The organism is Leclercia sp. UBA5958 (assembly GCF_002430365.1).
Lineage (GTDB): Bacteria > Pseudomonadota > Gammaproteobacteria > Enterobacterales > Enterobacteriaceae > Enterobacter > Enterobacter pneumoniae.
The window spans coordinates 113290-228632 of sequence record NZ_DJCE01000011.1 but is presented as its reverse complement, the minus strand read 5'-3'; the positions used below and the strand labels follow the sequence as shown (position 1 = coordinate 228632).

Sequence of the window (115343 nt, the reverse complement as noted above, 5' to 3'; positions counted from 1 at the left end):
CCAGCTGTTTGACCCTTGCTGAGAGGAAGATGAGGAACGGTGCCAGCATCATCACGCGCAGCATTTTGGCGATCACCGCCGCGTTTTCCGCCTCCGGATTGATAGCATGACCCGCAGCCACTACCTGGGCGACCTCGTGCATGGTCGAACCGATATAGATGCCGTAGTTTTCCGGGCTGAACCAGTGCGCCAGCAGGGGGTACATGGCCGGATAGAGGAAAATGGCCAGGGTACCGAATATCACCACGGTTGCCACGGCCACCGTCACTTTACTGGCCTCGGCTTTCACTACCGGCTCGGTCGCCAGCACCGCCGCCGCGCCGCAGATGCTGCTGCCTGCACCAATCAACCAGCTGGTGTGTTTATCCAGCCCGAACACTTTTTGTCCGATAAAGCAGGCCAGCATAAAGGTGCTGCTCAGCGTCAGCACATCTATGGCGATGCCGCTGACGCCCACGTCGGCAATCTGGGCAAAGGTGAGGCGAAAACCGTACAGAATGATCCCCAGGCGTAGCAGATGCTGTTTAGCAAAGATCACGCCGCCGTCACAGGCACGCCAGAGACGCGGGTACACCGTATTACCGACCACCATGCCGAATAAAATGGCCAGCGTCAGGGCGCTAAACCCGGCCCCCGCTACCGCAGGGATACTGCCCCCCCAGAGTGCCGCGCCGGTGATGAGTGCGCTCAGGGCCAGACCCGGGGCGTAATGCCATACAGAACGATGATGCTGTGCAATCAGTGTCGTCATAATCTTCTCCTTTCTCTGGCTGGAGATTACGCCGCGCTGGTTTAAAAATAAAATTGATTATATATTTATAATTAATCTTTATAAGTGGTAAGCACCCCCTACTGACCCTACCGTGGAATGCGACTATGCACATTACCTTACGCCAGCTTGAAGTCTTTACCGAAGTGCTGAAAAGCGGCTCGACGACCCAGGCATCGCAGATGCTGGCGTTATCGCAATCTGCGGTCAGCGCGGCGCTCACCGACCTTGAAGGGCAACTCGGCGTGCAACTTTTTGACAGGGTAGGGAAGCGGCTGGTGGTGAACGAGCATGGGCGGCTGCTCTACCCCCGGGCGCTAGCGTTGCTGGAGCAGACGGTCGAGATTGAGCAGTTGTTCCGGGAAGAGAACGGAGCCATTCGCGTTTCGGCGAGCAGTACGATTGGCAACTATATCCTGCCGGAGGTCATCGCCCGCTACCGCCGGGATTTCCCCACCTTGCCGCTGGAGATGAGCGTAGGGAACAGCCAGGATGTGATTAACGCCATTATCGATTTTCGGGTCGATATCGGTCTGATCGAAGGGCCATGCCATAACGCGGATATTGTTGCTGAACCCTGGCTGGAAGATGAACTGGTGGTCTTTGCCTCGCCAGCCTCTTCGCTGCTACAGGGGGAGGTGACGCTGGAGCGGCTGGCGCAGGCGCCGTGGATTTTACGTGAGCATGGCTCGGGTACCCGTGAAATTGTCGATTATCTGCTGTTGTCGCATTTGCCGCAGTTTCATCTGGGCATGGAGCTTGGCAACTCGGAAGCCATCAAGCATGCGGTTCGCCATGGGTTGGGCATCAGCTGCCTTTCACGGCGGGTGATTGCCGAGCAACTGGAGAGCGGTTCGCTGGTGGAGATTGCGCTGCCCTTGCCAAAGCTGGTGCGCACGCTATGGTGCATTCGCCATCGTCAGAAACACCTTTCCAGCTCGCTACAACGCTTCCTGCGCTACTGCCAGCAGTAAGCGCCAGGGGCCGGGGTGAAATCGGTCGAAACTCTGCTTTACTTATAATCCTGGACCGGTCATGAAGCTCTCTTATAACAGAGGATTTCTGCCGGAAGGAACGCGGATCCTCTGCTACAATCGCGCCTCATTTTTTGAATGGACAGCATTTTCATATGGTTTCCGAAACTAAAACCACAGAAGCGCCCGCGCTACGTCGCGAACTCAAGGCGCGTCACCTGACGATGATCGCCATTGGCGGTTCCATCGGTACAGGTCTTTTCGTTGCCTCTGGCGCAACGATTTCCGCGGCAGGCCCGGGTGGGGCACTCTTCTCTTATATTCTGATTGGCCTGATGGTCTATTTCCTGATGACCAGTCTCGGTGAACTGGCGGCCTATATGCCGGTTTCCGGTTCTTTCTCTACTTATGGGCAAAAGTACGTCGAGGAAGGCTTCGGCTTCGCGCTGGGCTGGAACTACTGGTACAACTGGGCGGTGACCATCGCTGTTGACCTCGTGGCGGCACAGCTGGTGATGACATGGTGGTTCCCGGACACGCCAGGTTGGATCTGGAGTGCGCTCTTCCTGGCCGTCATCTTCCTGCTGAACTTCATCTCGGTGCGCGGCTTTGGTGAGGCGGAATACTGGTTCTCCCTGATCAAAGTGGCGACCGTCATTATCTTTATCATTGTGGGTCTGGCGATGATCGTCGGCATCTTCAAGGGCAGCGAGCCTGCGGGCTGGAGCAACTGGGAGATTGGCGATGCGCCGTTTGCTGGCGGCCTCTCGGCAATGATTGGCGTGGCGATGATTGTGGGCTTCTCCTTCCAGGGTACTGAACTGATCGGTATCGCGGCGGGGGAGTCTGCCGACCCGGAGAAGAACATTCCCCGCGCGGTGCGGCAGGTGTTCTGGCGTATCCTGCTGTTCTACGTGTTCGCTATCCTGATCATCAGCCTGATTATTCCGTATACCGATCCGAGCCTGCTGCGTAATGATGTAAAAGATATCAGCGTCAGCCCGTTCACCCTGGTGTTCCAGCATGCGGGCCTGCTCTCTGCGGCGGCAATCATGAATGCGGTGATCCTGACGGCGGTGCTCTCTGCGGGTAACTCTGGCATGTATGCCTCAACCCGTATGCTCTACGCGCTGGCATGCGATGGTAAAGCGCCGCGTATTTTCGCCAAACTGTCTCGCGGCGGTGTGCCACGTAACGCCCTGTTGGCCACTACCGTTATTGCCAGCCTGTGCTTCCTTACCTCGATGTTCGGTAACCAGACGGTCTACCTGTGGCTACTGAATACCTCCGGGATGACGGGCTTTATCGCGTGGCTGGGCATTGCCATTAGCCATTACCGTTTCCGTCGTGGCTATGTGAAACAGGGTCATGATATTAACGATCTGCCGTACCGCTCCGGCTTCTTCCCGCTGGGTCCGATTTTTGCCTTCGTACTTTGCCTGATCATCACCCTGGGTCAGAACTACGAAGCCTTCCTGTCGGACACTATCGACTGGGGTGGCGTGATGGCGACCTATATCGGTATCCCGCTGTTCCTCATCATCTGGTTTGGTTACAAACTGGCGAAAGGAACGCGCTTCGTGCGCTACAGCGAAATGGAATTCCCGGGACGCGTTAAGAAATAATGTTCCGGCCATAAAAAAGCCCCCGGCAACCGCCGGGGGCTTTTTGTTTGTGGGTCAGAAGCTGTAGGTCATCCCCACGGTGTAACGGCGTCCGTCCAGCACGGTGTCGTAGGTATCGTAATCGATCTGCTTATCGAGAACGTTGTAGACCCCGGCAGAAACCAGCAGATTTTTGTTGGCGTTATAACGCAGGCCCACATCAATCTGGGTGTAAGACGGGGTGCCTTTGGACATGGAAGTACGGCTCAGGTACTCAGACGTTTTGCCGCGGAAGTTGAGGCGACTCCAGAGGCCGACATCTTCGGTCGCCTGCCAGTCCAGCGTGGTGTTGAACATATGCTTCGGCATCTTGTTCAGCGGTTTGCCAGAGAACTGGCCGCTCTTCTGTTCAGATTCGGTATAGGTGTAGTTGGCCGTCCAGTTCACATCCCGGGTGATTTTCCAGCCGAAGGTGGACTCTACGCCGCGCATGTTGGCTTTATCGACGTTGACACGATCGCTGACGAAATCATAGGTTTCGTCGCCGATGGTACAGGCCGGATCGGCGCTGCTGTTACACCGGCGGACTTCCGTGATCTTGTCTTTGAAATCGGTATTGAACAGGGTGACGCCCGCGTTGAGGTTATCGTTGTTATCCCACAGCAGGGCAATCTCTTCGCTCAGACTCTTTTCCGGCTTCAAATCGGGGTTGCCGACAATAATGCCGTTCAGACGACCACCGCCGGTAACCTGGCCCCAGTTGGCAGAAGACTGACGCAGATCGGGCGCACGATAGCCTGCCGAGACGCCACCCTTCAGGGTCCACTGATCCGCCAGATGCCATACGCCGTAGCCACGTGGCGTCCAGTTGGTGCCGTAGTTCTCATCTTTATCCATACGCAGGCCGCCGGTCAGCGTAAAGCTTTCGGTCATCGCCCACTCGTCTTCGGCAAACAATGCCCAGCTCCAGCGGGTCAGCTTGCTTAACCCATCGGCCGCGGCCAGCTGGTTACCTTCATCACGCAGTTTTTCATAACGATACTGCCCACCCAGCGTCAGGGTGTGATCGCCCAGGAAAACCTGGTTCTGGTTATTAAAGGTGGTGTTGTACGAGCGCATATCGCGGTCGGGGTTGTTGGTCTCTTCCTGCTGAATGTAGCTGGTGCTATTGAAATCGTCGTAATAGCCGCTGTGGGTCAGAGCCCAGGTGGTGTGCTCGTAGCGGGTTTCACTTTTGGTATTTGGAGTGCAGACGTTACCGCGACAGTTTTCAACGGCTTTAGACATCCCCGGCGTGCTGTTGCGATCCTGCAACTCACGGGCAAAATCGAGGTCAATGTCGTTCTTCTCGTCCGGCGTGAAGTTGAGCGTGATACCGCCGTTACGCATTTTCTGCTCGTTAAAACCGTTCTCAATCTTATCTTCCGCGCGGCGTGAGAGCAGGCCGGTCACCTTCGCCCCCAGCAACCCGTCAATCAGCGGGCCAGAGGCATACGCATTGGTCTGGAACAGATCGCCAGAATCGTTATTCTCCTGGAAGGTGGCATCGCCATGCAGCGAGCCGGTCCAGGCTTTGGTGTTCGATACTTTCTTAGTGATGACGTTAATCACGCCGCCCATGGCATCGGAGCCATACAGGGAGGACATCGGCCCGCGGATCACTTCGATACGTTCGATGGACTCCAGCGGCGGCAGCCAGCCTTGTTCGATGCCGGAGTTATCGCTGTTAGGGCGGGTGCTGCGGGTGCTGATTCGCTTACCGTTGACCAGGAAGAGGGTATATTGCGAAGACATGCCGCGAATACTGATATCGCTGCTGCTGCCACCGCCTGTCACCACCACGCCCGGCACGTCTTTCAGCGCGTCAGTCACGTCCCGGTAGGCCTTATCTTCGATCTGCTGTTTAGAGATTACGGAGATAGAGGCGGGGGCATTCTGGATTTTTTGTTCAAAGCCGGTCGCCGTGACAACAACGGTGTCCTGGTCGGCTGCGTGAAGGAGAGGGGACAAAGTGGCGATGCTAACGGCGATAGCCAGACGATTAATCTGAGGTATTGTCATTTGTACATTCCGTATAAAAAAAGATAAAACTCCATGGAGATAACCCTGAGAACCCTATGTATTTGTCTTGTATGAACTCTTTGGCATGGAGAAGAGCCTGGAATTGTACAAAAGAATGTTTATTTGTAAACACTAATGATAATTGAAATCATTTGTGTTTGATCGAAGGGGTAAAGAATGACAAAAGATTCAATAAGATGATGGAATGTAAAGGTAGGGGAAGGTAAAGAAGGAGGGCAGCGCCCTCCTGAATAACTAGGCGAAGAGGTGTTCGGCGTGAAAACGCAGGTGGTCTTCGATAAAGGTCGCAATAAAGTAGTAGCTGTGATCGTATCCCGGCTGGATGCGCAGGGTCAGGGGCCAGGCGGTTTGACGCGCGGCTTCGGCCAGCACGGCAGGCTGGAGTTGGCCAGCGAGGAACTGATCCGCATCGCCCTGATCGATAAGCGTAGGGATGGCATGCTCTGGCTGACTGGCGAGCATCAACGCGCAGCTGTCCCACGCCTGCCAGCAGGTGGCATCATCACCCAGATAGTGGCTGAAGGCTTTTTGTCCCCAGGGCACCTGTGTCGGATTAACAATCGGCGCAAAGGCCGACACGCTGGTGAAGCGACCCGGATTTTTCAGGGCCATGATTAATGCCCCATGGCCGCCCATAGAATGGCCGCTGATGGCGCAGCGATCGCTCACCGCAAAGGTTTGAGTAATCAGGGCAGGCAGCTCATCGCGCAGGTAATCGTACATGCGGTAATGGCTGGCCCAGGGCTGCTCGGTGGCGTTGAGATAAAAGCCGGCGCCTTTACCCAGATCGTAGCCGGCATCGTCCGCTACATCGTCCCCACGCGGGCTGGTGTCCGGCATTACCAGGGCGATGCCCAGCTCTGCGGCAACACGCTGGGCGCCCGCTTTGGTGGTGAAGTTTTCATCATTACAGGTCAGACCGGAGAGCCAGTACAACACTGGTGGCCTTGCGGTTTCGTCAACCGGCGGCAGAAAGATGCTGAACGTCATGGCGCAGTTCAGAACCGTGGAGTCGTGGCGCCAGCGCTGCTGTCGGCCTTCATAACAGTGGTGCTCTTCGAGCAGTTCCATGCAGGGCTCCTTAAGGGTTGGGCGAATCATTCGGCCCATAATACAGATAATTCATTCACCTGTGAGCAACTTTCACTTCCGCATCGCCTCCCGATCCTGCATCATAAATTAACTAAATTTTAACAACTGGAGTAATCATGGCGCTGCGTATCGCGCTCAGCGGTTTTGTGGTTCTGGTGGTGGCGATGGGTATCGGACGGTTTGCTTTCACGCCGCAGGTGCCGCTGATGATTGCGGCCGGTCAACTGACGCTCACCAGCGCCGGGCTGGTTGCCGCGATGAACTATCTCGGCTATCTGGTCGGTGCGTGGGATGCCATGCGCGCCCACCGCTTCGTTGAAGGGCGGCTGTGGCTGGGGATTATCGGTGCCGTAGCGCTGACGCTGCTCTCTGCCGTGGCAGATAACGCCATTGTTCATGGCCTGTTACGCTTCGTGATTGGCTGCATGAGCGGCTGGTCGATGGTGCTGATTGCCGCCTGGACCAACGAACGACTGGCCCATTACGGCAAGCCTGGGCTGAGTGCGGCGGTTTTCGCCGGGCCGGGAGCCGGTATTGCTATCAGCGGGCTACTGGCGGTTTATATTCAGTCGCGCGCCCTGAGCGCAGGGGCCGCGTGGCAGATTTATGGCGTGCTGGCGCTGGTGCTGATTGTCCTGGTCGCCCGCTATCTGCCCCGCGCCGGGCAACTTCACCGTCCGGGGAGCGCGCCTGAGCCTCTGGTCCTGACGCGCGATCTCCGCCGTCTGGTATGGAGCTACAGTCTGGCGGGGTTTGGCTATATCCTGCCGGCCACCTTCCTGTCGCAAATGGCGGCGCTGCGTTTTCCGGGTAGCGTCTTCGCCCAGTTCGTCTGGCCCGTATTTGGCGCTGCCGCAGTGATCGGTATTGCGCTGAGTATCGCGCTGCGTCATATTTCGACGTCAAACCGCAGGCTGGCACTGGTGCTTTGGTTACAGGGTATTGGCGTGCTGGCCGCCTGGCTGATGCCCGGTATGGCCGGCCTGATTACCGGCGCGCTGCTGGTCGGCGGCGGTTTCTTATGTGCCGTGCAGTTGTCGCTGTTATATGGCCGTGAACTGGCGCCTGGTCATACCCGCTACATGGCCGGATTATTAACTACCGGTTATGCGGTCGGGCAGCTGGTAGGGCCGGTAACCTCGGCGCTGTCGACCTGGCTCACGCATCAGCTTGAGCCGGCTTTAGGCCTTGCGGGTATCGCGCTGTTCGTCGCGGGCGCGCTGGTCTGGCGCCGTTACGATGAAAGGCTACAGCAATCGTAATAATTATCGCTGTGAATACTGGATTAAGTGCGCCGCCTCGCGCACAATGAGTGCACATTTTGCCCCCAAGAGGCAAAAGCGAGCCACACCTGCAGGAGAACAATGAATGCCATCACTCAGTAAAGAAGCTGCCCTTGTCCATGAAGCGCTGGTTGCGCGCGGTCTTGAAACCCCGCTACGCCCACCGGTTCAGGAGATGGACAATGAAACCCGTAAACGTCTTATTTCCGGCCACATGACGGAAATCATGCAGCTGCTGAATCTCGATCTGAGTGACGACAGTCTGATGGAGACCCCGCGCCGCATTGCGAAAATGTATGTGGATGAGATCTTCTCCGGGCTGGATTACGCCAACTTCCCGAAAATCACCGTCATTGAAAACAAAATGAAGGTAGATGAGATGGTCACCGTGCGTGATATCACGCTCACCAGCACCTGCGAGCACCATTTCGTGACCATCGACGGTAAAGCAACGGTGGCCTACATTCCGAAAGATGCGGTAATCGGTCTGTCCAAGATCAACCGTATCGTGCAGTTCTTTGCTCAGCGTCCACAGGTTCAGGAGCGTTTAACGCAGCAGATCCTTACCGCGCTGCAGACGCTGCTGGGTACGAATAACGTGGCCGTTTCCATTGATGCCGTGCATTACTGCGTTAAAGCGCGCGGTATTCGCGACGCCACCAGCGCCACCACCACCACATCGCTGGGCGGTCTTTTCAAATCCAGCCAGAACACCCGCCAGGAGTTCCTGCGCGCCGTTCGTCACCACAACTGATCGTCAGGGCAGGGTATATGGAGCGGAATGTCACGCTGGATTTTGTACGTGGCGTTGCCATCCTCGGTATCCTGCTTTTGAATATAAGCGCCTTTGGTCTGCCGAAGGCCGCTTATCTCAATCCTGCCTGGTATGGCGAGATCACTCGCCGCGACGCCTGGACCTGGGCGGTGCTGGATCTCTTCGCTCAGGTTAAATTCCTGACCTTATTTGCCCTGCTGTTCGGCGCCGGACTACAGCTGTTACTGAAACGCGGTAAGCGCTGGATCCAGTCACGCCTGACGCTGTTGGTGCTGCTCGGTTTTCTGCACGGTCTCTTTTTCTGGGATGGCGATATTCTGCTGGCGTATGGGCTGGTGGGGTTAATTTGCTGGCGCATGATCCGCGACGCCCACGGCGTGAAAAATCTCTTTATGACCGGCGTAGTGCTGTATGCCATGGGGATCGGGGTGTTGGTATTGCTGGGGTTAATCTCGGGTGATTCGACCAACCGCTCCTGGGTGCCGGATGCGGCAAACTTACAGTATGAACAGTTCTGGAAGCTTGCCGGAGGCAGTGAAGCCATGACAAATCGCCTTGATATGCTGGGCGATAGTTTGCTGGCGCTCGGGGCACAGTACGGATGGCAACTGGCGGGGATGATGTTAATGGGCGCCGCGCTGATGCGCAGCGGCTGGCTGAAGGGTGAATTTAGTCTGAAGCACTATCGTCGTACTGGCCTGTGGCTGGTGCTGACCGGTATCGCCATCAATCTGCCGGCGGTCATTACGCAGTGGCAGTTGGGGTGGGACTATCGCTGGTGTGCCTTTCTGTTGCAGGCCCCGCGCGAACTGAGTGCACCGTTCCAGACGGTGGGATACGTGGCGTTACTGTATGGTTACTGGCCGCAGCTCTGCCGTTTTCGCCTGGTCACCGCCATCGCCTGCGTGGGGCGCATGGCGCTAAGCAACTATCTTTTGCAAACCCTGATTTGTACGACACTCTTCTACCGGTTGGGCCTGTTTATGAAGTTCGACCGTCTGCAACTGCTGGCATTCGTACTCCCGGTATGGGCCGCAAACATTCTCTTCTCAGTTTACTGGCTGCGCCGGTTCCGCCAGGGTCCGGTTGAATGGCTGTGGCGCCAACTGACCGCCAGGGCTGCCGGTGTTTCATTGAACGATACATCCAGATAACGATCTGGATCACAATCATTAACAAAATGGATGTAACCGTTTTCATCTGTGTGAGCTTCTTCACGTAGTCCCCGCGCTTGCGCTGCCAGAATAGACACCTTGCTAAACACAGGGGGTGTCTGTGAGTTGCTGCAATCTCTTTAAGGATGGTGAATATGATCACCATTCGTGACGTGGCCCGCATCGCGGGCGTTTCTGTTGCCACCGTTTCCCGCGTTTTAAACAACAGCGCGCTGGTCAGCCCTGATACACGCGAAGCCGTGTTGAAAGCGGTGGCCGAGCTTGGCTATCGCCCGAACGCGAATGCCCAGGCGCTGGCCACCCAGGTCAGTGATACCATTGGCGTGGTGGTGATGGATGTGTCGGATGCCTTTTTCGGTGCGCTGGTTAAAGCCGTGGATGTGGTGGCGCAGCAGCATCAGAAGTATGTGCTGATTGGTAACAGCTATCACGAGGCAGAGAAAGAGCGTAACGCCATTGAGGTGCTGATACGTCAGCGCTGTAACGCCCTGATTGTGCACTCAAAAGCCCTTGCCGACGACGAACTGGCCAGCTTTATGGATCAGATCCCAGGCATGGTGCTGATTAACCGGATTGTACCGGGCTACGCCCATCGCTGCGTGGGGTTGGATAACGTCAGCGGGGCGATGATGGCTACCCGGATGCTGCTCAATCATGGTCATCAGCGTATCGGCTATCTGGCCTCCAGTCACCATATTGAAGATGACGTGATGCGTTACGAAGGCTGGCAAAATGCGCTGAAAGAGCAGGGGATAACGCCCTCTGATAGCTGGGTGGGTACCGGAGAGCCTGATATGCAGGGTGGGGAGGCGGCAATGGTAGAGTTGCTGGGCCGAAACCTGCAGTTGACGGCAGTTTTTGCCTACAACGACAGTATGGCTGCCGGCGCCCTGACGGCGCTGAAAGATAATGGCATTGCGGTGCCACAGCATCTCTCTTTGATTGGCTTCGATGATATTCCCATTGCCCGTTACACCGATCCGCAGCTCACTACCGTCCGTTATCCCATTGCTTCTATGGCGAAACTGGCGACAGAACTGGCATTACTGGGCGCGGCGGGGCAACTTGATCCTGATGCGACGCACTGTTTTATGCCAACGCTGGTACGTCGCCATTCCGTTGCCATTCGGCAAATTGTGGCGCCGATCACTAACTAATTATCTGCGGTGATGTAACCGCTTTCAATCTGTGAGTAAATTCACAGTATCTTAACAAGGCGCTGGCTATGATGTCAGCGTTTTAGGGGCTGAAACGCTATGTAACGGTGATTATTCATTTTCACCATAGCAAACGTGCCGCAAACAACGAAAAAAACGCATTCTGGAGCGTTACCGACCAAGGAAGATAGAAATTTTATAAGTGAGCTTCGGTAGTCAGTAACGTTTTTTTAACACACTGCCCGCCGACCGTTATTCACACGAACTACCCTGCATAAAAAAAACCGGAGATACCATGAATAAGAAGGTGTTGACCCTGTCTGCTGTAATGGCAAGCATGCTTTTCGGTGCCGCAGCGCACGCTGCTGATACCCGTATCGGTGTAACTATTTATAAATACGACGACAACTTCATGTCTGTTGTGCGTAAAGCTATCGAGAAAGATGCTAAAGCAGCGCCAGATGTTCAGCTGCTGATGAATGACTCCCAGAATGACCAGTCCAAACAGAACGATCAGATTGACGTTCTGCTGGCGAAGGGCGTTAAAGCCCTGGCAATCAACCTGGTTGACCCGGCTGCTGCAGGCACCGTTATTGAAAAAGCACGTGGCCAGAACGTTCCTATCGTCTTCTTCAACAAAGAACCTTCCCGTAAAGCGCTGGATAGCTACGACAAAGCGTTCTACGTGGGCACCGACTCGAAAGAATCCGGCATTATCCAGGGCGACCTGATTGCTAAACACTGGGCGGCTAACCCGAACTGGGACCTGAACAAAGATGGTCAGATTCAGTTCGTGCTGCTGAAAGGCGAGCCGGGCCACCCGGATGCAGAAGCGCGTACCTCTTACGTGATTAAAGAGCTGAATGACAAGGGCCTGAAGACCCAGCAGCTGGCGTTAGATACCGCAATGTGGGATACCGCTCAGGCGAAAGATAAGATGGACGCATGGCTCTCTGGCCCGAATGCGAACAAAATTGAAGTGGTCATTGCCAACAACGATGCGATGGCAATGGGTGCGGTAGAAGCGCTGAAAGCACACAACAAATCCTCTGTTCCGGTATTCGGTGTTGATGCCCTGCCAGAAGCGCTGGCTCTGGTTAAATCTGGCGCAATGGCCGGTACCGTTCTGAACGATGCCAACAACCAGGCGAAAGCCACCTTCGACCTGGCGAAAAACCTGGCCGACGGTAAAGGTGCCGCTGATGGCACCAACTGGAAAATTGAAAATAAAATCGTACGCGTACCTTACGTGGGCGTAGACCAGTCCAACCTGGCTGAGTTTATCGGTAAATAAGTTCTTTTTTGTAAGTTCTCACTGGGCGCAATTCGTTGCGCCCTTTTATAACGCGATATGCGAGGCCAACAAGGTATAATTATGGTCAGCACAAATACTCAGTCGTCGGGTGAATTCTTGTTGGAAATGAGCAATATCAACAAGTCTTTCCCGGGCGTTAAGGCTCTCGATAATGTTAATTTGAAAGTGCGTCCTCACTCTATTCACGCGTTGATGGGGGAGAACGGTGCAGGTAAATCAACATTATTAAAATGCCTTTTTGGAATCTATTCTAAAGATTCAGGTAGCATTCTTTTTCAGGGGAAAGAGATTGACTTCCATTCGGCCAAAGAAGCACTGGAAAACGGCATTTCAATGGTGCACCAGGAATTAAACCTGGTTCTCCAGCGTTCTGTTATGGACAATATGTGGCTGGGGCGTTACCCCACTAAAGGCGTATTTGTCGATCAGGACAAAATGTATCGCGATACCAAAGCGATTTTTGATGAACTGGATATTGATATTGACCCACGGGCCCGCGTTGGCACGCTATCCGTTTCTCAAATGCAGATGATCGAAATTGCGAAAGCCTTTTCCTATGATGCCAAGATTGTCATTATGGATGAACCGACTTCTTCCTTAACGGAAAAAGAGGTGAACCATCTGTTTACTATTATCCGCAAGCTGAAAGAGCGTGGCTGCGGCATTGTTTATATCTCGCATAAGATGGAAGAGATCTTCCAGCTCTGCGATGAAATCACCATTCTGCGTGACGGTCAGTGGATTGCCACTCAGCCTCTTGAAGGGCTGGATATGGATAAGATCATCGCCATGATGGTGGGGCGCTCACTGAACCAGCGCTTCCCGGACCGCGAGAACGTCCCGGGCGAAGTGATCCTCGAGGTCCGTAACCTGACCTCTCTGCGTCAACCCTCGATTCGTGATGTCTCCTTCGACCTGCATAAGGGCGAGATCCTGGGCATTGCCGGTCTGGTGGGGGCGAAGCGTACCGATATCGTGGAAACCCTGTTTGGTATCCGTGAAAAATCGGGCGGCACCATTACCCTGCATGGTAAAAAAATTAATAACCATAACGCCAACGAAGCCATTAACCATGGTTTTGCGCTGGTCACCGAAGAGCGCCGCTCTACCGGTATTTACGCTTATCTGGATATTAACTTTAACTCGTTAATTTCTAATATTCGCAACTATAAAAATAAAGTCGGTCTGCTGGATAATTCCCGCATGAAGAGTGATACCCAGTGGGTTATTGACTCAATGCGCGTTAAAACGCCAGGGCACCGCACCCAGATTGGTTCTCTCTCTGGTGGTAACCAGCAGAAAGTCATTATTGGCCGCTGGTTGTTGACCCAGCCCGAAATTTTAATGCTGGACGAACCCACCCGTGGCATTGACGTAGGTGCAAAATTTGAAATCTATCAGCTGATTGCTGAACTGGCTAAAAAGAATAAAGGGATCATTATTATTTCTTCCGAAATGCCGGAATTGTTAGGGATCACAGACCGTATTCTGGTAATGAGCAATGGTCTCGTTGCCGGAATTGTTGACACCAAAACGACAACGCAAAACGAAATTCTCCGTCTTGCGTCTTTGCACCTTTAAGATCAGGGGCTCCTCATGAGTGCGTTAAATAAAAAAAGTTTTCTCACTTATCTGAAAGAAGGCGGTATTTACGTTGTTCTTTTAGTGTTACTGGCCATTATTATTTTCCAGGACCCCACGTTCTTAAGCTTATTGAACTTGAGTAACATCCTGACCCAGTCCTCCGTGCGTATTATCATCGCCCTCGGCGTTGCCGGGCTGATTGTAACCCAGGGGACTGACCTCTCTGCCGGACGTCAGGTGGGTCTGGCTGCGGTTGTCGCCGCCACGCTGTTGCAGTCGATGGAGAACGCCAACAAGGTGTTCCCGGAGATGGCGACCATGCCGATTTTCGTGGTTATGCTCATCGTCTGCGCAGTGGGTGCCGTCATTGGTCTGATTAACGGCATTATCATCGCTTACCTGAACGTGACGCCGTTTATCACCACCCTGGGTACGATGATCATCGTTTACGGTATCAACTCCCTGTACTACGACTTCGTAGGCGCATCGCCTATTTCTGGCTTCGACAGCGGATTCTCCTCCTTCACGCAGGGCTTTATCGCACTCGGGAGCTTCCGTCTTTCGTATATCACCTTCTATGCGTTGATTGCGGTGGCCTTCGTCTGGATCCTGTGGAACAAGACCCGTTTTGGCAAAAACATCTTCGCTATCGGCGGCAACCCGGAAGCGGCAAAAGTGTCTGGCGTTAACGTTGGCCTGAATCTGCTGATGATTTATGCGCTGTCGGGTGTCTTCTATGCCTTCGGTGGGATGCTGGAAGCGGGCCGTATCGGTTCGGCAACCAACAACCTCGGCTTTATGTACGAACTGGATGCGATTGCAGCCTGCGTAGTGGGCGGCGTCTCGTTCAGCGGCGGTGTGGGTACCGTACTCGGCGTGGTGACGGGGGTCATTATCTTTACCGTTATCAACTACGGTCTGACCTATATCGGCGTGAACCCTTACTGGCAGTACATTATCAAGGGCGGCATTATTATCTTCGCCGTTGCGCTGGATTCATTGAAATACGCGCGTAAGAAATAATCTATCCATCTGTTATCAGGCCCGCTTACTGTGCGGGCTTTTTTATTTCCAGCAAAGAAGAGAGGGTGGGCTAGTTTCGTGGCGACGCAACGTATCCTGCAACGTTCGACTGTCAACGCAAAGCAGAAGTAGCACCTGGGCTGCGAGACACAGATGTCTTGTTAACGTTCAGAGAAAAATACGAAAAGGTCCGCTTTGTGCCAGAAGCGGACATTCATATTTTAATGTTGAGAACCTTAGCCGCTTTGCTAATGAAAACAGGGGATCTACACCCAACATGCAATGCGACTTCCTTACCTGGCTCAGCGCTGAAACTCACCAAAGCCAACGTCGCTTGGGTTCTTGCCAGGCTCCGTGCCACAGGTCAAAACGTGTGAGTGGGTCGAGTTTTTTTAGCACGGCAACTTCACCCGCGGATAAGAGACTTCGCTCCGAAATAGAAATACCGAAAAGGCCTTCACCGACCGGAAATATTTCACATTCTGATGTCAGCGCTCCCAATGCTTTCTCTATCTTGGTACGTTCTGATTTGATAATTAATTGGAGTCCCATCAGCTTCTAAACTCCACAATCGCTACCTGCTCAAGCGCTTGCCTGACCAAGGCCTGAGCCTGATCAGGGATAAATTGTCCTCTGATGTCATAGACGACCCGGCAAGTTTGAATGTGCGGTGGAAGCTGCGATAGTCCCCAGCTTATTCTGGCAATATTGTATGCAATACTGAGTCTTATCGATTCCGGTGATGCCAGACTGTGGTTGGCCACAAGTACAAACTCGCCGCGTTCTTCATTTATAAACTCCGGGGTGAACATTACGCCTCCCTTACATTGTCTTCGCCAAACGCTGGAAATTGAATGCTTTTTCATCAATACCTTATCTTGTCAGAAATCCTGTTCGAGTCGCGATGTCCGCACCTCGCTCATTGCAGACATCAGTTCGAGGACTTTTATCATAACTCTCTGACTGCACGTATCCATGAAAAAGCCCGCGATAGGGAGTCAGTCCAATAGCGGGCTCTCTGTGCAATGATGAGACTTGCCGTCTCCTTTTCGCCGTAAATAAAACGGCTACTTTTTCTCTTTTTTCTGGAAATCCAGCAGTTGCTCCGGCGTGACCGCCGGGTAACCCTGCGCGTCTTCCGGCACTTCGTGTTGGGTGGGGATCGGCACCAGTGGGCCTAAAAAGCGCGGTTCACGTTTGAAGAGGTAGAGATCAGCCAGCGCACCCAGACGTGCGCCAAATTCGCGTACCCGTACGGTGAGCATATCTTTCGGCGACGGGACCGCGTAGCACTGGGCCTGAATGCCCATATGCAGCGCAATAAACAGCGCGCGTTCGCAATGGAAGCGCTGAGTGATAATGATAAAGTCGTTGGTATCAAAGACTTTACGGGTGCGCACAATCGAGTCCAGGGTACGAAAACCAGCATAGTCGAGCACGATATCCGCGGGGTCGACCCCGGCGGCAATCAGATCTTTACGCATCGTGACCGGCTCGTTATAGCTCTGGAGTGCATTATCGCCGCTCAGCAGCAGGTAGTTTACCTTGCCGCTGTTATAGGCATTCAGCGCCCCCTGAATACGGTAGCGGTAATACTGATTGATCACCCCGGTGCGGTAATACTTGGCGGTACCCAGCACCACGCCCACCTGGCGGTAAGGCAAGTCTTGCAGGTCGTCGAAGATGTAAGGGGCGGTTTTCCAGCTCATCCAGCGGTCGAGGCCAAGCGCAGTCAACAGCACGATGCCAGTCAGGACAAAGAGGCTGTAAAAAACGCGCTTAAACATGGAGATGACTCGTGTCGTGGGTGAAATTTCACTCAGGCTACTTTACCCGTCTGGTAAGCGCAAGAAACGGCGGTTTAATTGGGGGGATTTTCACCAGATACGCGGGCATTTCTGCCCGCGAAGCGGATCAGGCCAGCAAGGTGCGGTCAATATTCTGGCAGCCCAGCGCCTTCAGGGTTGCCACCGTAGCATCCCACTGAATGAGCGACGCATCGGCTTTTTCAGCCAGCATGGCGCGCTGAATGTCCGGATAATCATAGCCATTCAGACTCAGCAGATTCAGGGCACCCTGCAATGGGGGCAGGGTCGGGTTGAATGCCGCGTTCTCAGCATAGCTACCCGTGAAGATCGTACCGTCCCGGCACTCCAGGGCCACACCGCTCGGGGCGTTACTATAAGGGGCGTGGGATTGGTTGGCGGCGGCGATGGCGGCCTGAGTTAAGGCGTCGCCACTCAGAGCGAACCCCTGATTCTGCTCATCCATCAGGAGGGTTTTGATCTCCAGATCTTTTGGACCAAAAGCATCAGGCAGGTAATCGGCCAGCATATGAGGGGCGCGACCCGGCAGGTTGATGCGCAGCTCTAAGCCGCTATTCAGCTCATTCATAAACTGACGACAGTGGCCGCAAGGCGTGTAATTTACGGTGATGGCGCTCAGCCCTTTTTCACCGCGCAGCCAGGCATGGCTGATGGCGCTCTGCTCGGCATGCACCGTCTGCTGCATGGTGGCGCCCAGAAACTCCATATTGCCGCCAAAATACCAGGTGCCGCTCACGCCGCGCGCAATGGCACCGACGTTAAAGTGCGAAAGATCAGCGCGTGCGCAGGCGGCGGCCAGCGGCAGTAGCGCAAAGGCCAGCGCGTCGTCATCCAGATCGGTTGCCCGTTTCAGGGCGGTGACCTGTTCAGCCGTCAGCAGGGCGGGGAAGTGCGCATCTGCCAGAATCGGGGCCAGGGCTGATTGCAAATTCTCTGCAAGCTGGGCAAAAGCTGATTGAAAACGTGGGTGCATGGCATTGCCTCATAAGGATTAATGGATCGGTAGTGTACGGAGCCGCAACCGGTTTATATGTGACGGCGATCTCATTATGTGTGCAACTTATGAAACAGAAATGAAAAATGCGCGACGCGTCGCAAATTTTAGCCCATTACCGCCAGAATCACCGGGAACAGGAACGGCGCGAGAAGCGAGGTCATGATCCCGCAAATCACCAGCGCCAGCGAACTGAAAGCCCCTTCCTGATAATCCAGCTCGGCACAGCGTGCGGTGCCAAGGGCATGCGACGCGGTTCCCATCGCTAAGCCGCGGGCTGCTTTAGTCCGAATGCGCATCAGATTCAGCAGCGTGTGACCAAACACCGCCCCGAGGATGCCGACAAAAATTACACAAACGGCGCTAATGGCCGGGATACCGCCAATGCTTCCGCCCACCGCCATCGCAATAGGGGTCGTGACCGATTTCGGTAAAATAGAGGCGGCGATTTGCGGTGATGCCCCCATCAGCAGTGCAACCGAGGTACCGGTGATCATCGCCACCACGCTGCCCACCAGGCAGATAGTGATGATGGATTTCCAGCGCGCACGGATTTGATGCAGCTGTTCATACAGCGGGAAAGCCAGCGCCACGACCGCAGGCTGCAGGAGATCGTTGAGCACTTTACTGCCAGCAAAATAGTGCTCGTACGAGATACCGGTCACCAGCAGGAAAGGGATGATAACCACCATCGCCACCAGTAACGGATTGAGCAGCGGCATCTTAAAACGCATGGCGAGCTTACGCGCGGCGAAGAAGACGGCCAGGGTTAATGGCAATGACCACCAGATATTTGCCATCATTTCTTACTCTCCTTCTCGCCAATTACTTTGCGCTCACCATGAACCAGGTGTGAACTCCAGCTCACCACCAGGAAGACCACCAGAGTGCTGATAAAACAGGAAACAACGATCGGACCATACTGGGCTTTTAGCAGGTCGTAATACTGCATCACCCCCACGCCGATGGGGACAAACAGCAGCGCCATATAGCGAATCAGCACCGAGCATCCCGGTTTAACCCACTTCGCTGGAATGATCTGCAGCGCCAGTAAGACAAAGAGGATCAGCATGCCTATGATGCTGCCCGGAATGGTGATCGGCAGCAGCGATGCCAGGAAGTTACCCACGTAGAGGCAGAGATAGATAAATATGAACGCGCGCAGATACTGCCAGACGTTATTCAATGATTTGTTCATGGTGAAAGCCCTTGAAGAAACGCATTCATCATACAATTAAACCCGGAAACGTGCTACGGATCACATCATGAAATTTGAGCATACCAGACATTGCTTTTTGGAACGTCGGGCATTTCCACAAACACGGGTGACAAGCCTTCGCTGACGATATACGATTTATATATGAATCATTACGGAGTATATAAATGGGTATCGTAAAAATTTCCGACCTGCTGCATGACGACATTCGTGATGCCAGCAAAGCCATGTCACGTTCGGTCAACGCTCAGGCCGAATACTGGATCCGCCTCGGTATGATGAGTGAGCTCTACCCTGAACTTAATCATCAGCAGATCAAGATGATGATGCTGAAATCCGGCTCCGACCGTTTACTGGAGGTGATCAATGCCATCAATTCTCATTAAAAGCGCAGACGAGCTGGCGCGCCAGCGTCATGCGGGCGAACTGCTGGCCTCGGTCTTTACCATGCTGGAGGACTTTATTAAGCCAGGCGTCACCACCATGGAGATCAACGACCGGGTGGAAGCCTTTATTGTTAATCAACTCCAGGCCCGTCCGGCCAGTAAAGGGCAGTACGATTTCCCGTATGTGCTTAACACCTCGGTAAATGATGTGGTCTGCCACGGTATCCCGAAATCGTCCGAGCACCTGAAATCCGGGTCCATCGTCAATGTCGACATCACGCTCGAAAAAGCGGGCATGATTGCCGACTCCAGTAAAATGTATCTCATTGGCGACGTCTCGCCGCTGGCCCGTCGACTGGTTAATAAAACGTACGAGGCGATGTGGAGAGGGATTAAGGCCGTGAAGCCGGGCGCGACGCTGGGGGACATTGGCCATGCGATTCAGTCTTATGTTGAGAGCAACGGCTACAGCGTGGTACGGGAATATTGTGGGCACGGTATCGGCAAAGAGATGCACGAAGAGCCGCAGGTCTTGCACTATGGAAAGCCCGGTGAAGGCGCTGTGCTCAAAGAAGGGATGGTCTTTACCATCGAACCGATGATCAACCAGGGCGACAGCCGTATCAAGACCAAAAAAGATGGCTGGACGGTGGTGACCCGCGACAAAAAACTCTCGGCCCAGTGGGAACATACCATCGCCGTCACGGCGGAGGGTTTTGAAGTGCTGACGCTGCGCCCGGAAGAGACGGTGCCTGAGTAAGCGCCGGGCTTTCCACATACCGGGAGAGCGGCTACTATAGCGCGTCTTTTTTCACAGGTACGAACAATGCGTGTATTACTGGCGCCGATGGAAGGCGTGCTCGACTCACTGGTGCGCGAGCTGCTGACCGAGGTTAACGATTACGATCTCTGCATCACCGAATTTCTGCGCGTGGTCGATATGTTGCTGCCAGTAAAGTCGTTTTACAGACTCTGCCCTGAACTCCACAACCAGAGCCGCACCTCTACGGGCACCCTGGTAAGGGTACAGTTGCTGGGGCAATATCCCGAGTGGCTGGCAGAAAACGCCGCCCGGGCGGTGGAGCTGGGGTCGTATGGTGTGGATCTCAACTGCGGCTGCCCTTCGAAGCTGGTTAACGGCAGCGGCGGCGGAGCCACGCTGTTAAAAGATCCTGAGCTTATCTACCGTGGCGCAAAGGCGATGCGCGAAGCGGTACCCGCGCACTTGCCGGTGACGGTAAAAGTGCGGTTGGGATGGGACAACAGCGATCGCCAGTTTGAGATTGCCGATGCCGTGCAGCAGGCGGGGGCCAGCGAGATGGTGGTTCACGGGCGGACTAAAGAAGATGGCTACAAGGCAGAACGCATTAACTGGCAGGCCATCGGCGAGATCCGTAAACGCCTGTCGATTCCGGTTATTGCCAACGGTGAGATCTGGGATTACGAAAGTGCCCAGGCCTGTATGGCCGCTACCGGCTGTGATTCGGTCATGATTGGCCGTGGCGCCCTGAACGTGCCCAATCTGAGCCGGGTCATAAAATATAACGCGCCGCGCATGCCCTGGGCGGAGGTGGTGACCTTGCTGCAAAAATACAGTCGTCTGGAAAAGCAGGGTGATACCGGGTTGTATCATGTGGCGCGCATTAAACAGTGGCTCAGTTATCTGCGCAAAGAGTATGACGAGGCGCTGTCGTTATTTCAGGAGATCCGCACGCTGCAAACCTCAGCAGAGATTGCGCGCGTCATCCAGGCAAAATAATACCCGCTCGGGCAGGCTCGGGGCTTTTAGATGCCTCTTTCGCCCAGCATTAAAAGGCCTTTGGTACGCAAATCGCCTGCTGGCTGTACAGTGGCCGAGAGCGATCTCCATCACGTTTCTGTTCGTGGCGGATTGAGGCTACGAATGAAAGTGATAGAGTACCTGAACTGGATTGTTACTGCTGCGGCAGGCAAAACCTGATTTCTGGCTTCCGCCGGAGGTCAGGTTTTTTTGTTTTTGGGGTTCCGATGATCATCGCCAAAATTCTTAATAATAATGTGGTGGTTGTTCAGGATGAACACGGGCGCGAACAGGTCGTGATGGGTCGTGGGCTGGCCTTTCAAAAGCGCGTGGGTGAGAACCTGGATAAAGAGAAAGTGGAAAAGGTGTTCGCACTGCAAAGTGACGAACTGGTGCATCGCCTCGGGGAGCTTCTCAGTCAGATCCCTCTGGAAGTGATGACCACCTGTGACCGCATTATCGGGCTGGCGGCGCAGCGACTGGGTAAATTGCAGGAGAGTTTATACATCACCCTGACCGACCACTGCTACTTCGCCATTGAGCGGCAGAAGAAGGGGCTGGCGATTAAAAACGTGCTGCTGTGGGAGATCAAACGCCTTTATCCAAAAGAGTTTGAACTGGGACAGGAAGCCCGGGCCATCATCGCCAGAAGGCTCGACGTCGCCTTAGCCGAAGATGAGGCCGGCTTTATCGCGCTGCATCTGGTGACCGCCCAGTTGAATAGCGAAATGCCGGAGGTGATGCACGTTACGCGCGTGATGCAGGAAATTCTGCAGCTAGTGAAGTATCAACTGCAGCTGGAGTATGACGAGGAGTCGCTCAGTTATCAGCGCTTCGTCACCCACCTGAAGTTCTTCGCCCAGCGCATGCTGACGCGAACCGTCGTGGAAGATGACGACGTCTCGCTGCATACCGCGGTGAAAGATAACTATGCGAAGGCGTGGAAATGCGCCGAGAAGATCGCACAGCATCTGCAAAAAAGTTATCAGCGCGAGCTGACAACCGAAGAGATTATGTTCCTCGCTATCCATATTGAGCGGGTAAGAAAAGAGGGGCGTTAAGCCTCAACAACTGGATTGTTACTGCATTACGCAGGCAAAACCTGAGCGCGGCCCCCTGATGGGGGTCGTTCTCGGGTTTTTTTATTTTTAGTCTCAGTCAACGGGTGCCTGCGGGCATTGAAGAAGGAAATCGAGATGGAATATCAAGCATTGGCAAAGGATATTCTCGCCCACGTCGGGGGCAAGGAGAACATTGTCAGTCTGGTGCATTGCGCCACCCGGCTTCGCTTTAAACTGAAAGAGAGCCAAAAGGCGGATGCTGAGGGGCTGAAGAAAAACCCGGGCGTGATTATGGTTGTCGAAAGCGGCGGCCAGTTTCAGGTGGTGATCGGCAACCACGTTAACGATGTGTGGAAAGCCGTTCGTCATGAAGCCGGGCTCACCGATGAAACGCCGGTGACGGAAGAGGCGGGCGACAAAGGTAATCTGCTTGGCCGTTTGATCGACATCGTTTCGGGCATCTTTACTCCCTTTATCGGCATTCTGGCCGCCTCCGGTATTTTAAAAGGGCTGCTGGCGCTGGCGGTAGTCTGCGGCTGGCTGACCACCGACAGTGGCACCTACAAAATTTGGTTTGCGGCGAGCGATGCGCTCTTCTTCTTCTTCCCACTGGTACTGGGTTACACCGCCGGTAAGAAATTTGGCGGTAATCCCTTCATCACCATGGTCATCGGGGGGGCGCTAACCCATCCGATGATGATTCAGGCCTTTGAGGCCAGCCAGCAGGCAGGGGCGATGGAGGACGCTTTCCTCGGGATCCCTGTCACCTGGTTCAACTACAGTTCATCGGTGATTCCGATCATTCTCGCTGCCTGGGTCAGCTGCTGGCTGGAGAAGCAGAGCGTAAAACGCCTGCCCTCTTCGATGAAAAACTTCTTTACCCCGCTCATCTGTCTGGGCGTGACTGTGCCGCTGACTTTCCTGGTCATTGGGCCGATTGCCACCTGGCTTAGCCAGATGCTGGCAAACGGGTACCAGTGGATTTACGTGCTGGCGCCGTGGCTGGCAGGGGCGGCAATGGGGGCGCTCTGGCAGGTCTGCGTGATCTTCGGCCTGCACTGGGGGCTGGTGCCGCTGATGATTAACAACCTTGCGGTACTGGGGCATGACTCTATGCTGCCAATGTTGCTGCCGGCGGTGTTTGGCCAGGTGGGCGCCGCGCTGGGTATCTTCCTGCGTACCCGTGATAGCCGTCAGAAAATGTTGGCCGGTTCGTCCGTCACCGCAGGGATTTTTGGCATCACTGAACCAGCGGTCTATGGCGTGAACTTGCCGCTGCGTCGTCCGTTTATCTTTGGTTGTGTGGCGGGGGCTATCGGCGGCGCGATTGTGGGTTTCAGCGATACTCACGTCTACTCCTTCGGCTTTGCCAATATCTTTACCGTGGCGCAGATGATCCCGCCAGGCGGCGTGGATGCCACCCTGTGGGGCGGTATTATCGGTACGCTGGTGGCACTGGTGTTGAGCTGTGCCATGACGTTGGTGGCCGGGATGCCGGGCCGGGCAGCGGAATCTACCCCGGTGGCGGTGCCCCCGGGTGAAAACGATGTGCTGTCGCCGATGACCGGCACCGTACTGGCTCTGGATCAGGTGCCGGATACCACCTTTGCCAGCGGGCTGCTGGGCAACGGCGCGGCAATTATTCCTTCAGACAACAAAGTAATCGCCCCATTTGCCGGGGAGGTGGCCTCGCTGTTTGCCACCAAACATGCCATCGGCCTGCTGAGCGACAGCGGCATTGAGGTGCTGATTCATGTGGGAATCGACACCGTTAAGCTCGACGGCAAACCCTTTACCGCTCACGTGAAGGTAGGTGACAAAGTTCAGCCGGGCGATCTGCTGCTGGAGTTCGATCGCCAGGCGATTATCGATGCCGGCTACGATCTGGCGACCCCTATCATTATCAGTAATAGCGACGAGTACCGGGACGTAGCCACCGTGGCGGCCACTGCCGTCAATGCGGGCACGCCGTTACTCTGCGTCAGCCATTAATAACAGGAGAACCTATGAAAACGTTTCCGAATGATTTCTTGTGGGGCGGCGCGGTTGCCGCTAATCAGGTAGAAGGGGCTTATCTGGAGGATGGCAAAGGATTATCCACCTCTGATGTGCAGCCGCAGGGGGTCTTTGGCCCGGTGGTGGAACGGGTTGCGGGCGACAGCGGCATCAAAGACGTGGCGATCGACTTTTATCACCGCTATCCGGAAGATATCAGCCTGTTTGCCGAAATGGGCTTCAACTGCCTGCGCGTCTCTATTGCCTGGACGCGTATCTTCCCGAACGGTGACGAGCAGCAGCCAAACGAAGCCGGGCTGGCCTTTTATGACAAGCTCTTTGACGAGCTGGCCGCTCACGGCATCACGCCGCTGGTGACGCTCTCCCACTACGAAATGCCCTGGGGCCTGGTGAAACAGTACGGCGGCTGGGGCAGTCGTCAGACCATCGGCTTCTTTGAGCGGTACGCGCGCACCGTATTTACACGCTATAAAGAGAAGGTGAAGCTGTGGCTCACGTTCAATGAGATCAACATGTCCCTGCACGCGCCGATGACCGGCGTCGGCCTGCCGGAGAGCAGCAGTAAAGGTGAAGTCTATCAGGCGATCCACCACCAACTGGTGGCCAGCGCACTGGCGGTCAAAGCCTGCCACGAGATCATTGCGGAGGCGAAAATTGGCAATATGCTGCTGGGCGGCCTGGTCTATCCGCTGACCTGCAAACCTGAAGATGTGCTGGAAGCGCTGCAGGAGAACCGCGCCTGGCAGTTCTTCGGTGACGTACAGTGCCGCGGGGCGTATCCGGGCTATATGCTGCGCTTCTTCCGCGAAAACGGCATCCAGTTGGAGATCACCGACGCGGATCGCGAGGCGCTGAAATCAACCGTCGATTTTATCTCTTTCAGCTACTACATGACCGGCTGTGTGACCACCGATGAAGCGCTAAACCAGCAGGCACGCGGCAACATCCTGAGCATGGTCCCCAATCCGCATTTGGCCAGCTCCGAATGGGGCTGGCAGATTGACCCGATTGGCCTGCGTACGCTGCTGAACGTGCTGTGGGATCGCTATCAGAAGCCGCTGTTTATTGTGGAAAATGGACTTGGAGCGAAGGATAAACCGGATGCCGACGGCGTGGTGCAGGATGATTACCGCATCAGTTATCTGAACGATCACCTGGTGCAGGTTCGCGAGGCGATTGACGACGGCGTCGAGATCATGGGGTATACCAGCTGGGGGCCGATTGATCTGGTCAGCGCCTCGAAGGCCGAGCTGTCAAAACGCTATGGCTTTATCTACGTTGACCGTGACGACAAGGGTAACGGCACTCTGGCGCGGAGCCGTAAGAAGAGCTTCCGGTGGTATCAGGAGGTGATTGCCACCAACGGGGCATCGCTAAAAGAGTAACGCAGGAAACATCCCGGCAGGGGTCAGCCTGCCGGGGTATCGCTTAGAAGATCATCTTAAACACACCCGTCACCACCAGTAAGCCAATCAGAAATATAACTAAAATAACCCATAGCAAAATTTTCATTGTCAGTTCCCTCATCTGTGTATTTTCCCTTTAAGTGTAGCAACCATGACAAAAGCGGCCTGATTTTAGTCAGGATCTATACTTACCTCTTTGTCCTTGAGGAGGTGAGTATGACGGCAACACAACGGGTCGCGATTGTGACCGCATCCGATTCCGGCATCGGTAAAACCACGGCACTGATGCTGGCAGAGCGCGGATTTGATATAGGCGTCACCTGGCATTCGGACGAAGAGGGGGCAGCGAAGACCTGCCGGGAGGTAGAAGCCCGTGGCCGCCGCGCGGAGTCCATTCACCTCGATTTAAGCACGCTTCCGGAGGGGGTGAAGGCCATCGAGACGCTGATTGCCCGCTTTGGGCGTCTCGATGTGCTGGTCAATAACGCCGGGGCGATGACCAAAGCCCCGTTCCTCGAGATGAAATTTGAGGAGTGGCGCAGCATCCTCACCGTCGATGTGGACGGGGCCTTTCTCTGTTCGCAGATTGCGGCGCAGCAGATGGTGAAGCAGGGGCAGGGCGGGCGCATTGTGAACATCACGTCAGTGCATGAACATACGCCGTTACCGGAGGCCAGCGCTTACACGGCGGCTAAACACGCCCTCGGCGGGCTAACCAAATCGATGGCGCTGGAGCTCGTCCACCACAATATTTTGGTCAATGCCGTGGCGCCGGGCGCTATTGCCACGCCGATGAACGACATGGATGACAGCGAAGTGAAGCCGGGTTCGATGCCCGAAATCCCGCTGGCGCGGCCTGGGCACACCAAAGAGATCGCCAGTCTGGTCGCCTGGCTATGCGACAGCGACGCCAGTTACACCACCGGCCAGTCGTTTATCGTTGATGGGGGCTTTATGCTGGCCAATCCGCAGTTTAAGCCCCAGTCGTAGCCGGGGTTAATCGCGCTTATTCTCACGGCGCTTTAACCACAGGCGTATCAGCACCACCAGCACTAGCACGCCAATCAGCCATACCCAGTGGCGCAGGTGCTGGTCAAAGCTATGCAGCCACGGGCCTATCACTTCTCCACCCGCGTAACCCAGGGTGGAGAAGATCAGCGCCCAAACAATGGCGCCGAGGATATTCAGCGGCAGGAAGATTTTGGGCGGAAGACGGCTGGCCCCGATGAGCAGCGGGCCGATAATGCGAAAGCCATACATAAAGCGGGTGCCGATGACAAACAGGTAAGGGTGGCGCTGAATCAGTTTTTGCGCCCGCTGGATTTTTTTCTGATGGCGAGAGAAGCGCCGTAACAGCGTCGGGCCAAAGCGGACGCCAAGAAAATAGAGCAGTTGATCGCCGATCATCCCCCCCAGCGCCACGGCAGCTACCACCAGTGGGAATTTCAACAGGCCCTGGTGCGCGGCCACGCCGCCCAGAAGCGTAATGGTTTCCCCTTCTGCCACGCTGCCTATCACTAACGCGGCGTATCCGTATTGTTCTATCAGTGCATTGATATCCATAAGATAAGCGTAGTTCCTCTCTGGCCATAACGGCATTTTTTATGCTGTACACAAAATAATCTGATGCCTGGATTATACTTAAGTATCGCTGTACGGGCCGACAACAAGGGGGCGTTATGAACCATGTCTGGGGACTTTTTTCCCATCCCGACCGTGAAATGCACGTTATCAGAAGTGAAAACGAAACCGTCAGTCATCACTATACCCATCATGTGTTGCTGATGGCGGCGATCCCCGTCATTTGCGCGTTTATTGGCACTACGCAGATTGGCTGGGATTTTGGTGATGGCACAGTTATACAACTCTCCTGGATGACCGGCCTGGCGCTTGCGGTGATCTTTTACGGCATGATGCTGGCCGGTGTGGCGATCATGGGGCGCGTGATTTACTGGATGGCGCGTAACCACCCGCAGCGTCCCTCCCTCACGCTCTGTATGATCTTCGCCGGCTATGTTGCTACTCCGCTGTTTTTAAGCGGCATTGTGGCGATTTACCCACTGGTCTGGCTCTGTGCGCTGGTGGGCACCGTTGCGCTGTTCTATACCGGCTATTTACTGTATGTCGGCATTCCCACCTTCCTCAATATCAATAAAGAGGAGGGGCTCAGTTTCTCCAGCTCGACGCTGGCTATCGGCGTGCTGGTGCTGGAAGCGCTGCTGGCGCTGACTGTTATTCTCTGGGGTTATGGGTATCGCCTGTTCTGAATGCACTGCATTGCTGGCGTAATAGCCAGCAATGCAGCATCTGTTCACGATTATCTTCTGGCGGCCAGGCATCCGGGCGGCTATGATGACGTTTGCCAGCCGGTGATGCCTCACTTCATCGGCGGTGTACGTTATCACGTGCGTGAATAATTATCCGAAGTCTCCCCATGCTGAAATTCCGCGTTTCTATACTGAGCCTTGCCCTGTTGCTGACCGTACCTGTTGCGACACCGGCCCTCGCGAAAACCGCCGCCGTGACGACGGCAGCCCAGCCGGAAATTGCCTCCGGTAGCGCGATGATCGTCGATCTGAATACCAATAAGGTGATCTACGCCAGCCACCCAAATCTGGTGCGCCCGATCGCTTCCATCACCAAATTAATGACCGCGATGGTCGTGCTGGACGCACGACTGCCGCTGGATGAGAAACTGAAAGTCGATATCAGCCAGACGCCTGAAATGAAAGGGATCTACTCCCGCGTGCGCCTGAACAGCGAAATCAGCCGTAAAAATATGCTGTTGCTGGCACTGATGTCCTCGGAAAACCGCGCGGCGGCGAGCCTGGCTCACCACTATCCGGGCGGCTATAACGCCTTTATCAAGGCCATGAACGCTAAGGCGAAAGCGCTGGGTATGACCCATACCCGCTTCGTAGAGCCGACAGGCCTGTCGATCCATAACGTCTCGACCGCGCAGGATCTGACCAAAATGTTGATCGCCAGCAAACAGTATCCGCTGATTGGTCAGTTGAGCACCACCCGAGAAGAGATGGCGACCTTTGCGAACCCGGCTTATACCTTGCCGTTCCGCAATACTAACCATCTGGTCTACCGTGATAACTGGAACATTCAGTTGACCAAAACCGGTTTTACCAACGCGGCAGGCCACTGCCTGGTGATGCGTACGGTGATCAAGGGTAAACCGGTGGCGCTGGTGGTGATGGATGCTTTTGGCAAATACACCCACTTCGCGGATGCCAGCCGTCTGCGTACCTGGATTGAGACGGGGAAAGTGATGCCGGTTCCGGCGGCGGCGCTGAGCTATAAAAAGCAAAAAGCGGCCCAGATGGCTGCGGCGGGCACTCTCGCCGGCGAACAGACCGCCCAGAACGACTAATTACTCCGGCAGCGTCCAGTCACCGTCGTTGAGTGGACGCTGCAAAATCAGGGTATCGCGCCAGTCCCCTTTCTTGTAACCCACGCTCCTGAGCTGTCCGGCCACTTCAAATCCGTGCTTTTTATGCAGGCGCAACGAGCCGGTGTTATTCGGCCCATCGCCGATGATGGCAATCATCTGCCGCCACGGCCCCTGTTCGCTGCGTGCAATCAACGCGCTGAGCAGGGCGCTGCCAAAACCCCGTCCCGGCGTGCTGGCGTCAACGTAGATCGACTCTTCAAGGGTGTAGCGATAGGCGGAGCGGGGACGGTACAGCGTCGCATAGCAGTAGCCCACCAGGATGCCGCGATAGAGGGCAACCAGCCAGGGTAATCCCTCTCCGGTCACGCTCTTGATGCGTTGACGCATCTCTTCTACCGTCGGGGGAACCTCTTCAAACGAGGCCCGCCCATTGAGGACATGCCAGGCGTAAATTGCCGCAATGGCATGCGCATCGTCGGGCAGCACATCGCGTACCACAACTTCCGTTTCGGTTAACATTTCTACAGCCGACATGGTCTGCCCATTCCTCATCAAAAAGCCAGAGAAACGTTTCTCTGGCACAGTGATGCTACTTTAGTCCTGCTGCATGTCGCTTAACAAATGCTTCTGCGACCCTTTCTGGTCTATTTCGTCGTTTGCAAAGTATCACCCGCTGGATTAGCCCCTTCAGCCCAGTTTTTGTGCTTAGTGGTTTTACCAATGCCGGGGTTCATACTGTTGGTGGGGTCATTTGCGCGATAAAACTGCTTTAATGCTTCCGGCGCTTCGTAGAGGTGGCCGACATTATGCTCCGCAGGATATTGCGCCCCGCGCGCCTGCAATAGCGCCAGCATTTGCTCCTTCAACGCATGGGCATCCACCCCTTTTTTGACGATATAGTCCTGGTGGAAGACATAACACATAAAGTGGCCGTAATAGAGCTTATGCACCAGTTGGCTGTCGATCTCCGGCGGCAGCTGTTCAAACCACTCGGTATCATTGCGGCGCAGGGCGATATCCAGTGCAAGGATATCTTCAACTTCATCGGCATGAACCGCCTGATAACGGATAGCCGCGCCGGCGGCGGCAAAACGGTGCAAGAACGCTTTGCTGCCTTCTTCGGGGGTACAGGCGAAGAAATCCCCGTCGGCGGTTTTGAAATATTCGCTTAACCAGCTTTGCGCTTCGGCAATACCGTCGCCCGCCATCTTCAGTAGCAGGTGATGCTCGTACTTATCGCGCCAGCTCTTCATACGTGGGGGGAGGTGTGCCGGGAAGGCGTTGCCCAGTTTCTGCATAAACCGGTCGGTAAAGTGCGGTTTAAAGAGCGAGACTTTATCCAGCATCGCATCGGTACGCCCCTTCATAGTAAAGAAGAAGGGCATCTTGTCGGTACCGAGTTTGTCGATCATCAGGAACGTATCTTTGCCGTAACGCTCAGCAATATCGTAAATGTCCCGGTGCATATACTCACCCGCCACCGGCAGATGAGAGAACTCGCCAAGGATATGACGGCGAAGGGTGGTCAGGACCTCCGGCTGGTTGGTGCCAATATAGAACACCTGCTGATTTTTCTCGGCTTCAAAGGTGTCCAGGCGCACGGCAAAGACCGCCAGTTTGCCCGCACAGCCGGAGGATTCAAACAGTCGATCCGGGTCAGCGTTATACCGTGCCGGCGTATCGGCATCAATCTCGCGCACGCGGCTGATGTAGTCATGATCGTGCGCGTGGCGCCCGTCGTGAAGCACATCCTCATCTTTAACCCGATCGTCATCCAGCTTGCTAAGGATCTGCTCTGGCGTAACGCCCAGTTCAATACCGAGATGGTTCACCAGTTGAAGCTTGCCGTTTTCATCGATGCGCGCAAAGAGCGACATCTCGGTATATGCAGGACCGCGCTGCACCAGTGATCCACCGGAGTTATTGCAGATACCACCGACTACCGACGCCCCAATGCAGGAGGAGCCAATCACCGAGTGCGGCTCGCGTCCCAGCGGCTTAAGCGCTTTTTCCAGTGAGTAGAGGGTGGTGCCCGGATAGGCCAGAACCTGTTCGCCGTTGTCCAGCAGGTGCAGCTTATCCAGTCGCAGGGTACTGATGATCACGATATCGCGGTCGTAGTCGTTACCGTTGGGGGTAGAACCTTCGGTCAGGCCGGTATTGGCTGCCTGCATCAGGATGATTTTATCGGCCTCAACGCAGAGGCTGAGCACGCGCCATAGTTCCAGCAAGGTTCCCGGGAATACCACCGCGAGCGCATCGCCCTGGCCGGAACGGAACCCTTTACGATAGCGGGCGGTCTTCGCCGCGTCGGTCAACAGGTGGGATGCGCCCACCAGTCGTGACAATTCATTGATAAATGCGTTGTTATCGTGCGTGTTGACGGAAGACATTTCCACTCCTTGTGATGAAGCAAACTCGTGCTCTACAGCATAGCGCGATTAATCTTTAGACGAACCTCTATTCACCAGAAAAATCAGAGAATAAACCCTGCAAGCGGCGCAGGGTTTATGGCACACTGCGTTTTTCGCACGGTCTGGCCGCGATTATCCGGCGGTTATTGATGAGAGAGTAAACGACATGAAATGGCTATGTTCTGTAGGTGTCGCTGTAAGTCTGGCACTGCAACCCGCGCTGGCTGATGAGCTGTTTGGCAATCATCCCCTGACGCCGGAAGCGCGTGACGCCTTTGTTACCGACCTGCTCAAGAAGATGACGGTCGATGAGAAAATTGGTCAGTTACGTCTTATCAGCGTCGGCCCGGATAACCCGAAAGAGGCCATCCGTGAGATGATCAAAGAGAGTCAGGTTGGGGCGATTTTCAATACCGTCACCCGCCAGGACATCCGCAAAATGCAGGACCAGGTGATGGAGTTGAGTCGCCTGAAGATCCCATTGTTCTTTGCCTATGACGTGCTGCACGGCCAGCGTACCGTCTTCCCGATTAGCCTGGGTCTGGCCTCCTCATTTAACCTCGATGCGGTGAAAACCGTGGGGCGCGTCTCGGCGTATGAAGCAGCCGACGACGGCCTGAATATGACCTGGGCGCCAATGGTCGATGTCTCTCGCGATCCGCGCTGGGGCCGCGCCTCGGAAGGCTTCGGGGAAGATACCTACCTTACCGCCACCCTGGGCAAAACCATGGTGGAAGCGATGCAGGGCAAAAGCCCGGCGGATCGCTATTCGGTGATGACCAGCGTAAAGCACTTCGCAGCCTACGGCGCCGTTGAGGGTGGTAAAGAGTACAACACCGTCGACATGAGCCCGCAGCGTCTGTTTAACGACTATATGCCGCCCTACAAAGCGGGGCTGGACGCGGGCAGCGGCGCGGTAATGGTCGCCCTGAACTCCCTGAACGGGACCCCGGCGACCTCGGATGCCTGGCTGCTGAAAGAGGTTCTGCGTGACGAGTGGGGCTTCAAGGGCATCACCGTTTCCGATCACGGGGCCATTAAGGAGCTGATCAAGCACGGCACCGCCTCCGATCCTGAAGATGCTGTGCGCGTCGCCCTGAAGTCCGGCATTAACATGAGCATGAGCGACGAGTATTACAGCAAATACCTGCCGGGGCTGGTCAAATCGGGCAAGGTCACCATGGCGGAGCTGGACGACGCGACCCGTCATGTTCTGAATGTGAAATATGACATGGGGCTGTTTAACGATCCGTACAGCCACCTGGGGCCGAAAGAGTCTGATCCGGTAGACACGAACGCCGAAAGCCGCCTGCACCGCAAAGAAGCCCGTGAAGTCGCCCGCGAAAGTCTGGTGCTGCTGAAAAACCGTCTCAATACGCTGCCGCTCGCCAAATCGGGCACCGTGGCGGTGATCGGGCCGCTGGCCGACAGCAAGCGCGACGTGATGGGGAGCTGGTCGGCAGCCGGGGTGGCGGACCAGTCGGTCACCGTGCTGACGGGTATCAAAAATGCGCTGGGCGACAACGCCACCGTGAAGTATGCCAAAGGTGCCAACGTGACTAACGATCAGGGCATCGTCACCTTCCTCAATCAGTATGAAGAGGCGGTGAAGGTCGATCCGCGTTCGCCAAAAGAGATGATCGACGAAGCGGTGAATACCGCGAAGCAGTCTGACGTCATCGTTGCCGTTGTGGGTGAAGCGCAGGGCATGGCCCATGAGGCCTCCAGCCGGACTGACATCACCCTGCCGCAAAGTCAGCGTGACCTGATTACCGCGCTGAAAGCCACCGGCAAACCGCTGGTGCTGGTGCTAATGAATGGCCGTCCGCTGGCGCTAGTAAAAGAGGATCAGCAGGCGGATGCCATTCTGGAAACCTGGTTCGCCGGCACCGAGGGCGGGAACGCCATTGCCGATGTGCTGTTTGGCGATTACAACCCGTCCGGTAAGCTGCCGATGTCCTTCCCGCGTTCGGTTGGACAGATCCCGGTTTACTACAGCCACCTCAACACCGGCCGCCCGTACAACGCCGATAAGCCAAACAAATACACCTCGCGCTACTTCGACGAAGCCAATGGCCCGCTCTATCCCTTTGGCTATGGGCTGAGCTACACCACGTTTAGCGTCTCTGAGGTGAAAATGTCTTCCCCGTCGATGGCCCGTGACGGCAAGGTCACCGCCAGCGTGCAGGTAACCAACAGCGGTAAGCGTGAAGGTGCGACCGTGCTGCAGATGTACATTCAGGACGTTACCGCCTCAACCAGCCGCCCGGTTAAACAACTGCGTGGGTTTGAGAAGATCAGCCTGAAGCCGGGCGAGACCAAAACCGTTAACTTCCCGATCGATATCGAGGCGCTTAAGTTCTGGAATCAGCGCATGAAGTACGATGCTGAACCGGGCAAATTCAACGTCTTTATTGGCCAGGACTCTGCGCGGGTAAACAAAGGCGAGTTCGAACTGCTGTAACCCTTCCTCCAGACATCCCCTGCCGTGCGGGGGATGTCTCTCACGCGATGCAAATAACGCAATTTGGCGGTTAATTTCGCCATTTTAAACTACGCTTTTCACTCAAGCCTCTGAAAAGGGCGATAAAAAAATGAGGAATGAGGTATGACGATTTCGAAGGGGATTTTAGGCTCAGCGGCACTTTTGGCGGCGTTGAGTTTACCGCTGCAGGCCGCGGAGCCTGTGAAAGTGGGCTCTAAAATTGATACTGAGGGGGCGCTGCTCGGCAATATCATTTTGCAGGTGCTCGAAAGTCACGGCGTAAAAACAGTCAATAAAGTTCAGCTTGGCACCACCCCGGTGGTGCGCGGTGCCATCACGTCCGGCGAGCTGGATATCTACCCGGAATATACTGGCAACGGGGCGTTTTTCTTCAAAGATGAAAACGATGCCGCATGGAAGAATGCCAGCCAGGGCTACGAAAAAGTTAAAAAACTCGACGCCGAACAGAACAAGCTGGTGTGGTTAACCCCGGCCCCGGCCAATAACACCTGGACCATCGCGGTGCGCAAAGACGTGGCGGAAAAGGGCAAGCTGACGACGCTTGAGGATCTTAGCCGCTATCTGAAAGAGAAAGGCGAATTCAAACTGGCCGCGTCGGCAGAATTTATCGAACGTGCGGATGCGTTACCCGCGTTTGAAAAAACTTACGGCTTCAAGCTCGACCAGAGCCAGCTATTGTCACTGGCCGGTGGCGATACGGCTGTGACCATTAAAGCGGCGGCGCAGCAAACTTCCGGAGTGAACGCGGCAATGGCCTACGGCACCGACGGCCCGGTCGCGGCGCTGGGTCTACAGACCCTTACCGATCCGAAGGGGGTTCAGCCTATTTATGCACCTGCACCCGTGGTGCGGGAAGCGGTGCTGAAGGCCTATCCGCAGCTCGGCGAATGGCTGAAGCCCGTCTTTGAAAGCCTGGATGAGAAAACCTTACAGCAGCTGAATGCCAGCATTGCGGTAGAGGGGCTGGATGCCAAAAAAGTGGCGGCAGATTATCTTAAGTCGAAAGGGCTGGTGAAATAGCCCACCGCAACAGGACTTTGCTGTGCCGATAACCTGTCATAACCGCGTGCTGTTGCTGCTGGCCATTCTGGCTGTGGCGGCAGCCGCGCTGCCTTTCGTCAATTTCGCCCCAAACCGGCTGGTTTCCGGAGAGGGGCGTGCGCTCTGGCAAATCTGGTCTTTTTCCCCCTGTTCCCCCTGGCTGCTTCTGGCGCCGCTCTGCCTGCTGGCGGGGCTATCGCTGGCGCGTGGCCGACTGGCGCTGATGCTGACGCTACTGGTATGCGAGCTGCTGTTTATTGTGCTTTTCTGGAGCGCAGGGCAGGCGGCCACGCACCTGGTAACGGCAGAAAGTCCGCTGGCTCGTACGTCGGTAGGCAGCGGTCTGTGGCTCTGGCTGGCCTTGTGCTTGCTGGCCTGCAGCGATGCTATTCGTCGTCTCTCGACTCAGCCCGTCTGGCGCTGGCTGCTGCATGCGCAAATCTGGATCCTGCCGTTAGCCCTGCTCTTTAGCGGTGAGCTGAATAGCTTATCGTTGCTAAAGGAGTACGCCAATCGGCAGGAGGTGTTTGATAACGCGCTGGCGCAGCATCTAACACTATTGCTGGGCACTCTCGCCCCGGCGCTGGTCATTGGCGTGCCGCTGGGGATGTGGTGTTATCGCCATCCCACCCGCCAGGGGCCGGTGTTTGCGGTGTTGAATGTTATCCAGACTATCCCTTCCGTGGCCCTGTTTGGCCTGCTGATCGCGCCGCTGGCCGGGCTGACCAAAGCCTTTCCGTGGCTTTCGACGCTGGGTATCGCCGGGACAGGGCTAACCCCGGCGCTGATTGCCCTGGTGCTCTACGCCTTGCTGCCGCTGGCGCGCGGGATGGTGGCGGGGTTAAGCCATGTGCCTGCCGACGTACTGGAAAGTGCTGATGCGATGGGCATGAACGCCCGTCAGCGCTTCTGGCAGATCCAGCTTCCCCTTGCGCTACCGGTGCTGCTACGCGCATTACGGGTGGTAGCGGTGCAGACGGTCGGGATGGCGGTGATTGCCGCGCTGATTGGAGCCGGCGGGTTAGGTGCACTGGTGTTCCAGGGGCTGCTGAGTAGTGCCCTCGACCTTGTGCTGTTGGGTGTGGTGCCGGTTATTGCGCTGGCAGTCGTCATTGACGCTCTCTTCGCCCTGTGGATAGCGCTACTGAAAGGGAGTCGCGATGATTGAATTCCAGGATGTAAATAAAGTATTCGCCGGTCAGCCGGCGGTCAGCGACCTGAACCTCACCTGTGAGGAGGGGGCGTTTTCAGTGCTGATTGGCACCTCCGGATCGGGGAAGTCCACCACCCTGAAAATGATCAATCGGCTGGTGGAACATGACAGCGGCCGCATCTGCTTCGCCGGGCAAGAGATCCGCAGCCTGCCGGTGCTGGAGCTGCGTCGGCGTATGGGGTACGCCATTCAATCCATCGGGCTGTTCCCCCACTGGACGGTCGCGCGCAATATTGCCACCGTGCCGCAGTTGCAAAAGTGGTCGAAACAACAGATCGACGACCGCGTCGATGAGCTGATGGCGCTGCTGGGTCTGGATCCCTCCCTGCGGGAACGCTATCCGCATCAGCTTTCTGGCGGGCAGCAGCAGCGCGTAGGGGTTGCCCGGGCGCTGGCTGCTAACCCAGAAGTGCTATTAATGGATGAACCCTTCGGGGCGCTGGATCCGGTCACACGCAGCGCATTGCAGCTGGAGATGACCCGTATTCACCGCATTCTGGGGCGCACCATTGTTCTGGTGACCCACGATATTGACGAGGCCCTGAGGCTGGCGGACAGACTGGTGTTGATGGATAACGGCAGAGTCGTGCAGCAAGGCTCGCCGCTGGAGCTGTTAACACAGCCCGCCACCCCCTTTGTACGCGAGTTCTTTGGCCACAGCGAGCTGGGGGTGCGGTTGCTCTCCCTGCGAACGGTGGGTGAGTCGATGCGTCGGGAGATGACCCCTGAGGCGGGTGAGCCTTTACACGACAGCATGAGCCTGCGCGATGCCCTGTCGGCGTTTGTCACCGGCCGCTGCGAGCGGTTGCCGGTCGTCAACGCCCAGGGTCAGCCTTGCGGCACGCTGCATTTTCGCGATCTGCTGAACGGGGAGGCCGCGCATGAAGTGGATGCGTGACCCGCTGCTGTGGCTGGTGCTGCTCTTCGTGGCGCTGCTGCTGCTCATGCCCCATAGTGCGCCCCTTTTCAGCGCTCTGTTTCCTGAACTGCCTCGTCCGGTTTATCAGCAAGAGAGCTTTCTGAGCCTGACGCTGGCGCACTTCTGGCTGGTGGGGATATCGAGCCTGATTGCGGTGGCGATTGGCGTGGGGGCAGGCATTGCGGTGACGCGCCCGGCAGGGGCGGAGTTTCGCCCATTAATTGAAACGCTGGCTGCTATCGGGCAGACGTTCCCGCCGGTGGCGGTACTGGCCATTGCGGTGCCCGTGATGGGATTTGGGCAACAGCCGGCGATTATCGCCCTGATTCTCTACGGCGTGTTGCCGATTTTACAGGCGACGCTGGCAGGGCTCGCGGCAGTGCCCGCCTCGGCCATCAGCGTAGCGGAAGGGATGGGGATGAGCGGCTGGCAGCGACTGCGCAGTATTGAGCTGCCGCTGGCGGCGCCGGTGATGCTGGCCGGTATCCGCACCTCGGTGATCATCAATATTGGTACGGCGGCTATCGCGTCGACGGTGGGGGCGAACACACTGGGAACGCCGATTATTATCGGCTTAAGCGGATTCAATACGGCTTATATCATTCAGGGGGCGACTCTGGTGGCGCTGGCGGCCATTGTGGTAGACCGCGCCTTTGAACGGCTGGCAGGCTGGATCAGCCGACACCGCCGCGAACAATAAAGGAATAGCCAGCCAGCATCACACCGCCAATACCGCTTACGGCCATCAGTGCGAACAGGGTGATTACCGCCACTTTGGTTGCTTTCATCTTGTGCTCCTTTTGTTAACAGAGCGATTATACGGCGAAGCACGGCTGTTAATGAACCATTAATTGCCATTAAGGGAGAAGACCGGATATCCGTGCTCTTGCCACTGGGTTAGTTGCTGCTGCTGTGCTTCGGTGGGGGACTCACCGCACCACACCAGCAGCGTCTGGCCGTCGAACAGCTCCGGGCGCAACTGGCCGAGCGAATGGGCCAGCACATCGACGCGCCACCCCTGCTGGGCGGCGATCCAGGCTTCCAGCCACAGACGGGTCGTATCATGCACGTTCCAGCCAATGACGAGCGCGTCTTTGCTGTTTTTCTTACGCGCCGTCGCCAGACAGATGCAGATGTAATTAATCAGCACGCCATCCAGGGCACTCAGTAACGCCTGAAGGGTTGGTTGTTGGGATTGCAGACGTCGGCGAAGGGGGATGAAAAGGTGGGCAATTAACGTCTGTGCGGGATAGTCACTGCCCCGTTCCTTAAGCCAGAGACGCAGGCGGTTGAGATGGCCAGACTGCAAATAGCGTAGCAACACTTCCTGCTGTTCGCGCCAGATGTCCTGTTCAGTATTATTCTGCTCGCTCAGCAGAGTTTTCACCTTGCTGACCTGCACGCCGTTATCAATCCAGCCTTTAATTTCGCGGATCCGATCGATATCCGCATCGTTAAACAGCCGATGCCCGCCGTCGGTTCGCTGCGGTTTCAGTAATCCGTAGCGACGCTGCCAGGCCCGTAACGTAACGGGATTGATGTCACAAAGAAGTGCCACTTCCCCTATCGTGTAAAGCGCCATCTGAGCCCCCTGGCTTGCGCATTCCCAGCTTAACTGTAGACCGAGTTTCGCGAACCAGGAAGAATTGTCCTTTTTTTGCACAAACAATACGAAGATCAGAATATGTTCAGCAAAAGGTGTGATGTCAGCCACGAAACGAGGTTTATTAAGTATTGCTACAAAGAAAGTTAACGCTTATGGGTGTATGTTACGCGCTTTTAGGGTTTGCGGTTTTCAAGTATGTACGAATTCAATCTGGTGTTGTTGCTGCTTCAGCAGATGTGCGTGTTCCTGGTCATTGCCTGGCTGATGAGCAAAACGCGCCTCTTTATCCCCCTGATGCAGGTCACCGTGCGTCTGCCGCATAAACTCCTCTGCTACGTCGTATTCTCTATTTTCTGTATTCTCGGCACCTGGTTCGGCCTGCATATTGAAGACTCCATTGCCAATACGCGCGCCATTGGCGCGGTCATGGGCGGGCTGCTGGGCGGCCCGGTTGTAGGTGGGTTGGTGGGGTTGACTGGTGGGCTGCACCGCTACTCCATGGGCGGCATGACGGCGCTAAGCTGCATGATCTCCACCATCGTTGAGGGGCTGCTGGGTGGGCTGGTGCATAGCTATATGATTAAGCGTGGCCGTCCGGACAAAGTTTTCAGCCCCTTGACCGCGGGCGCCATCACCTTTGTGGCCGAACTGGTGCAAATGTTGATCATCCTGCTTATTGCCCGCCCCTATGACAGCGCTCTGCATCTGGTGAGCAGCATCGCGGCACCGATGATGGTCACGAACACCGTCGGTGCCGCGCTGTTTATGCGTATCTTGCTCGATAAGCGGGCCATGTTTGAAAAGTATACCTCGGCATTTTCCGCCACCGCCCTGAAAGTTGCGGCCTCGACAGAGGGGATTTTGCGCCAGGGATTCAACGAAGAGAACAGCATGAAAGTGGCGCTGGTTCTGCATCAGGAGCTGGACATTAGCGCGGTAGCCATCACCGATCGTGAGAAGTTGCTGGCCTTTACCGGTATCGGAGACGACCATCACCAGCCGGGCAGACCGATTTCGTCCAGCTATACGCTTCGCGCCATCGAGACCGGTGAGGTAGTCTACGCAGACGGTAACGAAGTGCCGTACCGCTGTTCGCTGCATCCCCAGTGCAAGCTAGGGTCAACGCTGGTGATCCCGCTGCGGGGAGAGAACCAGCGGGTCATGGGCACCATCAAGCTCTATGAAGCCAAAAACCGACTCTTTAGCTCCATCAACCGCACGCTGGGGGAGGGGATTGCCCAGCTGCTCTCAGCGCAAATTCTGGCTGGACAGTATGAGCGACAAAAAGCGTTACTGACGCAGTCGGAGATCAAGCTGCTGCATGCTCAGGTGAATCCGCACTTCCTGTTCAATGCCCTGAATACGCTTAAGGCGGTGATCCGCCGTGATAGCGACCAGGCCACGCAGCTGGTGCAATTTTTATCGACCTTCTTCCGTAAGAACCTGAAGCGGCCGTCAGAGATTGTCACCCTGGCAGATGAAATAGAGCATGTGAATGCCTATCTGCAAATTGAAAAGGCGCGCTTCCAGGCGCGTTTACAGGTAACGCTGAACGTGCCGGAGAAGCTCTCCTGGCAACAGCTGCCTGCTTTTACCTTGCAGCCGCTGGTCGAGAACGCCATCAAGCATGGCACTTCCCAGCTGTTGGGCACCGGTGAGATCTCCATTACCGCCAGCCAGTTTAATCACCATCTGGTGCTTGATATTGAAGATAACGCCGGCTTGTATACCGCAAAACCCGGATCCACCGGACTGGGCATGGGGCTGGTCGATAAACGATTACGTGCCCATTTCGGCGATAGCTGTGGCATTACCGTGGCCTGTGAACCGGATTGCTTTACCCGTATTACCTTACGTCTGCCCCTGGAGGAACGCACATGCTGAACGTGCTGATAGTTGATGATGAACCTCTGGCGAGGGAAAACCTGCGGGTGCTTCTGCAGGAACAGCGTGATATCGAGGTGGTAGGGGAGTGCGCCAACGCCATCGAAGCTATCGGGGCCGTCCATACGCTGCGCCCGGATGTGCTGTTTCTGGACATTCAGATGCCACGCATCAGCGGGCTGGAGATGGTGGGAATGCTCGATCCGGCGCACCGGCCCTATATCGTTTTTCTGACCGCCTACGATGAGTACGCGGTAAAAGCCTTTGAAGAACATGCCTTTGATTATCTGCTGAAGCCTATCGAAGAGAAGCGGCTGGAAAAGACCCTTAACCGCTTACGGCAAGAGCGTAGCGTGCAGGATGTTTCGCTGCTGGCGGAAAATCAGCAGCCCCTGAAGTTCATTCCCTGTTCGGGCCATAGCCGTATTTATCTGCTGCAGATGGATGACGTGGCCTTTGTCAGCAGTCGAATGAGCGGGGTATTCGTGACCAGCCATGAAGGCAAAGAGGGTTTTACCGAGCTGACGCTACGAACCCTGGAGAGCCGCACGCCGCTGTTGCGCTGCCATCGACAATACCTGGTTAACATGGCCCACCTGGAAGAGATCCGGCTGGAGGAGAACGGTCAGGCGGAGCTGGTGTTAAAATCCGGGCAGACGGTGCCGGTGAGCCGCCGCTATCTGAAGAGTTTGAAAGAGGCGATTGGGCTGTAAAACTGCTACACTGCGCGCCATTGCATCATCGACAGTTAAAGGCACTCATGCTTAGTAATGACATTCTTCGTAGCCTGCGCTACACCCTGAAAGCGAACAATAACGATATGGTGCGCATTCTTGCGCTCTCCGAGATGGAGTCCACCTCTGCCGGTTTCGACACCTGGATGACCAAAGAGGACGAAGAGGGTTTTGTCCGTTGCCCGGACATTATTCTGTCTGGCTTCCTGAACGGGCTGATCTACGATAAGCGTGGCAAAGATGAATCTGCGCCTGAGCTGGCGCTTGAGCGTCGTGTTAACAATAACACGGTGCTGAAGAAGCTGCGCATCGCCTTCTCCCTGAAAACAGACGATATCCTGGCGATCATGACCGAGCAGAAGTTTCGCGTCTCTATGCCGGAAATCACGGCCATGATGCGCGCGCCGGACCACAAGAACTACCGTGAGTGTGGCGATCAGTTCTTGCGTTACTTCCTGCGCGGCCTGACCAACCGGGTGCACGCCAAAGCCTGACGCCAGTGACCGCCCCGGCAGCTACGTTCTGCGGGGGCGCGTACTCATTTCACCTCGACAAATCCCTGCGCAAGCCGATGTTCTGCCGATTCAGCCATTGAAAGGCTCGGTTTTTCACAGTCGGCCTCTTTACCCTGTAATCTGCACAGATCGCGGTCGCTGACCTCGCTAAAGTTTACCGAGACGCGTAGCAGTACGGCGTCGGACTGATACTCTGCACTGTATTTGGCGCCTTTCACCCCGGCATAATGGGCCACCATGGGCTCAATGGACTGGCGCGCCTGCGCTTCATCCGCGGCACCCATCGATCGGTAGGTGATTTTACTCTGGGTATCCTGGCGAGTGATGGTGTCCCCTTCATAGTAATAAGTGAAGGTGATCTCACTCTCTTTTGCGCCGTTGGTAAAGGTGCGGCTGTTTTCGCTTGAGCTATCGCAGCCCACAGCCGTGGCGGCGAACAAGACCACGGCCAGCGCGGTGGTGAGGCGGTTTACTGTCATCAAATTCCCTTTTGTTAAAGCAGACCCTTTTTCGCGACGATGCTAACAGGTCACCGTGATATCCAAAGCGGGAATGTGGTGAAGGGATTTGATTTCGGAATTTATAAAAAAAGCGCTGCCAGTGCAGCGCTTTCAAGGGGAGGGGGTTATTTCACCTGCTGACCCGGCTTCGCGCCGTCGTCAGGGCTTAACAGGAAGATATCTTTCCCGCCAGGACCTGCGGCCATCACCATCCCTTCAGAGATACCGAAGCGCATTTTGCGTGGCGCAAGGTTAGCCACCATCACCGTCAGGCGACCAATCAGCACCTGCGGGTCTGGATAGGCAGAGCGGATGCCGGAGAAGACGTTACGTTTCTCGCCGCCCAGATCCAGCGTCAGACGCAGCAGCTTGTCGGAGCCGTCGACGAATTCCGCGTTTTCAATCAGCGCGACGCGCAGGTCGACTTTGGCGAAATCATCAAAGGTGATGGTCTCCTGAATCGGATCGTCTGCCAGCGGGCCGGTTACCGGCGCAGCGGCAGCCTTCACCTCTTCTTTAGAGGCGTCGACCAGGGCCTCAACCTGCTTCATTTCGATGCGGTTATAGAGCGCCTTGAAGGTGTTTACCTTGTGGCCGAGCAGCGGCTGCTGGATGGCATCCCAGGTCAGTTCGGTGTTCAGGAATGCTTCAGCACGCGCAGAGAGCTGCGGCAGAACCGGCTTCAGCCAGGTCATCAGCACGCGGAACATATTCAGGCCCATGGTGCAGATAGCCTGCAGGTCCGCATCGCGACCTTCCTGCTTAGCGACAACCCACGGTGCCTGCTCGTCAACGTAGCGGTTCGCCACGTCAGCCAGCGCCATGATTTCGCGAATGGCTTTACCGAATTCACGGCTTTCCCAGGCGTCGCCAATCGCAGCGGCGGCGTCGGTGAAGGTTTTGTACAGCGCAGGATCGGCCAGTTCGGCAGAGAGCACGCCGTCGAAACGCTTAGCAATGAAGCCCGCGTTACGGGAGGCCAGGTTCACCACCTTGTTAACGATGTCCGCGTTGACGCGCTGGACGAAATCTTCCAGGTTCAGGTCGATATCGTCGATACGGGAAGAGAGCTTCGCGGTGTAGTAGTAGCGCAGGCTGTCCGCGTCGAAGTGGTTCAGCCAGGTGCTGGCTTTAATAAAGGTGCCGCGGGATTTGGACATCTTCGCGCCGTTCACCGTCACATAGCCGTGGACGAACAGGTTGGTTGGCTTGCGGAAGTTGCTGCCTTCCAGCATGGCCGGCCAGAACAGGCTGTGGAAGTAAACGATGTCTTTGCCGATAAAGTGGTAGAGCTCGGCGGTGGAATCTTTCTTCCAGTATTCCTCAAAGCTGGTGGTGTCGCCGCGCTTGTCGCACAGGTTCTTGAAGGAGCCCATGTAGCCAATTGGCGCATCCAGCCAGACGTAGAAATATTTGCCCGGCGCATTCGGGATCTCAAAGCCAAAGTACGGCGCATCGCGGGAGATATCCCACTGCTGCAGACCAGACTCGAACCACTCCTGCATTTTATTGGCGACCTGCTCCTGCAGCGCACCGCTGCGGGTCCAGGCCTGCAGCATTTCGCTGAACGACGGCAGGTCAAAGAAGAAGTGCTCAGAGTCGCGCATGACAGGCGTTGCGCCAGATACCACGGATTTCGGCTCGATAAGCTCGGTCGGGCTGTAGGTCGCGCCGCACACTTCGCAGTTATCACCATACTGATCCGGCGATTTGCATTTCGGGCAGGTGCCTTTCACGAAACGGTCTGGCAGGAACATGCCTTTTTCCGGATCGTAGAGCTGAGAAATGGTGCGGTTTTTAATAAAACCGTTCTCTTTCAGACGGGTATAGATAAGCTCTGACAGCTCGCGGTTCTCGTCGCTGTGCGTCGAGTGGTAGTTGTCATAGCTGATATCGAAACCGGCGAAGTCGGTCTGGTGTTCCTGACTCATCTCCCCGATCATCTGCTCCGGGCTGACGCCAAGCTGCTGCGCTTTCAGCATGATTGGCGTGCCGTGGGCATCGTCTGCACAGATGAAGTTGACTTCGTGGCCGCGCATTCGCTGGTAACGGACCCAGACATCAGCCTGGATATGCTCCAGCATGTGGCCGAGGTGGATGGAGCCGTTGGCGTACGGCAGTGCGCACGTTACCAGAATTTTTTTCGCGACTTGAGTCATAGTAAGCATTACTTCTTTTAACTGTGAAAAGGGGGTTTGATGTTACCCGAAAGGGAATAACTACGCCAAGAAATAAGGGCATCAATCCATAAATGAATAATTGTGGCCTGTAGGGTAAACTTAGGCTCTACGCATGCTATTTCAGAACTACAACAAAGGAGTCGGGATGAGTTCTCAATCCCAGGCCAAATCACCGGAAGCCTTACGAGCAATGGTCGCCGGGACGCTGGCAAATTTTCAGCATCCAACCCTGAAACACAATCTCACCACGCTGAAAGCGCTGCACCATGTAGCGTGGCTGGATGAGACGCTGCACATTGAGCTGCAAATGCCATTTATCTGGCGCAGCGCTTTCGAAACGCTGAAAGAGCAGACCAGCTCTGAGCTGCTGCGCATTACTGGCGCAAAAGCGATTGACTGGAAGTTGTCGCACAGCATCGCCACCCTCAAGCGCGTGAAAAACCATCCGGGCGTGAACGGCGTGAAAAATATCATTGCGGTTAGTTCCGGCAAGGGTGGGGTGGGGAAATCCTCTACCGCAGTAAACCTGGCGCTGGCGCTGGCCGCAGAAGGGGCAAAAGTGGGCATCCTGGATGCGGACATTTATGGCCCCTCGATCCCGAACATGCTGGGAGCAGAAAACCAGCGTCCAACGTCGCCGGATGGCACCCATATGGCGCCGATCATGGCGCACGGGCTGGCAACAAACTCTATCGGTTACCTGGTAACCGACGACAACGCCATGGTGTGGCGCGGTCCGATGGCCAGTAAAGCTCTGATGCAGATGTTACAAGAGACCATGTGGCCGGATCTGGATTACCTGGTCCTGGATATGCCGCCGGGTACCGGGGACATTCAGTTGACTCTGGCGCAGAACATCCCGGTCACCGGGGCGGTTGTGGTGACCACACCGCAGGACATCGCGCTTATCGATGCTAAAAAAGGCATCGTGATGTTCGAGAAAGTGGAAGTGCCGGTGCTGGGCATCGTAGAGAACATGAGCATGCACATCTGCAGCAACTGCGGGCATCATGAGCCTATCTTCGGGACCGGGGGCGCAGAAAAACTGGCTGAACAGTATCACACTCAACTGCTGGGACAGATGCCGTTACACATCACGTTGCGTGAGGATCTCGACAGCGGCAAGCCAACGGTCGTGAGCCGTCCGGCTAGCGAGTTTGCGGATATGTATCGCCAACTGGCGGGGCGCGTTGCGGCGCAGCTCTACTGGCAGGGTGATGTTATCCCGAGCGAAATCGCGTTCCGCGCGGTCTAAAATAAGCAGGCTGCCCTAACCGGGCAGCCTGTAGTGCATCAGATAATACTCGCCGTCCGGCGACTCTCCCGTCGCTTCAATATGCCACCCCTGGCGCTGGTAAAATTCCACGGCACGACTGTTCTTCACCAGACATTTCAATGCACCGGTGCTGGTAAACGTTTGCTGAACATGTTCGAGCAAGGCCTTACCTGCCCCCTGACCCTGATAATGGGGATCGACAAAGAGGCAGTGCAGGAAATTGTCATTGACCGCCACTGAGGCAAAACCTACCCGGTGACCCGCGTCTAAAGCCACCCAAATCTGCTCATTAAGCGTGGCGGCATCGAAATCCTCAAGACGCCAGGCGCTGTCATCAAGCCATGGCCAGGCAGCGCGACGGGCGTGGAGGTAGAGCGTGCGCAGGAAAGGGCGGTCACTCTCCTGCCAGGGACGAATTTTCACGGGCTTAACGATGGTAGAAGATGTCACCGTTGTAGGCTTTGTAGATTTTGCCATCGGTATCGCCAATCAGTACGTAGTTCTCACCCATGTAAGTCCAGTGCGTGCCGGCATCGGGCGCAGGCAAGTTACGCAGATTGTACTGTTTAATGGTGTATTCCGGGGTCTGGTATTGTGCGGGGGCAAAATCGCCAATTTTGTATTTGGTGAAATCGGCAATAAACTCCTGCTCCTCATAGGCCTGGATGCCACCAGGGGCCGCAACGGCCAGAGGCGCAATAAATGCTGTGCTCGCCAGAGACAGTAATGTGCCCAGAAGCAGTACTTTACCTTTGTTCATTTTTTCTCCAGTTCTTAATGCTTTGCTGTGACGCGACATCAGTTATTACTCAACCGACAGTCTATCTCAAGTTTCGCTTGCTGGCGCGTCGAGAAAAAATGTAACAAAACCGTACTTTTGGCCGTCAGGCGCTGTCGCTAATTATCGGTCGCATGAATTAGATTAAGAATAGTAATAATTATTTGTATTGCTTTATTAATGAATTCCGAATATGAAGCCGTTATCCAGTAATAGAGCGCACACGCTGTGTTAATTTTGTAGCACAGCGTTTAAAATGCCTGGAAGGTTATTGGATTTCCCTCACTGCTTATATTTCAGATAATATCAGCATACTTTCGTCGGACGGATCATACCGTTTCGATGCCTCATAAATCTATAAATATTAATTAGTTATTGCAAATCAGCAATGCCGGACTTGTCGGGTGTATCAACATTAATTTCAGGGCGTCATTATTAATGAAAGCTAAAATACGGATATGGACTTTACTTATTACAACAGGGTTGTTAACAGGCTGCGTTAATATTCCGGGGCAACATCTTAAAACGAATGGGAAAAAGATAGCCCACACCGTTGATTCCTCCGACGATATAAGCAAAAAAGTCGAAATATGGCCACTTACCCCTTCTGTGATTGAACAGTTGCGTCCAGCCAGCCTGAAATCTCAGGCAAATCCTGGACTCGACGAACAGCTTAAAAAGTGGGAGTACCGGATCGGCACCGGTGACATTCTGATGATCACCGTATGGGATCACCCGGAACTCACCACACCTGCCGGGCAATATCGTAGCGCCAGCGATACCGGCAACTGGGTAGGAGCGGATGGCACTCTCTTTTATCCCTACGTTGGCAAGCTGCACGTAGCCGGGAAAACGCTGGCAGAGGTGCGCAGTGAGATCACCCGGCGGCTGGAGCGGGTGATCGAAAGCCCACAGGTTGATGTCAGCGTCGCGGCGTTTCGCTCGCAAAAAGCCTATGTCACGGGTGAAGTCGCAAAATCGGGCCAACAGCCTATCACCAATATTCCGCTGACTGTGATGGATGCCATTAACGCGGCAGGCGGTCTCTCTCCGGATGCCGACTGGCGAAACGTGGTGCTGACCCATGACGGCAAAGATTCCGTGATTTCCCTTTATGCGTTAATGCAGCATGGCGATCTCAGTCAGAACCGGCTGCTTAGCGCCGGCGATATCCTCTTTATTCCACGTAATGATGCCCTCAAGGTCTTTGTGATGGGGGAAGTGGTGAAACAGAGCACGCTGAAGATGGATCGCAGCGGTATGACCCTGGCGGAAGCCCTGGGTAATGCGGGCGGTATTAACCAGGATCTGGCGGATGCTACCGGCATTTTTGTGATTCGCTCGACGACTGAGAAAAAGCCCGGGAGCAAAATTGCCAATATCTATCAGCTGAAAGCGCGCGACGCGTCGGCCATGGTTCTGGCCACGGAGTTTGAGCTGCAGCCTTACGACATCGTCTATGTCACTACGGCGCCATTGGCTCGCTGGAACCGCGTCGTGAAACAGCTGGTACCGACAATCACCGGTATCCACGATCTGACTGAAACCGTTCATTCCATCAGGACGTGGCCATAATGCGGATCCAAACCATTCTGGTGGTGTGCACAGGAAACATCTGCCGCTCCCCGATGGGGGAGGGGCTTTTACAGCAGAAGATGCCTGAGATCGCCGTCAGCTCGGCAGGCATCAGTGGATTGAACGGACGGCCCGTTCACCCTCAGGCGCTCGCAGTGGCGGCGGCGCATGGCATTTCGCTTGCTGATCATGTCGCGCGCGTAGTCACCGCCCCCATGCTTAAGCAGCACGATCTGATTCTTGCGATGGAGCAGGCGCAAATCAACCGCATCTCGCAAATCGCGCCGGAGGTGCGCGGCAAAGCGCTACTGTATGGTAAATGGCAGGGGGGACAGGAGATCCCGGACCCGTTCGGCCAGAGCCGGGATGCGTTTGAGTATGTTTTTCGCCTGTTAAGCGAGGCGAGTCAGGAATGGGCCAGCCGGCTCACAGTTAAGGGATTACCAACATGTCGTCAAAAACAGTAAATCAGTCTGGCTACGGGATGGAAACCCAGGAGCTGGATCTGGCTCGCCTGCTCAGCGAATTGATCGATCATCGCGTTTGTATATTGAGTTTCACGCTGCTCTGCGCAACCTGCGGTCTGCTGTATGCACTCTTTGCCTCGCCGGTCTATATCGCCGATGCGATCATTCAAATTGAACAAAAGCAGCAAAATAATCTCCTTAAATCGATCACTCAGCTGTCGGGGGATGCCTCACCAGACTCGACGGCAGAAATCCAGCTGCTGAAATCGCGGATGATTCTGGGTAAAACCGTCGATGATTTACGCCTGCGCGATGAGATCGTCCCGGTGCGTTTCCCGCTCATTGGCAACGGTCTGGCCCGGCTGACAGGCCAGGAGACGCCCGTGCTGAAGCTCGACTGGCTGATGTTGCCCTCCAGGCACTCCCCCCTGACCCTGACCGCCGGGAAAAATGGCGAGTTCCTGCTCGAAGGCATTGATATCAACGTGCATGGCACCCCGGGGAAACTGGTGCAGAAAGCGGGCGTCGCGCTGCGGGTGCGTGAATTGCGCGCCCCGGTCGGTACTCGCTTTAAAATCAGCCAGAAAACGCAGCTTGAGGCGATCAACGTCTTGTCGAAACGCTTTAGTGTGGTCGAAAAGGGCAAAGAGAGTGGGGTACTGGAACTCAGTTTAACCGGCCCTGAGCGAGGCGCCATTGCGGCTACGCTAAATCAAATTGCCAATAATTATCTGCAGCAGAATATCGACCGTCAGGCCGCACAGGATTCACAAAGTCTCGCCTTCCTGAAGCGACAGTTGCCGAAGGTGCGCGGAGAGCTGGATGAAGCGGAGGGTCGCCTGAACAACTACCGCAAAAAGCGGGATTCGGTCGATCTGTCGCTGGAGGCTAAATCGGTCCTTGAGCAGATTGTCAATGTCGATAATCAGCTGAACGAACTGACCTTCCGCGAGGCGGAAGTTTCACAGCACTTTAAAAAGGATCACCCTACTTATCGTGCGCTACGGGACAAACGGGCTACGCTGGAAAAGGAGCGCGAGCGGTTGAATAAGCGGGTCGGAACGATGCCATCCACCCAGCAGGAGATTTTACGGCTGAGTCGGGACGTGGATTCGGGGCGCGCGATCTACCTGCAGCTGCTTACCCGTCAGCAGGAGCTGGATATCTCCCGTTCCAGCACGATCGGCAATGTCCGTATTATCGATTCGGCGGTTGCACAGCCTGACCCCGTGCAGCCGCGCAAAGGATTGATTGTCGTTCTTGCCACCCTGCTCGGGTTGCTGATCTCCTCGGGAGGGATACTGGCACGTAGCGCAATTCGCCAGGGGATTATTTCGCCGGAGCAACTCGAAAACCAGGGCATTACCGTCTACGCAACGCTGCCCCGTTCAGAATGGCTGAGCAGTAAAACGCATCTGCGTAGCTTTGATTTCTGGCGTAACCGTACCCGGCATAAAATTGTTAATGTTCCCTTTTTGCCGGTCGACAAGCCGCTGGACATCTTTGTTGAGGCGATACGCGGTCTGCGCACCAGCCTGCACTTTGCAATGATGGACGCTGATAATAACATCCTGATGTTCAGTGGCCCCTCGCAGGATTGCGGTAAAACGCTGGTCAGTACCTCGCTGGCGGCGCTGGTGGCGCAGATTGGCGGACGTGTCCTCTTCGTTGATGCGGATATGCGTAAGGGTTATGTCCATAACATTTTTGCGCTACAAAACGAGCGCGGGCTCTCTGAACTGCTGTCCGGTAAAATTGCCTTCGACGAGGCGGTGCAGACCTACGAGGACGGTCATTTCGATGTGGTCACCTGCGGGTATTATCCGCCGAACCCCTCCGAACTGTTGATGCACTCGCGCTTCAAGGCCTTTATGCACAGGGCCAGCGAGAATTACGATATGGTGATTGTCGATACCCCGCCGATTCTGGCGGTCACCGATGCCGCCATGGTCGGGCGTATGGCGGCCTCGACGCTGCTGGTGGCGCGCCATAACATCACCAGCGTCAAGGAGATGGTCACCAGCGTCCGTCGTCTCGAACAGATGGGGGTGAACATCAAAGGGGCGATACTTAACGACGTGGTCAAATCTCTGGTTAACCACTACAGCACCGGCTACGACGCCTATGCCTATACCGCGTCAAAGAGCAAAGACCCGCAGCACAGTAAAACCGCGCATCCCTGATCCTATCGCTGCACCTGACAGGGTGCAGCGGTTCTCTAAACTTCTTTACAGCATTATCGTTGCCAAATGGTTTAAGCCCGTTAATATAAGCGTCGTGAATAAAGGGGCAATGATGATCAAGCGGCAGCGGAAAGCGATATTATTGGTAGTGCTTGCATGTCTGGTGGTGCTGGTTTGCAGCGCACAGCGCATGGCAAGCCTGCACGCGCTGGCGATGAAAGCTCCGCTCGTTACCCAGCAGTCCGACGTTGAATCGCCTGTCACCCCTTGTGAACTGAGTGCCAAATCCTTGCTGGCATCGCCACCGATCATGTTTGAAGGGGCGCTCTTTGCCCTGGCGTTGCTGATGGTCGTCCTCACTCCCCAGCCTGTCAGGCATCAACGGCGTTGGCCTCCTCGCGTTATCTCTCCGCCCCGGCTCAGGGTGCATCTCCGCTTATGCGTCTTCCGTGAGTGATTATTCGCCTGTTATTCCAGGTTAATTAATCATTTACGGAGAAAATCTATGTTGACTGTTTTCAGGCGGCTTTTAGTCTGCCTGGCATTACTGTGGCTGCCCGTAAGCTGGGCGGCCGATAGCGGCTGGCTGCGCGCTGCCGATAACGATCACGCCAGCGTGCGTTTACGTGCCCAACCCGCTGAGGCGGGAGAGACACACCTGCTGTTGGACGTAGCCCTGGAAAAGGGCTGGAAAACCTACTGGCGATCCCCGGGCGAGGGCGGAATTGCCCCCTCTATTGCCTGGCAAACGCCGCTCCCGGTGCAGTGGTACTGGCCGACACCCCAGCGCTTTGACGTGGCGGGGATCGCCACCCAGGGCTATCAAGGTAACGTGACCTTCCCGCTGGTGGTGAAAGGCAAGATGCCGGACACCCTGGCCGGTGTGCTAACGCTCTCGACCTGTAGCGATGTCTGTATTCTGACCGACTATCCCTTCTCCCTCAACCTGAGTGGGCCAACAGAGCGTCAGTTTACCTATGACTTCACCAAAGCGATGGGTACGCTGCCGCGGGAAGACGGGCTGACCTCCTCGCTGAAGGCAGCCTGGGCCCCCGGCAAACTGACGGTAACCGCCACCCGCGACGCTGGCTGGCACGCCCCAGCGCTCTATCTCGATGGGATTGAAGATGCGGATTTTGCACGCCCGACCTTTAAGATTCAGGGCGAAACGCTGACCGCGACCGTGCCGGTCACGGACGGCTGGGGTGAGGCGGCGCCCGACCTGCGTGGCAAAACGCTATCTCTGGTACTGGCCGACGGTGGTCTGGCCCAGCAGAGCCAGACCACCATTGGTGAAGCCGAGGTGACAACGTCGTCCCTCTTACCGGTACTGGCGATGGCGCTGCTGGGCGGGTTTATCCTCAACCTGATGCCCTGCGTCTTGCCGGTACTGGCGATGAAACTGGGCTCGGTATTGCAGGTGGAAGGGCAGACCAGAAGCCGTGTACGCGGCCAGTTTCTCGCCTCGGTGGCCGGCATTGTGGTGTCGTTTTTAGCACTGGCGCTGATGATGACGTTTCTGCGTCTTAGCAACCAGGCGCTGGGGTGGGGGATTCAGTTCCAGAATCCGTGGTTTATCGCCGCTATGGCGCTGGTGATGGTGCTGTTCAGCGCCAGCCTGCTGGGGCTGTTTGAAATCCGCTTACCCTCTGGCATTACCACCTCGCTGGCCACGCGAGGCGGCAACGGTCTGGCAGGACATTTCTGGCAGGGGGCGTTCGCCACCTTACTCGCCACTCCTTGCACCGCACCGTTCCTGGGCACCGCCGTGTCGGTCGCGCTGGTGGCGCCGCTGGTACAGCTGTGGGGGATCTTCCTCGCCATGGGGATCGGTATGAGCTTGCCGTGGCTGGCGATTGCCGCCTGGCCAGGACTGGCGCGCCGCCTGCCGCGCCCCGGACGCTGGATGAATACGCTGCGCGTGGTGCTGGGGCTGATGATGTTGGGCTCCGCCGTGTGGCTTATCTCGCTGCTTTGGCTGCATATTGGTAAGGCGACGTGGGGTGTACTGGCGCTGGTGTTAGTGCTCCTGCTGGCGGGAGTCTGGCGACGCTACCAGCGACGCGGCGCCTTTGCCGCCACCGCGCTGGCACTGCTGATGGCATTGTCGGGATACTGGCTGACCTCGCAGACGACCGGTGCCGTTGTGGAAGATCGTATTGCCTGGCAGCCGTTGAGCGAGCAGGCCATCACCGACGCGCTGGCGGCCAATAAACGGGTCTTTGTCGATGTCACCGCCGACTGGTGCGTAACCTGTAAAGCCAATAAATACAATGTGTTGTTGCGTGACGATGTACAACAGGCACTGAGTGCCCCGGATGTGGTTGCCCTGCGTGGTGACTGGAGTCGACCATCCGATACTTTCTCGCAGTTTCTGACACGCCGTCAGAGTGCGGCGGTTCCGTTTAATCAGATTTATGGTCCGGCTCAGCCGCAGGGCACCATTCTGCCTGCGCTGTTAAGTCGCGAAGGGGTGCTGAACGCACTGTCTGCCGCTAAAGGAGAGCACTAATGCGTTACTGGATGATGATTTTCCTGTTCTGTTTTTCTGCCGTCAGCATGGCTGAGCAGCAACCCGATGCCAACCAGCAGCTGGATGAGCTGATCTTTAACGATCCCGACAGTCCGCGAATGGGGGCAAAGCATCCCCGCCTGACTATCGTCAGCTTCACCGATTACAACTGTCCGTGGTGTAAAAAATTTGACCCGATGCTGGAGAAAATTGTCCACGACAACCCGGACGTGCAGTTGATTGTGAAGCTTTTACCCTTCCGCGGCGAAAGCTCAATGGCCTCGGCACGGGTGGCGCTCACGGCCTGGCGCACGATGCCTGATAAATTCTGGGCGTTACACCAGCGATTAATGACGAAGAAGGGCAATCATGACGCGGCCTCCATTCTGGCTGCTCAACAAAAGACAGCCACAACGGGGATCACCCCCGATGCGAAAAGCCAGCAGAGTCTGCAAATGAACCTGATTCTCTCGCAGGTGCTGGGCATTCAGGGAACGCCTGCCACTATTATTGGCGATCAAATGGTCGCCGGGGCGATTCCTCAGGCGGATCTGGAGGCGCTGGTCAAAGAACAGCTGGCAAAAAGCGATGCGCAGTAAACTACGCCGCTGGGCGCGCGAGCTTCTGATTCTGCTGCTGATGGTTATCGCAACGGTATGGGGGATGGATCAGCTGCGAAAACCGGTCCTGCCCGCCGGGTTTTCGGCTACTTCTGTTGAGACGCTGGAGGGTGCGCAGATGAATATCGCCGCCCTCAGCGAGGAGCGTCCTTTGCTGATTTACGTCTGGGCGACCTGGTGCGCCATTTGCCGCTACACCACTCCTGCGGTTGAAAGGCTAACGCAAGAGGGCGGCAACGTTCTGAGCGTCGCGTTGCGTTCGGGAGATGACGGACAACTGTCGCGCTGGATGGCAAAGAAACGCCTGACCATGCCGGTAGTGAATGACGCGAGCGGGGCACTATCACGCCAGTGGCAAGTGAGCGTAACGCCTACGCTGGTGATAGTGTCGAAAGGAAATGTAGTCGGTACGACAACCGGCTGGAGCAGCTACTGGGGAATGAAGCTTCGCCTCTGGTGGGCGGGGCGCTAAAAAAAGCCCGGCAGGTTCTGCCTGCCGGGCCGGAGATTACTTCGCCAGAATTTCCAGCGCTGTACGCTCAACCAGCGACAGCAGGACTTTGACATCCTCCAGCGTCACCGTTGGGTTCAGCAGCGTCAGCTTCAGGCAGGTGATGCCATTGTGCTCGGTCACGCCGACGTTTGCGCGGCCAGACTCCAGCAGCGCATCACCGATTTTCTGGTTCAGCAGCGCGATTGCCGCGTCGTCCATGGCCGCTTCAGGGCGGAAACGGAACAGCACGCTCGCCAGCTGCGGCTTCATGACCAGCTCCAGCGTTTTATGGCCATCAACCCAGGCGGCAACGTCCTGCGCCATGGTTACGCCATGATCGATGATCGCGGCATAGGTCTTCTGTCCCAGCGCTTCCAGGCTCATCCACAGCTTCAGCGCGTCGAAACGACGGGTCGTCTGCAGCGACTTAGAGACAAGGTTAGGCACGCCTGCTTCTTCGTCAAACTCAGAGTTCAGGTAAGCGGCCTGGTAACGCATCAGCTCATAGTGACGCGCTTCTTTCAGCAAGAAAGCACCGCAGCTGATGGTCTGGAAGTACTGCTTATGGAAGTCGAGCGTGACGGAGTCAACCAGCTCAATACCGTCGAGATAGTGACGATGCTTTTCAGAGAGCAGCAGCGCGCCGCCCCAGGCGGCATCCACGTGCACCCAAATCTGCTGTGCTTTCGCCAGTTCAGCAATCTCGCGCAGCGGGTCAATGGCCCCTGCATCGGTGGTGCCGGCGGTGGCTACAATCGCCATCACCTGCTCGCCGTTGGCTTCACACTGCGCCAGCTTCGCTTTCAGATCGTTCAGATCCATACGCGCGTACTGGTCGGTTTTCACCTGCAGTACGGACTGGTAACCCAGACCCATCAGCGCCATATTTTTCTGCACAGAGAAGTGGGCGCTGTCGGAGCAGAGAACGCGAATTTTACGCAGATCGCCTGTCAGCCCATCCTGCTGAATGGAGTGGCCCTGACGCGCGAAGAAAGCATCACGCGCCAGCATCAGCCCCATCAGGTTGCTCTGGGTGCCGCCGCTGGTGAAAACACCCGCGTCGCCAGCCTGGTAGCCCACCTGAGTACGCAGCCACTCGATCAGTTTCATCTCGATGATGGTGGCGGACGGGCTCTGATCCCAGGAGTCCATGCTCTGGTTGGTGGCGTTGATCAGGATCTCCGCCGCCTGGCTCACCACCAGGCTCGGGCAGTGCAAGTGTGCAACGCACTGGGGATGATGCACGGCCAGGCTGTCCTTCAGGAAGTATTCAACGGCGCGCGCAATAGCGGCTTCGTTGCCCAGCCCCTGCGGGCTGAAATCCAGCTGGATTCGGTCACGCAGTTCCGCGACCGTTCTGCCTTTGTACATTTCCGGCTGCTGTAGCCACTGCTTTACCGCTTCGGTGCTCTGCGAAATCGCCTGCTGATAGGCTTCAATGCTTTGCGCCGAGGACGACAAAATCGGGTTTACATCTGACATCTTATCTCTCGTCTTCGGTTAAGCCGGGCGAACGCCCGCAGCAAGCAGCGCCTGCTCAAATTTATCCAGGAATACGTTCAGCTCTTGATCGCTGATCAGCAGAGAAGGCAGCAGACGCACAACGTTACCGTTACGGCCACCGCGCTCCAGAATCAGACCCGCTTCGAAGCACTTCTTCTGAATCAGGGCAGAGAGCTCGCCATCGCCCGGGAAGCAACCCAGCTGGTCGGCGGCTTCATTTGGCTTAACGATCTCAATACCGATCATCATGCCCAGGCCGCGAACGTGGCCGATAACCGGATAACGTTTCTGCAGCTCAACCAGCTTCGCTTTCAGCCATTCACCCTGTGCAGCGACTTTGTCAGCGATGTTTTGCTCTTTCAGGATCTTAAGGGTGGTGAGGCCGGTTGCCATCGCCAGCTGGTTACCGCGGAAGGTACCGGTATGGTGACCCGGAGCCCAGGCATCGAACTGCTTTTTGATACCCAGCACGGCCAGCGGCAGACCGCCGCCCACTGCTTTTGACATCACAACGATGTCTGGCTCAATACCCGCGTGTTCAAAGGCGAAGAATTTACCAGTACGGGCAAAGCCTGCCTGCACTTCGTCGAGGATCAGCAGGATACCGTGTTCCTGAGTCACTTTACGGATGCGTTGCAGCCACTCGGCCGGCGCCGGGTTCACGCCACCTTCGCCCTGAACGGCTTCCAGGATCACGGCAGCAGGTTTACGCACGCCGCTCTCAACGTCGTTGATCAGGTTTTCGAAGTAGTAGGTCAGTGCTTTCACGCCAGCTTCACCGCCAATACCCAGCGGGCAGCGGTACTCATGCGGGTAAGGCATGAACTGAACTTCAGGCATCATGCCGTCAACCGCCTCTTTCGGAGAGAGGTTGCCGGTCACGGACAGTGCACCGTGAGTCATGCCGTGATAGCCGCCCGAGAAGCTAATGATGCCGCTACGACCGGTGACTTTTTTCGCCAGCTTCAGCGCTGCCTCAACGGCATCGGCACCGGATGGGCCAGTAAATTGCAGGCAGTACTCTTTGCCTTCGCCCGGCAGCAGGGAGAGCAGGTATTCAGAGAACGCGTCTTTCAACGGCGTTGTCAGATCCAGGGTATGTAACGGCAAGCCGCTGGTAATAACACTTTGGATGCTTTTCAGTACGTCAGGATGGTTGTGACCCAGCGCCAGGGTACCGGCGCCTGCCAGACAATCAAGATACTCTTTATTATCCGCATCCGTTACCCATACGCCGTCCGCCTTTGTGATCGCTAAAGGCAGTTTACGCGGATAACTTCTGACATTGGATTCCATTTCGGCCTGACGGGCCAGGTAGGTCTCGTTGGATTTATTGAAAGTAGAGGCATTCAAAGTATCAATACGGACTTTATCCGTCATCATATCACTCCTACAACCGCGGCACGTCAGGCGGCCCCGATTGAATCATTAGTTAAGAAAAATGAGAAACGTGGCAAAAATCGCGGCCAATATAGAGCCTTTTTTCGTGGGGCTCAATGGTTAATTGTTTAACGTTTTATTACTGGATACATAAATAGAAGAAAGGTACGCGAAACCCGCATGGTACCTGGGGTTGTCGCGTGGTCTGATGAGGTGCAAATTGACGGTTTTACCGAACCTTTACAAAATCAGTTAAGCGCAACGGAAATAGGCGAAAACGTTAAATCAGTAGATTTCAGCGCCGCAGAGGCAGTATTCTGAATAGCGATTTACGCACAGTAATTGCAACGTAATGATTTAAATGACTCGGGGTGCCCTTCTTTGTGAAGGCTGAGAAATACCCGTACCACCTGATCTGGATAATGCCAGCGTAGTCTGGCTGTTATCCGTTGAAAATCAAAAGAAATATCTAGCTTTAACGTCCTGTTTTGATAGTTCATTACTCAATGAGGCTTTCAGAATGGGCCACAGAACAATACGTCACACCATCACACGCAACGGGATTTATTACATTCGTTTCCGCCTGCCCGGTAATAAGTATTTTCGCAAGTCGTTAGAGACTGACAGCCACACCCAGGCGCAGTTGCTCATGTCTTTTGCTTCTCCTGTGATTCCTCTGGTTCAACGTGGCACCATCCAACCGGAGCACTTCGGTAAGCGTCTTTCTGAGTATAGCAATAGCCTGAAGCAGCAGAATGAACAATGGTTGGCGCAACAATTTCTTAGTGATGAACGGCGCAATCTTCAGCCGATAGTTTTTCAGGAATACCACGAGGTTGTTGCGCCTTCAGAAGATGAGGAAGAACAAACAGAAGCACAGTCAAAGGATGTGTTAACACTGGCTGGCGCTTGGAATATGTACAAAAAGGAAAAAGCCCAAAACTGGACGAAGGCAATTTCACAGGCCAATGAGCGCTTTATGGAAGTCATGTTCATTGTCCTTGGTGCATCAACAGATGTAATGACGATCACCAAGCAGGACATCAAGCAGGTGATGGAAGTTGTTGAAAACTTGCCTAAGCGTGTAGTGCAGCCTTATCGGTCAATGACGGTTCAGCAATTGATTGAGTGTGATGATGTGCCGCCTGAAGATTTGGTTGGCGCTGAGTCTATCCACAAGCATTTGAAGATTTACAAATCGTTGTTCAAAACCTTCCTGACTGACAATAAAGATATTCTGGAGAAGTCTCCGACTGATGGAGTAGTCGCCGCACCGTCGAAAGCAAGGTTTGGTGCATATAGCGCAGCAGAAATGAGAAAGTTTGTGGGGTGGGCACTCAAGCAGCCTGATGGATGGCAGAAGTGGATTACCTTGTTGTTGGCGTATACGGGAGCCAGAAGAGGGGAGATCGCCAAGTTGGAAAAATCACAGATCAAATTTGATGAAGATAGCCAGCGGCACTATCTCCTGATCTCGGAAGGAGGGCAGGGTAAAACTGAGAACGCTACAAGGCAGGTAGCGATCCATCCCAAACTGATCGAGTGGGGGTTCCTCGATTTTGTAAATCGTCAATGGAACGAGAAAATCTTCTCGCCTGTGTCGGGTAAGAACATGCCGAAGATCGGCAAAGTTTTAGCCGACGTCCGCGATCAGCTTGGTATTCCGTACCTTGATGATTATGGGCAGCGGCGGCTAGTTCACAGTTTCCGGCACACCATGATTTCAACCTGTTTAGCTGGCTGGGTGGGTAACTTGGCACATCTGCAACAGGTGGTCGGTCATGAGAAGAGCGGGTCAGGGATCACCAGGCGGTATCTTCACACTTTCCCATTATCAACAGTCTGTTATGTGATTGACGGGTTGGATTGGAAGAACTGAGATGATTCTTGCGAGGTAGGTCAATAAGATCGAGAAAATCATGTTGTTACTCATATACTGAAGATATAATGAGCATAATTTAATCTTGAGGAACATAGACATGGTTGCTCGCTCTAATCTTGTGAATTTAGATGCGCTGATTAAGCGTGCTGATTTAGCTCTAAAGATCCAAGATCATTCATCATATGAAACGCTGAATAGTATCCCTGCAAGAGAGTTGAAATCAGGAAGCGGAATCGCAGCACTCCTTAGGAAGCCTGATTTCCAACGAGAAACTAATCATTGGGGGCCAGAGCAAGTTGTATCGTTACTCGAATGCTACATCAATGGTGATTTAATACCTTCTGTCATCTTATGGCGGTCTTCTACAAATCTATTCGTGATTGATGGAGGGCATCGACTGAGTGCCTTGCGCGCGTGGGTCGAGGATGATTATGGAGATGGCCATGTTTCGCACCAGCTATTTGGACATGATATCCCACGTGAGCAGCGGCGGGCAGCAGAGAGAACTAGAAAACTTGTAAAGGATCGGGTCGGTAGTTGGGATTATTATCAGAAACTACTCGCGGATGATGCTTCCTTGACTGAAGAGCAGCAGAGAAGAATTAGTGTGTTAACTTCTCGCGGAATTTCTGTGCAGTGGGTCGTCGGGGATGTTGATAAGGCAGAAACATCGTTTTTCAATATCAATATGAAGGGGACCCCACTTGATGCTATTGAGGAAATGCTCCTCAAAAATCGCAAGAAAAGCATCCCCATAGCAACACGAGCAATAATTCGTGCAGGTCGAGGTCATCGCTACTGGTCGGAGTTTGATCAAAGTATTGCAGAGCAGCTTGAAGAAAAATCTGCAAAGTTACATCGAATGCTCTTCGAGCCTGAGGTTGATCGCCCGATCAAAACACTTGATCTTCCATTGGGGGGATCAAGGGGAGTTAGGACAGCAATACAGGTATTGAAAGATTTCTTGCTGATTACTGATTGCAGCCAGAATGGAGTGCTGAAAAGGATTGAGGAATACCCTGATGATGCGGCAGGTGCAGATACATTGAGAATTATTTCTAAAGCTACAACGCTGAGTAACAGAATTACTGGTAACGGCGATGGTAGCTTGGGGCTTCATCCTGCGATTTATTTTTATGGTCCAACGGGAATCCACACAACCCCGATGTTTTTGGGCACGGTGTTACTTGTCGCAAAGCAGCTTTCGAACAACAATAACCAATTCTTCAAAGATTTTATATCCATCAGATCTAAGCTTGAAAGAATAATGATTGAATTCAAGGATTTGATAGCGATGATTGTGCAAAAGCCTGGCAGCAATGTAAGAGTAGCTCGCTACTGCGATTTTTTGAACTCAGTAATTAAATCACTGAAGATTGGGGATAACATTGATGAGAATAAGCTCATTGAACTTGCTGAATTGGAGGGCAGGATCATCTCTGGTGATTTTAAGAGAACATCTGCGAAGATAAGCGATGAACACAAAAGTAAGGTTTTTATAGAGGTGGCGCTACGTAATGCTTTGAAGTGTCCGATTTGTCAGGGATATTTAGATACTGAGAAATCAGTGTCTTACGATCATATCGTAAGAGTTCGTGAAGGTGGGGATGGACACTCTGATAATGTTCAGTTGACTCACCCTTATTGTAACCAGTCGGTGAAGTGTTAAACCAAGCTTCATTTTTCATTTTCCGACGTGTCGAACGTTTTCGAGTATGGGCAGGATTGCGAGCGAGTCACCAGCGTGAACAGATAAATGCTGTTTTCGTAAGTGCAAAGACGCTTCCCGCCCTGTAACTCCTGTTCGTCGGGGTTGCTCATCGTAATTTTGCCAGCATGAGCCGCCAGGGGCAGCAGTGCCAGCACACAAAGTAAGATTCTCTTCATTTCCCCGCATCTTCTCTGTATCTTTTCCACATCATTACTAATGTAATTGGGACCAAGATAGGCCATAAAACAATAATCAAGACACTTTCAAGGAATAAACTATCACGGCACATGCCATAACCCCTGAAGCGTTTTCCTTCACTCAATTGTGCCCATATATTCAGTAAAGCCAAAGCCAACCCTATGATCGCAATGATCCTCATCGCTTTATCCTCAATAGTCGATTGTCTGGAATACGTCTTCAATATCCTTTTCCATAATCCCACAATATGCCAGCGTGACCGCCTGCGATGAATGCCCATACAGCTTAGTAAGCGTCGGCAGGCTAACACCACGTTTCAAAGCATGATAGCCAAGGTTCTTGCGTGGGCTGTGTGCTGCAATGTGAAGATTCAGCATATCTCCGGCTTCTTTGAATTTGGCTGAGACCGTCACCCGGCTGATCGGTTTTCCTTTAGCCCGGTTGCTGTCCACTTCAAATAGATATTCATGATCGGGATTATCAGCACGACGTTGTGCTACCAGTTCAAGCGCTTTGGAAGTCAGCATGATTGAGCGTGTCTTCCCTGTCTTCTGTTCCTTCAGGTTCAACACGTTCCCTTCGATGCGATTAAAGTCGGCATAACGCAACCTGAGAGCGTCACCAACTCGCGCTGCCGTCTGGTTCAGGAACACCCACAAGTCGCCATAGATAGAGCTGCTGTTATGCTGGCGCAGTAATTTTTCAACCTCTGCAATTTTCTCTTTGTCTTTGACTGGCTCTACTCTCTTCATTGCGCCCCTCTTCAAAGCTTAATATGTAAGTTAGGGTGTAAATATTGACCATAACATGATCATTGTAAAGGGTTTTTTATATGTTGTTGACACCACTCCATCCCGTGGTGAAACAAAAATTGGGGTTACTCTTCAGGTTCCAGAGTCGGAAAATATCCCTGCGCATGGGCTGATTTGCTGGACCGTCTCTCCAGTGGTTCAATAAAAATGAAACATTTTTTTGAAATATCTAAGGGTCGTCCATTGCACACCACTCATGCTGGCTCTGCCAGTGAATAATCCTTGCCTGATTCTGCATAAATTCTGCATAAGACAACCCCTTAGGTGTTCATCCACAACACAATTCATAAGAATCAATAGCTTGCTAAATTACACATGTTCATTGTGTAAGTTAGAAGTGAGTTCTTATACCTGCCAGCAGGCCACTACGTCAGCCACCAACGGGTGTTATTCACCGAGCTAGGCCGCCACTGTTTCGTGCCATTTCCCACAACAGTGTAAACAGCCAACCCAATAGCCCCGTATGCTCACCCAGAAGCGCTACAACATGTCATCTTCTCCACAATTGTAAACTGACAGACCGATAGCACAGCGCCCCGCTGAGAGGCTCTTACAGGCCCAGAAATGGAGGGTTTTTCGTTGTTTTTGCTGAGAAAATTTAATTTTTCGGTATTGAAGGGCGGATCACGTTCGTTGCTTGATCCACACCATGACTGACAAATTTAACGCATCCAGCACTTGCGCGGCTTCGTTGTGTAGATCACGACATAACGATTACTATATCCCACAGGTGAGACAGTGATATCACGATGCCTTTACTGCGAAATACCAGCGATTAAAGTTGAATTTTCCGGCATTTATTTTCATACGATGACCAGGGAGACTACGCACTAAACCACTGAAGAGAAGTAAGTGGTGTTGTGGGCTTGGCTCGATGTTCCATATTGCGTACCACTGAAGAAAGGTGAGTGGTAATCCACTGAAGAAAGGTAAGTGGTGTATTGGGTTTTACCACTGAAGAAAGTTCAGCTTACTAACACATGTGTTAACTCCGTTAACTCTTTTACTAACACATCTTTTTGACTAAATCATTAAAACCAAGGTCAACACTTAAGGTCAAAGACTTGTTGAACATGCGTTCAATTATTGGTGTTAAGGAGTGATGTCTTATCGCTCCGCTCTGAATGGCTATGCCACTTCAGATATGTGTGGAAGACAAGCGCAAGCGCGTCAGTCTAATGTGAACGACTGCGATGCAGTCAGGAGCTTTAAACGCGACGTAACTCCCCCCTTGGAGGGGCGGCGCCCCCCCCTCAGACTCACAAGCCGCTATGCGGTGAATCCCCGATTCATCTTGATTGTTGTGACCGATGATTGACAACGGACAATCAAGACTAGATAACAGGCGGTACAGGAGACTCATAGAGCGCATCAGACACGCTACACGGCATTTAAACGGTAGAAATAACCCATAGGTACTGCCTACGGCTTGGAATCGCGTAGAACGCGTCATAGGTGATTTGTGCAACCTTTAATTATTTTCCACCAAAAATAAGAATGCAATACACATAATTAAATTGAGCACGAATTGCTAATGACATTGTATGTTGCTATATGAAATTATGCGGCCCAACCCAAAATGTTGCTAGCACATTTTTATCTATGATGCAACTAAAAACTTGACAAAAAGTGTGATTTATGACATAATATATTCATACCTTGAGAAAAGGAAACATTAAAACAACATAGGAGATTAGATGACAAAACCAGTCCTGTTCGACTTTTCGAACGCTACCGCCTCAGAGATTGTTTCTGCAATCGACAACAAAATCACTTCTTTAGTAAATCTTCGCAGTTTCAGAACCCGCGTTGGCGGCTCCAAGAAAGCAGACAAACTATACCCGGCAACTCGTGAAGCCATGAATATAATCAAAGGTCTGCGTCAGCAGGCTAAGAATGCAAAAATCATCCGGGATATCCTGAAGCCTTACAGCCATGAGTTGGCAAAAGGCCGTGATGTTATGGAAATCATTGAACATGTGCTTTCTGCCTGGCGTGTCTATTACGCCTCTCATGGCATCGGTCTGATGAATGAGCAGATCCTTCTGCTTAAGATGATTGAGTCTGGCGGTGAACTCGAAGGCATTACCGGAAAACCCATTCCAGACTTAACCACTCCGTAACTGAAGTACCACAACCAAACGAAATCGCCGCAAACACGGCCTTTACCCCTGGTCAAATCCATGATCGCAGGGGCGCCCCCGCATATCTAACGCACAGGAGAGATGATGTATGAAACTTTCACTTGATGATGAAACATACGCAATTTTACGTGAAGAATCGGATCGGCTGGGGATTCGCGTTCCACAACTGATCCGCAATATGTGCCAGAACCTGGCAAAACATGTTCAACAGCGCAACGAACAACAACCGCACCCAACAGGGAGAAACAACGATGGGCAACAAAAAAACTGACACTTACGATGTCATTTACTCCAGTATTCGCCGGATTACTAAACTACGCACAAAGGAAGGTGAAATCCGATTCACTGCTACGATGAAGCTGATTTATGCGTACATCTGGACATTTCAGGAGAATAAGAAGCGCGGAAATGATGAGCCGATTCATACCAACACTAACGTTCTCGCCTGGGAAATGGGTGTATCAGAAAAGGCTATGATCGACGCTCTTAAGGCTCTTGATGCTGCACGGGTGGTTATAAAACGCACTGTAAAAGTGCGTGGTAACGTTAATTCAAGTAACTACGTTGCGATCCCACCTGCGTCTGTTGTCTCGCTCGGCATTACTCCACCACATCCAAACGAATCAAAATCCAAGGCCAAAAAGACGAAGAAAGCAGCACAGCCAAAAATTGAGGAGAGCGAAAATGGCGTACAGCAGGATGACGAACAACAACCCTCTGGTGTGGCTTCTGAATCTGCCCCGAATGATTATGAACAACGATCTGGCATTTCAGAGTCTGCTGGTGATAGCTGCGATGATGTTTCCGCTAATGATGCGGTGAATCAGGATGAGATCGCGATCTTCGATGAAAATAATGTTGTGACTGAGGCGTTTATCAACAGTCTTACTGGTGACGCTGCCCCTAATCGTAATGCTGACGGTTCGTTGCAGAGTATCAAGTACGTTTATTGGGTTGCTCGATATTCACAAGATGAACGTGACGGCATACCTGTACGGACACGCGAGGAATATATGGCAGAAGCCAAACCAGAATACTTCCCTTTTCACTTACTGCTTGATGATGTACCCGCGCCTATAACAGAACCAGCGCCAGCAATGCAGCAGGTTAATGGGCCTGATGTGGACCACATCAACTGTGAAGATAGTGAAGAAACACAGGAAGAAGTGTTTGAACCCCCATTTTAACAATCGGAGGACTGCTTGTGTGAGAACGTAACTGGTAACAGCCAGAAAGCCAACAGCCTGAAGGCCGAACAAGAAGCACTTCCCGACTTAACTCGACTTTTCAAAAAGAATCGTCGTGATGAATCAGTCCTTAAAACCGCAAAAACTCTTCTGGTCCGCGGCATGCCCCACGGCAAAGTTGCCTTGCTATTAAGGCTCGATCCTGAGTTTGTAGCTGAACTAGCTAAGACCTGGAATCCTCGATTCCGTAGGGTGGCGTACACCTCGCAATGGACGACGAAACTCACTGTTAGAGAATATTTCGACAGTGGCGCGATGCTTGAAAAAATCTGTGTTGACCTGCATCTTCCGCTGTTTTCTGTTGTGCAATTCCTTAAACAGGACGGAATAACACCGCAGCAGATGCAAGCCCGTTGGCCTGAGCACGATAATCAGTTGGTGATTGAATTCCGCAAAACTGTACAGCGCCACGCACAACGCAAACAGAAACCGCCGCGCCTGCATTAGGCCGCTAGATCCATTGAATCACTGACCCCAGCCGGGGACTATGACCTTACTTGGATATTTATCTTACCTGCCGATCTGCGTAGCCGTTTTCCTATGGCTCCGTGACGGCCTGGAACTCTACAGGAAACATAAAAATGAAAAACGTTAACGACATCCGCGCCGATATTCTCGCCGCGATGCACGGCATGACATCCGCAGAATACGCCTTGGAAAAGGCCTGCGATAACCTGACAAGCGTCACCTCTGAATACCTGGATCGACACCCTGAACTGCTTAAGACGAAAACGACAACAACCCCAGCGACAGTGAGCAAATCGACCAACGTTTACAAAATGCTTGGTGCTGATACTGGCAAGTTCCAACCTCACGACATTGATCTGGATGCGCTGGAAAGAGCTAAGGCCGTTTGTCGGAAACTGGTTGCTGATAATCCTGATCGTTACGGCAATATCATCAAGCAGCAGGGGGTGTAATGGCTAATGGCAATATCATAGTAACTAAGGTCGTAAACGAGGTCACATGGGGCGTGGACAGAACAAGCTACGGTCGCGCCCTGAAAGCTGTTAAATCCATCAAGGCAGTTCACGAGAAGCCTGCTAAAGCGCTTGAGAAGGCCCAGAAGAAAGTTCAAGCCTCAGAAGGCAAAGCAGCCCTTGCAGCGGCTAAGACTCAAACACAGCGCCTTAAAATGGCTCAAAAGCTCTCGCTGGAGCAACAACGCCAAGCTCAAACCCAGGCAAAGATCGCCAAACAGGAAGAAGCTCACGCCCGGAAAATGCAGGCTCTTAACGCCAGAGGGCAGGCTCAACAATTGGCAGATAGTGAACAGACCCGGAGACAAAACGCCCGTTTAGCCAATATATCCGCAAAAGTGCAGGCCGCAGCTAGATCACGAGCGATGACGTACAACCCAGATATGGGTGGTCGTTTCAATGACCCCGTTTTGGTTGCCAGCCAGAATGCAGCGATGCAGCGCGGTCACGGCGCTGTTGCTGCCGACATTGCAGCCACTAAAAAAGCTATAGCCTTGGAAGAGAAGCGACAGCGTGAGAAAGAAGCCAGTCTGAAACGCCAGAGCACTGCATACGATACTTTACGCCGTGCCAGTTTAACCATCAGTCATATCGAAGGCGCTAGCCTGGCTGACAAGATGAAAGCTGTGCAGGCCATTAAAGAGGCCACCAAGGGATACTCCGAGCAGCGTTACACCATTGCAGAAATGCGCCATGAACTTGCTAAAGCCACTCTCGAAACCAGACGGCAGGCACGTATTAACCGCCAGATGGTTAAAGACAAAGCAAAAGCCGAGCGAGCAGGGCGTATCAATGCTCAACGTCTGACCCGTGAACGTAGCGAACGTGGTTATGGTGGCCTTGCAGCCGCTGGTGTAATTGCAGGTGGTTCCCTGATTGGCTCAATGGGTGTGGCTCGTGTTGGTCAGACCCTTCAGAACAGTGTTGAACGCAACCAACAGATGAAGACACTTCAGACTCAAGGCATCTCACGTCTTGAATATGAAGCCGTGCGTGATGTTGTTGCAAATAAAACCGGCTTTAATATTTCCCCAGATAAGGCGATTGAATTTCAGGCCGATTATCGGGACAAGGTGGGCCAGTTGACGGCTAACGGAACATGGAAGACCAACAAAAACGGTCAATCAACATTGTCCGGTGGCGGTGAATTGGGTGACCTTATCGGGGCAATCGCTAGCAAATCCAACGTTGCCACGGCAAAGCGTGTTGTTAAGGAATTAGACCGCCTCGATTTTAATACTTTTTCAACATATCTGCTTCAACTGCAAAAGAAGTTTCATTTCACGGATAAAGAAACAGCCGCTTTTGCAGAAGCGATCAACGATGCAAGCAAGATTTTACCCGCCTTTGCTGATGGTGGTGATGCTGTTCAGAAGCGTATGAACGATTTAGCCCGTAATGGCTACGCCTTATCTGATGCACAGCAGGAACAGTTAAACCGCCTTGGGGCGCTTTCAACCGAATATTCAAGGATTAGCACATCGCTTGGAGATACGTTTAGCTCAGGTTTTGCGGATGGGTTGGGAGAGGTTGGCAAGAACACTTCCAGCTTTAGCAAAGGTATGGCTGGCCTTGTTCCTATTATGGCAAATTTGGGAGAGGCTGTAGGCCAGGCGACTGCTGATATGTTGTTATTCGCCGGACGAGTAGGCCAACGCGTTAACGATGGGCAGACCATTCCTGATGCAGTCTACAACACCGTTGTGGATGACTCAGCAAACAGCACAGCCGAGTGGATTAAGGAAAAGACAGGATTTGATCCACGAGCCCTGGGTCAGACTCTGAAACAGATTTACCCTTGGTTGGATAGTTCCGCTTCGAGCAATATCGGCTCAGGCACGGCTTATGACAATCCAGCGCTAACGTTGAATATTCCTGGCCTGAACAATCAAACACCACAACGGCCAACATTCACTGTTCCAACAATCGATAGCATGACACACCGCCAACCGCTTCCGGTTGCGGTCACTGGACAGGCAGAGATAAAGCTCTCAGCACTTGATGTTAACGTTAATGATGGCGCTATTAACGGCCTGATTGATGTGAAAATTCAAGAGAATGACTTACGCAACACCAATATGTTGTTAGGCAGTCTTATGTGATCGATACAAGGAAGAAAGGGCTGGCAGGGTACATCAACGTTGATCGCGACGCACCAAGCGACTGGTAATAGTAGTCAATGACAAATCTGCCGCCTAAATATCAAATTTGCCGATAAGTCAAGGAATTACCGTGAAATATGTTGTAATTGATATAATCACATGATAAAATAATAAACATAGGCTGATAATTTAAATTGTATGTGCGTACAACAGCCAATTTGTATTCATTCCTTTCTCCTTACGAAGTATAAAGTGCCTGTGTGAACACCGTGCGGGCCTTTTCTTCTGCAGTTTCAGTTTCTTCCTGGTCTTTCCCTCTCAAGAGGATCGGGGCGGCTTGAGGCTTGATACAGCAGAAGAAAAGATAAAGAATTCGCTCTAGGGCGCGTACTACTCCGGATAACTCTGGATTAGGCCATTAACCCCGGCTCTCCTCCGGGCCATCTGCCACGATGAAAACTGGCATTGAGTACGGCAGCGAAGATATGAGGTCTCCCGCTGCTGTACTCCCTCATTCCTGCCCGCAATTAGCGGGTGAGCCCGAGGCTCATTGCTTCAGGCAACATTCCTACTGTCAGAAATCAATAACATCACGAAATGATTAGCCGTCAGGCTAACTCGTGAAACGAGTGCATAACATCATCGTTATTTCTCCTACCTCCGGGCGAGTCATTCTCGCCCAGGATTTTTTCTGACAAATAACAAAGCATAAGTTTAAGCGCCTTAACTGGCGTTTTTCTTGCCTGCCGCCTGACGAATATGTCGGATGTACAAATAATATAAAAATTTATGGAGTTAATGATGATTGTATCTTCTGAAGAACGTTCATTCCGGGATGTCGTAATTTACCGTGATGATCCCGTCTTTTCACACAAGACCAAAACCTTTGCCACACTAGCGGTGGATGCGGTTCCTGGAACATTGCTCACCTCCACAGGTGAGGCATACGCCAGCGGTAGCGATCTGCTAATCGCTCTTGATAGCCACAAGGCAGGCTCTAATGTCCCTGTGATTGTGGTTGACCGTGGTTGTGTACTGAACCGCGCCGGATTAATTGGCACCGATGCAACCGCACTTGCGAATGCTATTGCCCAAATTGAGGCCAGCGGCCTGAATCGTGTTTCTGAATAAGGAAAATAAAAATGGATTTTAAATATAATGATTTTACTGGTGTCTTCACTAAGCCATTCGGGAATAACTTCCTGATTCAGGAATTAGGCATCTTCCAAGAAAAGCACAGCGATACACCAAAAATTGAAACAGATGACCTACGGGCTGGCAAAATCTGCGTGGCAGAGTCTGTGAACCGATATGGGACGGAACTGATTGGCACAGAGCGGGATCTGAGTCTGAACCGCCTCTTGGAAATTCCACATTGGGTGCTGTCTGGTGAAGTTGACGCAAGCATGTTCCAAGGTATTCGTCGTCCCGGTACGCAGCGCCAGCAGAATATGGACGAGCTGGTTAGTGATGAATCAATCCGCCAGTATATGAAGTTCCGCACTACAAAAGAGGATGTACTCGCCCGTGCTTTGTTTACTGGTGTCGTTAACGCACCATACACGCAACAGCAGGTTGTCGATTTCTCTGAGGAGTTCGGCGAAGATTATTCCAGTGCTGTGATCGATGTTGGTTCAACTGGTCCGCTGGAGTCGCTAGACACCGCCGCAACTGCACTACGTGTCAACCTAGGCGGCTGGGTTAAGGCTCTTAAAGGTATCGTGGTTCTGTGTGACCCGACCTTCTATAAGTCAGTGAAATACCACGCAGAAATCCGCACTTTAGTAGCCCACGGCGTTCTGCCTCAGTCCACCCTGTTTAATAGTGCTGTACGGGCAAACCTTCCGGCCTTTAGCGCTTTTGAACTGGATGGTCTCGTGTTTGTGAATGTCATCGGTTATGAGCAATATCTTTCTGCTGGTAGTGCTGTAATGGTTCCTGTGTTTGCAGACAACATTATTCCGTCAGACCATACCCCACTGGAAGTTGTCTCCGGTCCTGCCTCACGTAATGCGAAGATTGCCGCTGCGGGTACACGCGCTGAGTTCTTCCAGTACAGCTTTGATGATCGACTTGGCAATAAAACTGTTATGTCTGAGTTTGGCGTTCTGCCGCTCATCTATGACCTGTCGATGATTACCAAGCTAACCACCTCCACGGGTGAGTAAGTAGCGATCAACAACGGATTTCGGGGAGCGATTTGCTCCCCGCCGCATTTATAGATGAAGAGGAGATAAACAAGAATGAGAATCACAATTTCAGGTGTTGGGGGGCTGCCTTTGGTTGTCTCACACGTCAAGACACTGGAGGATAACAACCTGATCAATATCAGTGGACTGTGCAGGGCGCTGGGAGATATTCCGCGCTCTTCATTTCTCGATAAGATCGGGCGGTTGGGCTTGGAAGGGGCTATCACGTACTACCTCAACGAACAGCGACAACGAAAACTGAAAACATAAGAGCCGGGTTAATCCCGGCTTTTTTTTAGCGTTTTTTATTCGATTGGGAAACAACCGAACCCGCTAAGGTTTTAGTAACCTCGCTTGAACGTGGGTTTTTCAAAGCTGCTGATGCTTTGGCCTCCATGTTCGCGCCAGTCTGATTTTTTGTTCCTGCTTGTGATAGCACCGAACCCGCTAAACTTTTCTGAATCGTAGAGGCGTTTGGGTTGTTTAGAGTCTCTGCTGCCAGGTGAGCTACATCTTTCGAGGATTGCTTATCATTGTTCGCCATTTCAACACCTATTCACGGGATGGGTTTTTGGATATATTGTATTTCTTATATTAATAAACACAATATGTAGTAATTATGATAGAAGCGAAGCGGCAAAATTAGCAAGCTCGGGAAAAAGTTTTTACTGGTTTTATGACCAGTGTCAATTGTTTGATAAATGACCGTTTACGAAGCGGCAGAGGAGTCATATAAGTAGTGTGCAGGCATAAGCTTGTAATACTCAGGACAAACCAAATGGCAGATAACTTACAGCGTCGCCAGCCAGAAGATAAACGTTTCATCAGCTTGAGTGAATCTTGGGAAGTGGCATATTGGACCCAAGCGTTAGGTGTTACTGAATCTCAGCTCAGGGCTGCTGTTAGAGCTGTTGGTAATAGCACCGCTAAGGTAAGAGCACATCTAGGTAAATAGGTTTGTGAAGGCACCTTCAATTGTGCTGTTGAGGCTGGGGAAACCCGGCCTTTTTTGTGCCTGTCGTTTGCTATTGGGTCACTTCTTGGGATGCGATGCGGTGCACTTGCCATTTAAGATGGGGTTGTGTCTTTGACTTCCTACTGGCATGATCCTGATCAGGGATTAACGGGACGTTAATCGCAAGGTTTTGATTTTGATTTAAATGACTCGGGGTGCCCTTCTTTGTGAAGGCTGAGAAATACCCGTACCACCTGATCTGGATAATGCCAGCGTAGGGAAGTCAGATGCCCTTCACGGCTATCGCTTCTTCACGCAAGGCAGGAGCGATAACATGCAGCCTGACCTGCCCGAACACCTTCTTATTAACCACTTCCGCGCCCGCGCACCGCTGACCCATTGTATGACGAACGATGTGGTGCAAACCTTCACTGCCAACGTACTGCTCGCGTTTGGCGCTTCGCCCGCGATGGTGATTGAGGCCGAAGAAGCCCAGCAGTTCGCTGCGATTGCCGATGCGCTGCTGATCAATGTCGGCACCCTGACGGTGCCGCGTGCTCAGGCGATGCGTTTGGCCGTCGAGAGCGCGCGGGCAGCGGGTAAGCCCTGGACCTTAGATCCCGTAGCCGTAGGCGCACTGGCGTTTCGCACGCAATTTTGCCAGCAACTGCTGGCGCTCAAACCCGCCGCCATTCGCGGCAATGCCTCTGAGATTATGGCCCTCGCTGGCATAAGCGCCGGTGGACGCGGGGTCGATACCACCGATACCGCCAGCAGCGCGCTGCCTGCGGCGCAGGCGCTGGCGCGGCAGACGCACGCCATCGTGGCCGTGACCGGAGAGGTGGATTACATCACCGATGGCCAACGCACGAAGGAGGTCACCGGCGGCGATCCGTTAATGACCCGCGTAGTGGGGACAGGTTGCGCGCTCTCTGCGGTGGTGGCGGCCAGCTGTGCCCTGCCTGGCGATCGGCTTGATAACGTTGCCGCGGCCTGCGGCCTGATGAAACGTGCCGGAAGCGAAGCCGCTCAGGCAAGCCAGGGACCTGGCAGCTTCGCCACCGCGTTCCTTGATGCCATCTGGAACCTGGAGGGGGCGGCATGAAACGGATTAATGCACTGACTATCGCCGGCACCGATCCCAGCGGTGGGGCGGGTATCCAGGCCGATCTGAAAACCTTTTCGGCGCTGGGAGCTTACGGCTGCTCGGTCATTACCGCGCTGGTGGCGCAAAACACCCGTGGGGTGCAGTCGGTCTACCGCATCGAACCCGATTTTGTGGCGGCGCAGCTGGAGTCGGTCTTCAGTGATGTTCGCATCGACACCACCAAAATCGGCATGCTGGCAGAGACGGATATTGTGGAAGCGGTGGCGGAACAACTCCGGCGTCATCAGGTCAAGAGCGTGGTGCTGGATACGGTAATGCTGGCGAAAAGCGGCGATCCGCTGCTCTCTCCCTCGGCGGTTGCGACCCTGCGTAACAAATTGTTGCCGCAGGTCGCGCTTATTACGCCGAACCTGCCGGAGGCTGCGGCGTTGCTCGATGCTCCCCATGCGCGCAGCGAGCAAGAGATGAAAGAGCAGGGCAGAGCGCTACGGGCGTTGGGCTGCGAGGCCGTGTTAATGAAGGGCGGTCATCTGGATGATGCAGAAAGTCCCGACTGGTTATTCACGCGCGACGGCGAACTGCGCTTCACCGCCCCACGGGTACACACCAAAAACACGCACGGGACCGGCTGTACTCTTTCGGCTGCGCTGGCGGCCTTGCGGCCCCGCCATGAGAACTGGGCCAGCACTGTACAGGAGGCTAAGCACTGGCTCTCCCGCGCCCTGGCCCAGGCAGATACCCTGGAAGTCGGGCAAGGCATCGGCCCGGTCCACCATTTCCACGCCTGGTGGTAGGGCGAGAGTGCATAACGGCGGCGTGTCACGCTGCCGTACCCGAATCGTGCCAGCAGATTGTCCTGAAAATCGGTCTTAAAAGTGGCAAAGATGTTCAGTCGGGACCAGGCTTACCCTGCCCATAAAAACATGGGTCCGGATGACACGCGCCGACATGACGTCGGCACATAGGGGAGCAAAGTTATGACTGATATTACGCAGCTGCTTGGCAAAGATGCCGATAGCCTGTTACAGCATCGTTGTATGACCATTCCAGCCGACAACCTCTACCTGCCTGGCCACGATTACGTCGATCGTGTGATGATCGATAACAACCGCCCGCCTGCGGTGTTGCGCAATATGCAGACGCTGTATAACACCGGGCGTCTTGGCGGCACCGGGTATCTCTCTATCCTGCCGGTAGACCAGGGGGTGGAACACTCTGCCGGGGCGTCGTTTGCCGCTAATCCACTCTATTTCGATCCGAAGAATATTGTGGAACTGGCCATCGAAGCGGGCTGTAACTGCGTGGCCTCCACCTATGGCGTGCTGGCCTCCGTCTCGCGCCGCTATGCGCACCGCATTCCTTTCCTTGTGAAACTCAACCACAACGAAACCCTGAGCTATCCTACGGAATATGACCAGACGTTGTATGCCAGCGTGGAGCAAGCCTTCAATATGGGGGCCGTGGCGGTAGGGGCGACCATTTACTTTGGCTCTGAACAGTCGCGTCGCCAGATCGAAGAGATCTCAAGCGCCTTTGAACGTGCGCACGAGCTGGGGATGGTCACCGTCCTGTGGGCCTATCTGCGTAACAATGCGTTCAAAAAAGAGGGCACCGACTATCACGTATCTGCCGACCTTACCGGGCAGGCCAACCACCTGGCGGCCACCATTGGTGCGGATATCGTGAAGCAGAAAATGGCCGAAAATAACGGTGGCTATACGGCGGTGAATTACGGGTATACCGACGAACGGGTCTACAGCAAGCTGACCAGCGATAACCCGATTGACCTGGTCCGTTACCAGCTGGCGAACTGCTACATGGGCCGTGCAGGCTTGATCAACTCCGGTGGTGCCGCAGGCGGCGAGACCGACCTGGCCGACGCGGTACGTACGGCGGTTATCAACAAGCGTGCGGGCGGCATGGGGCTGATTCTGGGCCGCAAAGCCTTTAAGAAATCGATGGCCGACGGCGTGAAGCTGATCAATGCCGTGCAGGATGTCTACCTGGACAGCAAGGTCACCATCGCCTGATACCCCTCTCCAGACCCTCTTCCCGACGGGAAGAGGGTTGCTCGAAACTGCTTTTCATTTCATTCAAACATCCTTCCCGATCGACTTCACAGTTCACCTTTCTTTTGTGAAAACTGTCACTCGTTGCCGTGCATATGCCCAAAAAATGGCCGATGCTTAGCGGAATTTGTCTAAGGCAGCGGACGAATTTTGCGCTTAAAGTTACTTTCGAAACAGCTTTTCAAAATACAAAGTCGCTCTGAACCTCTGTAGTTTTAAGGACTGAAAATGAAAATCGAATCTGTCAATGTCACCGTCTTCCAGTATCCCACGCGCCGCGTCTCTGACACCGCCGGGCATTCGCACCCGGGGCCAGAGAGCCTGGCAAAAATGGCGATGCTGACGATTACCGCAGACGATGGCACCCAAGGGTACGCGTTTGCACCGCCGGAAGTGGTGCGCCCTTTTGTGGTCAACACCTTCTTTCGCAAGGTGATGATCGGCCAGGATGCGTTTAATCGCGAGCGCATCTGGCAGGACCTGGCGCACTGGCAGCGCGGCAGCGCCCATCAGCTTAGCGAGCGTGCGCTGGGCTTCGTTGAACAGGCGCTGTGGGATCTGATTGGACGCAAACTGAATATGCCGGTGTGGAAACTGCTGGGCGGTTATCGCGATAAAGTGCCGGCCTACGGCAGCACCATGTGCGGTGATGACCTGCCGGGTGGCCTCTCCACCCCGGAGGAGTACGCCAGCTTTGCCGAGAAACTGGTGGCGCGCGGTTACAAAGCGATCAAGCTACACACCTGGATGCCGCCGGTCTCCTTCGCCCCGAACCCCAAAATGGATGTTAAAGCCTGCGCCGCCGTGCGTGAGGCGGTGGGGCCGGATATCGATCTGATGATCGACGGCTACCACTGGTATAGCCGGACCGAAGCGCTGTACATCGGTAAAGAGCTGGAAAAGCTTAATTTCGCCTGGTTTGAGGAGCCGATGGAAGAGGAGAGCATGTCCTCCTACGTCTGGCTGGCAGAGAATCTCTCTATCCCCATCATCGGGCCGGAGAGCCTGGGCGGTAAACATCACAGCCGTGCCGACTGGGTGAAGGCAGGGGCGTGCGACATTCTGCGCGCCGGGTCAAATGGCGTGGGCGGTATTACGCCAACCCTGAAGGTGGCCCACCTGGCCGAGTCGTTTGGTATGGATTGCGAAGTCCATGGCAACGGGGCGGCAAGCCTGGCGGTGATTGGAGCAATCAAAAACTGCCGCTGGTATGAGCGCGGTTTATTACACCCCTTCCTCGACTATGAGGAGCCCGCAGCGTACCTCAACAGCCTGGTCGACCCGATGGACGACGACGGCATGGTCAGCCTGCCAAACCGTCCGGGACTGGGCGAAGACATTAATTTTGCATATATCGAAGCCAATACCGTCAGCCACGACTGACAAATAAAAACGTACCCTACAGGCGATATATACATGAAACGATCTCCCTTAGCTGGCGCGTGCTTGCTCGCGCTCTCGCTGATGATGGGGAGCGGGGCGGCGTACGCAAAAACGCCGCCCGATCAGCTCATCATCGGCATGAATATGAATAACCTGCTGACGCTCGATCCGGCGGCAATGACCGGAAACGAAGTGGTGGGTATTGTGGTCAATCTCTATGATTCGCTGGTGGAGCTGGATCCGAATCAACTCACCAACGTGAAACCGGCCCTGGCGAAATCCTGGGATATTGCCCCGGACGGCAAAACCCTGACCTTCCATTTGCGCGATAACGTCACCTTTCATTCCGGAAACCCACTTACCGCCGAGGATGTCGTCTGGTCGATGCGTCGCCTGCTGCACCTGAATCTGGCCCAGGCCTCGGTGTGGAAATCCTACGGCTTTAGCAAGAAAAACATTGATCAGCAGGTGAGTGCGCCAGATGCCTACACCGTGCAAATCGTCCTGCCGAAAGCCAATGACCCGCAGCTGGTGATTTACTCTCTCGGGGCGCTAGGCAACCTCGGCGTGCTCGACAGCAAAACCGTGCAACAGCATGAAGTGAATAACGACTGGGGCAACCGCTGGCTCACCACGAACGAAGCGGGTTCCGGCCCCTTTATGCTGGAGACCTGGCAGGCAAAAGATGTGCTGCGTATGCAGCGCAATCCGCACTACTGGCGAGACGCGCCTAAAATGAATCGCATTGTGTTGCGCCATTTCCAGGAGTCGCAAACCCTGCGTCTGATGATTGAAAAGGGCGACCTCGACATTGCCAACAATATGGCGGTGGCCGATATCAATGCCTTACGTAAGGATCCGCAGCTGACGGTAGAGGCCGTGCAGAAAGGGACGGTTTACTACGTAGCGATGAGCATGAAAGAGGCCCATTTCGCCAATCCGAAAGTGCGCGAGGCGGTGCGCTACCTCATTGATTATCAGGGCATCAACAAAGCGCTGATGCCGGGCTACGGCGTGCTGCATCAGCGGCCCATCAAGGCGGGGATGCCCTCCACGCTGCCGGATCCCGGCTATAAGCTGGATATCCCGCGCGCTAAAAAACTGCTGGCAGAGGCAGGGTATCCGGAAGGATTCGACACCACCCTGCGCGTACTGGCGGATCAGCCCTTCCTGAATATTGCCATCGCCGTGCAGTCCACCCTGATGCAGGCGGGGATCAACGCCAAAATCGTTACCGGTACCGGGAACCAGATTTATGGTGCCATGCGCGAGCGCAAATTCGACATGCTGGTCGGGCGTGGGGGGAGCGGCGTAGAGCCTCATCCACACTCCAGCCTGCGCGCGCTGGTCTATAACCCCGACAACAGCGACGAAGCGCGGCTGACCAACTTCCAGGGCTGGCGCACCAGCTTCTACGATAAGCCGCTCAACGCGATGATCGACAAGGCGCTGCTGGAGCGCGATCCGCAAAAACAGATTGCCGACTATCAGCAGATCCAGGTGCGCTATGACCAACTGATACCGGCGCTGATCCCGCTGTCACAGATGGTGGATTCGGTAGTGGTGCGTAACGAAGTGAAAAACTTCCAGTCGCATCCGTCGGCCACCACCTTCCTGCGTGAAGTCTATAAAACCGGAGGTGAACAATGAGTGTGGCGATCCTCGCGTCGGGCTCCCGTACCCGGCGCTTCTCAAAGCGGGTGACTCAGGTGCTGATCACGCTGTTTGGCCTGCTGGTGCTCACCTTCTTTATTGGTCGGGTAATGCCGGTGGACCCGGTACTGGCGATTGTGGGCCCGGATGCCGACCACAGCACCTATCAGCAGGTTTATCAGCAGCTAGGTTTTGATCAATCTCTGCTGACGCAGTTTGTTATCTACCTGAACAACTTGCTGCACGGCAATCTGGGGAATGCGCTGCTGACCGGTAAGCCGGTGCTGGACGATATTTTACGCGTCTTCCCGGCCACGCTGGAGCTGGCGACGATGGCGATCATTGTCGGCGCAGGGCTGGGTATTCCGCTGGGCGTTCTGGCCGCCGCGCGGCGCAACAGCGTTTCCGATTACGTGGTGCGCATTATCAGCCTGGCGGGTTACTCCACACCCATCTTCTGGGTCGGAATGATGGGGCTGCTGCTGTTTTACGCCTGGCTTGGCTGGGTGGGGGGCGCCGGACGTCTGGATCTGGGGCTGGACGGTTTAGTCCCGCGCCGTACCGGACTCATGACCGTCGATGCCCTGCTGGCGGGTAACAGCGCCGTATTCTGGAATGCCATTAACCACTTGGTGCTACCTGCCTCACTGCTGGGTTTTCATTCGCTGGCCTACATCAGCCGTATGACCCGTAGCTTTATGCTGGCGCAGTTGTCGCAGGAGTTCATTATCACCGCCCGCGTAAAAGGGTTAACCGAGCGGCAGGTTATCTGGAACCACGCGTTTCGTAATATCCTGGTGCAGTTGTTAACCGTGGTCGCGCTGGCCTACGGTTCGCTGCTGGAAGGGGCCGTCCTGATTGAGACCGTCTTCTCCTGGCCTGGCTTTGGCTCCTATCTTACCGGCAGTCTGCTGCTGGGCGATATGAATGCGGTAATGGGCTGCGTGCTGCTGGTAGGGATAATCTTTGTGATGCTCAACCTGCTCTCCGACATGCTGTATCAACTCTTTGACCCGAGGACGAAATCATGACCGTTTCTCTGGATACGCCGCTGGGGGCGGGGCAATCTGAAAGCCGCCAGCGTATCAAACGTTCACTTTCACGCATGGTGGGCTTTCTTGGCCAGATGGCGCGCAACCCTCTTACTGCGATTGGCGGCGGGATTATCTTGCTGCTGCTGATTGTGGCGATATTTGCCCCCTGGATCGCCCCGTATAACCCGCTGGTGCAGGATCTCAATAACGCCCTGGTGGCCCCTAATGGCCAGCACTGGTTCGGTACCGATGAATTTGGCCGGGATATCTTTAGCCGTCTGGTGTATGGCGCGCGAATCACGCTTTATATCGTGTTGCTGGTGTCGGTCACGGTCGGCCCGCTGGGGCTACTGCTGGGCGTGACCGCCGGCTATTTTGGCGGCAAGGTGGATGCGGTACTGATGCGGGTGACTGACATCTTTATCTCCTTCCCGAGCCTGGTTCTGGCGCTGGCGTTTGTTGCCGCGCTGGGGCCTGGGCTGGAGCACGTGGTCATTGCGATTACGATCACCGCCTGGCCGCCGATTGCCCGCCTCGCCAGGGCTGAAACGCTCTCTTTACGGCAGGCCGATTTCATCTCCGCCGTCCGTTTACAGGGCGCTTCCCCGGTGCGTGTCCTCTGGCGTCACATTGTGCCGCTGTGCCTGCCGTCGGTGATTATCCGTATCACCATGAACATGGCCGGCATCATTCTGACCGCCGCCGGGCTCGGTTTCCTTGGCCTGGGGGCACAGCCGCCAGAGCCGGAGTGGGGGGCGATGATCTCCAGCGGCCGGACCTACATGATGGAGTGCTGGTGGGTAGTAACGATCCCGGGGCTGGCGATTTTAATCAACAGTCTGGCGTTCAACTTCTTAGGAGATGGCTTACGTGACATCCTCGATCCTCGCAGCGCCTGATGCGCCGCTGTTAGATGTGCGCGATCTGCACGTCGATTTTATCAACGGACGTGCGGTCACCAACGCGGTGCGCGGCGTCTCCTTCCAGTTGGGGCGCGAGAAGCTGGCGATTGTCGGCGAATCCGGCTCCGGAAAATCCACCGTTGGGCGCGCGCTGATGCGTCTGCACCCGGCAAAGGCGCGGATTAGCGCGACAAAAATGCAGTTTGGCGATGTGGATTTACGCACTGTCAGCGAGGCGAAAATGCGTGCGATCCGCGGCAAACGCATCTCAATGATCATGCAGGACCCAAAGTATTCGCTCAATCCGGTGGTCTGCGTGGGGGATCAAATCGCTGAGGCATGGCTTACCCACCACCCCGGCCGCAAGGCGGAGGCCAAAACCAAAGTGCTGGAGATGCTCGACGTCGTGCGTATTCGCCAGCCGGAGCGGGTCTATCACCTTTACCCGCACGAGATCTCCGGCGGGCAGGGGCAGCGCATCATGATTGCCATGATGTTAATCACCGACCCCGAACTGGTGATTGCCGATGAACCGACCTCGGCGCTGGACGTCTCGGTGCGCTTACAGGTGCTGGGGTTGCTGGATGATTTGGTGCAGTCGCGTGGGCTGGGGCTGATATTTATCAGCCACGACATTAACCTGGTCCGTAGCTTCTGCGATCGGGTGCTGGTGATGTATGCCGGGCGCGTGGTGGAGTCGATCGCCGCCAGCGAGCTGCACAATGCACAGCATCCTTATACCCAGGGGCTGATCGATGCCCTGCCGGAAATTAACCATCGCCGTCCGGTGTTGCCGGTGCTGCAACGTCAGGCCAGCTGGCTCAGCGAATAGGGAGGGGCCATGATCGATATACAGAATCTTAATCTGACTTTCGGCGAAGGTGAAAAGCGCACCCAGGTGCTGTACGACGTGAATATCCATGTTCAGCCAGGCGAGATTTATGGCCTGGTGGGAGAGTCGGGCTCCGGCAAAACCACGGTACTGAAGTGCCTGGCGGGGCTTTTCACCCACTGGGAGGGGGCGCTCGCTATTGACGGGGTCGCGCTCGGACGCAGCATCAGCGCTGAACGTTGTCGTCGGGTCCAGATGGTGTTCCAGGATCCGTACGGTTCGCTACACCCGCGCCACACTATCGGCGATATTCTGGAAGAGCCGCTGCAAATCCATGGGATGAAAGAGCGGGATCGCCGTATTCACACCCTGCTGGATCGGGTGGGATTAAACCGGGCTTTTCGCGATCGCTATCCGCATCAGCTTTCAGGCGGGCAACGCCAGCGTGTGGCTATCGCCCGCGCGTTGATACTGGAGCCGCAGGTCTTACTGCTGGATGAGCCTACCTCGGCACTGGACGTATCGGTACAGGCGGAGATCCTCAACCTGCTGGCAGAGTTGCAGCGGGAGTCGAATCTCACCTATCTGATGGTTACACATGATCTGGGGGTGATTGCCCATCTCTGCCAGAAAGTAGCGGTAATGCAGTACGGCAAGATCCTTGAAACGCTGAGCGTGGATGAACTGGTCGCCGGTAATGCAAAGACGGATTACACGCGAATGCTGGTCAATGCCAGTCAACAATATAGCCGTGAGATGGCGCGTGAGGTGGCGGCGTATTAAGCCAGGCCGGTCAGTCACCTGACCGGCAAAGATTAACGCAGTAGCGGGCAGTCCGGCGGCAGGCGGCACTTAAGCGCATCCGGTAGCAACGACATACGGAAGTGCGTGCCACTTAGCGGTTCACCGTCCAGATTGAAAGTCATGCCGTGTGGGGCATTCACCTCAAACCAGGCAGACTGGCTGTCAATGACGTTCGGACTCTCTTCCGGATGCGTCAACGTGGTGAAGAGGGCAGGGAGCAGCTCGTCAGAGGTAAAAATGCGCAGCTGCAGCTGCCCGTCGTTGATCAGCGCCTCGGGACAGAGTTGCTGACCGCCGCCCGCCTGGCGTCCGTTACCAATGCCGATAACCAGCGCGTTCCCCTGCCAGTTAAAGTTCTCACCGGTGATTTCGCAGCTATCTGGCTTGAGCAGGTCCATCCTGACCAGTCCATGAAGAAGATAAGAGACGCCGCCCAGTGCGTCTTTTAATTTTTCCGGCGTTTCACTGGTAATACGCGTGCCAAAACCGCCGGTCGCCATATTGATAAAGCAGGTTTTATCGTTAACCCGGGCGATATCCATTGCCGTCGCTTTTCCGGCGATCGCCAACTGCAGTGCCTTGTCCAGACTCTCCGGCACGCCGGCGCTGGTGGCAAAGTCGTTAGCGGTGCCCAGCGGCAAAATCCCCAGCGCCGGACGCCGGGCTTCGGGGACCGCAATCAACCCGGTTGCTACCTCATTAATGGTGCCATCGCCTCCGCCGGCGATCACGGTCTCTACGCCCAGGGCGCAGGCTTCGTCGATATAGCGCGCCGCGTCGCCTTTCTCCCAGGTCACGCGGACGTGGATCACCACGCCCTCTTCACGTAACAGGGTGATGGCCTGGCGTAAAAGATCGTTGCCAGCCCCTTTGCCATTGAGAATTAATAAACTTGCGGGATAGGTTGCCATCCACGTTGCTCCTGTTCGGGTCTCTGAAAAGTGTATCGCAGCGCGAGAAAAAACGGGTAAGAAGAGGATGAAAGAGTTGAAATTTCGTCATCGCCCCCGGCAGGGGGGCGGCGTAAGGCAATAAATTAGCAGTCCCGGGCCCCCCAGGGGCAAAGGGAGAAGGCGCAGAACGGGCGCCGTTTACAGTGGGTTATCAGGGCGCCGCTGTTGCCGGGGCAGCGGGTCCCGGCGAGAAATTCAGACCAAAGCGCGTCTTTATAGGGGAATACACGAAGAATGTTTAGCTCTCTGAGGGTGCCGTCTACGGCTATGCCAAAGGGGCCAGTGACGAGGATTGAACCAACGCTGATGAAATAATCGCCTTTATACCAAACTATCATCCTGATGTTTTTTACCGTGAGTACATGAACAAAAATCGTTCCCGTTGCAGGACAGACCATCCTGTTTTCAACGACCCAATACATATTACCTCCTTTCCTTAAGGTAAATTTTTATACGCGGAAAGAATAACATTATGTATCTCTATGAATAGACTGAAATTCAATATCAAACGAATCGATGCGTTTCTACAGGTAAACAGAGATAAATTTACGTAACAGCGGAGATAAAGCGGGGAATGGCAGGCAAAAAAATAAGCCTGCGTAAGGGAGATTACACAGGCTAAGGAGGTGGTTCCTGGTACAGCTAGCATTTATGGGTTATGTTTTTCAGCGCTGGGGATAATACCCGTATTGAACGCAGCGGTATGTGATCCGATTCTAAGAATTATCCCACCCTGAAGAAATAACCCCACTAAATTACTTCGCGTAAGGCGTACGGCTGTTTTCACCGTCGAAATTACGCATCAGCAGCGCATACTCCAGCGCGATATCTTCAGGGACCGGCAACCAGACAGTATGGCCATCGCCCGGCGCCACGGAAACGGCTTCGCCTTTGCCATTTTCCATATGTTCCAGCGTGAAGTTAACATTGCCCTGCGGCGTCATCAGTTCCATGCTGTTGCCCACGAGGAATTTGTTTTTCACGGCGACGGCCGCCAGCGGCCCTTTACGCTCACCGGTAAATTCCCCAACAAACTGCTGGCGCTCGGAAAGGGAGTGGCCGTAATCATAGTTCTGATAATCGTCGTGGGTATGGCGACGCAGGAAGCCTTCGGTGTAGCCGCGATGGGCCAGCCCTTCCAGCGTATCCAGTAGCCCAGTGTCGAATGGCTTGCCGGCTGCGGCATCGTCTATCGCTTTACGATAGACCTGAGCGGTACGCGCACAGTAGTAGTAGGATTTGGTGCGACCTTCAATCTTCAGAGAGTGCACGCCCATTTTCGTCAACCGTTCGGTATGAGCGATGGCCCGCAGATCTTTGGAGTTCATGATGTAGGTGCCATGCTCGTCCTCAAAGGCGGTCATGTACTCGCCCGGGCGCTGGTTCTCTTCAATCATGAACACTTTATCCGTCGGGGCGCCAATACCCAGCGTCGGCTCAACGGTCTGTACAGGAATCGGTTCGTATTTGTGTACGATATTCCCGACATCGTCCTCTTTCCCTTCCTGGACTTTATATTCCCAGCGGCAGGCGTTAGTACAGGTGCCCTGGTTCGGGTCGCGCTTATTGATATAGCCCGAGAGCAGGCAGCGGCCAGAGTAGGCCATGCACAGTGCACCGTGGACGAAGATCTCCAGTTCCATATCGGGAACCTGGGTACGAATCTCTTCGATCTCCTCAAGCGACAGTTCGCGGGAGAGAATAACGCGGGTCAGCCCCATCTGTTTCCAGAACTTCACCGTCGCCCAGTTAACGGCGTTAGCCTGCACGGAAAGATGAATATCCATCTGCGGGAAGTGTTCACGTACCAGCATGATCAGGCCCGGATCCGACATAATCAGGGCATCCGGCCCCATCTCTACCACCGGCTGCAGGTCGCGGATAAAGGTTTTCAGCTTGGCGTTGTGCGGGGCGATGTTGACCACTACATAGAATTTCTTGCCGAGGGCATGCGCTTCATTAATGCCCTGCTGCAGATTCTCGTGGTTGAATTCATTATTACGCACGCGCAGGGAGTAACGCGGCTGGCCCGCATAAACGGCATCGGCGCCATAGGCGAAGGCGTAACGCATATTTTTCAGCGTTCCCGCCGGGGAGAGAAGTTCCGGTTTAAACATGTATGTTCTCGTTCTGATGACAGGTCAGATGCGCCTCACAAGGTGGGCGCCAGGGGGAGATCCCCTACTTTAAGGGCGGGCATTGTAACGCTACGGGGAAGGGAGGTAAACCACTCTACAGAGAAACGCTGACGGCAGCAGTGTACCGTCAGCGTTAAAATTTGCGGTGCGTATTAGAGGTCGTCCTGAGTGTGATCGACAATAATTTCCAGCGTCTTGCGGATAATATCGGCTTTTACCACGTCCTGCGTGGATTCAATTTGTTGAATCAAGCGCAAGATAATCGCTTTGTTAGTCAGCGGTTCCTTCGCATCCAGAATGGCACCCATAACAGATTCGAGTAATGCCCACTCTTCTGCCAGCAAACCGCCGGAGTTGCGAAAATAGCTGGAGAGGACAGGATCGGGCAGTTCATCATAAAAGTCGGATTTCTGGAGCATAGCCTGGCTCATAGTGTCACACCGGTTCAGTTTAGAGTAAATGTATGCAGTTAATGTTTTTTGCTGCTGCTGGATTGTTGGCTATCACCAAACAGGGGATAAACATTACTGCTCTGGCGACTCTCCTTGTCCCATTCATGCTGCTCACCTTTGTGCTTACGAGCCGGCACTTCTGTACTGGTATTCCCATTAGAAATCTCCAGGATTATCTGGGCCAGTACAGCGCGTCGTTCACCATCCTTTTCTGCTGACAGCATGGATTGCAGCCTTGCCAACAGCAGCTTCATGCTGATAGGGCCGTTATCTTTCAGCAGCGATAGGGTGGCTTCGCCAATAAGTTCATCAGTCAGTCGTTCATGTTCACTTCTGTTCATAACTACGTCTCTGTTGCCGCCAAATTCTGCTAGCGAAAGGGCGGCATTTCATCAGTAAATTGCGCCAGTATAAGGCATTAAGATGGCGCAAAAAAACTGACTTAAAAACGGGTAATCAGCGGCGCTTGACCTCAATCTGTTAACGGTCAAAGAGCAAGCCGATTAAAGTTTGGTAGCGACTCTCCTCATCAAAATCAGACGCCTTTTCCATCCGGGAAAGCAGTTTTGTGCAAATCGCTTTTCGGTTAAGAACTTTACCCTCCCGCAGGATTTCGACAACAATTTGTCCCAGCGCTTCTTGTTGGGTAGGCTGACTTGCTTTGTTGAAGTATTGGGTAATGGCATTCGCTGTATTCGGTACAAAGCCGTTCTCGCGCATATGTCACTCCTCGCTTTTAATGCTTAAAACATTCAAAAATGCGTTAACGCAAATGGTTAACACAATGTAAATTTATAAATACTGTACACATCTGTTGTACAACTTATCAATTTATTTTTGATCATTAAGTGCTAAATTATTAATATCAGCAACTTATAAAACTAATGTTTAGCGTGTATTTAAAAAAGCTTGTACATTATGGCATAATTTTAGTCCTACAAAAGGTCATACGGCGTGACAGGAAAACCACTACAGACATGCAACAGGACGCGTTAGCAACCATCTGATATCGTGGCATTTCATTCACCTCCTCTATTGGAAACCCTATGCTCACTACCATCATTTACCGTAGTCATCTTCGCGATGAACTGCCGGTTAGCACGCTGGAAGACATGGTTGTTGCAGCAAATAAGAAAAACATCGAATCCAATGTCACCGGCATTCTGTTGTTTAACGGTAAGCTCTTTTTCCAACTGCTCGAGGGACCTGATGAGACAGTTCGGGCTATCTATCGCGACATCTGCGCCGATGACCGCCACCACAACGTGGTAGAGCTGCTTAGTGATTTCTCCCGCTCGCGGCGTTTTGGCAAGGTTGGCATGGAGCTGTTTGACCTGCGCAAATATGACCGCCACGAGGTGCTACAAACGGTGCTGGATAAAGGAACCAGCCGTTATCAGCTGATTTATAACGATCGCGCTCTGCAGTTTTTCCGGACGTTTGTCGAAGAGAGTGAAAGAGAGAACTACTTCGAGATCCCGCCGGGAGACTCCTGGCAATTTATTGTCGATGATAATGCCAGTGGCATCCGTCAGCTTGAGCAGAGCCCTGATGAGATGTGCAGCTTCGCTTTTCAGCCGATTATCGACCCACTGGCCCGGGAAGTGGTCTCTTTTGAGGCCTTGATTCGTGCGCCGGGTGGCGAACAGGCCCAAACCTGGTTCGACGATCGACCAGGAGATGAGGTCTACGAAGCTGACCTGCGGAGCAAAAGCGTAGCCTTTGCTATGGCCCGCCAGCTGGGGCTAGGGAAGCAGAGCTTGTCAGTGAATTTGTTACCGATGACGCTGGTCATGGTACCTAACGCGGTAGATTTCTTGCTCCAGGAGATAGAAGCAAACGGGCTGGTGGCAGAGCAGATCGTGGTGGAATTTACTGAAAACGAAGTCATTTCCCGGCTGGAAGAGTTCACCGGTGCCGTGCGCGAACTGAAGGCAGCAGGCATAGGGGTGGCTATTGACCACTTTGGCGGCGGATTCGCCGGATTATTGCTGCTGGCGCAGTTCCAGCCGGACAGAATTAAGATTAACCGTGATCTGATTCGCGATGTACACAAAAGTGGTCCACGGCAGGCTATCGTCCTGGCTATCATCAAATGTTGTACAACGCTGGAAATCTTGATCTCTGCTGTAGGTATTGAGAAGCCAGAAGAGTGGATGTGGCTTGAATCGGCAGGTGTTTCTCAGTTCCAGGGGCATCTTTTCGCCCGTCCTCAACTGGCGGGGATCCCGGCAATCGCGTGGCCTGAGCGGGTCGATGACATTTAAATCCTCTCTCACCGGGTTATAGTACAAACTTATTGTACAATATTACAGGTTGTACACCCTGGTGAGATTGGTTACCTTGGATACAGAATATATCGTTTTACGCATGGGGATTCGATGGCCTTTTACAGTATTGGCGATGTCGCAGAACGTTGCGGCATAAATCCCGTCACATTACGCGCCTGGCAGCGCCGGTACGGGTTGCTAAAGCCGCAGCGCAGTGAAGGCGGGCATCGACAATTTGATGACGAAGACCTTCAGCGCATTGAGGAGATCAAGCGCTGGATAGAGCGTGGTGTGCCGGTCGGTAAGGTTAAAGCGCTGCTTGATCAGGACAAAGCGCCTGAGCCGGGCGACTGGCGCGCACTGCAAGAAGAGATGATGAGTACCTTACGGCAGGTTAACCCGCTTAAAGTGCGGGCGAAAATCAATGCCTTTTGCCATCTGCATCCCATTGATTCACTCATTGATCATGTCTTTGAACCTGTTCGCCAGACGCTGAGCCTGGATCAAAACACGGCGCGAGCCATGTGCAGCCTGCTCGATGGCATTTTGATTGAACATGCGGTCTCCAGTCTTAGCGAGTCCCGGGTTAAGGCTGGCAGAGATGCGCTGTTAATCGGGTGGGGTATTGTCGATCGCACCAGCCTGTGGCTGGAAGCCTGGCGGCTCTCACAGCGCGGCTGGCGTATCGATGTCTTTGCTGAACCGCTCGAATTGCCGCACCCCGAGTTTTTCCCGGGGCAGCAGATCCTTGTGTGGGCGGGCCGGACGTTAACGGCGTTACAATCAGAACAACTTGAGCACTGGCAAAAACAGGGCTACGCCATTATGGCGCACGGGCTGGGCGAAGCCCGCTAATCCTCTTCCGTGACGCGCACGGGTAACGCAGGCCGGTTAAGCCTGTTACCCCTCAGCTGCGTTCACACTCTCCTATCCGATGCGGCATGCGTCCGCTTCCCAGCGATATCCCACACCATACACCGCGCGAATAAACGACTGATCGGCATCCAGCGCTTCCAGTTTGCGGCGCAGATTTTTTATGTGGCTATCAATAGTACGGTCAGTAACCACGCGATAATCGTCATACAGGTGGTTAAGTAACTGTTCGCGGGAGAAGACTTTCCCCGGTTCGTGAGAGAGGGTTTTCAGCAGGCGAAACTCGGCGGGGGTTAAATCCAGCAGCTTATTACGCCAGCTGGCCTGAAAACGGCTCTCGTCGATAATCAGCGGGCTGACCGCATCCAGAGCCTGAAGCTCACGGTGTGGCTTGCAGCGGCGCAGAATCGTTTTCACCCGGGCGACCACTTCGCGCGGGCTATAGGGTTTACAGATGTAATCATCGGCACCAATTTCCAGCCCCAACAGGCGGTCGATCTCTTCGATTTTTGCCGTCACCATCACAATGGGGAGATCGGAAAAGCGGCGGATCTCACGGCATAGGGTCAGCCCATCGGTGCCTGGCAGCATCAGATCCAGCAGGATCAGATCCGGTGGAGTCTGACGCACATACGCCAGAACCTGATCGCCGTGGCTGATCAGGGTGGGCGCATAGCTGGCCGCCCGCAGATAGTCGATTAACAGCTGCCCAAGCTTAGGCTCGTCCTCCACGATCAAAATTCGTGGCGTGTTTTCGTCAATAGGGAGTTCAGTCATACTTCTCTCGATAACTCTCTTTCCAGCGGTAGCTCTACTGTAATGCTAACCCCACCAAAAGGCGAATGCGCGGCGCGCAGCGTGCCGCCGTGCGCCGCCACAATGTTCACGCAAATCGCCAGCCCCAGCCCGGAGCCGCCGCTGGCACGATTACGCGAACCTTCCGTACGGTAAAAGCGCTCAAACAGTTTTGTGAGCTGCGCGTCCGTGACCCCGGGGGCCGTGTCGGCGAAGGTGAGGGAAAAATGGGTGTCTGTAAGGTGGCCGGAGAGGCGTAACCCCCCTCCGCCATCGGTATAACGCAGGCTGTTTTCCAGCAGATTATTAAATAGCTGCATCAGGCGGTCGCGATCGCCAAAGACCACCGCATGGTCGGGCAGGGCGAGTTCAATGCGCAGATCGCGGCTGGCAAAACGTTCGCGAAACGCCCCACTGGCCACTTCCAGAATGTTGATCACATCGACGGGGGCTTTCTGATAGGCCAGCGCCCCTTCGTCGGACATCGAGAGCTGGTGGAGATCGTCCACCAGCTTGGTGAGGGTACCCACCTCTGCCTGCAACGAGGCCACCGACTCGGGGGTAAACTGCCGCACCCCGTCCTGGATGGCCTCCAGTTCGCCGCGCAGCACCGCCAGCGGGGTGCGCAGTTCGTGCGAGATATCGGCCATAAAGTCCCGGCGCATCTGCTGGTTCTTTTCCAGAGTGCTGGCAAGCTGGTTAAAGTCTTGCGCCAGCTTGCCCAGTTCGTCCTCGCTGCGGGTATCTACCCGGGTCGAGAAATCGCCCGCCGCCAGCTTGTGCGTCCCCTCAACCAGCCGCTTGACCGGCGCCAGCAGGCCGCGCGCCAGCGGGAAGGTGGCCAGCGCGGCAAGCAGGGTGGAGAGGGCCACAATCAGCCAGCTGGTCTGCCGCTGCTGGCGATCGAAATTGATATCAGTATTGCGTGTCAGCCGCTCCACCGGGGAGGCAATGACCCAGCCGACGTTGGCGCCGTTGACCTTGATGGCACGTTTGGTCCCGTCCGGGGGGACGGGGGCGCGCGGGCCAACGAGCACGCGCATATCCTGATCAATCACCCAGAACTGGGTGCGCCAGCCGTGCGGCGGCATGCCCGGACCGGGGCGATCATCATCAGAATCATGTTCGAGGGAGCGCAGGATCTGAAAAATAAAGCGATCGTTATTACGTAAAAACCGCCAGTTGCCATGCAGGGCATACTGTTCGCCCAGCGCATCGCTTAACCCCTGCAGACGCTGTTCGTTGCCATGCTTAATGTAATCGATAAAGCCGCGTTCAAAACTGACACGCACCGCCCAGTGCATCGTGATAAGCAGGACGATACAGGTGGCGAAAATGGCGAGAAACAGCTTACCCGTAATACCGGGACGCCAGAACTTCATGGTTCACTCCTTTTACGCCGCCGGAGGACGACGTTTTTACTGGTATCATCCGGAACCCGGGCGAAGATCAACGCGGGCAGAGCGATGATGACCGCCATGCTGAGATAAGTGTATAAAAACACCTGGTGGGCCACGGCGGTATCGGCGCTCAGATGGTGCTGGCCATACATCCCCAGCAGCAGCCCGGCGACAGTGACCCCGACGCTCATGGAGAGCTGCATGATCATCGACAGCAGGCTGTTGCCGCTGCTCGCCAGCGAATCCGGCAGATCCTTCAGGGTGAGGGTGTTCATCGACGAGAAGCGGGTGGAGTTAATGACGCCCTGGAAGAAGATCACCAGCGGCAGAACGGCGTACCAGCCCAGCAGGGCGACGGCCATAAACAGCAGGCTGATCAGCGCCAGCCCCAGGGTGGACGTCACCAGCACCCGGCGATAGCCAAAGCGGTTGACCACCTGCACGACGATCCGCTTCATCCCCATGCTGCCCAGCACCATGGGGATCATCATCAGCCCGGCGTGGAACGGGGAGAATCCCAGTCCAATCTGCAAGAAGACCGGGGTCATAAAGGGCAACATACCGCTGCCGATGCGCCCGGCAAAGCTGCCCAGCAGCCCCAGCCGGTAGGTCGTATTTTGAAATAACGACAAACTGAATAAGGCGCGGTCGTTATCGCGGGCATGCCAGAGATACCACAGCACCGAAACCACCCCGATGGCCACCAGAGCGACCAGCGACAGAGAAGAGATCCCCAGCCCTTTTGCCCATCCAGCGCCAGGGTCAGGGTCGCCATACCGGCCGCCAGCAGAAAAAAGCCCACCAGATCGAAGCGTCGGGTCTGCATGGTGTAGTTAGGCATAAGCCAGAGGGTGGCGATGGCGCCGATAACCCCCACAGGAAGATTGATCAGGAAAATCCAGTGCCAGGAAGCGTACTCAACGAGAATCCCCCCCAGCGCCGGGCCGAGCAGCGGACCAACCTGCCCGGGTAGGGTGACGAAGGTCATTGCTGCCATATACTGCGCGCGCGGGACGATTTTCATCACCGTCAGCCTGCCAACCGGCACCATCATCGCCCCGCCGACCCCCTGTAACGCCCGCGCCATGATCAGCTCATTGAGGGTGTTCGCCTGAGCACAAAACAGCGAGCCGGTGGTAAAGAGCGCGATGGCGGTAAAGAAAATATTGCGCACCCCCACTTTGTCAGCCAGCCAGCCGCTGGCAGGCAGCATCACCGCCACCGTCAGCACGTAGGCGACGATGACCATGTGCATATGCAGCGGGCTCTCCCCCAGGCTTTTCGCCATTGAGGGGAGGGCGGTGTTAACGATGGTCGTATCCAGCGACTGCATAAAGAAGCCGAAGGCGACAATCCATAGCTGCCAGCGAACCTGCTTAGGGAGATCGGTCATTTACTCCGTCACCGTTAGTGTTTTGCCGTGAAAAACGCAACCGCAGACGATCAAAGAACAGGTAAACCACCGGCGTCGTGTAGAGCGTAAGCAGCTGGCTCATCACCAGACCGCCGACAATGGTGATCCCCAGCGGCTGACGCAGCTCGGCACCGTCCCCGCTGGAGATAACCAGCGGTAGCGCGCCAAACAGCGCCGCCAGGGTGGTCATCATAATCGGGCGGAAACGCAGCAGGCAGGCCTGGAAGATGGCCTCTTGCGGCGTCAGGTTGCCGTTGCGCTGTGCCTCGAGGGCAAAATCGACCATCATGATCGCGTTTTTCTTCACTATTCCTATTAATAGCATGATCCCGATAAGCGCGATGAGGCTAAACGGTGCGCCAAATAGCTCCAGCGCCAGCAGCGCCCCCACCCCCGCCGACGGCAGGGTGGAAAGAATCGTCAGCGGATGGACATAGCTCTCGTAAAGCACTCCCAGCACGATATAGACGGTGGCAATCGCCGCCAGAATCAAAATGATCTGAGAGTTCATCGTCTCCTGGAAAACCTGCGCCGTACCGGCAAAGCTGCCGCGCACAGTCGAAGGGACCCCCAGTTGAGTCATGGCGCGGTTGATGGCTTCACTGGCCTCTGAAAGCGAAGAGCCGGTAGGCAGGTTGAATGAGACGGTCGACGCCGCGGACAGCCCCTGATGGTTAACCGACAGCGGCGCGTTCGCTGGCTGCCAGCTGGCAAAGTAGGAGAGCGGAATTGCCTTGCCGTCGTTGTTAATCACAAACATCTTATCCAGCGCGCTGATATCCTGGGTATAGCGCGGATCGACTTCCATCACCACCTTGTACTGGTTCATCGGCTGGTAGATGGTAGAGATCTGCCGCTGACCGAAGGCATTATTGAGCAGGCTGTTGGCCGCGCTGACATCTATCCCCAGCCGCGACATGGTTTCCCGGTCATAGGTCAGGCTCATCTCTGCGCCGTTGTCCTGCTGGTCTGAGTTAACATCCGCCAATTGCGGCAAGGCCGCCAGCGCTTTGCGGATCTTCGGCTCCCATTCGCGCAGGGCGGCGAGATCGTCCGACAGCAAGGTGTACTGGTAGCTGGCATTGGCCTGCCGCCCGCCAACGCGGATATCCTGAACGGCCATCAAAAAGAGGTTCGCGCCGGGCTCTTTCGCCAGCTTGCCGCGCAGACGATCAATAACCTGCTGGGCGGTTTCGCTGCGGTTATCGCGGGATTTAAGGGTAATAAACATCATCCCGCTGTTGACCCGCGAGCCGCCGGTAAAGCCGGTGACATTATCCACCGCCGGGTCGTCGCGTATGATCTTCATAAAGTCCTGCAACTTTCCGCGCATCGCCTGGAAGGAGATGCTCTGGTCAGCCTGGATGCCGCCCATCAGCACCCCGGTATCCTGCTCCGGGAAGAAGGTTTTCGGTATGGTGATATAGAGCCAGACATTGAGTACAATGGTGCCCAGCAGCACCAGCCCGACGATGCGGGTATGGTTCAGTACCCACTTCAGTGATTTTCCGTAGCCCTCCTGCAGCGCCATCAGCAGCCGGCCAAACCCGCGTTTACGCGGCTGGCTGTGCGGTTTGCCGGATTTCAGCATCCAGCCGCACATCATCGGGGTGAGGGTCAGAGAGACCGCCAGCGAAATGCCGATGGCGACCGAGAGCGTCACGGCGAATTCGCGCAACAGCCGTCCCGGCAGGCCATCCATCAGCAGCAGCGGCAAGAACACGGCCACCAGCGACAGGCTCATGGAGAGCACCGTAAAGCCCACTTCACGCGACCCCTGCAGCGCCGCCTGAAGCGGCCTCATGCCCGCCTCCAGATGACGGGAGATATTCTCCAGCACCACGATGGCGTCATCCACCACGAAGCCGGTGGCGATAGTCAGCGCCATCAGCGACAAGTTATTGAGGCTAAAACCGCACAGATACATGGCGGCGAAGGTGCCGATAAGCGACACCGGCACCGCCACGGCGGGGATCAGCGTGGCGCGACCGGAGCGCAGGAACAGGAAGACCACGAGGATCACCAGCGCCACAGAGATAATCAGCGACTGCTCCACCTCTTCAAGCGAGGCGCGAATGGTAGGGGAGCGGTCCTGAGCGATCTGCAGATCGATGGCCGCCGGAATGGTCTCTTGCAACTCCGGCAGACGGGCGCGGATGCTGTTGACCGTCTCGATGATGTTGGCCTCCGGCAGCTTGCGGATCATCAGCAAAATGGCCGGTTTGGCGTTGGTCATCCCGGCGTTACGCACATCCTGAACCGAGTCGGTTACGCTTGCCACGTCGCTGAGGCGCACCGCCGCGCCGTTGTTGTAGTGAATAATCAGTGGCTGGTATTCGGCGGCGGTTTTGAGTTCATCGTTGGTCTGGATCTGCCAGCGGTGGCTACTGTCTTCGATGGCTCCCTGCGGCCTGCGCACGTTAGCATTACTGATAGCGCTGCGCACGTCATCCAGCGATACGCCCTGGTTAAACAGCGCCTGCGGGTTGAGCCCCACGCGCACGGCCGGCAGGGAACTGCCCCCCACATCCACATCGCCCACGCCGTCGATCTGGGCGATGGTCTGCGCCAGCTGGGTAGAGGCAAAGTCATACAGCTCACCCTGGGAATAGGTATCCGAGGTGAGCGTCAGGATCATGATCGGCGAGTCTGACGGGTTAGCTTTGCGGTACGTCGGGCGGCTCGGCATACCGCTTGGCAACAAGCTTTGCGCGGCGTTGATCGCTGCCTGCACGTCACGGGCCGCGCCGTTGATGTCGCGGTTAAAGTTGAACTCCAGAATGATGCGCGTACTGCCCAGCGAGCTGCTGGAGGTCATTTCATTGACCCCGGCGATGCGTCCGAGGGAGCGCTCAAGCGGCGTGGCGACCGACGAGGCCATGGTCTCTGGCGACGCGCCGGGCAACGAGGCGCTGACCATAATGACCGGGAAATCCACCTGCGGCAGCGGGGCCACCGGCAGCAGCCGGAAGCCGAGCACGCCGCAGAGCGTAATGGCGAGCGAAATCAGGATCGTCGCCACCGGGCGGTAAATGAAGAGGGCGAAAAACTTCACTTACGCCTCCTCAGTACGCTTCGGGAAGCGGGATTTCATCTTCAGCGCCAGGCTGTCGAACAGCAGGTAAATCACCGGTGTGGTAAAGAGTGTTAACACCTGGCTGACCAGCAGGCCGCCTACCATGCCAATCCCCAGCGGACGACGCAACTCTGCGCCAACCCCGGTGCTGAGCATCAGCGGCAGGGCACCGAGCAGGGCGGCGAGGGTGGTCATCAGGATCGGACGAAAGCGCAGCAGACAGGCCTGATAGATGGCCTCGCGCGGTGCCATTCCCTGCTCGCGCTCGGCGGCAAGGGCAAAGTCGATCATCATGATGGCGTTCTTCTTGACGATACCAATCAGCAAGATGATGCCAATGATGGCGATCACATCCAGTTCACTGCCTGCCAGCATCAGCGCCAGCAAGGCTCCCACTCCTGCAGTAGGTAGGGTAGAGAGGATGGTGATGGGATGAATAAAGCTTTCGTACAGCACGCCAAGCACGATGTACATTGCCACCACTGCCGCCACGATCAGCCAGATGGTACTGCCCAGTGCGGCCTGGAATGCCAGCGTACTGCCCTGGAACTGGGTCTGAATATCGGTGGGGAAACTGAGATCTTTTTCCGCACCCAGGATCGCCTCCACCGCCTCGCCCAGCGAGTAGTCGTCCGGGACGTTAAACGAGATGGTGGTAGAGGGGAACTGATCCAGATGGTTCACCGCCAGCGGCGTATAACGCTCCTCCACCTTCGCGATGGCGCTAAGCGGCACGCTGCCGCCTTCGCTGCTGGTGAGACGCACGGCGTCCAGCCCTGCCAGCCCCGGCGTCTGTTGCGTGTCGTGCTCCAGCACCACGCGGTACTGGTTCGCCTGAGTATAAATAGTGGAGATCAGGCGCTGACCAAAGGCGTTGTACAGGGCGTTATCCACATCCGCCATGGTAATGCCCAGCCGGCTGGCGCTGTCGCGATCGACATTGATATAGGCCGCCAGCCCTTTATCCTGCCAGTCGCTGCTGACGTCGGAAAGCTGCGGCAGCGCCTGCAGTTTCTCTACCAGTTGCGGCACCCAGGTGCTGAGCGCCTCAAGCGTAGTGGCCTGCAAGGTAAACTGATACTGAGTGCGGCTGACCTGGGTATCGATCGTCAGATCCTGAGTCGGTTGCAGATAGAGTTCGATACCCGGTACGCGCGCCACGGCCTGCTGCAGGCGCTCAATCACCGCATTGACGCGGTCATCACGCTCATCGAGCGGTTTGAGGTTGATCTGCAGACGAGCGCTGTTTAGCGACGGGTTGGTACCGTCCACCCCCACGAATGAGGTCAGACTCTCGACGGCCGGATCCTTCATAAGAATTTCGGAAACCTGCTGCTGGCGCTGGGCCATGCTGGCAAACGACACCGACTGCGGCGCCTGCAGCGTTCCCTGAATAATGCCGTTGTCCTGAATCGGGAAGAAGCCCTTCGGAATCATGACCCACAGCAGGGCGCTGAGGGCCAGGGTTGCCAGCGCCACGCCCAGCGTCGCCCAGGGGTGGTTAAGCACTTTGGTCAGCAGGCGGCCATAGGCGGCGATCACCCGCTCGAACATCCGTTCAGAGGCGCGAGAAAAACGGTTCTGTTTGCGCAGAGACTCGTGGCTCAGCATGCGCGCGCACATCATTGGCGTCAGGGTTAATGACACTATCGCCGAGATCAGAATCGCCACCGCCAGGGTGACCGCAAATTCGCGGAACAGACGTCCGACAATGTCGCCCATAAACAGCAGCGGAATCAGCACCGCTATCAGGGAGAAGGTCAATGAGATGATGGTAAAGCCGATCTCACCAGCCCCTTTGAGCGCTGCCGCCAGCGGTTTCTCGCCTTTCTCGATATAGCGCGAGATGTTCTCAATCACCACGATGGCATCGTCTACCACGAAACCGGTGGCGATGGTCAGCGCCATTAGCGTCAGGTTATTGATGGAGAAATCGAGAAACACCATGACCGCAAATGTACCCACCAGCGATAACGGCACCGCGACGGCAGGGATAATGGTGGCGGGAACGTTGCGCAGGAACAGATAGATGATCATCACCACCAGCGCGATGGCGAGCATCAGCTCAAACTGCGTGTCGCTGACCGAGGCGCGGATGTTGGTGGTGCGATCCGAAAGCACCTTCACGCTCACCGACTTCGGCAGGCTCTCTATCAGCTGCGGTAGCATGGCGCGGATGCTGTCGGCGGTATCGATAATGTTAGCGCCCGGCTGGCGCTGCACGTTCATCACGATGGCCTGCTGCTTATTCGCCCAGGCACCCAGCCAGCTGTTTTCCGCCCCTTGTTCGACCGTGGCCACATCGCCCAGCCGAACAGGGGCCCCGTTCTGGTAAGCGACAATCAGCTGGCGGTACTCATCGGCAGACTGCATCTGATCGTTGGCCGACAGCGTGACCGCGCGGGTGGGGCCATCCAGGGAGCCTTTCGCCGAGTTGACGTTGGCGTTGCTGATGGCGGTACGGATGGTTTCGCTGGTTAACCCCAGCGCGGCGATGGCCTGCGCATTAAGCTTCACGCGTACGGCCGGACGCTGGCCGCCAGAGAGGGTCACCAGGCCGACGCCCGATACCTGAGAAATCTTCTGCGCCACGCGGGTTTCGACCATATCTTCCACCTGCGTCATCGGCATAGCGGAGGAGGTGACGGCGAGGCTCATGATGGGCGGATCCGCCGGGTTGACCTTGCTGTAGACTGGCGGATTCGGCAGATCGGACGGCAGCAGGTTGGTGGCGGCGTTAATGGCGGCCTGCACCTCCTGCTCGGCGACATCCAGCGGCAGCGTGAGCTGGAACTGAAGCGTTACCACCGACGCGCCGCCAGAGCTTTGTGAGGACATCTGCTTCAGCCCTGACATCTGACCGAACTGACGCTCCAGCGGGGCGGTTATGGCGGAGGTGACCACATCCGGGCTAGCGCCGGGATAGAGGGTCACCACCTGGATGGTGGGATAATCGACTTCCGGCAGGGCGGAGACCGGCAGAAAACGGTAGCCGATAATCCCCGCCAGTAAAATCGCCACCATCAACAGCGTGGTGGCGACCGGGCGCATAATGAACAGGCGTGACGGCCCGCCCGTGGCGCTGGGTGGCATCACCTGCATCAGGCGTTCTCTCTCTGTTTGGCCTGTTCACGGGCAGGCTGCTTCGGGGTGGCAGTGTCGCTGTGCGCTTCCACTACCTCGACTTTAGCCCCTTCGGTCAGGCGGTCGATACCGTCAGTGACTACGCGATCGCCTGCGGACAACCCGGCGCTGATCACCACCGTCTGGCTGTCCTGGATGCCGGTTTTCACCAGATGCTTACTCACTTTATTCTCGCTGTTCAGTACCCACACGAAGTTGCCTTCGTTGCCCATCTGCAGGGCTGCGGTCGGGATAACTACCGCGTTATCCTGAGTCGAGACCAGCATCCGGGCGTTAACAAACTGGTTCGGGAAGAGCGCGTCGTCCTGGTTGGTAAATCGGGCCTTCAGCTTGATGGTGCCGGTGGTGGTGTCGATCTGGTTATCCAGGCTCAGCAGCGTACCTTCGCTCAGTTTCTGTTTGTTGGCGCGATCCCAGGCTTCAACCACCAGCGGCTGGCCGGTTTTCTGCGCCTGAACAACGGTAGCAATGTCGTTTTCTGGCAGGGTGAAAACCAGATCGATGGGGTGGGTCTGGGTGATCACCACGATGCCTGTGGTATCGCCGCTGGAGATCTGGTTACCGATATCAACCTGTTTCAGCCCCACGCGGCCATCAATCGGGGCGGTGATCCGACTCCAGTCGAGCTGGAGCTGGGCGCTGGCGACGGCGGCTTCATCCGCTTTGATCGTGCCCTGTGATTCACTGACCAGCGACTGCTGGGTATCCAGCTCCTGGCGTGACACCAGATTGGTTTTCACCAGCTTCTGGAAGCGGGCGAGGTCGCGCTGTGCGTTGGCGAGAGTCGCTTTGTCTTTTGCGAGCTGCCCCTGCGCCTGGGCGAGGGCAACCTTAAACTGGCTGGGATCGATTTCAGCCAGCAGATCACCGGCTTTGACCTGTTGCCCCTCCTGGAAGTGGAGCGCCATAAGCTGGCCGTCAACGCGACTGCGCACGGTCACCGTATTTGCCGCCGTGATAGTTCCCAGGCCCGTAAGGTAAAGCGGAACGGATTTATTGACGGCGGTGGCAGCCTGGACAGGGGCCAGCACGCCACCGCGCATAGCGTGGCGGCCACCGCCTGCGGGGCGCTGTTGGCTGGTGGCACCTGCCGGTGCCGCGGAGTGACTGTGCCAGTACCACGCGGCGGCAACGACCACCACAATAAGGCCTGCGGCGATTGCCCAGCGGGATTTTTGACTGCCTTTCATCGTTATACGTTCTCGTCCTGAAACATTTCGGGAAATGATACTAGTTTAGTGAGTGGAGACGGCAGAAAAATGGAGGAAATATGGAAGACTGTCTGGAATTGTCTGAATGAGGGTAAAGCAAAAAGGCAACACGGGTTGCCTTTTTTAGGCATTTCCCCCTCTCCCTGTTGGAGAGGGGCGGGGTGAGGGCATCAGCCCGCATCTATGTCAGCTAAACACTACCTGCGCCCAACGCGCCAGCCCCGCCGTCACCGAGCCGAAATCATCGCCGCCAGCAATCGGGATGCCCGGCAACTGCTCCGCCAGCGCACGCTTAATTAACGGCGATTTGGCGCTACCGCCGGTAAGGTAGATCACGTCCGGTTTCTCTTTACCGTTATCCAGCGCCAGCTGCACCTGTTCCAGAATGCGCTGCAACGGTTGCGCCAGTGCCGCCTCCAGCCCCTGCTGACTAATCGCGGTGGACAGCTCATCGCCGATAAACGGCAGCGTAACGGTATGATCGGCTGCTTCTGAAAGGGCAATTTTACTCTCTTCGGCGCTACGCACCACGCGATAGCTCAGACGCTGACGCCAGAGCTTATACAGCAGGGCGACTTTGTCGGCATCCTGCGCATCGCGCACCAGGTCATTAAGGAAACGACCGTTGGCGGTACTGTAGAAATCGCTCTGAGCGGGGACGTCGTTAATGGCAACCGCATTCCACCAGGGGAGGATCGGCAGGGCGATACCTTTTTCCGTCTGGCCGCCCATGCCCAGCAGCGGCATCAGGCTTTTGAACGCCAGTGCAATATCAAGATCGTTCCCGCCTACGCGGCACCCGCTGTGTCCCAGCAAGCTATTTTCACGGTCGCGGCGGACATGCCATTGTGGCCCCATCAGCAGCAGCGAGCAGTCAGTTGTCCCGCCGCCGATATCCACTACCAGCACGCGTTTCTCTTCACTGAGCGTCGCTTCAAAATCCAGACCGGCGGCAACCGGCTCATACTGGAACACCACGTCCTGAAAACCTGCGCGGTGGGCGGCACGCTCAAGGATCCCTTGTGCCTGCTGGTTTGCGTCGTCTCCCCCCAGCCCCTGGAAGTTAATAGGACGACCAATCACCGCCTGGGTAATGCTATCCGTCACCTGCGACTGTGCCTGCTGACGAATATGCAACATCATGGCGCAAACCAGATCCTCAAACAGAGCAACCTGCTGCGGCTTCAGTCCGCTGGCACCGAGGAAGGATTTCGGGGATTTAACAAAGTAGACCTCTTCCGGGTCCTCAATATAGTGGCCCAGCGAGGAGAGTCCAAACTGCACGCTGGTGACGGTAACGTCGATATCCTCTTCGCGATTGAAGCTTACCGCCCGGCGTAACAGCGCCTGGGTTTCCGTGCCGGTAGCCGGAACCTGATGATGACGATAGAGCCACTCGCTTACCGCTTCACGCGTGGGCGCGCAAATCATTGATGGCAGCAGGGTGCTGTTATTTTCCATTTTGAGCAGCTGTGGCTGCCCGTCTTGCATCACCGCCACAGAACAGTTGGCGGTACCATAGTCAAATCCGATAAACACGTGCGAAATCCCCATGCCATTGAGAAGGGGCGAGACTTTAGCGAAATGTCTCGCCTGCGACAACTGGAATATGAAAGCAAGGCAAGAACCGCCGGGCAGCGTTATGCTGTGGAGTAACGAAAAAAGGAGCCGTAATGTTTATTCTGCACTGGCAACCCCCCTACGACTGGCAATGGATGTTCGATTTTTTGGCCGCCCGTGCGGTCACCGGCATCGAAACCGTGACCGCCACTGACTACGTGCGCAGTTTCGCCTGTGAGGGGCATGTCGGGTTGATTCGCGCCACGCCGCACCTGCAAGACGGCACGCTACAGGTTGAACTGAGTGACGGGCTATTGCCGGTCGCTGACCCGGTCCTGGCGCGCGTGGCCCGGCTGTTTGACCTGGAGTGTCGCCCGCAGCAGATAGCCGGGGTACTCGGGGCGCTCGGCGCTGCCCGGCCCGGCCTGCGACTGCCCGGCTCGATGGATGCTTACGAGCAGGGGGTACGCGCTATTCTCGGCCAGCTGGTGAGCGTAGCGATGGCAGCGAAGCTCACCGCGAAAGTGGTCGCCTTGTGTGGTGAGCCGCTCGCAGGGGCGCCGGGCTATTTCTGCTTTCCTACCCCGGCGGCGCTGGCAAATGCCGACCCGCTGGCCTTGAAGGCGCTCGGCATGCCAGTTAAACGCGCCGAGTCGCTCATTCACCTGGCGCAGTCGGTGGAGGCCGGGACATTTCCTCTTACGCCGCCGGATGACATCGAGGCGGGCGTGAAGGCGCTGCAAACGCGCCCGGGCATCGGGCGCTGGACGGCGAATTATTTCGCCCTGCGCGGCTGGCAGGCGAAAGATGTGTTCTTACCGGATGATTATCTGATCAAGCAACGCTTTGCCGGCATGACCCCGGCCGGGATACGGCGCTATGCCGCCCGGTGGCAGCCGTGGCGCTCATACGCGCTGCTGCATATCTGGTATACCGAAGGCTGGACGCCGTCAGTTGATGGCGAAGTAGCTGGTATTAAGCAGTAGTTCCAGCGGGCGCGGTTCGTCAATGGTATTGCCGTAGATATAGTCGATGCCGATGCCCGAGAGCGTGTCCATCACCACCGGCTGGTTGCTCGGCCCGGCGATGGTTTTCATGCCCAGCCGCTGGGCATGACCCTGGATAATGGTGACCAGCATCTCGTCCATCAGGTTGCCGTGAACGTTGGTCACGACCTCGGGATCCAGCAGCAGGTAATCTGCCTGATGGGCGCTGAGGTAGTTGAACTCGTCCATATCTCGCCCGACATGGCTGAGGATGATACGGCAGCCGGCACGGCGCAGTTTATCCAGCCCCTGCAGACAGGCGTTATTTTGCTGCCTCAGTACGTCAATATGCAGCATCAGGTGCAGCAGTCGTGCCGGCAGCGGGCTCTGTGCCAGCATATCCAGCAACTCGTCGACCAGGGTCACGCTGGCCAGTCCAGCCAGCGACAGCGGAAGGGCCACGCCGGTCCCTTTTTTAGCCAGCGGGGCGGCAAAACTGCGGAAGAACTCCTGCATCACGCGTCTGTCGAGAGCGTGAAGGAGCTCGGGCTCAGCCAGCCCGGCGCGGAAGGTCTGCTCTTCGAGAACTTCCCCTTCGCTGGTCCACAGGCGCAGCGACAACATCCAGAAATTGCTGCTCTCCGGGATACGCGGTGACGCCACGCTGCGCGCGAGCATCACCAGGTTGTTGTCTTTAATCATGTGCCACTGTTCATCGAGCGACATCATATTGCGGTTGCTCTGCATGCGTTCTTGCTGCGGTTCATACACCGTGACCACCCCACGTCCGCTGTTTTTTGAGGCGTAGCAGGCAATATCCGCCTGAGACATCACTTCAGCGGCCTGGTGGTTTACGGCGTCGATAAGCGTAATCCCGGCGCTGGCGCCGATACGGTGCAGGCGGCCGTCCCACATAAAGTGGTAATCGTTGATGGCATTAATGATACGCCCCGCGATGTAGCGGGCGCTTTCGGTATTGCATTCAGGCAACAGTAAACCAAACTCGTCCCCGCCAAGACGCGCCAGCACATCGGTCGAACGCAGCATGCTGAGCATCAGCGAAGAGAGCTCTCGCAGCAGGGCATCGCCCGCCGCATGGCCTGCGGTGTCATTCACCGCTTTAAAACGGTCGAGATCGATAAACACCAGCGCATGTCGCTGGCGGGTCTCCTGCACCATATGGAGCAGACGTTTCAGGTGCGCTTCAAAGCTGACGCGGTTTGCCAGGTGGGTGAGGGCGTCGTGAGAGGCGTTGTAGCTCAGTTCACGCAGCATTTTGCGCGACTCGGTAACATCCTGAATGACCAGCACCGAGCCGATGTTTTGTCCATCGAGAGTGCTCAGTGGGGTGATGCTGTAGTGAATATCGTAGCTCCCGCCACTGCGGCTGTGCAGGACGACATCCTGTTCGATATCGGTACGGGACATATCCCCGCTGTGAATGTTTTCCATCAGCGGGCCGCTATTACCAAAGGTAATATGCAGCACCGATAAAATCGGCTGGCCCATCGCGTCTTGCTGGGTCCAGCCGCTCATCTTCTCGGCGACCGGGTTCATAAAGGTGACGTTCATATCGACATCGGTACAGAGCACGGCTTCGCCGATGGAATCGAGGGTAATATGCAGACGCTCTTTTTCCTGGAACAGCGCTTCGTTAAGCTCTTTTACCTCGGTCATATCCATATTGACGCCGAGCAGGCGTTCGACCTCGCCCTGCTTATTCAGCACCCGATTCGCCAGCGCGCGGATGTGACGAACCCCCTCTTTGACCCGAATACGAAACTCCAGCTTGAAGGGAATGCGCGCGGCCAGGGCATCACGTACCACCTGTTCAGCATGGGCGCGGTCTTCCGGGAGCATACACTCATGCCACATCTGCCAGGTGGGTTTAATATGCGGCGGAACTTCATAGAGTTCGAACATGCGCTTATCCCAGCTGATCACGTCCGGTTTAACATCCCACTCCCAGATACCAATTCCCCCCGCTTCGTTAGCGAGAGTAATGCGCTCCATCAGGCGCTTGTTAACCCATTCGGTCTGTTTGAGATCGTTAATATCTTCAATCTGGGCGATGAAATAGAGCGGGCTGCCGTCCGCATGGCGCACCAGCGAGACCGCCAGCAGCGCCCAGACTACCTCACCATTGCGGGTGTAGTAACGCTTCTCCATCGAGTAACTGTTGATATCCCCGCGGATCAGTTGCTCCATCTGCTCGAGGTCAAGATTGAGATCTTCGGGCCAGGTCACCTGCTGGAACGTCAGGGAGTGCAGCTCAGACTGGGAGTAACCGAGGAACTGACAAAGCGCTTTGTTGGCCTGCAGCCACTGGCCGTCGGTACCGACCAGCGCCATGCCGATCGCGGAGTACTCCATGGCATTGCGAAAACGTTCTTCGCTCTCGGTGATGTGTTTCCGCTCGGCGCGGAAGGCGTACATCACCATGGTCATGACGTTAGCGGGCAACAGCATCATCAGGAATGGCAGCCAGGGGGCGTTGAGCATGGCGGCATTTTCAGTGACCAGCGGCACCGGCGAAGAGGCGATCAACAGCGATACCATCATTACCGTGACCAGGAAGACCAGAAATGCTTCAAGGCGTGGTAATCGGACGGCGCTCCACATCAGTAAGACGATAATCGCGGTAAAGGGCCAGGGTAAAAAGCGGATGGCGATCCAACTTAGCACCAGCGTCACCACCATGGTGACCAGCGTTTCGAGCAGTAATTGCGGATTGCGATGACGCAGCAGGTAGTGGGGTTTAAACAGCAGCCCCAGCGGCACCAGCGCCAGCGCGCCGATGGTTTCCGAGAGCACCCAGACCAGAAAGTTGCGCATCGGCTCGGCGGTAGGAACCAGCAGATACGCCAACATGCCGCCCAGCAGAGGCGGGATCACGGCGCTGCCGATCGCCAGACGGATCCAGTCGCCCAGATTTTGCAGCGGGTTATACCAGGGGAGCAGTTTTCGCAGCAACAGCGCGCCGACCACCGCCTCGAGGGTGTTGATCAACCCGTACCACAGATTAAGGGTATCCCAGGAGAAGAGCAGCCAGGTGGCAAAGATATTGCCGAAGGTGCAGGCGAGCGCGATACCGGGCCACATTTTGCCGGCGTGACGGTAAAAGGCCACCATCATAATGGCAGTCGGGAACCATAAAGGTGCCAGTAATGTACCGAAACGCGTCAGCTCCAGCGAAAAAAGGGTAAAGATAAAGGTAACCAGACCAAGACTGACAAGCCGTAGTAAAGGATGTGGGGTGGTAACCAAAACGCGCTGGTATTGTTTATTCATTACCGCTTATCCAGGGGACGCCATGCCGTCACGAACCAGGTCCGGACGAGTTGAATGATGAATTTGGATTATGCTAGTACAAACAATTTACAATTCATATGGTGGCTGCTCATAATTTGACATCATAGAGTTATTAAATAGTTATCCTGCAAAAATTTCATCTTTGATGATGGAAAAGTGAACAGGGTAATAACGCAGCGGGAAGAAAAAGGCTATTTTCGCGCGTCACGCATAACCTGCGCTTTCGACTGGTATCACGGGAGCGAAATCCCTATAATTGCGCCGTTTGACGCTTCGGCGTCGTCCTTCCTTTACATCCAGGTTACTCAGGTCGCTAAATTTATGACTGATAAGTCTCATCAGTGCGTCATTATAGGCATCGCCGGCGCATCGGCTTCAGGTAAAAGTCTTATTGCTAGTACGCTTTACCGTGAATTACGTGAACAGGTTGGTGATGAGCACATCGGTGTCATTCCGGAAGACAGCTATTACAAGGATCAAAGTCATCTGTCGATGGAAGAGCGCGTTAAGACCAACTATGACCATCCCAGCGCGATGGATCACAGCCTGCTGTTTCAGCATCTTCAGTCTCTGAAGAACGGCGCCCCAATTGAATTACCCGTCTACAGCTATGTTGAACATACCCGCACGCAGGAAACTATCCGTATTGAGCCAAAGAAGGTCATTATCCTTGAAGGCATCCTGCTGCTGACCGACGCGCGTCTGCGCGAATCGATGAACTTCTCCATTTTTGTTGATACGCCACTGGATATTTGCCTGATGCGCCGCATCAAGCGCGACGTTAACGAACGCGGTCGCTCCATGGACTCCGTTATGGCGCAATATCAGAAAACGGTACGTCCAATGTTCCTGCAGTTTATTGAACCGTCCAAACAGTACGCCGATATTATCGTGCCGCGTGGGGGTAAAAACCGTATTGCGATCGATATTCTGAAAGCGAAAATCAGCCAGTTTTTTGAATAAAACACGCGAATTGTGTACCGTTCAGAGATAACCCGGTTCACCCTCGGCGCAGATAAGCCCGAGGGAGTGATGCACGAAAGGAGAGAGTGCCATGCGTCTGTGTGACAAAGATATTGAAGCCTGGCTCGATGAAGGCCGTCTGTCCATTTCACCCCGTCCGCCCGTGGAGCGCATTAATGGCGTGACCGTGGACGTGCGTCTGGGCAATAAATTCCGCACCTTCAGCGGGCATACCGCCCCCTTTATCGACCTTAGCGGTCCAAAAGATGAAGTGAGCGCCGCACTCGAACGCGTGATGAGCGACGAGATTGTTCTTGAGGACGGCGAGGCCTTTTATCTGCACCCAGGAGAACTGGCGCTGGCGGTTACCTTTGAGTCCGTGACCCTGCCTGCCGATCTAGTTGGCTGGCTTGATGGACGTTCGTCTCTGGCGCGTCTGGGGCTGATGGTGCACGTAACCGCGCACCGTATCGATCCAGGCTGGTCGGGTCGCATTGTGCTGGAGTTCTTCAACGCCGGTAAATTGCCGCTGGCATTACGTCCAGGCATGATGATTGGCGCGCTCAGTTTCGAGCCGCTGACCGGCCCGGCTGCACGTCCTTACAACCGCCGCCAGGATGCGAAATACCGCGATCAGCAGGGTGCGGTTGCCAGTCGTATTGACAAAGACTGAGCCCAGCCCAGTCCACCGAGGAAGCCATGAGAAGAGTTCTGACAACGCTGATGATTTTGCTGGTGGTCTTGCTGGCAGGTCTTACTGCGTTGGTGCTGCTGGTAAATCCCAACGATTTTCGTGCCTACATGGTGCGCCAGGTTGAAGCGCGCAGTGGCTACGTGATGAAGCTGGACGGCCCGCTGCGCTGGCACGTCTGGCCGCAGTTAAGCATTCTTTCCGGCCGGATGTCGTTAACCGCGCCGGGGGCTTCCGTGCCGCTGCTTACCTCCGACAATATGCGTCTGGACGTGGCGTTAATGCCGCTTCTTTCGCATCAGTTGCAGGTGAATCAGGTGATGCTTAAAGGGGCGGTAATTCAGTTGACGCCGCAGACCGAGGCGGTGCGCAAGCCCGATGCCCCGGTGGCGCCGCGCGAAAACACGCTCCCCGACGTAGCTGAAGATAACGGCTGGTCGTTTGATATTGGTAAACTGAAGGTCGCCGATAGCGTGCTGGTGTTCCAGCATGAGAGCGACGAACAGGTGACGGTGCGTAATATCAATCTGCAGATGGAGCAGGATGAGCACCACAAAGGCACGATGGATTTTAGCGGGCGCGTGAACCGTAATCAGCGCGACATGGTGGTCTCGCTGAATGCGAATGTCGATGCGTCTGACTATCCTCACCAGCTGATTGCCAATATTCAGCAGCTTGACTGGCAGCTGACCGGGGCCGATCTTCCGGCGCAGGGTATCACCGGACAGGGCAAACTGCAGGCAGTCTGGCGGGAAGAGCGCAAACAGCTTGAGCTCAATCAGCTCGATCTGAAAGCGAACGACAGCGCGCTGACTGGCCAGGCGAGCGTGATGCTGAGCGACACCCCGCAATGGGTGATCAATCTGCAATTCGATACGCTCAACCTTGAAAATCTGCTTACGGCGCAAGCCGCTGCCGCCCAGGGTGACGTGGCGCAGCAGGGGCAGTCTCAGCCGAAGCCGCGCCCGGTGATCTCGACGAACCTCGATCGGCCTGATTATAACGGTCTGCGCGGTTTTGACGCGGATATCATGCTAAAAGCCAACCGCGTCCACTGGCGCGGCATGGATTTTACCCATGTCTCCAGCCAGATGACTAACAAAAATGGTTTGCTCACCATCAGCGATCTGAGCGGCGAGATGGGGCAGGGGCGCCTCTCATTGCCAGGCACCCTGGATGTGCGCAAAGCGGAGGCCCGCACGGCATTCCAGCCGCGGCTGGAAAATGTCGAGATTGGCACCATCCTGAAAGCCTTCAACTATCCGATCCCCCTGACCGGTAGCCTGACGCTGGCGGGCGATTTCTCTGGCGGCAAGATCGACGCCGAGGCCTTCCGTCGCAACTGGCAAGGGCAGGCCCACGTCGAGATGAGCAACACCCGTATGGAAGGGCTTAACTTCCAGCAACTGGTGCAGCAGGCGGTGGAGCGCAGCAGTAATGTGAAGGCCAAAGATAACTTTGAAAACGCCACCCGTCTGAATCGCTTTGTTACCGAGCTTTCGCTTGATAACGGCCAGCTCTCGCTGGAGAGCATGCAGGGGGAATCGCCTATGTTATCGCTTGAGGGCGATGGCACGATGGACCTGGTCAAAGAGACGGCGGATACCCACTTTAAAGTGACGGTGCTGGAGGGCTGGTTGGGCGAGGGTAAGCTGATCGATTTCCTGAAACAGACACCGATCCCGCTGAGCGTGTATGGTCAGTGGCAGGCGCTCAACTACAGTCTGCAGGTGGATCAGCTGATGCGTAAACATCTTCAGGATGAAGCCAAACGGCGTCTGAACGACTGGGCGGATCGCAACAAGGATTCGAAAAACAGTAAAGACGTGAAAAAGCTGCTGGAAAAACTTTAATGATTAAGCCGGGTAGGGGTTAGCCTTACCCGGCTTTTTATTACACTTCGTACTCTTCCTCTGCTTCATCAGCCTGCGGAATTAACTGCACCTTCTGCACCCGGTGATGATCGACTTCCAGCGTCCTCAGAGCATAGTGACCCACCTGGACCTCTTCCCCAGGGGCGGGAATACGTTGCAGGTATTCCATCAGCAGACCGGCGAGGGTGTGATACTCACGCTTCTCATCCAGCGGCAGTGGCACATACTGCACCAGGTCTTCCAGCGGCATATGACCGTTCGCCGTCCAGCTTCCGTCGGCGTTTTTCTGAATATCATGGCGGGCGTCGATCTCTTCCACTTCATTGGGCAGGTTACCGGCAATGGTTTCCATCACGTCGCTCAGGGTCACCACCCCCTCAACGGAGCCGAATTCATCCACCACAAAGGCAAAGTGCGTACGGGCGTTGCGGAACTGTTCCAGCGCAGAGAGCAGCGGCAGCCCCTCCGGGAAGACCAGCGGCTGACGCACCAGCGCCCGCAGGTCAAGCGGTTCATCCTGTAACTGCTGGTTGAGCAGGTCGATAACGTGTACCACGCCGAGCAGATCCTCCTCCTGCTCGCCACCGGTTACCACCACGCGGGTATGCTGGTTTTTTTCCAGCAGCGCGCGGATTTGCGCCTCCGGGGCGTTGAGGTCGATATGCTCGATATCGTGACGGGAGGTCATGATGCTGCTGACAGAACGCTGGTTAAGATTTAATACCCGCTCAATCATTCGACGTTCCTGCGGGTTAAAGATCTGGCTGCTGTCATGATCCGCCAGCAGGGATGCCGACTCCGCATCCAGTTCCGCATCCTCTTTCTTTCCGCTCAGCAGACGCATCACCGTCTCAGCTGTGCGCTGACGTAGCGTCTGATTGGCTGACAGAAAGCGACGGCGGTTGAAGATGGCCAGCTGGTTTAGCGCCTCGATGATGACTGAGAATCCTATGGCGGCGTACAGATAGCCTTTCGGAATGTGGAAGCCAAAGCCGTCTGCCACCAGGCTAAAGCCGATCATCAGCAGGAAGCTAAGACAGAGAATGACGATTGTCGGGTGGCTATTAACGAAGCGCGTTAACGCCTTACTGCCCAACACCATCAGCGCAATGGCAATGATGACGGCTGCCATCATAACGGCCAGATGGTCCACCATCCCCACGGCGGTGATCACCGAATCAAGAGAGAAGACGGCGTCCAGCACCACAATTTGCGCCACCACCGGCCAGAATCTGGCGCCCCGGCGCTGGGTGGGGTTTTCATTATCCTTACCTTCCAGCCGTTCATTGAGTTCGACGGTGGCTTTGAAGATCAGGAACAGGCCGCCAAAAAGCATAATCAGGTCGCGCGCGCTGAAGCCCAGGCCGTGTACCGTAAATAGCGGTTTGGTGAGCCCCACCAGCCAGGAAATAGAGGCCAGTAACAGCAGGCGCATCACCATGGCCAGAAGCAGGCCGGTGACGCGAGCGCGATCGCGCTGAGCAGGGGGCAATTTTTCGGCAAGAATGGCGATAAAGACCAGGTTGTCGATGCCGAGCACCAGTTCCAGTAACACCAGAGTGACCAGACCGGCCCAGATTGATGGATCTGCAATCCATTCCATAGCGGGAATCATACCTTTTGTAATATGACAAATGTCACATTTCGATCATGGATAAAGCCTGCGAAAAATGCAATGCCAGCCTGGGATTTCCTCGGGCAACGCCGCAAATACGGCTCACTCTATTCCCATGGTTAATTTAGGGTTATAACCAGAATCCCCTTAAATAATTATATTTAAGAAATATCGCAGGTAACGGTTATATATTCATTTTTGTCAACCTGAAGAAAATCCTAAAACATTAAAACTTTGCCGTTAATATTAATCTTAAAAAGCGATGCGCCGACTGTTGTTTCCTTGCCTGCTAAATCGTTAGCTGCAACAATTCCTCCAGCATCAAATGTTAAAGCCTCTTGTTGCTATTTCAGTGTCGGTTTAAAGAACAGAAAGTTTATATCTGGAGAAGCGTTTTCTTGCCCGATATATCTTTCGATTAAACCATGTCAAAGAGGGTGTTTATCCATAAATTACTGTTTAAACAGTGGATTGGTAACTGAAAGCCAAGGGCGGTAGCGTGCCTGAAAGCGTGTTAATCAGCCTCGATTATTCTGTCAATAGCTTGCGGATGAATAAACTTTTTTTAGGACTGATGCCAGTTATATTTCTGTTTTATTAACCGCATGCTAAAAGTTAAATGCCGCGCATTTAATTAAACCGCACAGGATAATTACTCTGCCAAAGTGATAAATAATCAATGATGAAATCCAAAATGAAATTGATGCCATTATTGGTGTCTGTGACCTTGATGAGTGGGTGCACCGTCTTACCTGGCAGCAATATGTCGACCATGGGTAAGGATGTGATTAAACAGCAAGATGCTGATTTCGACCTTGATCGGATGGTAAATGTCTATCCCCTGACACCAAGACTGGTGGAGCAATTACGCCCACGCCCGAACGTGGCCCAGCCGAACGTCTCGCTGGATCAGGAGATCTCCTCTTATCAGTATCGCGTCGGCCCAGGCGATGTCGTTAGCGTTACCGTCTGGGACCACCCAGAGTTGACGACGCCAGCCGGTCAGTACCGTAGCTCGAGCGATACCGGCAACTGGGTACAGCCTGACGGCACCATGTTCTATCCCTACATTGGCAAAGTACACGTGGTTGGCAAAACGCTGGCCGAGATCCGTAGTGATATTACCAGCCGCTTAGCGCAGTACATCGCTGATCCGCAGGTGGACGTTAATATCGCCGCGTTCCGTTCGCAAAAAGCCTATATCTCCGGGCAGGTCAATAAATCGGGGCAGCAGGCGATCACCAACGTGCCGCTGACCGTACTTGACGCTATCAACGCCGCAGGCGGGCTGACCGAAAATGCCGACTGGCGCAATGTTGTATTGACCCATCAGGGCAAAGAACAACGCATCTCCTTGCAGGCGCTGATGCAAAACGGCGACCTGAGCCAGAACCGACTGCTCTATCCGGGTGACATCCTCTTTGTGCCGCGTAATGACGATCTGAAAGTGTTCGTGATGGGCGAAGTGAAGAAACAGAGCACCCTCAAAATGGACTTCAGCGGCATGACGCTGACCGAAGCGCTGGGCTCGGCGGAAGGTATCGATCTGACGACCTCCAATGCCAGCGGCATCTTCGTTATTCGTCCGCTCAAAGGACAAGGCAGCAACGGCAAGATTGCCAACATTTATCAGCTGGATATGTCCGATGCCACCTCTCTGGTGATGGCAACCGAGTTCCGCCTCCAGCCGTATGACGTGGTCTACGTGACGACCGCACCGGTTGCTCGCTGGAACCGCCTGATCAACCAGTTGCTGCCGACGATCAGTGGCGTTCGCTACATGACCGACACGGCAAGCGACGTTCATAACTGGTAATCCGCGATGTTTAACAAAATTCTGGTGGTGTGCGTGGGGAACATTTGCCGTTCCCCCACGGCCGAGCGGCTGTTAAAGCAATATCAGCCGGGGCTGACGGTGGGTTCTGCAGGGCTGGGTGCGCTGGTAGGCAAAGGGGCCGACGAGCGTGCAACGAGCGTGGCAGAGCAACATAACCTTTCTCTAGACGGGCATTGCGCCCGTCAGGTTTCAGCCGCCATGTGTCGGGAATATGACCTGATCCTGGCGATGGAAAAGCGCCATATTCACGCTCTGTGCGATATCGCGCCGGAGATGCGCGGCAAAGTGATGCTGTTTGGTCACTGGGACAACGAACGCGAAATCCCCGATCCCTATCGCAAAAGCCGTGAAGCCTTTGAAGCGGTTTACACCTTACTTGACCAGTCTGCCCGTCAGTGGGCGCAGGCACTGAACGTTCAGCAGGGATAACAATGACAGAAAAAGTAAAAGCTTCTTCCGCCTCGACCGCGGGCAGCGATGAAATCGATATTGGTCGCCTGATTGGGACCGTGGTTGAGGCGCGCTGGTGGGTGTTAGGCACCACCGCCGTCTTTGCGCTGGCGGCGGTGGTCTACACCCTGTTCGCCACTCCCATCTACAGCGCCGATGCGCTGGTGCAGATCGAGCAAAACACCGGCAACTCGCTGGTGCAGGATATTGGCTCGGCGCTGGCGAACAAGCCACCGGCTTCAGAAGCGGAAATTCAGCTGCTGCAGTCGCGTCTGGTGCTGGGTAAAACCGTGCGCGACCTGGGTCTGGATATTGCCGTTAGCAAAAATACCTTCCCGGTCTTCGGTGCGGGCTGGGATCGTCTGATGGGACGGCAAAACGATACCGTTAAAGTGACCGACTTTAGCCTGCCAAAGGGGGCGGCCGATCAGGTCTTCACCCTCGAAGTGCTGGGGCCTAAGCAGTACCAACTGACCAGCGACGCCGGCTTTAGCGCCCGTGGCGAAGTAGGGCAGTTGCTCAGCAAAGATGGCGTGAGCATTAAAGTGAACGCGATTCAGGCCGCTGAGGGCAGCGAGTTTACCGTCACCAAGTTCTCCACGCTTGGGATGATTAACAACCTGCAAAATAACCTCACGGTGACGGAAACGGGTAAAGACACCGGCGTGCTGAGCATGACCTTTACCGGTGAAGATAAAGATAAAATCCGCGATATCCTGAACAGCATCACCCGCAACTATCTCGAGCAGAACGTTGAGCGTAAATCTGAAGAAGCGGCGAAGAGCCTGGCCTTCCTGGCGAAACAGCTTCCTGAAGTGCGCGCCAGCCTGGATGAAGCCGAGAACAAACTCAACGCTTATCGTCAGGATAAGGACTCGGTTGACCTGCCTTTAGAGGCGAAATCCGTGCTGGATTCGATGGTCAATATCGACGCCCAGCTGAACGAGCTGACCTTTAAAGAGGCGGAAATCTCCAAGCTCTATACCAAACGTCACCCGGCATACCGCACGCTGCTGGAAAAACGTAAGGCCTTAGAGGATGAGAAAGCCAAACTGAACAACCGCGTGACCGCTATGCCGAAGACCCAGCAAGAGATTGTACGTCTGACGCGTGATGTGGAGTCGGGTCAGCAGGTTTATATGCAGCTGCTGAATAAACAGCAGGAGCTGAAGATCACCGAGGCCAGTACCGTAGGCGATGTCCGTATCGTCGACCCGGCCATCACCCAGCCAGGGGTACTGAAGCCGAAGAAAGCGCTGATTATTCTCGGCAGTATCATTCTTGGCCTGATGCTCTCGATTGTGGGCGTACTGCTGCGCTCTCTGTTCAACCGCGGTATCGAAAGCCCGCAGGTGCTGGAAGAGAACGGTATCAGCGTCTATGCCAGCATCCCGCTCTCTGAATGGCAAAAATCCCGCGATAGCGTCAAAACCGTGAAGGGGGTTAAGCGTTACAAACAGAGCCAGCTGCTGGCGGTGGGTAATCCAACGGATCTGGCGATTGAAGCGGTGCGCAGCCTGCGTACCAGCCTCCACTTCGCCATGATGCAGGCGAAAAATAACGTCCTGATGTTGACCGGGGTTAGTCCATCAATTGGTAAGACCTTTGTCTGTGCCAACCTTGCGGCGGTGATCAGCCAGACCAACAAGCGCGTGCTGCTGATCGACTGTGATATGCGTAAGGGCTACACCCACGAGCTGCTCGGCACCAATAACGTCAATGGCCTGTCAGAAGTGCTGTTGGGCAAAGGTGACATTGAGAACTGCGCCAAACCCACTTCTATTACCAATTTTGACCTCGTACCGCGTGGTCAGGTGCCGCCAAACCCGTCTGAACTGTTGATGAGCGAGCGCTTTACTCAGCTGATTGCATGGGCGAGCAAACACTATGACCTGGTGTTAATCGATACCCCGCCAATCCTTGCCGTGACGGATGCCGCCATTGTCGGCCGCCACGCGGGAACCACCCTGATGGTAGCGCGTTATGCAGTCAACACCCTTAAAGAGGTGGAGACCAGCCTCAGCCGCTTCGAGCAGAACGGCATTGAGGTGAAGGGGGTCATTCTTAACTCCATCTTCCGTCGCGCCACCGGGTACCAGGATTACGGGTACTACGAGTACGAATATAAGTCTGACAGTAAATAACCTGTTTTCCTCATCCCGACTCTCCCAGAGGGGGAGGGTAGGGGTGAGGGCATCGAATTCATCCGGGGAAGACCATGACCACACAACGCCCATTGATCTCTATCTATATGCCGACATGGAACCGTCAGCAGTTGGCGATCCGCGCGATTAAATCGGTTTTACGTCAGGATTACGACAACTGGGAGCTGATTATTGTTGATGACTGCTCTTCCTCCTGGGAGCAGTTACAGAACTTCGTTACCGACCTCAATGACCCGCGAGTGATGTATACGCACAACGCGATCAATTCCGGCGCCTGCGCGGTACGCAATCAGGCGATTTTGCAGGCTAAAGGCGAGTTTTTAACCGGTATTGACGATGACGATGAGTGGACGCCAAACCGTCTCTCTATCTTCCTGTCTCACCAGGCGCAGCTGGTAACGCATGCGTTTCTGTACGCCAACGATTATGTCTGCCAGGGCGAAGTCTATTCACAACCGGCGAGCCTGCCGCTCTACCCGAAATCGCCTTATTCCCGTCGCCTCTTTTATAAGCGCAACATTATTGGTAATCAGGTCTTTACCTGGTCATGGCGTTTCAAAGAGTGTCTGTTCGACACCACTCTGAAAGCGGCGCAGGACTACGACATCTTCCTGCGGATGGTGGTGGAGTACGGTGAGCCGTGGAAGGTAGACGACGCCACGCAGATCCTGCACATCAACCACGGTGAGATGCAGATTACCTCCTCGCCGAAAAAGTTCTCCGGCTACTTCCATTTCTACCGCAAGCACAAAGACAAGTTCGACCGTGCGAGCCGTAAGTATCAGCTCTTTACCCTCTACCAGATCCGCAACAAGCGCATGAACTGGCGCACGCTGCTGACGCTCTTTTCTGTGCGTAATACCAAGCGTCTGGCTGACGGGCTTCGGGGGAAATAATGTTTCTGGAAGATTGCCGCGCAAACGGCTGGAGCCTGCGCCC

103 protein-coding genes, 1 pseudogene and 1 riboswitch (2 of these 105 only partly in view) are annotated in these 115343 nt (G+C 55.0%); of the genes and pseudogenes, 67 read left to right on the top strand and 37 right to left on the bottom strand.

Going from position 1 to position 115343, the window contains the following annotated elements; all coding sequences use genetic code 11:
• A protein-coding gene (locus B2Q93_RS16535; protein WP_286933797.1) for a YeiH family protein crosses the window boundary here: on the bottom strand, positions 1-751 show its 5' portion. It extends 296 nt beyond the left edge of the window; the window shows 751 of its 1047 coding nt (coding positions 1-751); its start codon is at positions 749-751; its stop codon lies beyond the left edge, outside the window.
• 125 nt (positions 752-876) lie between these two features.
• Here B2Q93_RS16535 and yieE point away from each other — a divergent pair, with 125 nt between their 5' ends.
• Both yieE and B2Q93_RS16525 read left to right on the top strand, forming a co-directional pair.
• A complete protein-coding gene (yieE, locus tag B2Q93_RS16530; protein WP_212477739.1) occupies positions 877-1743 on the top strand; it encodes a DNA-binding transcriptional regulator YeiE in 867 nt (288 codons plus the stop codon).
• 155 nt (positions 1744-1898) lie between these two features.
• Positions 1899-3368: an amino acid permease gene (locus B2Q93_RS16525; protein WP_040074787.1), complete on the top strand. Its 1470-nt coding sequence runs from the start codon at positions 1899-1901 to the stop codon at positions 3366-3368.
• Positions 3369-3422: 54 nt separating this feature from the next.
• On the opposite strand, the gene B2Q93_RS16520 is transcribed toward B2Q93_RS16525, so the two are convergent.
• The gene (locus B2Q93_RS16520) at positions 3423-5408 is read right to left on the bottom strand and encodes a ligand-gated channel protein (RefSeq protein ID WP_046884734.1); all 1986 of its coding nucleotides are present in this window, start codon (positions 5406-5408) and stop codon (positions 3423-3425) included.
• A gap of 255 nt (positions 5409-5663) precedes the next feature.
• On the bottom strand, positions 5664-6500 hold the full coding sequence (fghA, locus tag B2Q93_RS16515; protein ID WP_286933796.1) for an S-formylglutathione hydrolase: 837 nt from the start codon (positions 6498-6500) through the stop codon (positions 5664-5666).
• Positions 6501-6637: 137 nt separating this feature from the next.
• Between fghA and B2Q93_RS16510 the strand changes: the two genes are divergently transcribed.
• The 7 genes from B2Q93_RS16510 to mglC all read left to right on the top strand — a co-directional run bounded on the left by B2Q93_RS16510 (position 6638) and on the right by mglC (position 14833).
• Complete coding sequence (locus B2Q93_RS16510) at positions 6638-7783, top strand: YbfB/YjiJ family MFS transporter (protein ID WP_286933795.1); 1146 nt, start codon at positions 6638-6640, stop codon at positions 7781-7783.
• A 106-nt stretch (positions 7784-7889) separates the two neighbouring features.
• A complete protein-coding gene (gene folE / locus B2Q93_RS16505) occupies positions 7890-8558 on the top strand; it encodes a GTP cyclohydrolase I FolE (RefSeq protein WP_046884737.1) in 669 nt (222 codons plus the stop codon).
• A gap of 17 nt (positions 8559-8575) precedes the next feature.
• On the top strand, positions 8576-9733 hold the full coding sequence (yeiB, locus tag B2Q93_RS16500; protein WP_286933794.1) for a DUF418 domain-containing protein YeiB: 1158 nt from the start codon (positions 8576-8578) through the stop codon (positions 9731-9733).
• Positions 9734-9888: 155 nt separating this feature from the next.
• Positions 9889-10911, top strand: a complete 1023-nt coding sequence (gene galS, locus B2Q93_RS16495; RefSeq protein ID WP_040074796.1) for an HTH-type transcriptional regulator GalS — start codon at positions 9889-9891, stop codon at positions 10909-10911.
• 295 nt (positions 10912-11206) lie between these two features.
• Positions 11207-12205 carry a galactose/glucose ABC transporter substrate-binding protein MglB gene (gene mglB / locus B2Q93_RS16490; protein WP_046884739.1) on the top strand — a complete coding sequence of 333 codons (999 nt, stop codon included), beginning with the start codon at positions 11207-11209 and terminating at the stop codon, positions 12203-12205.
• 81 nt (positions 12206-12286) lie between these two features.
• Positions 12287-13807 carry a galactose/methyl galactoside ABC transporter ATP-binding protein MglA gene (gene mglA, locus B2Q93_RS16485; RefSeq protein WP_046884740.1) on the top strand — a complete coding sequence of 507 codons (1521 nt, stop codon included), beginning with the start codon at positions 12287-12289 and terminating at the stop codon, positions 13805-13807.
• A gap of 15 nt (positions 13808-13822) precedes the next feature.
• Positions 13823-14833, top strand: a complete 1011-nt coding sequence (gene mglC / locus B2Q93_RS16480) for a galactose/methyl galactoside ABC transporter permease MglC (protein ID WP_040074800.1) — start codon at positions 13823-13825, stop codon at positions 14831-14833.
• Positions 14834-15384: 551 nt separating this feature from the next.
• Here the strand turns inward: mglC and B2Q93_RS16475 are convergent.
• The 5 genes from B2Q93_RS16475 to B2Q93_RS16455 form a co-directional block, all read right to left on the bottom strand.
• Positions 15385-15645 carry a hypothetical protein gene (locus B2Q93_RS16475; RefSeq protein ID WP_286933792.1) on the bottom strand — a complete coding sequence of 87 codons (261 nt, stop codon included), beginning with the start codon at positions 15643-15645 and terminating at the stop codon, positions 15385-15387.
• 255 nt (positions 15646-15900) lie between these two features.
• The gene (gene sanA, locus B2Q93_RS16470; protein ID WP_286933791.1) at positions 15901-16620 is read right to left on the bottom strand and encodes an outer membrane permeability protein SanA; all 720 of its coding nucleotides are present in this window, start codon (positions 16618-16620) and stop codon (positions 15901-15903) included.
• Positions 16621-16747: 127 nt separating this feature from the next.
• Entirely contained in the window at positions 16748-17632 is an 885-nt protein-coding gene (cdd, locus tag B2Q93_RS16465) for a cytidine deaminase (RefSeq protein WP_286933790.1), read from the bottom strand.
• A 128-nt stretch (positions 17633-17760) separates the two neighbouring features.
• On the bottom strand, positions 17761-18456 hold the full coding sequence (locus B2Q93_RS16460; RefSeq protein ID WP_040074807.1) for a CidB/LrgB family autolysis modulator: 696 nt from the start codon (positions 18454-18456) through the stop codon (positions 17761-17763).
• Positions 18453-18851: a CidA/LrgA family protein gene (locus tag B2Q93_RS16455; RefSeq protein WP_040074808.1), complete on the bottom strand. Its 399-nt coding sequence runs from the start codon at positions 18849-18851 to the stop codon at positions 18453-18455. Before B2Q93_RS16455 ends, B2Q93_RS16460 begins: the two co-directional genes overlap by 4 nt.
• Positions 18852-19036: 185 nt before the next feature.
• Between B2Q93_RS16455 and B2Q93_RS16450 the strand changes: the two genes are divergently transcribed.
• The 7 genes from B2Q93_RS16450 (at position 19037) to B2Q93_RS16420 (ending at position 26508) form a co-directional block, all read left to right on the top strand.
• Entirely contained in the window at positions 19037-19255 is a 219-nt protein-coding gene (locus B2Q93_RS16450) for a ParD-like family protein (protein WP_004868736.1), read from the top strand.
• Positions 19236-20015 (top strand): type I methionyl aminopeptidase, encoded by a 780-nt coding sequence (map, locus tag B2Q93_RS16445; protein WP_286933788.1) that lies wholly within the window; start codon positions 19236-19238, stop codon positions 20013-20015. Before B2Q93_RS16450 ends, map begins: the two co-directional genes overlap by 20 nt.
• Positions 20016-20081: 66 nt before the next feature.
• A complete protein-coding gene (gene dusC / locus B2Q93_RS16440; RefSeq protein ID WP_286933787.1) occupies positions 20082-21014 on the top strand; it encodes a tRNA dihydrouridine(16) synthase DusC in 933 nt (310 codons plus the stop codon).
• Between the two features lie 248 nt (positions 21015-21262).
• Positions 21263-22096: a BglG family transcription antiterminator LicT gene (licT, locus tag B2Q93_RS16435; RefSeq protein ID WP_212477758.1), complete on the top strand. Its 834-nt coding sequence runs from the start codon at positions 21263-21265 to the stop codon at positions 22094-22096.
• Between the two features lie 135 nt (positions 22097-22231).
• The gene (gene bglF / locus B2Q93_RS16430) at positions 22232-24088 is read left to right on the top strand and encodes a PTS beta-glucoside transporter subunit IIABC (protein WP_286933786.1); all 1857 of its coding nucleotides are present in this window, start codon (positions 22232-22234) and stop codon (positions 24086-24088) included.
• Positions 24089-24102: 14 nt separating this feature from the next.
• The gene (locus B2Q93_RS16425) at positions 24103-25497 is read left to right on the top strand and encodes a glycoside hydrolase family 1 protein (RefSeq protein WP_286933785.1); all 1395 of its coding nucleotides are present in this window, start codon (positions 24103-24105) and stop codon (positions 25495-25497) included.
• Positions 25498-25734: 237 nt separating this feature from the next.
• A complete protein-coding gene (locus B2Q93_RS16420) occupies positions 25735-26508 on the top strand; it encodes an SDR family oxidoreductase (RefSeq protein ID WP_286933783.1) in 774 nt (257 codons plus the stop codon).
• Positions 26509-26514: 6 nt separating this feature from the next.
• Here B2Q93_RS16420 and B2Q93_RS16415 read toward each other — a convergent pair whose 3' ends face one another.
• The gene (locus B2Q93_RS16415) at positions 26515-27081 is read right to left on the bottom strand and encodes a DedA family protein (RefSeq protein WP_286933782.1); all 567 of its coding nucleotides are present in this window, start codon (positions 27079-27081) and stop codon (positions 26515-26517) included.
• Positions 27082-27197: 116 nt separating this feature from the next.
• On the opposite strand from B2Q93_RS16415, the gene B2Q93_RS16410 reads away from it, so the two are divergent.
• From B2Q93_RS16410 to pbpG, 3 genes are read left to right on the top strand one after another with little or no spacing between them, the layout of a single operon-like run.
• A complete protein-coding gene (locus B2Q93_RS16410) occupies positions 27198-27785 on the top strand; it encodes a Yip1 family protein (protein ID WP_040074817.1) in 588 nt (195 codons plus the stop codon).
• Complete coding sequence (locus tag B2Q93_RS16405; protein WP_154298770.1) at positions 27786-27935, top strand: hypothetical protein; 150 nt, start codon at positions 27786-27788, stop codon at positions 27933-27935.
• 17 nt (positions 27936-27952) lie between these two features.
• Positions 27953-28900: a D-alanyl-D-alanine endopeptidase gene (gene pbpG, locus B2Q93_RS16400; RefSeq protein ID WP_040074818.1), complete on the top strand. Its 948-nt coding sequence runs from the start codon at positions 27953-27955 to the stop codon at positions 28898-28900.
• Here pbpG and B2Q93_RS16395 read toward each other — a convergent pair whose 3' ends face one another.
• On the bottom strand, positions 28901-29455 hold the full coding sequence (locus tag B2Q93_RS16395; protein WP_207292092.1) for a GNAT family N-acetyltransferase: 555 nt from the start codon (positions 29453-29455) through the stop codon (positions 28901-28903).
• A gap of 110 nt (positions 29456-29565) precedes the next feature.
• A complete protein-coding gene (gene dld, locus B2Q93_RS16390) occupies positions 29566-31314 on the bottom strand; it encodes a D-lactate dehydrogenase (RefSeq protein WP_286933781.1) in 1749 nt (582 codons plus the stop codon).
• Positions 31315-31501: 187 nt separating this feature from the next.
• On the opposite strand from dld, the gene bglX reads away from it, so the two are divergent.
• The 5 genes from bglX to B2Q93_RS16365 all read left to right on the top strand — a co-directional run bounded on the left by bglX (position 31502) and on the right by B2Q93_RS16365 (position 37714).
• Positions 31502-33799: a beta-glucosidase BglX gene (gene bglX / locus B2Q93_RS16385; RefSeq protein ID WP_046884753.1), complete on the top strand. Its 2298-nt coding sequence runs from the start codon at positions 31502-31504 to the stop codon at positions 33797-33799.
• Positions 33800-33943: 144 nt separating this feature from the next.
• A complete protein-coding gene (gene osmF, locus B2Q93_RS16380; RefSeq protein ID WP_046884754.1) occupies positions 33944-34861 on the top strand; it encodes a glycine betaine ABC transporter substrate-binding protein OsmF in 918 nt (305 codons plus the stop codon).
• A gap of 22 nt (positions 34862-34883) precedes the next feature.
• Positions 34884-36050, top strand: a complete 1167-nt coding sequence (locus B2Q93_RS16375) for an ABC transporter permease (protein ID WP_286933779.1) — start codon at positions 34884-34886, stop codon at positions 36048-36050.
• A complete protein-coding gene (locus B2Q93_RS16370; protein ID WP_207292088.1) occupies positions 36043-36993 on the top strand; it encodes an ABC transporter ATP-binding protein in 951 nt (316 codons plus the stop codon). Before B2Q93_RS16375 ends, B2Q93_RS16370 begins: the two co-directional genes overlap by 8 nt.
• Entirely contained in the window at positions 36977-37714 is a 738-nt protein-coding gene (locus B2Q93_RS16365) for an ABC transporter permease (RefSeq protein ID WP_040074827.1), read from the top strand. The genes B2Q93_RS16370 and B2Q93_RS16365 overlap by 17 nt, the downstream gene beginning before the upstream one ends.
• On the opposite strand, the gene B2Q93_RS16360 is transcribed toward B2Q93_RS16365, so the two are convergent.
• Together B2Q93_RS16360 and mlrA are read right to left on the bottom strand one after the other, a co-directional pair.
• The gene (locus B2Q93_RS16360) at positions 37689-37802 is read right to left on the bottom strand and encodes a protein YohO (RefSeq protein ID WP_072039489.1); all 114 of its coding nucleotides are present in this window, start codon (positions 37800-37802) and stop codon (positions 37689-37691) included. The genes B2Q93_RS16365 and B2Q93_RS16360 overlap by 26 nt on opposite strands.
• A gap of 59 nt (positions 37803-37861) precedes the next feature.
• On the bottom strand, positions 37862-38596 hold the full coding sequence (mlrA, locus tag B2Q93_RS16355) for an HTH-type transcriptional regulator MlrA (RefSeq protein WP_046884757.1): 735 nt from the start codon (positions 38594-38596) through the stop codon (positions 37862-37864).
• A 219-nt stretch (positions 38597-38815) separates the two neighbouring features.
• Between mlrA and B2Q93_RS16350 the strand changes: the two genes are divergently transcribed.
• From B2Q93_RS16350 to B2Q93_RS16340, 3 genes are read left to right on the top strand one after another with little or no spacing between them, the layout of a single operon-like run.
• Positions 38816-40504 (top strand): sensor histidine kinase, encoded by a 1689-nt coding sequence (locus tag B2Q93_RS16350; protein WP_040074829.1) that lies wholly within the window; start codon positions 38816-38818, stop codon positions 40502-40504.
• Complete coding sequence (gene btsR, locus B2Q93_RS16345) at positions 40498-41217, top strand: two-component system response regulator BtsR (RefSeq protein ID WP_040074830.1); 720 nt, start codon at positions 40498-40500, stop codon at positions 41215-41217. Before B2Q93_RS16350 ends, btsR begins: the two co-directional genes overlap by 7 nt.
• 47 nt (positions 41218-41264) lie before the next feature.
• Positions 41265-41732, top strand: coding sequence for a DUF1456 family protein (locus tag B2Q93_RS16340; RefSeq protein ID WP_046884759.1), 468 nt, complete (start codon positions 41265-41267; stop codon positions 41730-41732).
• A 44-nt stretch (positions 41733-41776) separates the two neighbouring features.
• Here the strand turns inward: B2Q93_RS16340 and B2Q93_RS16335 are convergent, their stop codons facing one another.
• Both B2Q93_RS16335 and metG read right to left on the bottom strand, forming a co-directional pair.
• Positions 41777-42232 (bottom strand): DUF1307 domain-containing protein, encoded by a 456-nt coding sequence (locus B2Q93_RS16335; protein WP_046884760.1) that lies wholly within the window; start codon positions 42230-42232, stop codon positions 41777-41779.
• Positions 42233-42378: 146 nt separating this feature from the next.
• The gene (metG, locus tag B2Q93_RS16330; protein WP_046884761.1) at positions 42379-44412 is read right to left on the bottom strand and encodes a methionine--tRNA ligase; all 2034 of its coding nucleotides are present in this window, start codon (positions 44410-44412) and stop codon (positions 42379-42381) included.
• Positions 44413-44578: 166 nt separating this feature from the next.
• On the opposite strand from metG, the gene apbC reads away from it, so the two are divergent.
• Positions 44579-45688, top strand: coding sequence for an iron-sulfur cluster carrier protein ApbC (apbC, locus tag B2Q93_RS16325; protein WP_040074834.1), 1110 nt, complete (start codon positions 44579-44581; stop codon positions 45686-45688).
• A gap of 15 nt (positions 45689-45703) precedes the next feature.
• Here the strand turns inward: apbC and B2Q93_RS16320 are convergent, their stop codons facing one another.
• Together B2Q93_RS16320 and B2Q93_RS16315 are read right to left on the bottom strand one after the other, a co-directional pair.
• A complete protein-coding gene (locus B2Q93_RS16320) occupies positions 45704-46186 on the bottom strand; it encodes a GNAT family N-acetyltransferase (protein WP_286933777.1) in 483 nt (160 codons plus the stop codon).
• Positions 46137-46469: an RcnB family protein gene (locus B2Q93_RS16315; RefSeq protein WP_040074836.1), complete on the bottom strand. Its 333-nt coding sequence runs from the start codon at positions 46467-46469 to the stop codon at positions 46137-46139. Before B2Q93_RS16315 ends, B2Q93_RS16320 begins: the two co-directional genes overlap by 50 nt.
• 456 nt (positions 46470-46925) lie before the next feature.
• Here B2Q93_RS16315 and B2Q93_RS16310 point away from each other — a divergent pair, with 456 nt between their 5' ends.
• From B2Q93_RS16310 to B2Q93_RS16280, 7 genes are all read left to right on the top strand, one after another.
• Positions 46926-48062 (top strand): polysaccharide export protein, encoded by a 1137-nt coding sequence (locus B2Q93_RS16310; protein ID WP_286933775.1) that lies wholly within the window; start codon positions 46926-46928, stop codon positions 48060-48062.
• The gene (locus B2Q93_RS16305) at positions 48053-48529 is read left to right on the top strand and encodes a protein-tyrosine-phosphatase (protein WP_046884766.1); all 477 of its coding nucleotides are present in this window, start codon (positions 48053-48055) and stop codon (positions 48527-48529) included. Before B2Q93_RS16310 ends, B2Q93_RS16305 begins: the two co-directional genes overlap by 10 nt.
• Complete coding sequence (locus B2Q93_RS16300; protein WP_286933774.1) at positions 48511-50712, top strand: polysaccharide biosynthesis tyrosine autokinase; 2202 nt, start codon at positions 48511-48513, stop codon at positions 50710-50712. Before B2Q93_RS16305 ends, B2Q93_RS16300 begins: the two co-directional genes overlap by 19 nt.
• 112 nt (positions 50713-50824) lie before the next feature.
• Positions 50825-51169: a copper resistance protein gene (locus tag B2Q93_RS16295; protein ID WP_286809527.1), complete on the top strand. Its 345-nt coding sequence runs from the start codon at positions 50825-50827 to the stop codon at positions 51167-51169.
• Positions 51170-51217: 48 nt separating this feature from the next.
• Positions 51218-53224 (top strand): protein-disulfide reductase DsbD family protein, encoded by a 2007-nt coding sequence (locus tag B2Q93_RS16290; protein ID WP_286933773.1) that lies wholly within the window; start codon positions 51218-51220, stop codon positions 53222-53224.
• The gene (locus B2Q93_RS16285; protein ID WP_212477770.1) at positions 53224-53823 is read left to right on the top strand and encodes a DsbA family protein; all 600 of its coding nucleotides are present in this window, start codon (positions 53224-53226) and stop codon (positions 53821-53823) included. The genes B2Q93_RS16290 and B2Q93_RS16285 overlap by 1 nt, the downstream gene beginning before the upstream one ends.
• A complete protein-coding gene (locus tag B2Q93_RS16280) occupies positions 53813-54316 on the top strand; it encodes a protein disulfide oxidoreductase (RefSeq protein WP_046884770.1) in 504 nt (167 codons plus the stop codon). The genes B2Q93_RS16285 and B2Q93_RS16280 overlap by 11 nt, the downstream gene beginning before the upstream one ends.
• Before the next feature lie 36 nt (positions 54317-54352).
• On the opposite strand, the gene B2Q93_RS16275 is transcribed toward B2Q93_RS16280, so the two are convergent.
• Both B2Q93_RS16275 and B2Q93_RS16270 read right to left on the bottom strand, forming a co-directional pair.
• Complete coding sequence (locus B2Q93_RS16275) at positions 54353-55819, bottom strand: pyridoxal phosphate-dependent decarboxylase family protein (protein WP_040074847.1); 1467 nt, start codon at positions 55817-55819, stop codon at positions 54353-54355.
• An 18-nt stretch (positions 55820-55837) separates the two neighbouring features.
• Positions 55838-57223: a diaminobutyrate--2-oxoglutarate transaminase gene (locus B2Q93_RS16270; RefSeq protein ID WP_040074848.1), complete on the bottom strand. Its 1386-nt coding sequence runs from the start codon at positions 57221-57223 to the stop codon at positions 55838-55840.
• Positions 57224-57740: 517 nt separating this feature from the next.
• Here B2Q93_RS16270 and B2Q93_RS16265 point away from each other — a divergent pair.
• Positions 57741-59099 carry an integrase gene (locus tag B2Q93_RS16265; RefSeq protein WP_286933771.1) on the top strand — a complete coding sequence of 453 codons (1359 nt, stop codon included), beginning with the start codon at positions 57741-57743 and terminating at the stop codon, positions 59097-59099.
• Positions 59100-59199: 100 nt separating this feature from the next.
• The gene (locus B2Q93_RS16260) at positions 59200-60771 is read left to right on the top strand and encodes a GmrSD restriction endonuclease domain-containing protein (protein WP_286933770.1); all 1572 of its coding nucleotides are present in this window, start codon (positions 59200-59202) and stop codon (positions 60769-60771) included.
• 8 nt (positions 60772-60779) lie between these two features.
• Here B2Q93_RS16260 and B2Q93_RS16255 read toward each other — a convergent pair whose 3' ends face one another.
• A complete protein-coding gene (locus B2Q93_RS16255) occupies positions 60780-60989 on the bottom strand; it encodes a hypothetical protein (protein ID WP_286933769.1) in 210 nt (69 codons plus the stop codon).
• A 213-nt stretch (positions 60990-61202) separates the two neighbouring features.
• Complete coding sequence (locus B2Q93_RS16250) at positions 61203-61763, bottom strand: tyrosine-type recombinase/integrase (RefSeq protein WP_286933768.1); 561 nt, start codon at positions 61761-61763, stop codon at positions 61203-61205.
• A gap of 1757 nt (positions 61764-63520) precedes the next feature.
• Between B2Q93_RS16250 and B2Q93_RS16245 the strand changes: the two genes are divergently transcribed.
• From B2Q93_RS16245 to B2Q93_RS16205, 9 genes are all read left to right on the top strand, one after another.
• The gene (locus B2Q93_RS16245) at positions 63521-63946 is read left to right on the top strand and encodes a hypothetical protein (protein ID WP_286933766.1); all 426 of its coding nucleotides are present in this window, start codon (positions 63521-63523) and stop codon (positions 63944-63946) included.
• 109 nt (positions 63947-64055) lie between these two features.
• Positions 64056-64238 carry a hypothetical protein gene (locus tag B2Q93_RS16240; RefSeq protein ID WP_286933765.1) on the top strand — a complete coding sequence of 61 codons (183 nt, stop codon included), beginning with the start codon at positions 64056-64058 and terminating at the stop codon, positions 64236-64238.
• Positions 64219-65154: a hypothetical protein gene (locus B2Q93_RS16235; RefSeq protein ID WP_286933764.1), complete on the top strand. Its 936-nt coding sequence runs from the start codon at positions 64219-64221 to the stop codon at positions 65152-65154. Before B2Q93_RS16240 ends, B2Q93_RS16235 begins: the two co-directional genes overlap by 20 nt.
• A gap of 15 nt (positions 65155-65169) precedes the next feature.
• On the top strand, positions 65170-65661 hold the full coding sequence (locus B2Q93_RS16230) for a hypothetical protein (protein ID WP_286933763.1): 492 nt from the start codon (positions 65170-65172) through the stop codon (positions 65659-65661).
• A gap of 134 nt (positions 65662-65795) precedes the next feature.
• A complete protein-coding gene (locus B2Q93_RS16225; RefSeq protein ID WP_286933762.1) occupies positions 65796-66134 on the top strand; it encodes a hypothetical protein in 339 nt (112 codons plus the stop codon).
• Complete coding sequence (locus tag B2Q93_RS16220) at positions 66134-68296, top strand: chemotaxis protein (RefSeq protein ID WP_286933761.1); 2163 nt, start codon at positions 66134-66136, stop codon at positions 68294-68296. Before B2Q93_RS16225 ends, B2Q93_RS16220 begins: the two co-directional genes overlap by 1 nt.
• Before the next feature lie 798 nt (positions 68297-69094).
• Entirely contained in the window at positions 69095-69427 is a 333-nt protein-coding gene (locus B2Q93_RS16215; protein WP_286933760.1) for a hypothetical protein, read from the top strand.
• Positions 69428-69438: 11 nt separating this feature from the next.
• Positions 69439-70464 (top strand): major capsid protein, encoded by a 1026-nt coding sequence (locus B2Q93_RS16210; protein ID WP_286933759.1) that lies wholly within the window; start codon positions 69439-69441, stop codon positions 70462-70464.
• A 75-nt stretch (positions 70465-70539) separates the two neighbouring features.
• Complete coding sequence (locus tag B2Q93_RS16205; protein ID WP_286933758.1) at positions 70540-70755, top strand: hypothetical protein; 216 nt, start codon at positions 70540-70542, stop codon at positions 70753-70755.
• Between the two features lie 25 nt (positions 70756-70780).
• Here the strand turns inward: B2Q93_RS16205 and B2Q93_RS16200 are convergent, their stop codons facing one another.
• The gene (locus B2Q93_RS16200; RefSeq protein WP_286933756.1) at positions 70781-71029 is read right to left on the bottom strand and encodes a hypothetical protein; all 249 of its coding nucleotides are present in this window, start codon (positions 71027-71029) and stop codon (positions 70781-70783) included.
• 234 nt (positions 71030-71263) lie between these two features.
• Between B2Q93_RS16200 and B2Q93_RS16195 the strand changes: the two genes are divergently transcribed.
• The 10 genes from B2Q93_RS16195 (at position 71264) to B2Q93_RS16150 (ending at position 81204) form a co-directional block, all read left to right on the top strand.
• Positions 71264-71440: a DUF3606 domain-containing protein gene (locus B2Q93_RS16195; protein ID WP_286933754.1), complete on the top strand. Its 177-nt coding sequence runs from the start codon at positions 71264-71266 to the stop codon at positions 71438-71440.
• 201 nt (positions 71441-71641) lie between these two features.
• A riboswitch (TPP riboswitch) is annotated at positions 71642-71738 on the top strand.
• Positions 71739-71774: 36 nt separating this feature from the next.
• Positions 71775-72545, top strand: coding sequence for a hydroxyethylthiazole kinase (gene thiM / locus B2Q93_RS16190; protein ID WP_286933753.1), 771 nt, complete (start codon positions 71775-71777; stop codon positions 72543-72545).
• Positions 72542-73342, top strand: coding sequence for a bifunctional hydroxymethylpyrimidine kinase/phosphomethylpyrimidine kinase (gene thiD, locus B2Q93_RS16185; RefSeq protein WP_207292076.1), 801 nt, complete (start codon positions 72542-72544; stop codon positions 73340-73342). The genes thiM and thiD overlap by 4 nt, the downstream gene beginning before the upstream one ends.
• A 183-nt stretch (positions 73343-73525) precedes the next feature.
• Entirely contained in the window at positions 73526-74578 is a 1053-nt protein-coding gene (gene fbaB, locus B2Q93_RS16180) for a class I fructose-bisphosphate aldolase (RefSeq protein WP_040074852.1), read from the top strand.
• Between the two features lie 267 nt (positions 74579-74845).
• Positions 74846-76000, top strand: a complete 1155-nt coding sequence (locus B2Q93_RS16175) for a mandelate racemase family protein (protein WP_040074853.1) — start codon at positions 74846-74848, stop codon at positions 75998-76000.
• Positions 76001-76033: 33 nt separating this feature from the next.
• Complete coding sequence (locus B2Q93_RS16170; RefSeq protein WP_207292074.1) at positions 76034-77650, top strand: ABC transporter substrate-binding protein; 1617 nt, start codon at positions 76034-76036, stop codon at positions 77648-77650.
• Entirely contained in the window at positions 77647-78684 is a 1038-nt protein-coding gene (locus B2Q93_RS16165) for an ABC transporter permease (RefSeq protein WP_286933751.1), read from the top strand. The genes B2Q93_RS16170 and B2Q93_RS16165 overlap by 4 nt, the downstream gene beginning before the upstream one ends.
• Positions 78681-79586 (top strand): ABC transporter permease, encoded by a 906-nt coding sequence (locus B2Q93_RS16160; protein WP_040074856.1) that lies wholly within the window; start codon positions 78681-78683, stop codon positions 79584-79586. Before B2Q93_RS16165 ends, B2Q93_RS16160 begins: the two co-directional genes overlap by 4 nt.
• The gene (locus tag B2Q93_RS16155) at positions 79558-80421 is read left to right on the top strand and encodes an ABC transporter ATP-binding protein (RefSeq protein WP_207292073.1); all 864 of its coding nucleotides are present in this window, start codon (positions 79558-79560) and stop codon (positions 80419-80421) included. The genes B2Q93_RS16160 and B2Q93_RS16155 overlap by 29 nt, the downstream gene beginning before the upstream one ends.
• Before the next feature lie 9 nt (positions 80422-80430).
• The gene (locus B2Q93_RS16150; protein WP_286782688.1) at positions 80431-81204 is read left to right on the top strand and encodes an ABC transporter ATP-binding protein; all 774 of its coding nucleotides are present in this window, start codon (positions 80431-80433) and stop codon (positions 81202-81204) included.
• A 32-nt stretch (positions 81205-81236) separates the two neighbouring features.
• Here the strand turns inward: B2Q93_RS16150 and yegS are convergent, their stop codons facing one another.
• The 6 genes from yegS to ycgZ all read right to left on the bottom strand — a co-directional run bounded on the left by yegS (position 81237) and on the right by ycgZ (position 85488).
• Positions 81237-82136 (bottom strand): lipid kinase YegS, encoded by a 900-nt coding sequence (gene yegS, locus B2Q93_RS16145; protein ID WP_286933750.1) that lies wholly within the window; start codon positions 82134-82136, stop codon positions 81237-81239.
• A gap of 125 nt (positions 82137-82261) precedes the next feature.
• Positions 82262-82600: a hypothetical protein gene (locus B2Q93_RS16140; RefSeq protein WP_046884779.1), complete on the bottom strand. Its 339-nt coding sequence runs from the start codon at positions 82598-82600 to the stop codon at positions 82262-82264.
• A 333-nt stretch (positions 82601-82933) separates the two neighbouring features.
• Complete coding sequence (gene yegQ, locus B2Q93_RS16135; RefSeq protein WP_040074862.1) at positions 82934-84295, bottom strand: tRNA 5-hydroxyuridine modification protein YegQ; 1362 nt, start codon at positions 84293-84295, stop codon at positions 82934-82936.
• Positions 84296-84468: 173 nt separating this feature from the next.
• The gene (locus B2Q93_RS16130; RefSeq protein ID WP_040078438.1) at positions 84469-84735 is read right to left on the bottom strand and encodes a biofilm development regulator YmgB/AriR family protein; all 267 of its coding nucleotides are present in this window, start codon (positions 84733-84735) and stop codon (positions 84469-84471) included.
• A 50-nt stretch (positions 84736-84785) separates the two neighbouring features.
• Positions 84786-85109, bottom strand: a complete 324-nt coding sequence (locus B2Q93_RS16125) for a hypothetical protein (RefSeq protein WP_046884781.1) — start codon at positions 85107-85109, stop codon at positions 84786-84788.
• Positions 85110-85248: 139 nt separating this feature from the next.
• The gene (gene ycgZ, locus B2Q93_RS16120) at positions 85249-85488 is read right to left on the bottom strand and encodes a regulatory protein YcgZ (RefSeq protein ID WP_040074864.1); all 240 of its coding nucleotides are present in this window, start codon (positions 85486-85488) and stop codon (positions 85249-85251) included.
• A 326-nt stretch (positions 85489-85814) separates the two neighbouring features.
• Here ycgZ and B2Q93_RS16115 point away from each other — a divergent pair, with 326 nt between their 5' ends.
• Entirely contained in the window at positions 85815-87035 is a 1221-nt protein-coding gene (locus B2Q93_RS16115; RefSeq protein ID WP_286933749.1) for a diguanylate phosphodiesterase, read from the top strand.
• Between the two features lie 114 nt (positions 87036-87149).
• On the top strand, positions 87150-87893 hold the full coding sequence (locus tag B2Q93_RS16110) for a MerR family transcriptional regulator (protein WP_046884783.1): 744 nt from the start codon (positions 87150-87152) through the stop codon (positions 87891-87893).
• Between the two features lie 72 nt (positions 87894-87965).
• Here B2Q93_RS16110 and baeR read toward each other — a convergent pair whose 3' ends face one another.
• From baeR to yegD, 7 genes and pseudogenes are all read right to left on the bottom strand, one after another.
• Positions 87966-88688 (bottom strand): two-component system response regulator BaeR, encoded by a 723-nt coding sequence (gene baeR / locus B2Q93_RS16105; protein WP_046884784.1) that lies wholly within the window; start codon positions 88686-88688, stop codon positions 87966-87968.
• Positions 88685-90088: a two-component system sensor histidine kinase BaeS gene (gene baeS / locus B2Q93_RS16100; RefSeq protein ID WP_286933748.1), complete on the bottom strand. Its 1404-nt coding sequence runs from the start codon at positions 90086-90088 to the stop codon at positions 88685-88687. The genes baeR and baeS overlap by 4 nt, the downstream gene beginning before the upstream one ends.
• Positions 90085-91499 (bottom strand): annotated as a pseudogene (locus B2Q93_RS16095) (MFS transporter). The gene baeS and the pseudogene B2Q93_RS16095 overlap by 4 nt, the downstream one beginning before the upstream one ends.
• The gene (mdtC, locus tag B2Q93_RS16090) at positions 91483-94575 is read right to left on the bottom strand and encodes a multidrug efflux RND transporter permease subunit MdtC (RefSeq protein WP_286933747.1); all 3093 of its coding nucleotides are present in this window, start codon (positions 94573-94575) and stop codon (positions 91483-91485) included. Before mdtC ends, B2Q93_RS16095 begins: the two are co-directional and overlap by 17 nt.
• On the bottom strand, positions 94576-97698 hold the full coding sequence (locus B2Q93_RS16085) for an MdtB/MuxB family multidrug efflux RND transporter permease subunit (RefSeq protein WP_233801762.1): 3123 nt from the start codon (positions 97696-97698) through the stop codon (positions 94576-94578).
• Positions 97698-98930, bottom strand: a complete 1233-nt coding sequence (locus B2Q93_RS16080) for an MdtA/MuxA family multidrug efflux RND transporter periplasmic adaptor subunit (protein ID WP_212477783.1) — start codon at positions 98928-98930, stop codon at positions 97698-97700. Before B2Q93_RS16080 ends, B2Q93_RS16085 begins: the two co-directional genes overlap by 1 nt.
• A 207-nt stretch (positions 98931-99137) precedes the next feature.
• On the bottom strand, positions 99138-100490 hold the full coding sequence (yegD, locus tag B2Q93_RS16075) for a molecular chaperone (protein ID WP_286933746.1): 1353 nt from the start codon (positions 100488-100490) through the stop codon (positions 99138-99140).
• 134 nt (positions 100491-100624) lie between these two features.
• Between yegD and alkA the strand changes: the two genes are divergently transcribed.
• The gene (gene alkA, locus B2Q93_RS16070) at positions 100625-101497 is read left to right on the top strand and encodes a DNA-3-methyladenine glycosylase 2 (RefSeq protein ID WP_286933745.1); all 873 of its coding nucleotides are present in this window, start codon (positions 100625-100627) and stop codon (positions 101495-101497) included.
• Here the strand turns inward: alkA and B2Q93_RS16065 are convergent.
• Positions 101462-104788 carry a diguanylate cyclase gene (locus tag B2Q93_RS16065; RefSeq protein ID WP_286933744.1) on the bottom strand — a complete coding sequence of 1109 codons (3327 nt, stop codon included), beginning with the start codon at positions 104786-104788 and terminating at the stop codon, positions 101462-101464. The genes alkA and B2Q93_RS16065 overlap by 36 nt on opposite strands.
• Before the next feature lie 342 nt (positions 104789-105130).
• Here B2Q93_RS16065 and udk point away from each other — a divergent pair, with 342 nt between their 5' ends.
• From udk to asmA, 3 genes are all read left to right on the top strand, one after another.
• On the top strand, positions 105131-105772 hold the full coding sequence (gene udk / locus B2Q93_RS16060) for a uridine kinase (RefSeq protein WP_040074880.1): 642 nt from the start codon (positions 105131-105133) through the stop codon (positions 105770-105772).
• A gap of 91 nt (positions 105773-105863) precedes the next feature.
• On the top strand, positions 105864-106445 hold the full coding sequence (dcd, locus tag B2Q93_RS16055) for a dCTP deaminase (RefSeq protein WP_040074881.1): 582 nt from the start codon (positions 105864-105866) through the stop codon (positions 106443-106445).
• Positions 106446-106471: 26 nt separating this feature from the next.
• The gene (gene asmA / locus B2Q93_RS16050) at positions 106472-108316 is read left to right on the top strand and encodes an outer membrane assembly protein AsmA (RefSeq protein ID WP_046884793.1); all 1845 of its coding nucleotides are present in this window, start codon (positions 106472-106474) and stop codon (positions 108314-108316) included.
• A gap of 40 nt (positions 108317-108356) precedes the next feature.
• Here the strand turns inward: asmA and B2Q93_RS16045 are convergent, their stop codons facing one another.
• Complete coding sequence (locus B2Q93_RS16045; protein ID WP_286933742.1) at positions 108357-109940, bottom strand: TerC family protein; 1584 nt, start codon at positions 109938-109940, stop codon at positions 108357-108359.
• 691 nt (positions 109941-110631) lie between these two features.
• On the opposite strand from B2Q93_RS16045, the gene B2Q93_RS16040 reads away from it, so the two are divergent.
• The 5 genes from B2Q93_RS16040 to wcaB all read left to right on the top strand — a co-directional run.
• On the top strand, positions 110632-111768 hold the full coding sequence (locus tag B2Q93_RS16040; RefSeq protein ID WP_040074884.1) for a polysaccharide export protein: 1137 nt from the start codon (positions 110632-110634) through the stop codon (positions 111766-111768).
• 6 nt (positions 111769-111774) lie between these two features.
• Complete coding sequence (wzb, locus tag B2Q93_RS16035; protein ID WP_040074885.1) at positions 111775-112218, top strand: low molecular weight protein-tyrosine-phosphatase Wzb; 444 nt, start codon at positions 111775-111777, stop codon at positions 112216-112218.
• A 2-nt stretch (positions 112219-112220) separates the two neighbouring features.
• The gene (wzc, locus tag B2Q93_RS16030) at positions 112221-114383 is read left to right on the top strand and encodes a tyrosine-protein kinase Wzc (RefSeq protein ID WP_046884795.1); all 2163 of its coding nucleotides are present in this window, start codon (positions 112221-112223) and stop codon (positions 114381-114383) included.
• A 74-nt stretch (positions 114384-114457) separates the two neighbouring features.
• The gene (gene wcaA, locus B2Q93_RS16025; protein ID WP_286933741.1) at positions 114458-115300 is read left to right on the top strand and encodes a colanic acid biosynthesis glycosyltransferase WcaA; all 843 of its coding nucleotides are present in this window, start codon (positions 114458-114460) and stop codon (positions 115298-115300) included.
• A protein-coding gene (wcaB, locus tag B2Q93_RS16020) for a colanic acid biosynthesis acetyltransferase WcaB (protein WP_040074888.1) crosses the window boundary here: on the top strand, positions 115300-115343 show its 5' end (the start). 448 nt of this gene lie beyond the right edge of the window; the window shows 44 of its 492 coding nt (coding positions 1-44); it begins with the start codon at positions 115300-115302; its stop codon lies beyond the right edge, outside the window. The genes wcaA and wcaB overlap by 1 nt, the downstream gene beginning before the upstream one ends.

Coding starts and splice junctions, on each gene's coding strand:
- B2Q93_RS16320 (WP_286933777.1), bottom strand. CDS start 46,186: ATGGCAAAATCTACAAAGCCTACAACGGTGACATCTTCTACCATCGTT.
- B2Q93_RS16140 (WP_046884779.1), bottom strand. CDS start 82,600: ATGTATTGGGTCGTTGAAAACAGGATGGTCTGTCCTGCAACGGGAACG.
- B2Q93_RS16370 (WP_207292088.1), top strand. CDS start 36,043: ATGATTGAATTCCAGGATGTAAATAAAGTATTCGCCGGTCAGCCGGCG.
- B2Q93_RS16235 (WP_286933764.1), top strand. CDS start 64,219: ATGGGCAACAAAAAAACTGACACTTACGATGTCATTTACTCCAGTATT.
- B2Q93_RS16160 (WP_040074856.1), top strand. CDS start 78,681: ATGACCGTTTCTCTGGATACGCCGCTGGGGGCGGGGCAATCTGAAAGC.
- baeR (WP_046884784.1), bottom strand. CDS start 88,688: ATGACTGAACTCCCTATTGACGAAAACACGCCACGAATTTTGATCGTG.
- wcaA (WP_286933741.1), top strand. CDS start 114,458: ATGACCACACAACGCCCATTGATCTCTATCTATATGCCGACATGGAAC.
- udk (WP_040074880.1), top strand. CDS start 105,131: ATGACTGATAAGTCTCATCAGTGCGTCATTATAGGCATCGCCGGCGCA.
- B2Q93_RS16045 (WP_286933742.1), bottom strand. CDS start 109,940: ATGGAATGGATTGCAGATCCATCAATCTGGGCCGGTCTGGTCACTCTG.
- B2Q93_RS16455 (WP_040074808.1), bottom strand. CDS start 18,851: ATGAACAAATCATTGAATAACGTCTGGCAGTATCTGCGCGCGTTCATA.
- cdd (WP_286933790.1), bottom strand. CDS start 17,632: ATGCACCCACGTTTTCAATCAGCTTTTGCCCAGCTTGCAGAGAATTTG.
- B2Q93_RS16255 (WP_286933769.1), bottom strand. CDS start 60,989: ATGAAGAGAATCTTACTTTGTGTGCTGGCACTGCTGCCCCTGGCGGCT.
- yeiB (WP_286933794.1), top strand. CDS start 8,576: ATGGAGCGGAATGTCACGCTGGATTTTGTACGTGGCGTTGCCATCCTC.
- yegQ (WP_040074862.1), bottom strand. CDS start 84,295: ATGTTTAAACCGGAACTTCTCTCCCCGGCGGGAACGCTGAAAAATATG.
- bglF (WP_286933786.1), top strand. CDS start 22,232: ATGGAATATCAAGCATTGGCAAAGGATATTCTCGCCCACGTCGGGGGC.
- btsR (WP_040074830.1), top strand. CDS start 40,498: ATGCTGAACGTGCTGATAGTTGATGATGAACCTCTGGCGAGGGAAAAC.
- B2Q93_RS16225 (WP_286933762.1), top strand. CDS start 65,796: ATGAAAAACGTTAACGACATCCGCGCCGATATTCTCGCCGCGATGCAC.
- fbaB (WP_040074852.1), top strand. CDS start 73,526: ATGACTGATATTACGCAGCTGCTTGGCAAAGATGCCGATAGCCTGTTA.
- mglB (WP_046884739.1), top strand. CDS start 11,207: ATGAATAAGAAGGTGTTGACCCTGTCTGCTGTAATGGCAAGCATGCTT.
- B2Q93_RS16205 (WP_286933758.1), top strand. CDS start 70,540: ATGAGAATCACAATTTCAGGTGTTGGGGGGCTGCCTTTGGTTGTCTCA.
- B2Q93_RS16290 (WP_286933773.1), top strand. CDS start 51,218: ATGTTGACTGTTTTCAGGCGGCTTTTAGTCTGCCTGGCATTACTGTGG.
- B2Q93_RS16130 (WP_040078438.1), bottom strand. CDS start 84,735: ATGCTCCAGAAATCCGACTTTTATGATGAACTGCCCGATCCTGTCCTC.
- B2Q93_RS16415 (WP_286933782.1), bottom strand. CDS start 27,081: ATGGATATCAATGCACTGATAGAACAATACGGATACGCCGCGTTAGTG.
- yieE (WP_212477739.1), top strand. CDS start 877: ATGCACATTACCTTACGCCAGCTTGAAGTCTTTACCGAAGTGCTGAAA.
- B2Q93_RS16065 (WP_286933744.1), bottom strand. CDS start 104,788: ATGAATAAACAATACCAGCGCGTTTTGGTTACCACCCCACATCCTTTA.
- folE (WP_046884737.1), top strand. CDS start 7,890: ATGCCATCACTCAGTAAAGAAGCTGCCCTTGTCCATGAAGCGCTGGTT.
- B2Q93_RS16510 (WP_286933795.1), top strand. CDS start 6,638: ATGGCGCTGCGTATCGCGCTCAGCGGTTTTGTGGTTCTGGTGGTGGCG.
- B2Q93_RS16420 (WP_286933783.1), top strand. CDS start 25,735: ATGACGGCAACACAACGGGTCGCGATTGTGACCGCATCCGATTCCGGC.
- B2Q93_RS16200 (WP_286933756.1), bottom strand. CDS start 71,029: ATGGCGAACAATGATAAGCAATCCTCGAAAGATGTAGCTCACCTGGCA.
- wzb (WP_040074885.1), top strand. CDS start 111,775: ATGTTTAACAAAATTCTGGTGGTGTGCGTGGGGAACATTTGCCGTTCC.
- B2Q93_RS16365 (WP_040074827.1), top strand. CDS start 36,977: ATGAAGTGGATGCGTGACCCGCTGCTGTGGCTGGTGCTGCTCTTCGTG.
- asmA (WP_046884793.1), top strand. CDS start 106,472: ATGAGAAGAGTTCTGACAACGCTGATGATTTTGCTGGTGGTCTTGCTG.
- wzc (WP_046884795.1), top strand. CDS start 112,221: ATGACAGAAAAAGTAAAAGCTTCTTCCGCCTCGACCGCGGGCAGCGAT.
- dcd (WP_040074881.1), top strand. CDS start 105,864: ATGCGTCTGTGTGACAAAGATATTGAAGCCTGGCTCGATGAAGGCCGT.
- yegS (WP_286933750.1), bottom strand. CDS start 82,136: ATGGCAACCTATCCCGCAAGTTTATTAATTCTCAATGGCAAAGGGGCT.
- osmF (WP_046884754.1), top strand. CDS start 33,944: ATGACGATTTCGAAGGGGATTTTAGGCTCAGCGGCACTTTTGGCGGCG.
- B2Q93_RS16110 (WP_046884783.1), top strand. CDS start 87,150: ATGGCCTTTTACAGTATTGGCGATGTCGCAGAACGTTGCGGCATAAAT.
- B2Q93_RS16210 (WP_286933759.1), top strand. CDS start 69,439: ATGGATTTTAAATATAATGATTTTACTGGTGTCTTCACTAAGCCATTC.
- B2Q93_RS16245 (WP_286933766.1), top strand. CDS start 63,521: ATGACAAAACCAGTCCTGTTCGACTTTTCGAACGCTACCGCCTCAGAG.
- B2Q93_RS16250 (WP_286933768.1), bottom strand. CDS start 61,763: ATGAAGAGAGTAGAGCCAGTCAAAGACAAAGAGAAAATTGCAGAGGTT.
- mlrA (WP_046884757.1), bottom strand. CDS start 38,596: ATGGCGCTTTACACGATAGGGGAAGTGGCACTTCTTTGTGACATCAAT.
- apbC (WP_040074834.1), top strand. CDS start 44,579: ATGAGTTCTCAATCCCAGGCCAAATCACCGGAAGCCTTACGAGCAATG.
- B2Q93_RS16125 (WP_046884781.1), bottom strand. CDS start 85,109: ATGAACAGAAGTGAACATGAACGACTGACTGATGAACTTATTGGCGAA.
- sanA (WP_286933791.1), bottom strand. CDS start 16,620: ATGTTTAAGCGCGTTTTTTACAGCCTCTTTGTCCTGACTGGCATCGTG.
- map (WP_286933788.1), top strand. CDS start 19,236: ATGCCATCAATTCTCATTAAAAGCGCAGACGAGCTGGCGCGCCAGCGT.
- mglA (WP_046884740.1), top strand. CDS start 12,287: ATGGTCAGCACAAATACTCAGTCGTCGGGTGAATTCTTGTTGGAAATG.
- B2Q93_RS16275 (WP_040074847.1), bottom strand. CDS start 55,819: ATGTCAGATGTAAACCCGATTTTGTCGTCCTCGGCGCAAAGCATTGAA.
- B2Q93_RS16295 (WP_286809527.1), top strand. CDS start 50,825: ATGATCAAGCGGCAGCGGAAAGCGATATTATTGGTAGTGCTTGCATGT.
- mglC (WP_040074800.1), top strand. CDS start 13,823: ATGAGTGCGTTAAATAAAAAAAGTTTTCTCACTTATCTGAAAGAAGGC.
- B2Q93_RS16040 (WP_040074884.1), top strand. CDS start 110,632: ATGATGAAATCCAAAATGAAATTGATGCCATTATTGGTGTCTGTGACC.
- B2Q93_RS16395 (WP_207292092.1), bottom strand. CDS start 29,455: ATGTCGGCTGTAGAAATGTTAACCGAAACGGAAGTTGTGGTACGCGAT.
- pbpG (WP_040074818.1), top strand. CDS start 27,953: ATGCTGAAATTCCGCGTTTCTATACTGAGCCTTGCCCTGTTGCTGACC.
- B2Q93_RS16310 (WP_286933775.1), top strand. CDS start 46,926: ATGAAAGCTAAAATACGGATATGGACTTTACTTATTACAACAGGGTTG.
- B2Q93_RS16410 (WP_040074817.1), top strand. CDS start 27,198: ATGAACCATGTCTGGGGACTTTTTTCCCATCCCGACCGTGAAATGCAC.
- B2Q93_RS16475 (WP_286933792.1), bottom strand. CDS start 15,645: ATGTTCACCCCGGAGTTTATAAATGAAGAACGCGGCGAGTTTGTACTT.
- thiM (WP_286933753.1), top strand. CDS start 71,775: ATGCAGCCTGACCTGCCCGAACACCTTCTTATTAACCACTTCCGCGCC.
- B2Q93_RS16520 (WP_046884734.1), bottom strand. CDS start 5,408: ATGACAATACCTCAGATTAATCGTCTGGCTATCGCCGTTAGCATCGCC.
- B2Q93_RS16085 (WP_233801762.1), bottom strand. CDS start 97,698: ATGCAGGTGATGCCACCCAGCGCCACGGGCGGGCCGTCACGCCTGTTC.
- B2Q93_RS16150 (WP_286782688.1), top strand. CDS start 80,431: ATGATCGATATACAGAATCTTAATCTGACTTTCGGCGAAGGTGAAAAG.
- B2Q93_RS16300 (WP_286933774.1), top strand. CDS start 48,511: ATGTCGTCAAAAACAGTAAATCAGTCTGGCTACGGGATGGAAACCCAG.
- B2Q93_RS16195 (WP_286933754.1), top strand. CDS start 71,264: ATGGCAGATAACTTACAGCGTCGCCAGCCAGAAGATAAACGTTTCATC.
- B2Q93_RS16115 (WP_286933749.1), top strand. CDS start 85,815: ATGCTCACTACCATCATTTACCGTAGTCATCTTCGCGATGAACTGCCG.
- baeS (WP_286933748.1), bottom strand. CDS start 90,088: ATGAAGTTCTGGCGTCCCGGTATTACGGGTAAGCTGTTTCTCGCCATT.
- B2Q93_RS16220 (WP_286933761.1), top strand. CDS start 66,134: ATGGCTAATGGCAATATCATAGTAACTAAGGTCGTAAACGAGGTCACA.
- fghA (WP_286933796.1), bottom strand. CDS start 6,500: ATGGAACTGCTCGAAGAGCACCACTGTTATGAAGGCCGACAGCAGCGC.
- thiD (WP_207292076.1), top strand. CDS start 72,542: ATGAAACGGATTAATGCACTGACTATCGCCGGCACCGATCCCAGCGGT.
- B2Q93_RS16360 (WP_072039489.1), bottom strand. CDS start 37,802: ATGAAAGCAACCAAAGTGGCGGTAATCACCCTGTTCGCACTGATGGCC.
- B2Q93_RS16270 (WP_040074848.1), bottom strand. CDS start 57,223: ATGATGACGGATAAAGTCCGTATTGATACTTTGAATGCCTCTACTTTC.
- B2Q93_RS16340 (WP_046884759.1), top strand. CDS start 41,265: ATGCTTAGTAATGACATTCTTCGTAGCCTGCGCTACACCCTGAAAGCG.
- B2Q93_RS16405 (WP_154298770.1), top strand. CDS start 27,786: ATGCACTGCATTGCTGGCGTAATAGCCAGCAATGCAGCATCTGTTCAC.
- B2Q93_RS16335 (WP_046884760.1), bottom strand. CDS start 42,232: ATGACAGTAAACCGCCTCACCACCGCGCTGGCCGTGGTCTTGTTCGCC.
- B2Q93_RS16280 (WP_046884770.1), top strand. CDS start 53,813: ATGCGCAGTAAACTACGCCGCTGGGCGCGCGAGCTTCTGATTCTGCTG.
- B2Q93_RS16285 (WP_212477770.1), top strand. CDS start 53,224: ATGCGTTACTGGATGATGATTTTCCTGTTCTGTTTTTCTGCCGTCAGC.
- B2Q93_RS16080 (WP_212477783.1), bottom strand. CDS start 98,930: ATGAAAGGCAGTCAAAAATCCCGCTGGGCAATCGCCGCAGGCCTTATT.
- galS (WP_040074796.1), top strand. CDS start 9,889: ATGATCACCATTCGTGACGTGGCCCGCATCGCGGGCGTTTCTGTTGCC.
- B2Q93_RS16170 (WP_207292074.1), top strand. CDS start 76,034: ATGAAACGATCTCCCTTAGCTGGCGCGTGCTTGCTCGCGCTCTCGCTG.
- B2Q93_RS16265 (WP_286933771.1), top strand. CDS start 57,741: ATGGGCCACAGAACAATACGTCACACCATCACACGCAACGGGATTTAT.
- B2Q93_RS16350 (WP_040074829.1), top strand. CDS start 38,816: ATGTACGAATTCAATCTGGTGTTGTTGCTGCTTCAGCAGATGTGCGTG.
- dusC (WP_286933787.1), top strand. CDS start 20,082: ATGCGTGTATTACTGGCGCCGATGGAAGGCGTGCTCGACTCACTGGTG.
- B2Q93_RS16165 (WP_286933751.1), top strand. CDS start 77,647: ATGAGTGTGGCGATCCTCGCGTCGGGCTCCCGTACCCGGCGCTTCTCA.
- alkA (WP_286933745.1), top strand. CDS start 100,625: ATGTTTATTCTGCACTGGCAACCCCCCTACGACTGGCAATGGATGTTC.
- licT (WP_212477758.1), top strand. CDS start 21,263: ATGATCATCGCCAAAATTCTTAATAATAATGTGGTGGTTGTTCAGGAT.
- B2Q93_RS16260 (WP_286933770.1), top strand. CDS start 59,200: ATGGTTGCTCGCTCTAATCTTGTGAATTTAGATGCGCTGATTAAGCGT.
- metG (WP_046884761.1), bottom strand. CDS start 44,412: ATGACTCAAGTCGCGAAAAAAATTCTGGTAACGTGCGCACTGCCGTAC.
- B2Q93_RS16460 (WP_040074807.1), bottom strand. CDS start 18,456: ATGATGGCAAATATCTGGTGGTCATTGCCATTAACCCTGGCCGTCTTC.
- B2Q93_RS16240 (WP_286933765.1), top strand. CDS start 64,056: ATGAAACTTTCACTTGATGATGAAACATACGCAATTTTACGTGAAGAA.
- B2Q93_RS16450 (WP_004868736.1), top strand. CDS start 19,037: ATGGGTATCGTAAAAATTTCCGACCTGCTGCATGACGACATTCGTGAT.
- dld (WP_286933781.1), bottom strand. CDS start 31,314: ATGTCTTCCGTCAACACGCACGATAACAACGCATTTATCAATGAATTG.
- B2Q93_RS16315 (WP_040074836.1), bottom strand. CDS start 46,469: ATGAACAAAGGTAAAGTACTGCTTCTGGGCACATTACTGTCTCTGGCG.
- B2Q93_RS16215 (WP_286933760.1), top strand. CDS start 69,095: ATGATGATTGTATCTTCTGAAGAACGTTCATTCCGGGATGTCGTAATT.
- bglX (WP_046884753.1), top strand. CDS start 31,502: ATGAAATGGCTATGTTCTGTAGGTGTCGCTGTAAGTCTGGCACTGCAA.
- B2Q93_RS16425 (WP_286933785.1), top strand. CDS start 24,103: ATGAAAACGTTTCCGAATGATTTCTTGTGGGGCGGCGCGGTTGCCGCT.
- ycgZ (WP_040074864.1), bottom strand. CDS start 85,488: ATGCGCGAGAACGGCTTTGTACCGAATACAGCGAATGCCATTACCCAA.
- B2Q93_RS16175 (WP_040074853.1), top strand. CDS start 74,846: ATGAAAATCGAATCTGTCAATGTCACCGTCTTCCAGTATCCCACGCGC.
- B2Q93_RS16525 (WP_040074787.1), top strand. CDS start 1,899: ATGGTTTCCGAAACTAAAACCACAGAAGCGCCCGCGCTACGTCGCGAA.